The 84234-nt window shown below is 61.7% G+C and carries 73 protein-coding genes, 5 tRNA genes and 1 pseudogene; 52 read left to right on the top strand and 27 right to left on the bottom strand.

The window, feature by feature from the left end; translation table 11 throughout:
• Nucleotides 1-92 precede the first annotated feature (92 nt).
• Genes N7650_RS19155 through N7650_RS19145 form a run of 3 tightly spaced genes read left to right on the top strand, consistent with a single transcriptional unit; the run spans nt 93 to nt 3661 of the window.
• Nucleotides 93-752 (top strand): paraquat-inducible protein A, encoded by a 660-nt coding sequence (locus N7650_RS19155; RefSeq protein ID WP_279899596.1) that lies wholly within the window; start codon nt 93-95, stop codon nt 750-752.
• Entirely contained in the window at nt 739-1362 is a 624-nt protein-coding gene (locus N7650_RS19150; RefSeq protein WP_009403533.1) for a paraquat-inducible protein A, read from the top strand. The genes N7650_RS19155 and N7650_RS19150 overlap by 14 nt, the downstream gene beginning before the upstream one ends.
• On the top strand, nt 1346-3661 hold the full coding sequence (locus tag N7650_RS19145) for an MlaD family protein (protein ID WP_279899592.1): 2316 nt from the start codon (nt 1346-1348) through the stop codon (nt 3659-3661). Before N7650_RS19150 ends, N7650_RS19145 begins: the two co-directional genes overlap by 17 nt.
• Nucleotides 3662-3772: 111 nt before the next feature.
• Here the strand turns inward: N7650_RS19145 and rpsT are convergent, their stop codons facing one another.
• Entirely contained in the window at nt 3773-4045 is a 273-nt protein-coding gene (gene rpsT / locus N7650_RS19140) for a 30S ribosomal protein S20 (RefSeq protein ID WP_009403531.1), read from the bottom strand.
• A gap of 252 nt (nt 4046-4297) precedes the next feature.
• Between rpsT and murJ the strand changes: the two genes are divergently transcribed.
• Nucleotides 4298-5836: a murein biosynthesis integral membrane protein MurJ gene (murJ, locus tag N7650_RS19135; protein ID WP_009403530.1), complete on the top strand. Its 1539-nt coding sequence runs from the start codon at nt 4298-4300 to the stop codon at nt 5834-5836.
• Between the two features lie 13 nt (nt 5837-5849).
• On the opposite strand, the gene N7650_RS19130 is transcribed toward murJ, so the two are convergent.
• Nucleotides 5850-6047, bottom strand: a complete 198-nt coding sequence (locus tag N7650_RS19130; protein WP_167654060.1) for a hypothetical protein — start codon at nt 6045-6047, stop codon at nt 5850-5852.
• Here N7650_RS19130 and ribF point away from each other — a divergent pair.
• From ribF to ispH, 5 genes are read left to right on the top strand one after another with little or no spacing between them, the layout of a single operon-like run.
• Nucleotides 5955-6905, top strand: a complete 951-nt coding sequence (gene ribF / locus N7650_RS19125; protein ID WP_009403528.1) for a bifunctional riboflavin kinase/FAD synthetase — start codon at nt 5955-5957, stop codon at nt 6903-6905. The two genes, N7650_RS19130 and ribF, sit on opposite strands and share 93 nt — an antisense overlap.
• Nucleotides 6902-9733, top strand: coding sequence for an isoleucine--tRNA ligase (gene ileS, locus N7650_RS19120; RefSeq protein WP_064304369.1), 2832 nt, complete (start codon nt 6902-6904; stop codon nt 9731-9733). The genes ribF and ileS overlap by 4 nt, the downstream gene beginning before the upstream one ends.
• The gene (gene lspA, locus N7650_RS19115) at nt 9726-10241 is read left to right on the top strand and encodes a signal peptidase II (protein WP_009403526.1); all 516 of its coding nucleotides are present in this window, start codon (nt 9726-9728) and stop codon (nt 10239-10241) included. Before ileS ends, lspA begins: the two co-directional genes overlap by 8 nt.
• A complete protein-coding gene (gene fkpB, locus N7650_RS19110) occupies nt 10234-10671 on the top strand; it encodes an FKBP-type peptidyl-prolyl cis-trans isomerase (protein WP_009403525.1) in 438 nt (145 codons plus the stop codon). The genes lspA and fkpB overlap by 8 nt, the downstream gene beginning before the upstream one ends.
• Before the next feature lie 14 nt (nt 10672-10685).
• Entirely contained in the window at nt 10686-11633 is a 948-nt protein-coding gene (gene ispH, locus N7650_RS19105; RefSeq protein ID WP_009403524.1) for a 4-hydroxy-3-methylbut-2-enyl diphosphate reductase, read from the top strand.
• Here ispH and N7650_RS19100 read toward each other — a convergent pair.
• The gene (locus tag N7650_RS19100; protein WP_009403523.1) at nt 11626-12132 is read right to left on the bottom strand and encodes a type II secretion system protein; all 507 of its coding nucleotides are present in this window, start codon (nt 12130-12132) and stop codon (nt 11626-11628) included. The two genes, ispH and N7650_RS19100, sit on opposite strands and share 8 nt — an antisense overlap.
• Before the next feature lie 107 nt (nt 12133-12239).
• On the opposite strand from N7650_RS19100, the gene pilV reads away from it, so the two are divergent.
• The 5 genes from pilV to thiO are packed head-to-tail and all read left to right on the top strand — an operon-like array spanning nt 12240 to nt 15351.
• Nucleotides 12240-12590: a type IV pilus modification protein PilV gene (gene pilV, locus N7650_RS19095; RefSeq protein ID WP_009403521.1), complete on the top strand. Its 351-nt coding sequence runs from the start codon at nt 12240-12242 to the stop codon at nt 12588-12590.
• On the top strand, nt 12587-13231 hold the full coding sequence (locus N7650_RS19090) for a hypothetical protein (protein WP_279899581.1): 645 nt from the start codon (nt 12587-12589) through the stop codon (nt 13229-13231). Before pilV ends, N7650_RS19090 begins: the two co-directional genes overlap by 4 nt.
• Nucleotides 13221-13781 carry a PilX N-terminal domain-containing pilus assembly protein gene (locus N7650_RS19085; RefSeq protein ID WP_080604788.1) on the top strand — a complete coding sequence of 187 codons (561 nt, stop codon included), beginning with the start codon at nt 13221-13223 and terminating at the stop codon, nt 13779-13781. Before N7650_RS19090 ends, N7650_RS19085 begins: the two co-directional genes overlap by 11 nt.
• A gap of 8 nt (nt 13782-13789) precedes the next feature.
• Nucleotides 13790-14191 carry a type IV pilin protein gene (locus N7650_RS19080; protein ID WP_347815655.1) on the top strand — a complete coding sequence of 134 codons (402 nt, stop codon included), beginning with the start codon at nt 13790-13792 and terminating at the stop codon, nt 14189-14191.
• Nucleotides 14192-14247: 56 nt separating this feature from the next.
• Nucleotides 14248-15351 carry a glycine oxidase ThiO gene (thiO, locus tag N7650_RS19075; protein ID WP_279899578.1) on the top strand — a complete coding sequence of 368 codons (1104 nt, stop codon included), beginning with the start codon at nt 14248-14250 and terminating at the stop codon, nt 15349-15351.
• A 16-nt stretch (nt 15352-15367) separates the two neighbouring features.
• On the opposite strand, the gene N7650_RS19070 is transcribed toward thiO, so the two are convergent.
• Together N7650_RS19070 and N7650_RS19065 are read right to left on the bottom strand one after the other, a co-directional pair.
• Nucleotides 15368-15598, bottom strand: a complete 231-nt coding sequence (locus N7650_RS19070; protein ID WP_009403516.1) for a PP0621 family protein — start codon at nt 15596-15598, stop codon at nt 15368-15370.
• Between the two features lie 104 nt (nt 15599-15702).
• Nucleotides 15703-16719, bottom strand: a complete 1017-nt coding sequence (locus tag N7650_RS19065) for an outer membrane protein assembly factor BamD (protein ID WP_009403514.1) — start codon at nt 16717-16719, stop codon at nt 15703-15705.
• Between the two features lie 151 nt (nt 16720-16870).
• On the opposite strand from N7650_RS19065, the gene rluD reads away from it, so the two are divergent.
• The 8 genes from rluD to N7650_RS19025 all read left to right on the top strand — a co-directional run bounded on the left by rluD (nt 16871) and on the right by N7650_RS19025 (nt 24289).
• Nucleotides 16871-17833 carry a 23S rRNA pseudouridine(1911/1915/1917) synthase RluD gene (gene rluD, locus N7650_RS19060; RefSeq protein ID WP_009403512.1) on the top strand — a complete coding sequence of 321 codons (963 nt, stop codon included), beginning with the start codon at nt 16871-16873 and terminating at the stop codon, nt 17831-17833.
• Nucleotides 17830-18570 (top strand): peptidoglycan editing factor PgeF, encoded by a 741-nt coding sequence (gene pgeF, locus N7650_RS19055; RefSeq protein WP_279899574.1) that lies wholly within the window; start codon nt 17830-17832, stop codon nt 18568-18570. Before rluD ends, pgeF begins: the two co-directional genes overlap by 4 nt.
• Before the next feature lie 124 nt (nt 18571-18694).
• Nucleotides 18695-21259, top strand: coding sequence for an ATP-dependent chaperone ClpB (clpB, locus tag N7650_RS19050; RefSeq protein WP_009403508.1), 2565 nt, complete (start codon nt 18695-18697; stop codon nt 21257-21259).
• A 291-nt stretch (nt 21260-21550) separates the two neighbouring features.
• Nucleotides 21551-21626 (top strand) — tRNA-Asn (locus N7650_RS19045).
• A 10-nt stretch (nt 21627-21636) separates the two neighbouring features.
• Nucleotides 21637-21713, top strand: a tRNA-Pro gene (locus N7650_RS19040).
• A gap of 5 nt (nt 21714-21718) precedes the next feature.
• Nucleotides 21719-21794: transfer RNA gene (locus N7650_RS19035), tRNA-Lys, on the top strand.
• A gap of 98 nt (nt 21795-21892) precedes the next feature.
• Nucleotides 21893-21969 (top strand) — tRNA-Pro (locus tag N7650_RS19030).
• A 235-nt stretch (nt 21970-22204) separates the two neighbouring features.
• Nucleotides 22205-24289, top strand: coding sequence for a multicopper oxidase domain-containing protein (locus tag N7650_RS19025; RefSeq protein WP_279899572.1), 2085 nt, complete (start codon nt 22205-22207; stop codon nt 24287-24289).
• Between the two features lie 146 nt (nt 24290-24435).
• Here N7650_RS19025 and N7650_RS19020 read toward each other — a convergent pair whose 3' ends face one another.
• From N7650_RS19020 to N7650_RS19010, 3 genes are all read right to left on the bottom strand, one after another.
• A complete protein-coding gene (locus N7650_RS19020; protein WP_009403504.1) occupies nt 24436-25731 on the bottom strand; it encodes an NAD(P)/FAD-dependent oxidoreductase in 1296 nt (431 codons plus the stop codon).
• Between the two features lie 90 nt (nt 25732-25821).
• Nucleotides 25822-25995, bottom strand: a complete 174-nt coding sequence (locus N7650_RS19015) for a DUF3094 family protein (RefSeq protein WP_009403502.1) — start codon at nt 25993-25995, stop codon at nt 25822-25824.
• 273 nt (nt 25996-26268) lie between these two features.
• A complete protein-coding gene (locus tag N7650_RS19010; protein WP_009403501.1) occupies nt 26269-26898 on the bottom strand; it encodes a DUF1780 domain-containing protein in 630 nt (209 codons plus the stop codon).
• Nucleotides 26899-27038: 140 nt separating this feature from the next.
• Between N7650_RS19010 and N7650_RS19005 the strand changes: the two genes are divergently transcribed.
• The gene (locus N7650_RS19005) at nt 27039-27722 is read left to right on the top strand and encodes an energy-coupling factor ABC transporter permease (protein ID WP_279899569.1); all 684 of its coding nucleotides are present in this window, start codon (nt 27039-27041) and stop codon (nt 27720-27722) included.
• Here the strand turns inward: N7650_RS19005 and yacG are convergent.
• From yacG to N7650_RS18985, 4 genes are read right to left on the bottom strand one after another with little or no spacing between them, the layout of a single operon-like run.
• Nucleotides 27719-27925, bottom strand: coding sequence for a DNA gyrase inhibitor YacG (yacG, locus tag N7650_RS19000; protein WP_009403497.1), 207 nt, complete (start codon nt 27923-27925; stop codon nt 27719-27721). The two genes, N7650_RS19005 and yacG, sit on opposite strands and share 4 nt — an antisense overlap.
• Nucleotides 27922-28545 carry a dephospho-CoA kinase gene (gene coaE / locus N7650_RS18995; protein ID WP_009403495.1) on the bottom strand — a complete coding sequence of 208 codons (624 nt, stop codon included), beginning with the start codon at nt 28543-28545 and terminating at the stop codon, nt 27922-27924. Before coaE ends, yacG begins: the two co-directional genes overlap by 4 nt.
• A complete protein-coding gene (locus N7650_RS18990; RefSeq protein ID WP_279899566.1) occupies nt 28545-29414 on the bottom strand; it encodes an A24 family peptidase in 870 nt (289 codons plus the stop codon). The genes coaE and N7650_RS18990 overlap by 1 nt, the downstream gene beginning before the upstream one ends.
• A 2-nt stretch (nt 29415-29416) precedes the next feature.
• Nucleotides 29417-30622, bottom strand: coding sequence for a type II secretion system F family protein (locus N7650_RS18985; RefSeq protein WP_279899565.1), 1206 nt, complete (start codon nt 30620-30622; stop codon nt 29417-29419).
• Between the two features lie 208 nt (nt 30623-30830).
• Here N7650_RS18985 and N7650_RS18980 point away from each other — a divergent pair, with 208 nt between their 5' ends.
• The 12 genes from N7650_RS18980 to N7650_RS18925 all read left to right on the top strand — a co-directional run bounded on the left by N7650_RS18980 (nt 30831) and on the right by N7650_RS18925 (nt 40578).
• Complete coding sequence (locus N7650_RS18980; protein WP_279899564.1) at nt 30831-31247, top strand: pilin; 417 nt, start codon at nt 30831-30833, stop codon at nt 31245-31247.
• Nucleotides 31248-31304: 57 nt separating this feature from the next.
• Nucleotides 31305-31380 (top strand) — tRNA-Thr (locus tag N7650_RS18975).
• Nucleotides 31381-31541: 161 nt separating this feature from the next.
• The gene (locus N7650_RS18970) at nt 31542-32870 is read left to right on the top strand and encodes an integrase arm-type DNA-binding domain-containing protein (RefSeq protein ID WP_279899562.1); all 1329 of its coding nucleotides are present in this window, start codon (nt 31542-31544) and stop codon (nt 32868-32870) included.
• A gap of 313 nt (nt 32871-33183) precedes the next feature.
• Nucleotides 33184-34038, top strand: a complete 855-nt coding sequence (locus tag N7650_RS18965; protein WP_279899561.1) for a hypothetical protein — start codon at nt 33184-33186, stop codon at nt 34036-34038.
• Nucleotides 34039-34121: 83 nt separating this feature from the next.
• Nucleotides 34122-34355 carry a helix-turn-helix domain-containing protein gene (locus N7650_RS18960; protein WP_279899560.1) on the top strand — a complete coding sequence of 78 codons (234 nt, stop codon included), beginning with the start codon at nt 34122-34124 and terminating at the stop codon, nt 34353-34355.
• An 83-nt stretch (nt 34356-34438) separates the two neighbouring features.
• Nucleotides 34439-34687, top strand: a complete 249-nt coding sequence (locus tag N7650_RS18955) for an AlpA family phage regulatory protein (RefSeq protein ID WP_279899595.1) — start codon at nt 34439-34441, stop codon at nt 34685-34687.
• The gene (locus N7650_RS18950; protein WP_279899559.1) at nt 34684-35322 is read left to right on the top strand and encodes a hypothetical protein; all 639 of its coding nucleotides are present in this window, start codon (nt 34684-34686) and stop codon (nt 35320-35322) included. The genes N7650_RS18955 and N7650_RS18950 overlap by 4 nt, the downstream gene beginning before the upstream one ends.
• Complete coding sequence (locus N7650_RS18945; protein ID WP_279899557.1) at nt 35319-35651, top strand: hypothetical protein; 333 nt, start codon at nt 35319-35321, stop codon at nt 35649-35651. Before N7650_RS18950 ends, N7650_RS18945 begins: the two co-directional genes overlap by 4 nt.
• 667 nt (nt 35652-36318) lie before the next feature.
• A complete protein-coding gene (locus tag N7650_RS18940; protein ID WP_279899555.1) occupies nt 36319-36480 on the top strand; it encodes a hypothetical protein in 162 nt (53 codons plus the stop codon).
• Nucleotides 36477-36761, top strand: coding sequence for a DUF3077 domain-containing protein (locus tag N7650_RS18935; protein ID WP_279899553.1), 285 nt, complete (start codon nt 36477-36479; stop codon nt 36759-36761). Before N7650_RS18940 ends, N7650_RS18935 begins: the two co-directional genes overlap by 4 nt.
• Nucleotides 36758-39628, top strand: coding sequence for a DUF927 domain-containing protein (locus N7650_RS18930; protein WP_279899550.1), 2871 nt, complete (start codon nt 36758-36760; stop codon nt 39626-39628). Before N7650_RS18935 ends, N7650_RS18930 begins: the two co-directional genes overlap by 4 nt.
• A gap of 95 nt (nt 39629-39723) precedes the next feature.
• Nucleotides 39724-40578: a hypothetical protein gene (locus N7650_RS18925; RefSeq protein ID WP_279899549.1), complete on the top strand. Its 855-nt coding sequence runs from the start codon at nt 39724-39726 to the stop codon at nt 40576-40578.
• Nucleotides 40579-41782: 1204 nt separating this feature from the next.
• Here the strand turns inward: N7650_RS18925 and N7650_RS18920 are convergent.
• The 4 genes from N7650_RS18920 to N7650_RS18905 form a co-directional block, all read right to left on the bottom strand.
• Complete coding sequence (locus tag N7650_RS18920; RefSeq protein ID WP_279899547.1) at nt 41783-44113, bottom strand: hypothetical protein; 2331 nt, start codon at nt 44111-44113, stop codon at nt 41783-41785.
• Between the two features lie 103 nt (nt 44114-44216).
• A complete protein-coding gene (locus N7650_RS18915; protein WP_279899546.1) occupies nt 44217-45095 on the bottom strand; it encodes a hypothetical protein in 879 nt (292 codons plus the stop codon).
• 1389 nt (nt 45096-46484) lie between these two features.
• Nucleotides 46485-46751, bottom strand: a complete 267-nt coding sequence (locus tag N7650_RS18910) for a hypothetical protein (protein WP_279899544.1) — start codon at nt 46749-46751, stop codon at nt 46485-46487.
• Nucleotides 46752-47003: 252 nt separating this feature from the next.
• Nucleotides 47004-47969 carry a helix-turn-helix domain-containing protein gene (locus tag N7650_RS18905; protein ID WP_279899594.1) on the bottom strand — a complete coding sequence of 322 codons (966 nt, stop codon included), beginning with the start codon at nt 47967-47969 and terminating at the stop codon, nt 47004-47006.
• Between the two features lie 95 nt (nt 47970-48064).
• Between N7650_RS18905 and N7650_RS18900 the strand changes: the two genes are divergently transcribed.
• Together N7650_RS18900 and N7650_RS18895 are read left to right on the top strand one after the other, a co-directional pair.
• Nucleotides 48065-48514, top strand: coding sequence for a tautomerase family protein (locus tag N7650_RS18900; RefSeq protein WP_279899542.1), 450 nt, complete (start codon nt 48065-48067; stop codon nt 48512-48514).
• Between the two features lie 118 nt (nt 48515-48632).
• Nucleotides 48633-49694 carry a hypothetical protein gene (locus tag N7650_RS18895; protein ID WP_279899540.1) on the top strand — a complete coding sequence of 354 codons (1062 nt, stop codon included), beginning with the start codon at nt 48633-48635 and terminating at the stop codon, nt 49692-49694.
• A 379-nt stretch (nt 49695-50073) separates the two neighbouring features.
• On the opposite strand, the gene N7650_RS18890 is transcribed toward N7650_RS18895, so the two are convergent.
• Entirely contained in the window at nt 50074-50313 is a 240-nt protein-coding gene (locus tag N7650_RS18890) for a helix-turn-helix transcriptional regulator (protein WP_009402716.1), read from the bottom strand.
• A gap of 124 nt (nt 50314-50437) precedes the next feature.
• Between N7650_RS18890 and N7650_RS18885 the strand changes: the two genes are divergently transcribed.
• Nucleotides 50438-50728, top strand: coding sequence for a DUF3077 domain-containing protein (locus N7650_RS18885; RefSeq protein WP_037061224.1), 291 nt, complete (start codon nt 50438-50440; stop codon nt 50726-50728).
• Nucleotides 50729-50837: 109 nt separating this feature from the next.
• Here N7650_RS18885 and N7650_RS18880 read toward each other — a convergent pair whose 3' ends face one another.
• Nucleotides 50838-51275, bottom strand: a complete 438-nt coding sequence (locus N7650_RS18880) for an acetyltransferase (RefSeq protein WP_009402711.1) — start codon at nt 51273-51275, stop codon at nt 50838-50840.
• 571 nt (nt 51276-51846) lie between these two features.
• On the opposite strand from N7650_RS18880, the gene N7650_RS18875 reads away from it, so the two are divergent.
• The 3 genes and pseudogenes from N7650_RS18875 (at nt 51847) to N7650_RS18865 (ending at nt 68187) form a co-directional block, all read left to right on the top strand.
• Nucleotides 51847-53793 (top strand): autotransporter-associated beta strand repeat-containing protein, encoded by a 1947-nt coding sequence (locus tag N7650_RS18875; protein WP_279899537.1) that lies wholly within the window; start codon nt 51847-51849, stop codon nt 53791-53793.
• A gap of 35 nt (nt 53794-53828) precedes the next feature.
• A pseudogene (locus tag N7650_RS18870) lies at nt 53829-57812 on the top strand (autotransporter-associated beta strand repeat-containing protein); the annotation flags it as partial.
• A 667-nt stretch (nt 57813-58479) separates the two neighbouring features.
• Nucleotides 58480-68187 carry an autotransporter-associated beta strand repeat-containing protein gene (locus N7650_RS18865; protein WP_347815654.1) on the top strand — a complete coding sequence of 3236 codons (9708 nt, stop codon included), beginning with the start codon at nt 58480-58482 and terminating at the stop codon, nt 68185-68187.
• A gap of 98 nt (nt 68188-68285) precedes the next feature.
• Here the strand turns inward: N7650_RS18865 and N7650_RS18860 are convergent, their stop codons facing one another.
• Complete coding sequence (locus N7650_RS18860; RefSeq protein WP_279899536.1) at nt 68286-69395, bottom strand: acyltransferase; 1110 nt, start codon at nt 69393-69395, stop codon at nt 68286-68288.
• Between the two features lie 136 nt (nt 69396-69531).
• On the opposite strand from N7650_RS18860, the gene N7650_RS18855 reads away from it, so the two are divergent.
• Nucleotides 69532-70095 carry a hypothetical protein gene (locus N7650_RS18855; RefSeq protein WP_279899533.1) on the top strand — a complete coding sequence of 188 codons (564 nt, stop codon included), beginning with the start codon at nt 69532-69534 and terminating at the stop codon, nt 70093-70095.
• Nucleotides 70096-70174: 79 nt separating this feature from the next.
• Here N7650_RS18855 and N7650_RS18850 read toward each other — a convergent pair whose 3' ends face one another.
• From N7650_RS18850 to N7650_RS18835, 4 genes are all read right to left on the bottom strand, one after another.
• On the bottom strand, nt 70175-70516 hold the full coding sequence (locus N7650_RS18850; RefSeq protein ID WP_279899532.1) for a HopJ type III effector protein: 342 nt from the start codon (nt 70514-70516) through the stop codon (nt 70175-70177).
• Nucleotides 70509-70805 (bottom strand): DUF1244 domain-containing protein, encoded by a 297-nt coding sequence (locus N7650_RS18845; RefSeq protein WP_009395094.1) that lies wholly within the window; start codon nt 70803-70805, stop codon nt 70509-70511. The genes N7650_RS18850 and N7650_RS18845 overlap by 8 nt, the downstream gene beginning before the upstream one ends.
• A 14-nt stretch (nt 70806-70819) precedes the next feature.
• The gene (gene folM / locus N7650_RS18840) at nt 70820-71509 is read right to left on the bottom strand and encodes a dihydromonapterin reductase (RefSeq protein ID WP_009395096.1); all 690 of its coding nucleotides are present in this window, start codon (nt 71507-71509) and stop codon (nt 70820-70822) included.
• 82 nt (nt 71510-71591) lie between these two features.
• Nucleotides 71592-72173: a hypothetical protein gene (locus N7650_RS18835; protein WP_009395098.1), complete on the bottom strand. Its 582-nt coding sequence runs from the start codon at nt 72171-72173 to the stop codon at nt 71592-71594.
• Between the two features lie 215 nt (nt 72174-72388).
• On the opposite strand from N7650_RS18835, the gene N7650_RS18830 reads away from it, so the two are divergent.
• Nucleotides 72389-73336 (top strand): MerR family transcriptional regulator, encoded by a 948-nt coding sequence (locus tag N7650_RS18830; protein WP_279899528.1) that lies wholly within the window; start codon nt 72389-72391, stop codon nt 73334-73336.
• Here N7650_RS18830 and N7650_RS18825 read toward each other — a convergent pair.
• Both N7650_RS18825 and N7650_RS18820 read right to left on the bottom strand, forming a co-directional pair.
• Nucleotides 73333-73941 carry a hypothetical protein gene (locus N7650_RS18825; RefSeq protein WP_009395101.1) on the bottom strand — a complete coding sequence of 203 codons (609 nt, stop codon included), beginning with the start codon at nt 73939-73941 and terminating at the stop codon, nt 73333-73335. The two genes, N7650_RS18830 and N7650_RS18825, sit on opposite strands and share 4 nt — an antisense overlap.
• A gap of 57 nt (nt 73942-73998) precedes the next feature.
• A complete protein-coding gene (locus N7650_RS18820) occupies nt 73999-74460 on the bottom strand; it encodes a PAS domain S-box protein (protein WP_009395102.1) in 462 nt (153 codons plus the stop codon).
• A 170-nt stretch (nt 74461-74630) separates the two neighbouring features.
• Here N7650_RS18820 and N7650_RS18815 point away from each other — a divergent pair, with 170 nt between their 5' ends.
• A complete protein-coding gene (locus tag N7650_RS18815) occupies nt 74631-75086 on the top strand; it encodes a flavodoxin (RefSeq protein ID WP_009395104.1) in 456 nt (151 codons plus the stop codon).
• A gap of 1 nt (nt 75087) precedes the next feature.
• Here N7650_RS18815 and N7650_RS18810 read toward each other — a convergent pair whose 3' ends face one another.
• Entirely contained in the window at nt 75088-75975 is an 888-nt protein-coding gene (locus N7650_RS18810) for a LysR family transcriptional regulator (protein ID WP_279899524.1), read from the bottom strand.
• Nucleotides 75976-76074: 99 nt separating this feature from the next.
• Here N7650_RS18810 and N7650_RS18805 point away from each other — a divergent pair, with 99 nt between their 5' ends.
• The 5 genes from N7650_RS18805 (at nt 76075) to N7650_RS18785 (ending at nt 79618) form a co-directional block, all read left to right on the top strand.
• Complete coding sequence (locus N7650_RS18805) at nt 76075-76461, top strand: CidA/LrgA family protein (RefSeq protein WP_279899522.1); 387 nt, start codon at nt 76075-76077, stop codon at nt 76459-76461.
• The gene (locus N7650_RS18800; RefSeq protein ID WP_037058696.1) at nt 76451-77137 is read left to right on the top strand and encodes an LrgB family protein; all 687 of its coding nucleotides are present in this window, start codon (nt 76451-76453) and stop codon (nt 77135-77137) included. Before N7650_RS18805 ends, N7650_RS18800 begins: the two co-directional genes overlap by 11 nt.
• A gap of 146 nt (nt 77138-77283) precedes the next feature.
• The gene (locus tag N7650_RS18795; RefSeq protein WP_037058698.1) at nt 77284-78189 is read left to right on the top strand and encodes an alpha/beta hydrolase; all 906 of its coding nucleotides are present in this window, start codon (nt 77284-77286) and stop codon (nt 78187-78189) included.
• A 109-nt stretch (nt 78190-78298) separates the two neighbouring features.
• Nucleotides 78299-79213, top strand: coding sequence for an SDR family oxidoreductase (locus N7650_RS18790; RefSeq protein ID WP_279899520.1), 915 nt, complete (start codon nt 78299-78301; stop codon nt 79211-79213).
• A gap of 66 nt (nt 79214-79279) precedes the next feature.
• Complete coding sequence (locus tag N7650_RS18785) at nt 79280-79618, top strand: hypothetical protein (protein ID WP_279899518.1); 339 nt, start codon at nt 79280-79282, stop codon at nt 79616-79618.
• A 375-nt stretch (nt 79619-79993) separates the two neighbouring features.
• Here N7650_RS18785 and N7650_RS18780 read toward each other — a convergent pair whose 3' ends face one another.
• Entirely contained in the window at nt 79994-80779 is a 786-nt protein-coding gene (locus N7650_RS18780) for an IclR family transcriptional regulator (RefSeq protein WP_279899516.1), read from the bottom strand.
• A gap of 202 nt (nt 80780-80981) precedes the next feature.
• Between N7650_RS18780 and hmgA the strand changes: the two genes are divergently transcribed.
• From hmgA to maiA, 3 genes are read left to right on the top strand one after another with little or no spacing between them, the layout of a single operon-like run.
• Complete coding sequence (gene hmgA / locus N7650_RS18775; RefSeq protein WP_279899515.1) at nt 80982-82283, top strand: homogentisate 1,2-dioxygenase; 1302 nt, start codon at nt 80982-80984, stop codon at nt 82281-82283.
• 2 nt (nt 82284-82285) lie between these two features.
• Nucleotides 82286-83578 (top strand): fumarylacetoacetase, encoded by a 1293-nt coding sequence (gene fahA, locus N7650_RS18770; RefSeq protein ID WP_279899513.1) that lies wholly within the window; start codon nt 82286-82288, stop codon nt 83576-83578.
• Between the two features lie 16 nt (nt 83579-83594).
• Nucleotides 83595-84230: a maleylacetoacetate isomerase gene (gene maiA / locus N7650_RS18765; protein ID WP_064302396.1), complete on the top strand. Its 636-nt coding sequence runs from the start codon at nt 83595-83597 to the stop codon at nt 84228-84230.
• The last annotated feature ends 4 nt before the right edge of the window (nt 84231-84234 follow it).

Below are 84234 nucleotides of genomic sequence, written 5' to 3'. Positions count from 1 at the left end.
TTATGCAGGTAGGGGTTTTGTCTTTCCGGCTTCCCCACAAACCCGAGCGGCGCACTAGAATAGACCTCGACGCCGTCATTCAGAATTTTCCTATGTCCGATCCTGCCGACTCCCGGCCGCTTGCCAATCTGCCGCTGGACGAACTGGTGGCCTGCCACGAGTGCGATCTGCTGATGCGCAAGCCTGTACTCAAGCGCGATGAGAAGGCCGTGTGCCCCCGTTGTGGCTATGAGCTGTATGCCCACCGGCATAAGGTCGTAGAGCGCAGCCTTGCCCTGGTCCTCGCGGCATTGATGCTTTATGTCCCGGCGAACTTCCTGCCAATCATGCAGCTCCATTTGTTGGGGCAGAATTCGGACGACACCGTCTGGAGTGGCGTGCTCGGCCTCTACGATTCCGGGATGCGTGGCGTTGCCGTGGTGGTATTTCTCTGCAGCATGGCAATTCCGCTACTTAAGTTGCTATGCCAGCTTGCCGTGTTGTTGAGCATTCGCTGGAATGTCGGAAGAGGCTATGGCCTGCTGCTCTACCGTATTTATCACCATCTACGTGACTGGGGCATGCTCGAGGTCTACTTCATGGGTGTGCTGGTAGCTATCGTCAAGCTGGTGGACCTGGCCGAACTGAGTCTGGGTCTTGGGCTTTTGTGCTTTATCAGTCTTTTGCTCGTCCAGGTGTGGTTGGAAATAGTCATGTCGCCACACCAGATCTGGGTGGCGTTGTCGGGAGAAGACCTGCATGCGGGCGATTGATGCCGGGATCCTTATTTGTTGCGAGTGTCATGAGCTCAACCGCCAGCAGCCTGAGTCCAGTTCACAGGTGTGTACCCGCTGCGGTGCGATCGTGCATGCCCGCCGTCCCAATAGTCTTGTCCGTACCTGGGCGTTGCTGATTACCGCGGCGATTCTTTATATTCCGGCAAACGTATTGCCCATCATGACCGTCAGTACCCTGGGGCAGGGTAGCCCCGACACCATCATGTCCGGGGTCATCACCTTGATGAAGCACGGCATGCTGCCGATCGCGGCTGTCGTATTCATCGCCAGTATCCTGGTGCCCACCTTCAAGCTGGTCGGTATCGCCCTGCTGCTCTATTCGGTGCAGCGCCACCAGCCGCTATCCGCTCGGCAGCGCATCCTGATGTACCGCTTCATCGAGTTCATCGGGCGGTGGTCAATGCTGGATATCTTCGTCATTGCGATTCTCGTCGCGGTGGTGAATTTCGGACGCATTGCCAGCGTCGAAGCCAACCTGGGCGCCGTCGCCTTTGCCAGCGTGGTGATACTGACGATGCTCGCGGCAGTAACTTTCGATCCCCGTCTGATCTGGGATAACACGGAGTCGGATGACGACCATGAGTGACGATTTGCCTACGGCTAGAACCCGCCCAGCTTCGAACTGGTCGGCTATCTGGATTTTGCCCCTGATCGCCCTGGTCATTGGTGGCTGGCTTGGCTGGCAGGCCTACCGGGACTCGGGGGTAAATATCGAGGTCCGCTTCAAGAGTGGAGACGGCATCGTCGCCAACAAGACCGAAGTGGTCTACAAAGGGATGCCGGTCGGTAAGGTCAAGAGCCTGGTCCTGGATGCCAAGGGTAGCGATGCGGGAGTGGTCGCCACCATTGAAATGAATCCCGCTGCAGAGCCTCATCTGCTGACCAATACGCGCTTCTGGCTGGTCAAGCCCAGCGTCACGCTCGCGGGTATCACGGGTCTGGAGACCCTGGTTTCGGGTAACTATATTGCCGTCAGCCCGGGCGATGGCGAGCCGACCAAATATTTCGTCGCCTTGCCGGAAGCGCCGCCGCTGTCCGATAGCGAGCCAGGCCTGCACCTGACTCTGAAGGCCGATCGCCTCGGCTCGCTCGACCGTGATAGTCCAGTGTTCTACAAGCAGATCCAGGTGGGTCGGGTGAAGAGCTATCGTCTGGCCGAAGACCAGGGAACGGTTGAGATCAAGGTCTTCATCGAGCCAGCCTATGCCTCGCTGGTGCGCAAGCACACGCGGTTCTGGAATGCCAGCGGGGTCAGTGTCGACGCCAGTCTGTCGGGGGTCAAGATTCGCAGCGAGTCCCTGGCCAGCATTGTTGCCGGCGGTATCGCCTTTGCCACGCCGGAATACCGCAAGGACAGCCCGCCCACGGATCCGAGCCTGCCGTTCCGCCTTTACGAAGACTTCGATGCGGCCCAGGCCGGCATCCGGGTGAAGGTCAAGCTGAGCGACTTCGAAGGTTTACAGGCCGGTCGCACGCCAGTGATGTACAAGGGTATCCAGGTCGGTACGCTGAAAGCGCTGAAGGTCGAGTCCGATCTTAACAGTGCTATGGCCGAACTGACCCTCGATCCCCTGGCCGAGGACTACCTGGTGCAGGGCACCCAGTTCTGGGTGGTCAAGCCGTCGATTTCCCTTGCGGGCATCACCGGCCTTGAGGCCTTGGTCAAGGGTAATTACATCGCGGTACGGCCGGGCGACAAGGGCGCCTCGCCGCAGCGCGAGTTCGAGGCCCGGGCCAAGGCGCCACCTCTCGATCTCAAGTCGCCTGGCCTGCATCTCGTGCTGTTCACCGAAAATCTCGGATCGCTGGAAGTCGGCAGCCCTATCCTTTACCGCCAGGTGAAGGTTGGTACCGTGCAGAGTTACCAGTTCTCCCGTAAACACCAGAAGCGTCTGCTGATCGGTGTGCATATCGAGCCGGAGTATGCCGGCCTGGTCAACGGCTCGACGCGGTTCTGGAATGCCAGTGGCATTACGCTCACGGGCGGCTTGTCGGGCATCCAGATCAAGAGCGAGTCGCTGCAAAGCCTGATGGCGGGCGGTATTTCCTTCGATACCCCGACGCCCAACGTCCCGCTCAAGCGCCGGATACCTACCTTCCGCCTGCATGAAAGCCAGGAGGCAGCCAATCTTTCGGGTATCCCGATTACGATCAAGGTTGCCGACGCCGATGGTTTGAAAGTCGGCACGCCGATTCGATTCAAGGGGCTGGATGTCGGCAAGATCGAGGCCGTCGATCTTAGTGCCGATTTGCAGTCGGTGCTGCTCAAGGCGCGGATTACCGAGGTCCCCGAACGTATCGCTCGAGTAGGTACGCAGTTCTGGGTGGTCAAGCCGGCGTTGGGGATCGTCAAGACGGAGAACCTTGGCACCCTGATAACCGGACAATACCTGGAGGTTCAGCCGGCAGCCCAGAACAAGGGGCCGCAGCGCGAGTTCACGGCCCTGCTGGAGGCGCCACAAGTCATCGGGCCGCCGGAAGGCCTGGCACTGGTCTTGAGTGCGCCGAGGCGTGGTTCGATCAAGCCGGGGGTGCCGGTGACCTATCGGGAGATCCCCGTAGGCAAGGTGACGGGCTTCGAGCTGGGGCAGACCGCTGATCGCGTGCTCATCCATATCCTGATCGAGCCGCGATACGCAGCTCTGGTTCGCGGTGGCAGCCGGTTCTGGAATACCAGCGGCTTTGGTTTCGAGTTCGGTTTGATCAAGGGCGCGACGATCCGGACCGAGTCCCTGGAAACCATGATCCAGGGGGGGATCGCCTTCGCCACGCCGGAAGGCGAGCAGATGGGCAAGCCTGCCCTGCCGCAGCAGACCTTCGCCTTGTTCGAAAAGGCCGAAGATGAATGGCTGCAGTGGGCGCCGAAGATTCCTATCGGCAAGTAACCAGGCGGGCCCGGGTGCATGAAGCGTCCGGGCCTCTTTCAACTAGCGATGGAAGAAATCGCAGGCAATAAAAAACCGACCCTGAGGTCGGTTCTTTAACAAGCTTGTCGCTTAGGCAGCAGCTTTCAGCGCCTTGATGTGGCCATTCAGACGGCCTTTATGGCGAGCAGCCTTGTTCTTGTGGATGATGCCCTTGTCGGCCATACGGTCGATTACAGGCACAGCCAGGATGTAAGCAGCTTGCGCTTTTTCGGCGTCTTTTGCGTCGATGGCCTTGACTACATTCTTGATGTAGGTACGAACCATGGAACGCAGGCTGGCGTTGTGGCTGCGACGCTTCTCAGCCTGTTTTGCACGTTTTTTGGCGGAAGGTGAGTTGGCCACCGTCGAGCTCCTCGAAAGACTTGGTAAATAGCAAACAAAATAGGCCGCGAATCATGCCGATGAGTTGACTGCTTGTCAAGGCCACGAGCGGGGTTCCGCTCGGCGGTCATTCTCTCCATCGGGATGATTCCCTTCTGGTGCACGACCTGTAAACTCGGGAGCTTTTGCGCTGCCTGTTTTGCGCGGCGCGCATTATTGCACATTCAAATGGCGTTCGGCCTGCACTTCATCCCACGACGTGAAAAACTTTCGATGAATCTCCTCAAATCCTTGGCTGCGGTCAGTTCCATCACCATGGTGTCGCGGGTTCTGGGCTTCGTCCGTGACACCATCCTGGCGCGCATCTTCGGCGCTGGCGTGGCCACCGACGCCTTCTTCATCGCCTTCAAGCTGCCCAACCTGCTGCGTCGGATCTTCGCCGAGGGCGCCTTTTCCCAGGCGTTCGTACCGATTTTGGCCGAATACAAGACCCAGCAGGGGGAGGAGGCGACCCGCACCTTCGTCGCCTACGTCGCTGGCTTGCTCACCCTGGTCCTGGCCCTGGTCACCGCACTTGGCGTGCTGGCTGCGCCCTGGATCGTCTGGGCCACTGCGCCGGGTTTCGTCGACAGTGCGGAGAAATTCCAGCTGACCACCGATCTGTTGCGCGTGACCTTTCCTTATATATTGCTGATCTCGCTGTCGTCCCTGGCAGGCGCGATCCTCAATACCTGGAACCGCTTCTCGGTCCCGGCCTTCGTGCCAACCCTGCTCAACGTCGCGATGATCGTGTTCGCGCTGTTCCTCACGCCGTACTTCGATCCGCCGGTCATGGCCCTGGGGTGGGCCGTGCTGGTCGGCGGGGTGTTGCAGCTCGCCTTCCAGCTCCCCCATCTGAAAAAGATCGGCATGCTTGTGCTGCCGCGCCTGAATCTGCGCGATACCGGCGTCTGGCGCGTGCTGAAGCAGATGTTACCGGCCATCCTGGGGGTTTCGGTCAGCCAGATCTCGCTGATCATCAACACCATCTTCGCCTCCTTCCTGGTGGCCGGCTCCGTGTCCTGGATGTATTACGCCGATCGCCTGATGGAATTGCCCTCCGGCGTGCTTGGCGTCGCCTTGGGTACCATCCTCCTGCCGACCCTGGCCAAGACCTACGCCAACAAGGACCGCCAGCAATACTCGCAGATTCTCGACTGGGGCCTGCGCCTGTGCTTCCTGCTGGTGCTGCCCTGTTCCCTGGCCCTGGCGATTCTGTCCGAGCCGCTGACCGTGGCCTTGTTCCAATATGGCAAGTTCGGCGCCTTCGATGCACAGATGACCCAGCGCGCGCTGATTGCCTATTCGGTGGGTCTGCTTGGCATCATCATGATCAAGGTCCTGGCCCCTGGCTTCTATGCCCAGCAGAACATCCGTACGCCAGTGAAGATCGCCCTGTTTACCCTGGTGTCGACGCAATTGCTCAACCTGGTGTTCATCGGCCCGTTGCAGCATGCCGGTCTGGCCCTGGCGATCAGTGTCGGTGCCTGCCTCAACGCAGGCCTGTTGTACTGGAAACTGCGCCAGCAGCGCCTGTTCGAGCCGCAGCCTGGCTGGACCGCTTTCCTGGTCAAGCTGGTGATCGCGGTGTTGCTGATGTGCGCCGTGCTGCTGGTCGGCATGCAGTTCATGCCACCCTGGGCACAAGGGGAGATGCCGATGCGCTTCCTGCGCCTGGGAGGACTGATTGTCGCAGGCGTCGTGACTTATTTTGGCTGCCTGTTCCTGTTCGGCTTCCGCCCCCGGGACTTCGCCCGCAAGGCCCTGCACTGACGGGCGGCGCAGGTCAGGCGTCGGTTTGGTGAAATCGGCGTGCTGGCGAGGTGCTGTTGCCTGTCGTCGGCGCCCGGGTATGGTTATAATCGACCACTTTATGAGCAAGAAGCGCGTTATGCAGCTGGTTCGAGGCCTTCAAAACCTTCGCCCCCGGCATCGGGGCTGTGTTGCTACCATTGGCAACTTCGACGGAGTTCATCGCGGTCACCAGGCCATCCTGGCGCGACTGCGCGAGCGTGCGGTGGAGTTGGGCGTGCCCAGCTGCGTGGTGATTTTCGAGCCGCAGCCGCGCGAGTACTTTGCCCCGGAAACCGCCCCGGCACGCCTGGCACGCCTGCGTGACAAGGTTGCCCTGCTTGCCGCGGAAGGGGTCGATCGGGTCCTGTGCCTGGCCTTCAACCAGCGCTTGAGCAAGCTTGGCGCCGACGAGTTCGTCGAGACCATCCTGGTCGACGGCCTCGGCGTGAAGCATCTGGAGGTCGGCGACGACTTCCGCTTCGGCTGCGACCGCCTCGGCGACTTCGCCTTCCTGCAGGACGCCGGCCAGCGCTACGGTTTCACTGTCGAAGCGGCGCGGACGGTCGAGCTGGATGGCCTGCGGGTCAGCAGCACCCAGGTCCGCGATGCCCTGGCCGCGGCGGACTTCGCCCTGGCCGAGCGCCTGCTGGGGCGGCCGTTCCGTATCGGCGGGCGGGTCCTGCATGGGCAGAAGCTGGCCCGGCAGTTGGGTACGCCCACCGCCAACGTACAACTCAAGCGCCGTCGCGTGCCACTGAGCGGGGTCTACCTGGTCAGTGTGCAGATCGACGGCAAGGTGTGGCCGGGTGTCGCCAATATTGGCGTGCGTCCCACCGTCGCCGGCGACGGTAGCGCCCACCTCGAAGTGCATTTGCTGGATTTCGCCGGTGATCTGTATGGCCGGCGCCTGACGGTGGAATTCCACCACAAGCTGCGTGAAGAGCAGCGCTTCGCCTCCCTGGAGGCGCTCAAGTCGGCGATCGATGCGGATATCGCCGCCGCTCGTGCCCATTGGCACGCTCAACCGCTAACCAAGAGCCTGAAATGACCGACTATAAAGCCACGCTAAACCTTCCGGACACCGCCTTCCCCATGAAGGCCGGCCTGCCACAGCGCGAACCGCAGATCCTGCAGCGTTGGGACAGTATTGGCCTGTACCGGAAGCTGCGCGAGATTGGCAAGGATCGTCCTAAGTTCGTCCTGCACGACGGCCCTCCCTATGCCAACGGCAAGATCCACATCGGTCACGCGCTCAACAAGATCCTCAAGGACATGATCATCCGTTCGAAGACCCTGTCGGGCTTCGACGCGCCTTATGTTCCGGGCTGGGACTGCCACGGCCTGCCGATCGAGCACAAGGTCGAGGTCACCCATGGCAAGAACCTGACGGCGGACAAGACCCGCGAGCTGTGCCGTGCCTACGCTGCCGAGCAGATCGAAGGCCAGAAGGCCGAATTCATCCGCCTGGGCGTGTTGGGCGACTGGGACAACCCATACAAGACCATGAGCTTCGCCAACGAGGCCGGCGAAATCCGCGCCCTGGCGGAGATGGTCAAGCACGGCTTCGTGTTTAAGGGCCTGAAGCCGGTGAACTGGTGCTTCGATTGCGGTTCGGCCCTGGCCGAGGCCGAGGTCGAGTACGCCGACAAGAAATCCCAGACCATCGATGTCGCCTTCAAGGCGGTCGATGAAGACAAGCTGGCCGCCGCGTTCGGCCTGGCGTCCCTGGGCAAGCCGGCCTCCATCGTGATCTGGACCACCACCCCGTGGACCATCCCCGCCAACCAGGCGCTGAACATCCATCCGGAGTTCACCTATGCCCTGGTCGATGTCGGCGACAAGCTGTTGATCCTTGCCGAAGAGCTGGTCGAATCCTGCCTGAAGCGCTTCTCCCTGGAAGGTTCGGTCATCGCCACCGCCCCGGGTTCGGCCCTGGAACTGATCAATTTCCGTCACCCGCTGTACGATCGCCTGTCGCCGGTCTACCTGGCCGACTACGTCGAGCTGGGCGCCGGTACCGGCGTGGTCCACTCCGCCCCGGCCTACGGTGAAGACGACTTCGTCACCTGCAAGCGCTACGGCATGGTCAACGACGACATCCTCACGCCTGTGCAGAGCAACGGTGTCTACGTCGACTCGCTGGAGTTCTTCGGCGGCCAGTTCATCTGGAAAGCCAACCCGCATATCGTCGAGAAGCTGGCCGAAGTCGGTGCGCTGATGTTCACCGAGACCATCAGCCATAGCTACATGCACTGCTGGCGCCACAAGACCCCGCTGATCTACCGCGCCACCGCGCAGTGGTTCGTCGGCATGGACAAGCAGCCGAACAATGGCGACACCCTGCGCGCACGCGCCCTGAAGGCCATCGAAGACACCAAGTTCGTCCCGGCCTGGGGCCAGGCGCGCTTGCATTCGATGATCGCCAACCGTCCCGACTGGTGTATCTCGCGCCAGCGCAACTGGGGTGTGCCGATCCCGTTCTTCCTGCACAAGCAGACCGGCGAGCTGCACCCGCGCACCGTCGAGCTGATGGAGGAAGTGGCCAAGCGCGTCGAGCAGGAAGGCATCGAGGCCTGGTTCAAGATGGACGCCGCCGAGCTGCTCGGTGACGAGGCCGGCCAATACGACAAGATCGCCGACACCCTCGACGTCTGGTTCGACTCCGGTACCACCCACTGGCACGTGCTGCGTGGTTCGCACAATATCGGCCACGAGACCGGCCCGCGCGCCGACCTGTACCTGGAAGGTTCCGACCAGCACCGCGGCTGGTTCCATTCCTCGTTGCTGACCGGCTGCGCCATCGACAACCACGCGCCCTACCGCGAGCTGCTGACCCACGGCTTCACCGTTGACGAAAACGGTCGCAAGATGTCCAAGTCGCTGGGCAACACCATCGAGCCGCAGAAGGTCAACGACACCCTGGGTGCCGATATCCTGCGCCTGTGGGTATCTGCCACCGATTACTCGGGCGAGATGGCGGTTTCCGAGCAGATCCTGCAGCGCAGCGCCGATGCCTATCGTCGCATCCGCAACACCGCCCGCTTCCTGCTTTCCAACCTGTCCGGCTTCGACCCGGCCCGCGACCTGCTGCCGGCCGAAGACATGCTAGCGCTGGATCGCTGGGCCGTAGACCGCACCCTCCTGCTGCAACGCGAGCTGGAAGAGCACTACGGCGAATACCGCTTCTGGAACGTCTACTCGAAGATCCACAACTTCTGCGTGCAGGAGCTGGGCGGCTTCTACCTGGACATCATCAAGGACCGCCAGTACACCACCGGCGCCAACAGCGTTGCCCGTCGTTCCTGCCAGACCGCGCTGTACCACATCGCCGAAGCGCTGGTGCGCTGGATCGCGCCGATCCTGTCGTTCACCGCGGACGAGCTGTGGCAGTACCTGCCAGGCGAGCGCAACGAGTCGGTGATGCTCAACACCTGGTACCAGGGCCTTGCCGAGCTGCCGGAAGGCACCGAGCTGGATCGCGCCTACTGGGATCGCGTGATGGCGGTCAAGGCTGCCGTCAACAAGGAACTCGAGAACCAGCGTTCGGCCAAGGCCATCGGTGGCAACCTGCAGGCCGAAGTGACCCTGTTCGCCGACGAGGCCCTGGGCAACGACCTGACCAGGCTGGGCAACGAGCTGCGCTTCGTGCTGATCACCTCCGCTGCAAGCGTCGCGCCGTTCGTCGAAGCGCCTGCCGATGCCGTGGTCACCGAGGTTTCCGGCCTGAAGCTGAAGGTGGTCAAGTCCGCGCATGCCAAGTGCGGCCGTTGCTGGCACTTCCGCGCCGATGTCGGCATCAACCCGGAACATCCGGAAATCTGCGGTCGTTGCGTGGACAACATCAGCGGTAACGGCGAGGTGCGTCACTATGCCTAATGTGTCTGCGGGGCGGTTCGGCCGCCTCGCCTGGCTCTGGCTGAGCGCGCTGGTCCTGGTCCTCGACCAGGCCAGCAAGTTCCATTTCGAAAACTCGCTGAGCATGTACCAGCAGATCGTGGTCATTCCCGACTACTTCAGCTGGACCCTGGCCTACAATACCGGCGCCGCCTTCAGCTTCCTTGCCGACAGCTCCGGCTGGCAGCGCTGGCTGTTCGCCCTGATCGCCGTGGTGGTCAGTGCGGTGCTGGTGGTCTGGCTCAAGCGCCTGGGGCGCGGAGAGACCTGGCTGGCGATTGCCCTGGCCCTGGTCCTCGGGGGCGCATTGGGCAACCTGTACGACCGTATCGTGCTCGGCCACGTGATCGATTTCATCCTCGTGCACTGGCAGAACCGCTGGTACTTCCCGGCCTTCAACCTGGCCGACAGCGCCATTACCGTCGGTGCGGTGATGCTGGCGCTGGATATGTTCAAGAGCAAAAAGTCCGGAGAACCTGTCCATGAGTGACATCCGTATCGGCCAGAACACCGAAGTCACCCTGCACTTCGCCCTGCATCTGGAAAACGGCGATACCGTCGACAGTACCTTCGACAAGGCTCCGGCGGTGTTCAAGGTCGGCGATGGCAACCTGCTTCCCGGTTTCGAAGCGGCGATCTTCGGCTTCAAGGCCGGCGACAAGCGCAGCGTCACCGTGATCCCGGAAAACGCCTTCGGTCAGCCCAATCCGCAGAACGTGCAGATCATGCCGCGTTCGCAGTTCCAGGACATGGAGCTTTCCGAAGGCCTGCTGGTCATCTTCAACGATGCTGCCAACACTGAACTGCCCGGTGTGGTAAAGGCTTTCGACGATGCCCAGGTGACCGTCGATTTCAACCACCCACTGGCTGGCAAGACCCTGAACTTCGAGGTGGAAATCCTCGACGTGAAGGCCGTCTGAGCCGGGAGTCCCTCATGCAGATCAAACTCGCCAACCCTCGTGGCTTCTGTGCCGGCGTGGACCGGGCGATCGAAATCGTCAACCGTGCGCTGGAAGTCTTCGGGCCGCCGATCTATGTGCGTCACGAAGTGGTGCACAACAAGTTCGTCGTCGAAGACCTGCGCGCCCGCGGGGCCATCTTCGTCGAAGAGCTGGACCAGGTTCCGGACGACGTAATTGTCATCTTCAGTGCCCATGGTGTTTCCCAGGCCGTGCGCCAGGAGGCTGCCGGGCGCGGCCTGAAGGTGTTCGACGCCACCTGTCCGTTGGTGACCAAGGTGCATATCGAAGTCGCACGCTACAGCCGCGACGGCAAGGAATGCATCCTGATTGGCCATGCCGGGCACCCGGAAGTCGAAGGCACCATGGGCCAGTACGACGACAGCAATGGTGGCTCCATCTATCTGGTCGAAGACGAGGACGATGTTGCCAGGCTCGAGGTGCGCAACCCCGATAGACTGGCGTTCGTGACCCAGACTACGCTGTCGATGGACGACACCAGTCGCGTTATCGATGCCCTCCGCACGCGCTTCCCGAGCATCGGCGGGCCGCGCAAGGACGACATCTGCTACGCCACCCAGAACCGTCAGGATGCGGTGAAGCAGCTGGCCGACGAGTGCGACGTGGTGCTGGTGGTCGGCAGCCCGAACAGCTCCAACTCCAATCGCCTGCGCGAGTTGGCCGAGCGCATGTCCACCCCGGCCTACCTGATCGATGGTGCCGAGGATCTGCAGCGCAACTGGTTCGACGGTGTCGAGCGGGTCGGCATCACCGCCGGGGCTTCGGCGCCGGAAGTGCTGGTGCGTGGTGTGATCCAGCAACTGCGCGAGTGGGGAGCCAGCGGAGCGGAAGAGCTCGATGGCCGTGAGGAGAATGTTACCTTCTCCATGCCCAAGGAATTGCGGGTTCGTACAATCAGTTGATATCCCGGTTGCATAGCGGCTGGTCGGGTGGTGCATGCTCCACTCTGACCCGGCCGCTGGGCGACAGCCGGACCTGATACAGGCGTTCCTGTCCGGGCACCCCGCATACCAGCAGGGTGCCGGCCTGGAAGGCTCCTCTCTCGCGCAGTGGTGCGCCCAGTCCGCTGAATCGCACTCTCCGCGCGACCGGTTGATTACCGATCACCTTGATTCCACCCCTCATCGAATATTCTCGTAACAATGGCGTGCCTGCCTGTTCCGGCAGCATCTTCCAGCCTTTGCTCCAGTCATCCTCCAATGCTTGCAGCACGACCACCCGGTTGCGCAGCAACGCTTCGCTGCGTGTGGCGCGCAGTGCTTGGGCGAGGCTCTCGGCGACGGCCTGCTGTTGCAAGTCGTGGCTCATTTTTCCGTAGGCCGATGTTCCCAGCTGTGTCAGAAGGGCCAGTAGGCCGACTGCGAACAGCATCTGGATCAGTGTTACTCCCTGTTGCTTCATCGTGCGTTCCTCCCTGGAAGTGCTTCGCTTAGGTTCCTGCGTCGGGTCGGGTGATGTCGAGTCGGCCAGGGTTGCGTTTTGCCGGGGAAAGTTCGCAGGAGGCAGGTATGGCAGGGAAGCGACAGCAGGGGGTTACCCTGATCGAGGTGATGGTGGCGCAGGTGGTGCTGGCGCTTGGGCTGCTGGGAGCGGCGGGTCTGCAGTTGCGCTCGGTGCAAGGGACAGACAGTGCGCGAATGGTCAGCCAGGCGGCATTTATCGCTCATGGCATGCGGGAGCGAACGCGCTCGGTCCGCGGCGTCGATGGTCGCGATCAGGATGAGTTTCAGCGGCAGCTCGCGGCCTTCGCTGGCGCTTCGGCGCGGGGTACATTGCGCGGAAATGGTGTACTGCTGAGCTGGAGCGACGAGCGCGGTGGGGGAGAGGCGCGTTCCATCGAATTGGGGGCTTCGCGATGAAGGCAGCGGCGGGCTTCAGTCTGGTCGAGATGCTCCTCGCGCTGAGCCTGGGGTTGTTGCTTTTGGTTGGGGGGAGCCGGGTATTTATCGGCGCCTTGCACAGCTGGACGGTGCAGGAAGCGGCGGCGCGGTTGCAGGAGGATGCGCGTTTGGTGTTGCACCGAATGGCGGGGGATATTCGCATGGCCGGGATGTTTGGCTGCCTGCGTCAGGACTCCATCGGCTTTCCTGATGCAGCTACAGCGCGGTTGTTCGAGCAGCCGATCCGGGTTGATCACACTGCTGAGGGTGGATTGCGAAGCCTGACCCTGATCAGCGCCCAGTGGGGCGAGCTGGCTGGCGCTCCCGACTGGACGCTGACGACCGATTGCCTGGCCAGCGCCACGGTTGTGAAAAGCCGTGCAACCGCCGGCCCCGGCCAGTTCGCGGTGCCCATCCGTCAGCAGACCTACCGACTCGACGGTCGTAGCCTGTTGCTTGGCAGTGGGGGCAGCAGTGCGGTGCTGGTCGACAATATCGGGCGATTCGGTGTTCGTCGGGATGAGGATCGGATGCTGCTCAGCCTGACGTTGGAGGATCCCGGACAGCGGGTGCGCCCGCAGACTTACGAACTCACCGTGGTCCTGCGTAATGCCCAGTAATCAAAAGCGACGCGAACCCTGTGGGAGCTGGCTTGTCGGACCGCCGAACCGCAGCGATAGCAATAGTGAATTCACCACCGCTATCGCTGGCAAGCCAGCTCCCACAGGTCCGCGCCAGGCAAGAAAAATGCAACGAGGCGCAGTACTGGCACTGGTCATGATTCTATTGGTCCTGTTGGGCATCCTCGGCTGTTTCGCCATCCAGGCCAGCACCCAGCAAACCCGTATTGCCAGCAACCTGCTGGCTTCGATTCAGGCCTTCGAGACCGCAGAGGATCTTCTGTCCACCGCCGAAGCCCGCCTCGGCGGAACACCCCCATCCGGCTGGCAGCAGGTCGGTACGGGCCGCTACCTCATCCAGAACCTTGGTCAAACCAGCAAGGCCGTTGGCGTGCCGGCAGGTCTACCCGTCACCCTGTTCCGTATTACCGCCAGCGCCGAAGAACGCCAGGCCCGGATCACCCTGGAAAGCGTCGTGGCCTGGCCACTCTCGCCCGATCACGGCCCCGCCCGCCGCATCCTCTGGCGCCAGCTACCGGGAGAGTCTTGATGCAGCGCATGCAGAACGGCCTGAGCCTGATCGAGGTGTTGATTGTCGTCGCGCTGGTCGGCATGCTGGCGGGCATTGCCTACCCCGGCTACAGCGAGATGGTTCGCAAGGCCGCGCGCACGGAAATAAGCGCAATCCTGTACGAAAGCGCGCAGCACCTGGAGCAGCATCATTCCCGTACCGGCCGTTACCTCGATACCGATGCGTCGATTGTCCCGCTGCCCGACGGAAACGCCCACTACCGCCTGAATGCCCGGCGTGAAGCCGACAGCTTTCTGCTGAGCGCCACCCGGCGCCCGGATGGTGCGATGGCTTTCGATGTGTGTGGTGACTTCGAGCTGGATCATCGTGGCGTGCGCGGCAATCCCGGTAGCGATGCAGATGCCGGCAACGGCTGCTGGGGTGGTTGAAGGCATTCATGGCGCCAGTGCGGCGTCGCGGTTCATTTCGGGTACTGGATCTACAGATGAGCAAGCAAGTAGTGATTGTGGGTGGCGGCGTGATCGGCCTGCTGACGGCATTCAACCTGGCCGCGGAAGTCGATCAGGTCGTCGTCTGCGACAAAGGCGGGCTGGGCGGCGAGTCGTCCTGGGCCGGCGGCGGTATCGTGTCGCCGCTCTACCCGTGGCGCTACAGCCCGGCGGTCACGGCCCTGGCGCATTGGTCGCAGGATTTCTATCCACAGCTCGGCGATCGCCTGCATGCTGCCACCGGCATTGATCCACAGGTCCATGTGACCGGTCTGTATTGGCTGGACCTGGACGACGAGGCCGAAGCGCTGGCTTGGGCCAGAAGGGAAGGGCGGCCGTTGAGCAAGGTGGCGGTAGCCGAAGCCTATTCGGCCGTGCCAGTCCTTGGGCCCGGTTTCGCCAGCGCCGTCTACATGGCCGGGGTCGCCAATGTGCGCAATCCCCGCTTGCTCAAGTCGCTCAAGGCGGCGTTGCAGAAACTGCCGAACGTGATCCTGAAAGAACATTGCCCGGTGACCGGTTTCATCCGCGAAGGTGAGCGTATCGCTGGCGTGGAAACGGTCGAAGGTGTCATCGCCGCCGATGAGGTGGTGCTGACTGCTGGCGCCTGGAGCGGCGACCTGTTGCGGCCCTTGGGCTTCGAGTTGCCAGTGGTACCGGTGAAAGGACAGATGATCCTGTTCAAGTGCGCGGAGGATTTCCTGCCGAGCATGGTCCTGGCCAAAGGACGCTACGCGATTCCGCGACGAGACGGGCATATCCTGGTGGGTAGCACGCTGGAGCATGCCGGCTACGATAAAACCCCGACCGACGAAGCCCTGGACAGTCTGCGGGCCTCTGCCATCGAGCTGGTTCCGGCATTGGCTGGCGCCGAGCTGGCAGGTCATTGGGCCGGGTTGCGTCCGGGCTCGCCGGAGGGTGTGCCCTACATCGGCCGGGTCCCTGGCTGCGAAGGGCTGTGGCTGAACTGCGGGCATTACCGCAATGGCCTGGTGCTGGCCCCAGCTTCATGCCAGTTGTTCAGCGACTTGCTGGCCGGACGCGAGCCGATCATCGATCCGGCACCCTACGCGCCGCAAGGACGCTTGCAGGCGATCTGACCTCTTTACTCAGGCCTCAGCGCTTTTCGCTAGGGCCTTGTTCGAGGTGTGCAGTGCTGCAATACCACTCGTTGCCACGGTGCAGCGCGCGGTCGTTGGGCAGGTGCACGCCGCAATGGGCGCAACGCACCATCTTGAGCGTGGCGTCCTGCTGTGGCTTCGACGAGGAGGCGTTGCCGGCCTTGAATTTGCGCCAAAGCCAGAAGGCGGCGGCGATCAGGGCAATCCAGAAAAGTAGGCGAACCATGATGTCCAGCTTATTCAGTGAAGATGCGGCAGTGTAGAAGAGCCGTCAGTCGCGGCCAATAAAAAAGGGAAGCCCAAGCTTCCCTTTTTTGTATTCGGTTGCGATCAGTCAAACACGCCGAACGTCATGTAGCTGAACCAGGAGCGGTCGTCATTGTTGCCTTCGGCTTCATGATTCTCTTCCTCCACGGCGTCGCCTTCCTTCGGCAGCAATTCCTCCGGAATGGCTTCCTTGGCGTCTTCGTACTGCTTGATCACGTCCTGGTTGGCGCGGGTTTCGCCCGGTGGCAACGGCGTGGCAGTGTTGATCAGGCCCAGGGTGGCCTTGGACAGCCAGGAGCGGTTGTCGGCCTCTTCCTGACGCGGAACGAACTGGCCATCGACCAGGCTCGGATGGTCAGGGTAGTTCAGCTTCAGGGTTTCCAGGCTGGTGGCGGCCAGGTCGTCCAGGTGCAGGCGCTGGTAGGCTTCGGTCATCACTGCCAGGCCGTCGCCGACCGATGGGGTTTCCTGGAAGTTCTCGACCACGTAGCGGCCACGGTTGGCGGCGGCGACATAGGCCTGGCGGGTCAGGTAGTAGTCGGCAACGTGGATTTCATAGGACGCCAGCAGGTTGCGCAGGTAGATCATGCGCTGCTTGGCGTCCGGCGCGTAGCGGCTGTTCGGGAAGCGGCTGGTGAGCTGGGCGAACTCGTTGTAGGAGTCGCGGGCGGCACCCGGGTCGCGCTTGGTCATGTCCAGCGGCAGGAAGCGCGCCAGCAGGCCGCGGTCCTGGTCGAACGAGGTCAGGCCCTTCAGGTAGTAGGCGTAATCGACGTTCGGGTGCTGCGGGTGCAGGCGGATGAAGCGCTCGGCCGCGGACTTGGCTGCTTCCGGCTCGGCGTTCTTGTAGTTCGCGTAGATCAGCTCCAGCTGCGCCTGGTCGGCGTAGCGACCGAACGGATAGCGGGACTCCAGGGCCTTCAGCTTGGAAGTGGCGCTGGTATAGCTGTGGTTGTCCAGGTCGGCCTGCGCCTGCTGGTACAGCTCGGCTTCGCTCAGGTTTTCGTCGACGACTTCCTTCGAAGAACAAGCAGCGGTGAGTCCGAGGATGGCGATCAGCAGCAGGTGTTTCACTTGCATGGCGGCTTGCGTCCCTATGACGGCCGCTGTCTTGGGCACGGCCGTCCTGTTATGATGAGCACCCCGTGGAGCACACCCGGGGCAAAAGACGCCGTATTTAACCACAAGCGCGCAGCCGAAACCAAAGGCTGTGCCGTCGCCTTGTCAGAGCATGTCCGAGATCATTCAACTTAGCGCAGAGGTACCGTCCGAAATGGGCGGGCAACGCCTCGACCAGGTCGCCGCCCAATTGTTCGCCGAGCATTCGCGCTCGCGTCTGTCCGCCTGGATCAAGGACGGCCTGCTGACCGTCGACGGCAACGTCATGCGGCCCCGTGACATCGTGCACGGCGGTTCCGTGCTGGCGCTGCAGGCCGAACAGGAAGCCCAGGGCGAGTGGGTGGCCCAGGATATCGAGCTGGACATCGTCTACGAAGACGACCAGATCCTGGTGATCAACAAGCCTGCTGGCCTGGTGGTCCACCCGGCTGCGGGCCATGCCGACGGCACCCTGCTCAACGCCTTGCTGCACCATGTGCCGGGGATCATCAACGTGCCGCGCGCGGGTATCGTGCACCGCCTCGACAAGGACACCACCGGTCTGATGGTGGTGGCCAAGACACTGGAAGCGCAGACCAGCCTGGTCACCCAGTTGCAGAGCCGCACGGTCAGCCGCATCTATGAATGCATCGTGGTTGGCGTGGTCACCGCCGGTGGCAAGATCAACGCGCCGATCGGCCGCCACGGCGGCCAGCGCCAGCGCATGGCGGTGACCGAGGGCGGCAAGCCGGCGGTCAGCCACTATCGCGTGCTCGAGCGCTTCCGCTCCCACACCCACGTGCGGGTCAAGCTGGAAACCGGTCGTACCCACCAGATCCGCGTGCACATGGCCCACGTCAACTTTCCGCTGGTTGGCGACCCCGTCTACGGCGGGCGCTTCCGCATTCCGCCGGCCGCCAGCCCGACCATGGTCGAGGCGGTCAAGACCTTCCCGCGCCAGGCCCTGCACGCGCGCTTCCTCGAACTGGAGCATCCGGAAACCGGCAAGCGCATGAAGTGGGAGTCTCCGCTGCCGGATGATTTCGTCTGGCTGCTGTCGTTGCTCAAGCAGGATCGCGAGGCCTTCATCGGATGAGCGACCTGGCCCCCAGCCTGCTGATTCCGGACTGGCCTGCGCCAGCCGGAGTCCGTGCGTGCGTGACCACGCGCGCGGGCGGGGTCAGTCTTGCTCCCTATGACACCTTCAACCTGGGTGACCATGTCGGCGATGCGCCAGGCGCGGTGGCCGAAAATCGTCGCCGTCTCACCGATGAATGTGCCGCCCGTCCGGCCTGGCTCAAGCAGGTACACGGCCTTGCCGTCGCCTATGCCAACCCGCAGGTGATCGACGAGGCGGATGCCAGCTGGACCGACACGCCCGGCATCGCCTGCGCCGTGATGACCGCCGATTGCCTTCCTGCCCTGTTCTGTGATCGCGCCGGGACCCGGGTGGCCGCAGCCCATGCCGGCTGGCGCGGCCTGGCGGGTGGTGTGCTGGAAGCCACGCTCGACACCCTCGCTACCGATCCTGCAGATGTACTGGTGTGGCTCGGTCCGGCCATTGGTCCGCAAGCCTTCGAAGTGGGTGCCGAGGTTCGCGAGGCGTTCATCGCAACCCATCCCGATGCCGATGCAGCCTTCGTTGCAGGCGCGCAGCCGGGCAAGTTCATGGCCGATATCTACCAACTGGCGCGCATCCGCCTTGCGGCCCGCGGCGTCACTGCCGTTCATGGTGGCGGTTACTGCACCGTGACCGACCCGCGCTTCTTCTCCTATCGCCGCGCTTCCACCACCGGTCGCTTCGCCTCCCTGGTCTGGCTCGAATCACGCTGACCTGTGTCAACCCGTCTACGCTTGAATCTTCCAGAATGATCCCTATCTAGAGAGTATCTCAGGCAGGCTTTTCTTCATCAGGTGTGTCCATCGCTCCGGCCTGCCCTTTATAGGAAGGTAACTCATGCGTATAGACCGTTTGACCAGCAAGTTACAGCTGGCGTTATCCGATTCCCAATCCCTGGCCGTTGGCATGGACCATCCAGCCATCGAGCCTGTCCACCTGTTGCAGGCCCTGATCGACCAGCAGGGCGGTTCGATCAAACCGCTGCTGATGCAGGTCGGTTTCGACGTCAATGGCTTGCGGGCTGCGTTGAGCAAGGAACTCGACCAGTTGCCGAAGATCCAGAACCCCACTGGCGACGTGAACATGTCGCAGGACCTGGCGCGCCTGCTCAACCAGGCCGATCGCCTGGCCCAGCAGAAGGGTGACCAGTTCATCTCCAGCGAGCTGGTGCTGCTCGCCGCCATGGACGAGAACAGCAAGCTCGGCAAGTTGCTGCTGAGCCAGGGCGTAAGCAAGAAGGCCCTGGAGAATGCCATCAGCAACCTGCGCGGTGGCGAGGCGGTGAATGACCCTAACGCCGAAGAGTCGCGCCAGGCCCTGGACAAGTACACCGTCGACCTGACCAAGCGTGCCGAGGACGGCAAGCTCGATCCGGTGATCGGCCGTGACGACGAGATCCGGCGCACCATCCAGGTCCTGCAGCGGCGTACCAAGAACAACCCGGTGCTGATCGGCGAGCCCGGCGTGGGTAAAACCGCCATCGCCGAGGGCCTGGCCCAGCGCATCATCAATGGCGAAGTGCCGGATGGCCTCAAGGGCAAGCGCCTGCTCTCCCTGGACATGGGCGCACTGATCGCGGGCGCCAAGTTCCGCGGTGAGTTCGAGGAGCGCCTGAAAGCGTTGCTCAACGAGCTGTCCAAGCAGGAAGGCCAGATCATCCTGTTCATCGACGAACTGCATACCATGGTCGGCGCCGGCAAGGGCGAGGGCTCCATGGATGCCGGCAACATGCTCAAGCCGGCCCTGGCCCGTGGCGAACTGCATTGCGTCGGTGCCACCACGCTGAACGAATACCGCCAGTACATCGAGAAGGACGCGGCGCTGGAGCGGCGTTTCCAGAAGGTGCTGGTGGAAGAGCCGAGCGAGGAAGACACCATCGCCATCCTTCGTGGCCTCAAGGAACGCTATGAAGTGCACCACAAGGTGGCGATCACCGACGGTGCCATCATTGCTGCGGCCAAGCTCAGCCATCGCTACATCACCGACCGGCAGTTGCCGGACAAGGCCATCGACCTGATCGACGAAGCCGCCAGCCGCATCCGCATGGAAATCGACTCCAAGCCGGAAGTGCTGGACCGTCTGGAGCGCCGCCTGATTCAGCTCAAGGTGGAATCCCAGGCGCTGAAGAAGGAAGACGACGAAGCTGCGCTCAAGCGCCTGGAGAAACTGACCGAGGAAATCGCCCGCCTGGAGCGCGAATACGCCGATCTGGAAGAGGTCTGGACCTCCGAGAAGGCCGAGGTGCAAGGTTCGGCGCAGATCCAGCAGAAGATCGAGCAATCCCGTCAGGAGCTGGAAGCAGCCCGGCGCAAGGGCGATCTGAGCCGCATGGCCGAGTTGCAGTACGGGGTCATCCCCGACCTGGAGCGCAGCCTGCAGATGGTCGACCAGCACGGCAAGGCCGATAACCAGTTGCTGCGCAACAAGGTGACCGAGGAGGAAATCGCCGAAGTCGTCTCGAAGTGGACCGGTATCCCGGTGTCGAAAATGCTTGAAGGCGAGCGGGAAAAACTGCTGAAGATGGAAAGCCTTCTGCACGAGCGGGTAATCGGCCAGGAAGAGGCGGTGGTGGCAGTCGCCAACGCGGTACGGCGCTCCCGCGCCGGGCTGTCCGACCCGAACCGTCCGAGTGGCTCGTTCCTCTTCCTCGGCCCGACCGGTGTCGGCAAGACCGAACTGTGCAAGGCCTTGGCCGAGTTTCTCTTCGATACCGAGGAGGCCATGGTGCGCATCGACATGTCCGAGTTCATGGAAAAACACTCCGTGGCTCGTTTGATCGGCGCCCCGCCAGGCTATGTGGGTTATGAAGAGGGTGGTTACCTGACCGAGGCCGTGCGGCGCAAACCGTATTCGGTGGTGCTGCTGGACGAGGTGGAGAAGGCTCACCCGGATGTGTTCAACGTGCTTCTTCAGGTGCTGGAAGACGGTCGCCTGACTGACAGCCACGGACGCACGGTGGACTTCCGCAATACCGTGATCGTCATGACCTCCAACCTCGGTTCGGCGCAGATCCAGGATCTGGTGGGCGACCGTGAGGCGCAGCGTGCTGCGGTGATGGATGCCGTGGGCGCGCACTTCCGGCCGGAGTTCATCAACCGGATCGACGAAGTGGTGGTATTCGAGCCACTGGGCCGCGACCAGATTGCCGGCATTACGCAAATCCAGCTCGGACGCCTGCGCAGCCGACTGGCCGAGCGCGAGCTGAGCCTGGAGCTGAGCCCGGAAGCCCTGGACAAGCTGATCGCCGTCGGCTACGACCCGGTCTATGGCGCTCGGCCGCTGAAACGGGCGATCCAGCGCTGGATCGAGAACCCGCTGGCGCAGTTGATCCTGGCGGGCCGCTTCCTGCCGGGCACTGCGATCACGGCGAAAGTGGAAGGCGAGGAGATCGTTTTCGCCTGATTTTCCAAAGCTTGGATGAAAGCCCCGAAATTCGGGGCCTTTTTTCTTTGCATTTTCTTTCGAGTGCTTGTAAAGTGCGCCCCGCTGTAAGTCATCCCGGTTTCCAGGCAGTTTTGGAAATCTGAAAACAAGTTGCAAATCAGTAAGTTGAATGCAAATTGGGGGTTGACAAAGGTTTTGAAGGTTGTAGAATGACGCGCCTCAGAGACATGAACGCAGCGATGCACAAGGTCGATGGGTTCGAGGCGGTAGTGATACAGCGTTCGAAATTGCAGTAGATGAAATTGATGTTCCGCGATAGCTCAGTCGGTAGAGCAAATGACTGTTAATCATTGGGTCCCTGGTTCGAGTCCAGGTCGCGGAGCCAAATTTCAAGCCGGGGTATAGCGCAGTCCGGTAGCGCGCCTGCTTTGGGAGCAGGATGTCAGGAGTTCGAATCCCCTTACCCCGACCATTTTTGGGTCGTTAGCTCAGTTGGTAGAGCAGTTGGCTTTTAACCAATTGGTCGTAGGTTCGAATCCTACACGACCCACCATTTTCGAATCCGGTTCGCTGGGTTCGAATCTTAAAAGACTGGAACGCCATTAGCGCCCAGTCGTAAAAAAGGCGCCTTCATCGGTGCCTTTTTTTTACCGGGGTATAGCGCAGTCCGGTAGCGCGCCTGCTTTGGGAGCAGGATGTCAGGAGTTCGAATCCCCTTACCCCGACCATCTTCAGAAAAAGGGCACCTCGCAAGGGTGCCCTTTTTCGTTTTTGCAATGACCTTTTCCTGCCCCTTCCTGTTGCGCTTCTGCACCGACCTTCACTAGGGTTGGCTGCGCAGGGATAGCACTTAGCCATTTCTTTCACGGACTCCTTTCCGTGCCTTTCCCTGCGCCATGGCCAATCCTGGCAGGCGGGGAGCCTGCCTGGTTCGCCTTATTTCGACTATGCAGGAGCATTGGCATGACAGGACTTCACCGACACAGGCACCTCGCCCTGAGCGCATTGGCGTTGATGTGCGCCGCAGCGACGGCCCAGGCTGCGCAGGAACGTGCTTTCAATAACCCTCCCTCCCTCGAACAGGCCGCGCCGACCCTGGAGGCGGCCCGTGGCACGCTGCTGATGAGCGCGGAGCAGCCGGTCAATGCCGCTCCGCAACCCCACGCCGGTCGCGAGCGATTGCTGGACCTGGTGATCCAGTACACCCACAACACCATCTATAACCCGGGTACCAGAACCTACGTGCCGGTGTACCTGCGCAGCTACACCGGTACCGATGTAGACCCGCAGGTGCCGTTCGTCGCGCCGACTATCGACGTCACACCGGGTGACACGGTGCGTATCAACCTGGATAACCGTCTTCCACCGGATGAGACCTGCACGGCCACCGATCCGGCGAAAATGAACAATCCTCACTGTTTCAACGGCACCAACCTGCACTCCCATGGCCTGTGGGTCAGTCCGGCGGGCAATAGCGATAACGTGCTGCTCAAGATCAATCCCGAGCAAAAATTCCAATACGAATACAACATCCCGTCAGACCATCCGGCCGGTACCTTCTGGTATCACCCGCACCTGCACGGCTCCACTGCGTTGCAGGTGGGCAGCGGCATGGCTGGCGGCCTGGTGATTCGTGGCGATCGCTTGCCAAAGGCCGACAAGAGCGGCGCCATCGTACGTAACGGTGACATCGACACGCTGTTGAAGCCGATCAAGGGGCAGGAATTCCCTGAGCGGCTGCTGGTGATGCAGCAGATTCCCTATGCCTGCGTCGGTGACAAGGGCGAGGGCCCGGTCAAGAAGAAAAAGATCGTGGAAAAGGGCCAGGAAATCGAAGTGGTCGACTGGAGTTGCAAGGAGGGCGAGATCGGCGTGGTCAAGTCCTATGACCAGTTCAGCCCGAAAGAGTGGCAGCGCTCCGGCCGCTACACCAGCATCAACGGCCTGGTGCAACCGGTATTCACGGCGCGGACCGGTGAAGTCCAGCGCTGGCGCCTGGTGCATGCCGGCATCCGCGACACCATCACCCTGAAAATCGTCAAGCTGAAGGATAACAAGCAGTTGAGCACGCTCGAGACGCCGCAGAGCGATGCCATCGACGCGGCCAAGGCCTTCATCGACCAGAGCTGCACCGGCGAGACCGTGCCGTACGAGGTGATTGCCGCCGATGGCCTGACCTACGCCAAGGCCCAGGGCAAGGAGACCGTGACGCTGCAGCCAGGCTATCGCCATGACCTGCTGGTGTCCTTCCCGAGCGACGGCGGATACTGCCTGATCGACGAATCTTCGCCACAGGCGGGCAGCGTCTCCCAGGAAAACAACACGCCTCAATTGCTGGGTTATGTGAAGGTCGAAGGCAAGGCGGTCAGTGATGGCAAGGAGCACATCAAGAACACCTTGATCGCGGCGGCGCAGAAGAACATGCCCGAAGGCCCGGTGCGCAGCAAGGTGGTCGCGGACCTGAAGGACGGCCTTCAGCTCAACAGCTTCGTGCCGCATCGCACCGTCGAGCAAAGCGAGTTGCAACCTGAAGTGCAGAAACTGGTGTTCAACATCTTCCAGAACAAGGAAAAGATGACCCAATTCGCCATCGGCGAAACGGCGGAAACCGCCAAGGCCTACCAGCCGGGCGTGGTTGACCGTGAGCTGAAACTGGGCAACGCCCAGCAATGGCAATTGCAGTCGGCATTGGCCGGGCATCCGTTCCATATCCACGTGAACCCGTTCCAGATCGAGAAGATCATCGGCCCGGACGGCAAGACCGACCTCAGCGAGCCGGGTGCCGTGGACGTGGATGGCGATACGCAGTACGCGGGCCTCAAGGGCGTCTGGAAAGACACCCTGTTCGTCAAGCCCGGGGTAAAGAACAAGGCTGATCCGAACAAGCTCGACTACTACACCGTCTACGTCAACACCCGCTACGAGCGCTACATCGGCGAGTTCGTCCTGCACTGCCACATCCTCGACCACGAGGACCAGGGCATGATGCAGAACGTGCGGATCTCGCTGGATGGCAAATCCGGCGATGCCCACAGCGGGCATCACTGAGAAAAACGGGCCCTGATGGGCCCGTTGTTTCTTTGTCCCTTCCGGCCTCATCGCACAAGCTCCGTAGCGCACACGCAACCTGTGGGAGCTGGCTTGCCAGCGATGAGGCCCTGTCAGTCACTCAACGGCTGAATGACTCACCGCCATCAGTGCAGCTTCAACCGCGGCTCGGTCCCACGTCCGATCCGGCTGCCGAGCATCAGCATCAAGGTGCGGAACGTGCCGTACAGCGCCATCTGGTGCATGCGATACAGCGATACGTAGAACATCCGCGCCAGCCAGCCTTCGAGCATGACACTGCCGGTCAGGTTACCCATCAGGTTACCCACTGCCGAGAACCGCGACAGCGATACCAGCGAGCCGTAGTCACGGTAGGCGTAGGTCGCCAGCGGTTTGCCTTCCAGGCGAGCCTTCAGGCTTTTCGCCAGCAGCGAGGCCTGCTGATGCGCTGCCTGCGCCCGTGGCGGCACATTGCGGTCGCTGCCAGGCTGTGGGCAGGCCGCGCAGTCGCCGAAGGCGAAGATATTGTCGTCCAGGGTGGTTTGCAGTGTGGGACGTACCACCAGCTGGTTGATCCGGTTGGTTTCCAGCCCGTCGATATCCTTGAGAAAGGCCGGAGCGCGAATCCCCGCCGCCCAGACTTTCAGGCCGGCTTCGATCACGTCGCCGTTGGCGGTCTTCAGGCTGTCGGCATTGACTTCGCTGACGGCGGCGTTGGTCATCACCTTCACGCCGAGTTTTTCCAGGGTCTGGTGCACAGGCACGCTGATGCGTTCCGGCAGCGCAGGCAGTACCCGCGGGCCGGCCTCGATGAGGGTGATGTGCATGTCTTCCGGTTTGATCCGGTCCAGACCGTAGGCCGCCAGTTCATGGGCGGCGTGGTGCAGCTCGGCGGCCAGTTCGACACCGGTGGCACCGGCGCCGACGATGGCGACGCTGATCTTTTCCTTGGCCTGGTCACCGGCATGGGCGCGCAGGTAATGGTTGAGCAACTGCTGGTGGAACCGCTCGGCCTGCTTGCGGGTATCGAGGAACAGGCAATGCTGCGCCGCGCCCAGGGTGCCGAAGTCGTTGGTATTGCTGCCAACGGCGATCACCAGGGTGTCGTAGCCCAGGGTACGTGCAGGCAGCAGCTCGCGACCCTCTTCGTCGAGGGTGGCGGCGAGCTGGATCTGCTGGCTGGCGCGATCGAGACCGCTCATGCGCCCGAGCTGGAACTGGAAGTGATTCCACTTGGCCTGGGCCACGTAGTTCAGTTCGTCTTCCGAGGAGTTCAGCGAGCCGGCTGCCACTTCGTGCAGAAGGGGCTTCCAGATGTGGGTCAGGTTGGCGTCGACCAGGGTGATCTCGGCGCTGCCTTTTTTACCCAGGGTCTTGCCCAGGCGGGTCGCCAGTTCCAGGCCGCCGGCGCCGCCGCCGACAATCACGATACGGTGAGTCATGGAGATATCTCATAAGGTTTACGGAATTCGGATTCGTGGCCTGAGTGACCGTCCGCTGGGGGCGGACGGAGCGGGCGAGCGCAAGGCAGCTCATAGCACCAGCAAACTCAGGAGGCGACTCAACAGGCCCAGACCCACGGTCACGCCCACCACCAGGACAAGGAGCAGCCAGGGCCGGAAAGGCTTGCGCTCGACTTGATGATGAGGGGCTTGCAGGTATTGATCGACACGTCGCTGGTCTTCAGGGGTCAGGCGGCTGGTCATGGTGGCCTCGGCAAGGTAGACGCTTGTGACTGTGGGAAAGCTACAGTGTTCACTGTAGCCGTTTGCCACTGGCGTACCTGCCGGCAACTGCTCGGGAGCGGAATGATGCGTTTTGTATCACCGCTGTCGGGTTTCTGCCAATCCTGCTTTTGCAGGAGGCTGGATTTGCGGTGATCTTCAGGGCCTCATCGCTGGCAAGCCAGCTCCCACAGGGATTAGCGGCGCCTCGGATACTGTGGGCTTGTCGGACCGCCGCACCGCAGCGATGGGGGCCTAAAGGCTGATACCCACATCGAAAACAATGCTGCGCCCCAGATTGCTGCGCAGGAAGTCCGGCGCATCCGGATGGGCGAAGATTACCCGGGCAAAGGTCGGCCCGACCAGCGACAACGACCGCCACCCCTGGCGCAAATACTCGGTCGGCGCCGGAAAGTGGCTGTTCAGGTCCAGTGTTTCCCGCTTTAGGGCGGTGAAGGCGATGATATCCAGCTCGCCCAGGTCCAGCCCGCGCTCGCGATAGTTGTGCGCCTTCTTGCGCAAGGTCGGCGCCAGGCGCTGCAACAGCTCCGGTGCGCCGATCCGTCGTGGCCGGGCTTCGCGGCGCACCAGTTGCGCCAGGGAAAACGCACTGCGCCGCCGCTGCAATTCCTCGCGCCATTCGTCGTTCAGGCGACGCCCCTCATCCAGGACGAAAAACACCTCGAACGCTGCATCGCGGAACAAAACATCCGGCGGCTCTTGCCCGGCGGGGGTGAAGTCCTCGCTACGGTAGGGAATGTTCAAGCCTTGCAGCAGGCGCTGGCAGACCCAACGCTCGCGTTCCCATTTGCGGGCATTGGACAGGAACGCATTGGCTTGTTCGGCCTGAAGGGTGAGCAGGCGCAGGTAGTCTGAGTCGTCCATGGCAACAAGCTTAGCGCCCAATCGCCCGGTTGCGCGGAGCAAGTGGCTGATTCTGGTCGGGTTTGCCTGCTCCAGCGCAGGGCAGGAGGGCGGGGCGGGTGTAGACTTCGAGGATTCCCCGTGAACAAGGGCTGCCTGCTGTGATCTCTGCGCATCTGCTATCGGACCTGAGCCTGACTCTGGGCTGGCTGGCCTTCGTGCCCTTGCTCCTGTGGGCGGTGGCGCGCACGCGCTGGGTCGAGCTGTTCACCGACAGCAGGCGCCAGCATCTGCTGTTCGGCACGGTGTTCGCGCTGTTCGCCCTGTGGCTGGTACGCCGCGACTTCGATACTGGTGTGTCCTACCACTTTATCGGCATGACCGCCGTCACCCTTCTGCTGGACTGGCCACTGGCGGTGCTCGGCGCTTTCCTCGCCCAGCTTGGACTTATCGCACTGGGCCGCCAGGACCTTGCCGCGATGGGCGTCAACGGCGTGCTGCTGATCGGGGTTCCGATCCTGGTCACCGAATGCTGCGCGATCCTTGTCGAGCGGGCGCAGCCGCGCAACCTGTTCGTTTACATCTTCTGTTCGGGATTCTTCGCCGCGGCGTTGTCGGCACTGCTGTGCCTGCTGGCGAGTCTTGGTGTGTTGTGGCTGGACGGGCGTTTCGCGATGCCGGTATGGCTGGAGGACTTTATTGGCTACCTGTGGCTGATCATGTTCCCCGAAGCCTTTATCAACGGCATGGTGATCAGTGCGCTGGTGGTGTTCCGCCCGGAATGGCTGGAGACCTTCAACAGGACCCGCTATCTGCAGGCCCCATGGAAGGACGACGAACCTTAATGGTGGTCGCGCGGCATGAGTTCGCCGGAAAACAGTTCATCCTCGGCGTCCGGTGCCACCGGAATCTTGTGCTCTTCGGCAGCCCAGGCGCCCAGGTCGATCAACTTGCAGCGATCCGAGCAGAATGGCCGGTAGGTGCTGGCGCTGCTCCATTCGACGGGTGCGCCACAGGTCGGGCAATCAACGGTGATGGGCTGGCTCATTCACGGCCTCCTCGTAAAGTCAGGTAGAAAGTGTGCAGTCGGTCGACCTCCGCGTGCAGCCAGGCGATATCGCGGTCATTGACCAGGATGTCGTCGGCGTGGCGCAGGCGTTCCTCGCGATTGGCCTGGGCCTTGAGGATGGCCTGGACCTGCTCGGGGCTGGTCTGGTCGCGCAGCAGGGTGCGTTCGATCTGCAGGTCTTGCGGCGCATCGATCACCAGCAGGCGGTCGGTGCGCTTGTATTGACCCGATTCGATCATCAAGGGTGAAACGAATACCGCATATGGCGACTCGGCCTTGGCCAGGTAGCTGAAAATCTCCTGGCCGATCAGCGGATGCAGCAGGGCCTCGACCCAGCGGCGTTGCTCCGGGTCGGCGAAAATCACCTGGCGCAAGGCGGCGCGGTCGAGCTGGCCATCTTCCAGCAACATGCCGGGACCGAAGCGTTCGACGATGCTGGCCAGGGCCGGGCGTCCGGGCTCGACCACCCAGCGCGCGGCCTGGTCGGCGTCCACCAGGTGCACGCCCAGCTCGACGAAACGTTGCGCGGCCGCACTCTTGCCGCTGCCGATGCCTCCGGTGAGGCCGAGAATCCAAGGGGTGAAAGCGGGCGTTGTCATCAGGATCCAGCGAAATGCAGATAGGAAGCGGGTATTTGACCACCCCAGAGCAGCGCGATCCACCCCGCGAGCGCCAGATAGGGACCGAAGGGTATCGGCGTGCCGGCCTGCTGGCCCTTGGTGCGAAGCAGGATCAGGCCGACCAGCGCCCCTGTCACCGAGCTCAACAGCAGGGTAAAAGGCAGGATCTGCCAGCCGCCCCAGGCCCCGAGGGCCGCCAGCAGCTTGAAGTCCCCGTAGCCCATGCCGTCCTTGCCGGTGACCAGGCGAAACAGCCAATACACCGACCACAGGACCAGGTACCCGGCAACCGCCCCCCATAGCGCCTGGTCCAGCGGCACGAACAGACCGAACGCATTGACGATCAAGCCCAGCCACAGCAGTGGCAGCACCAGCACGTCGTGCAGCAACTGGTGCTCGATATCGATCAGGCTCAGGGCCAGCAGGCCCCAGCTCAACAGCATGAAGGCTGCCGCATGGGCGCTGACCCCGAAGTACCAGGCCGCGAGCAGGGTCAGCACGGCACTGGCCAGCTCCACCAGCGGGTAACGCCGGCTGATGCGGCTGTTGCAGGCGGAGCAGCGCCCGCGCAGCAACAGATAGCCGAGCAGCGGAAGGTTTTCCCAAGGGCGGATCCGATGCTGGCAATGCGGGCAATGTGAAGGCGGGAGAAACAGATCGAGGCGCTGCCTGGCCGGGGCCGCCGGCAAACCCAGGACTTCACGGGCTTCGTCCTGCCAGCGCCGCTCCATCATCAACGGCAAGCGATACACCAGCACATTGAGGAAGCTGCCAACGATCAACCCCAGCAGAAGAGCGCTGCCGAGATAGATGAACGGATGGCTGGCGAACAGGTCCCACAGGCTCATGGTCAGATCACGCTACCCAACTGGAAGATCGGCAGGTACATGGCTATCACCAGGCTGCCGATCAGAAGACCGAGGACCAGCACGATCACCGGTTCGAGCAGGCTGGTGAGGTTTTCCATCAGTTGATCGATGGACTGCTCATGGTGATTGGCGATGCGATCGAGCATATCGTCGAGGGTGCCGGATGTCTCGCCGATACTGCACATCTGCACGCAAAGATGGGGAAATAGCGGGCTGGCGCGCATCGCCGTGCTGAGCGCCAGGCCATTGCCGAGGTCCTGGCGCAGGCGGCGGATCGCCCGTTCATAGAGTGCATTGCCACTGGCCTTCGCCACGGGTACCAGCGCGTCCGTCAGCGGTATGCCTGCGACAAGGCAGGTGTGCAGGGTGCGGGCGAAACGCGCCATCGCCGCATGCTGCAACAACCTGCCCACCAGCGGCAGGCGGTGAGCCAGGCCCAGCACCCGCAGGTGAAAGGCCTGGTGGTAACGAAAGAGCTGGCGCACTCCGACGGCTGCCAGCGCCAACGCCAGGCTCAGGGCCAGGATGTGGGCGGACAGCCAGTCGGCGAGGCCGATGACCATCCGGGTAAAGGGTGGAAGCTCCGAGCCCATCCCGGCGAACAGCACCTCGAATTGCGGCACCACCTGCAACAGCAGCAGGCTGGCAACGCCCAGTCCGACCATCAACACCAGCAGCGGATAGAGCATCGCCTTGCGCATGCGCGAGCGCAGGGCGGCGCGCTTTTCCTGATAGGTCGCCAGTTGGTCCAGCAGAACATCCAGGCGTCCCGACGCTTCGCCCACCGCCACCAGGTTGCAATACAGGGCATCGAAATAGCGCGGATGCTTGCGCAGCGATTCGGCCAGGCTGTTGCCCGCGCTGATGTCGCGCTTCAGCTCGGCCAGCAGCTTGATCATGCGTGGGTGGCGGCTGCCGTCGGCGATGATGTCCAGGCCGTGCAGCAAGGGAATTCCGGCCTGGAACAGCGTGGCGAGATGGCGGCTGAGCTGGGTCAGTTGTGCGGCATCGAGTTGCCGCGACCAGCGCAGGGCTGCGAGCCGCCGCGAATGGCGGATACGGGTGGTATGGATACCGCGTTTGCGCAACATGGCCTTGACCAGCGCCGGGCTCTGCCCGTCACTGCGGCCGCTGACCCGGGCGCCGTTACGGTCGACGCCCTGCCGCCTATAGGTTCTGGTTTTCATGTGATGCCACGTCCTTGTCGCAATTGGCCAAACACAATTTCCGTTACAGCTCCAGCCGGCAGCGTTACCCGGCCCGCACTAGAGTAGACGAGCCACGCCGGGCGGCCCTGTTCAGCGAGGTGACAAAAGATGTCGGTTCGGGCCTACTGGCGCGCTTGCCGGCCCGCCCGGCCGAAATGACCTGGAATTCGAGAGGGGAAGCATGCCCATGAGGATGCAACGCGGTATTACATTGATCGAGCTGATGATCGTGATCGCCATCATTGGCCTGCTGATGACCATTGCCTTGCCGTTCTACACCGACCACCAGGCGCGAACCAAGGCCACGGCCGGCCTTGCCGAGATCAGCGCCCTGAAGACCGCCTTCGAAGTGCGACTCAGCCAGGCCCAGGACATCACCGGCCCGACCCAGCTCGGCGGCCAGGAGCGCACCGCCCACTGCACCATCACCGCCACGGGAACCGCCTCCGCCGGCACCGGCAGCATCACCTGCGCCCTGCTCGACGCCCCGGCACCGGTGCAAGGCAAGGTCCTCACCCTGACCCGCTCCGCCAGCGGCTGGGCCTGCAGCACCGACGCCAACGCCGACCTCGCCCCCAAGGGCTGCACCAGCACGGCTCAATAGTCGTTATGAAACAGTGAATTGCGTAACCCGCGCGGCAGTGGTAGCGTTGCTGCCACCGCCGGTGTAGCTCAGTCGGTAGAGCAGCGCACTCGTAACGCGAAGGTCGCAGGTTCGATTCCTGTCTCCGGCACCATTCAACTGTTCCGATACGTCTCTTCTTGTACACGGAACCCCCTGAAAAGCCCGCCAAGCGCGGGCTTTCTTGTCTCTGGCTGTCTCATTCCGTCTCTAGGCATATACCGATTTTAGGTATACGTTAGGGTATACGCCGGTTCGACGAGAAAACGTATACCTATGGCACGCACCGTTACGCCCCTCTCAGACCCTAAATGCGAGGCCGCCAAGCCGCGGGACAAGGACTACACCCTGTTCGACGGTCAGGGCCTTTTCCTGCTGGTCAAGAAGAACGGCAGCAAGATCTGGCGCATGAAGTTCAAGCGGCCGGATGGCAGAGAAGGGCTGGCCACCTTCGGCAACTACCCAGCGCTGACACTCAAGGCCGCCCGCGCGCGCCGAGCCGAAGCGCTGGAGTTATTGGCGCATGATAAAGACCCAATTGAGAGCGCCAGGCAGGGGAGGGTCGAAGCGGCGAATGCGAGGGCCAATACCTTCGGCGTGCTGGCCAAGGACTGGCATGACGCCTGCTCTAAGAAGTGGTCCCCTGGTCATGCCGCGACGGTGTGGCGGCGGATTGAAACGTACCTACTTCCGGCCCTGGGCCAGCGCCCGGTGGCCGGCCTCAAGACCCGTGACCTGCTGGCGCCGCTCAAGGCTGTGGAGAAGCGTGAAGTTCTGGACACTGCCGGTCGGCTACGACAGTACATGACTGGGATCATGCGCATGGCTGTCCAGCACGGGCACATCGACACGAACCCTGCAGTCGACCTACAGGGCGCTACTGCTACACGCAAGACCGTCCACCGACCTGCGCTGGCGCTGGATCGGCTGCCTGAGCTGCTGCAACGAATCGACAGCGACACTGGTCGGCCTCTGACACGGTTGGCCACCCGGCTCACCCTGCTGGTTTTTATTCGATCCAGCGAGTTGCGGTTTGCGCGCTGGCCAGAGATCGACGCCAGTCGCTCCATGTGGGAGATCCCTGGGGAGCGCCAGGAGATTGAGGGTGTGAAGAACTCGCATCGCGGCTCAAAAATGAGCACGCCCCACCTGGTGCCTCTGAGTCGTCAGGCACTGGCCACGCTCGAGCAGGTGCGCCAGCTCACCGGGCGCTTCGACCTGGTGTTCGCGGGTGATAGCAACCACTGGAAGCCCATGAGTGAGAACACGGTGAACAAGGCGCTTCGACGCATGGGCTACGACACCAAGACCGAGGTGTGTGGGCATGGGTTCAGAGCTATGGCCTGTTCCGCGCTCGTCGAGTCGGGACTGTGGAGCAAGGACGCGGTAGAGCGTCAGATGAGCCACCAAGAGCGTAACAGCGTGCGGGCAGCATACATCCACAAAGCTGAGTACATTGAGGAACGCCGGCTTATGGTTCAGTGGTGGGCCGATTATCTGGATGCCAACCGAGAGAAGCACATCACGCCTTATGACTTTGCTCGCGTGGGGGAGGGAGCAAGCAATGTGGTGCGTGGAACATTTGGCATGATTGGACAGCAATGAAAACAAGTATTCAATTGAAAGCCGGTGTTCTTGGTGTTCTTGGTGTTCCAAAATCGCTGGAAGCCAAAAAACACGCGGTCTGTAGCCAAGGAACACCTTTGCCTAAACGGCGGAACACGAAGACGTCGGAACACCCAAGGTGTTCCATGAACGAGACGGCTCGACCCGTGCGCGCGTCTACGCCAACGCAAGCCTCCTCCCCCTCCTGCTGGCCGCTCTTCCGATGCGCTCACGCACTCAGTCACGGCCCGGCGCGGATTTGTCTGCGCCAACCGGGGCGAGGGGATCGTCAAATAGCTAACGGCGCGTTGCTATGACTCTGGGCAAATTAATTAGTCCTTTGAGCCTCGACCTCGACGCGCTTGAATTGGAGTTGGAGTGGTTGCCGCTTTATGGCGAGTTCGCCGAGCGCTTCAATGAAGCGCTTGACCTAGTAGCGGCTGGTATCGAAATGTGGCGCCCTCATGAGAGCGAAGAATGGGCAATTGAGACGGCAGCGGAGATAAGCCGCAAGCTCTATAACATTGGGCAGGCGCTGGACCGGTCTCCAGCACTAGGCTTGGCTTGGGCGGTGCGCAACGCGGGGTCATGGGAAAGGCGTGCCACCGACTCACAGCTTGTGGCAGCCCTCGCTATGGCTTATGGCTGTCGGGCTATACATGCTATTCGCAAATGGCAAGCGCAATTGGCCGACGACGTTATGAAGGCATTTGGGCGTGCGCTTGTTGATGACTTAAGGGTTAATGATCCTGGGATTTACGCCACCATCGTTAATGATTGCCGAATTGAAGATTCGATAGCCGAGATCGAGGCAAGGGAGTCGGCTGCCGATCTGCTGGGGCGCGCACGCAATTCCATCATCTTCGCGGAGCTTTATCGGAATCCAAATATTTCACCCGAAGCCATGGCACGACTTAATGAGCAAGCAGTAAAGAAATCTCGTGCAGTGACAGGCAGAAAAGCCGGGGCTAGAAGCGGGACCGTCAGGCAGGAGAAGAATGCCGGGCGTGACAGGGAAATATGTGATGCGGGCCGGAAGCTACTCGCGTCCGGTAGGGCCCCGAGTGAAATCTCTGGGATCATTTCACGAATGGAAGTTTCGGGAAGCCTTGGACCCAAGGGCGTACGGGACGTGCTACGCAAAGGACTTGTTCTAGATCCCGCCTAAATTACAGGGAGGTGAACCATGTTCACCTCCCTCATGCCTCTTATCTTCGCCTCTGTTGGTTTCATCAAACCCGGGGGCATCACATGCAACTCAATCGAACTGTGACAACTGTTTCACCCGCTGACCTTCTTACACCTGAGCAGGCGGCCCAATTGTTGGGCCTATCGGTCAAGACCCTGGCCACCTGGCGCAGCACTGGTCGGCACGCTCTCCCGTTCATCCGCTGCGGCGCACGTATCCGTTATCAGCGCAACGAGCTGGTCGCCTGGCTAGCAGATCGGCACCACACCCCCGCCGCGCCTCGGGGGGAAATCTAATGTCCTCGCATCAGACCTTTGGCAACCCCCCCGCCCAATCGAACCCTTGCCGTGCGCTTGCCCGCGAGGTCTCGGGGCGTAATCTGCGCCAGGATATTGGTCAGGCTCCAGGCTTTGACCCTGCTGCCACGCTGATTCGCTTTCCCGATGTAATGGCTATGACCGGCCTAGCTCGCGCAACTATCTACAAGCGCCTCAAGGACGATCCGACTTTTCCCCGCCCCGTGCCGTTGAGCAACAGCACGTCACGCGGAGCGCCAGTGGGTTTTGTTCTCGCAGAGGTGCAGCGCTGGGCGCGTGAACGTATTGAAGCCCGGGGGATCACTGCATGAGACCCGCTCGTACGCCCTTTACTGGCCCCTTTTTCGACACTTACGGAATTGGCTTTGCCCTGTACCAGCCGGGCCGCAACAACTGGAAGCAACGTACCGTCGCAGGTGTAAGTTGGAACGGCCTGGAAGGAAAAGCGCACTTTTTCAACCCTGATGGGCTGGTGCTTCCGCTGGTTCCTTCCCAAGGGGAACTGCCTGCTGTGTTGCACCAGCAGAGGACCCGGATGGAGCCAGCAAAGGTGATGGGATCGGGTGTATTCGCTATGACCCATCCTGCTGGAGATGCGGCCGCATCGAGCGAATTAAGTCAGTGGGTCACTTACTGGTTCGTAGGAAGCGATGCGGCGTATGCCAATTCCCCAGAGGTGTGGAGTGCCTATGTGGATTCTCAAGTGGCGGCTGAGTGCAAAGCAGCCGAACACAACTACGTGGATGCCTGCCGTTTAAACCAACGCTCAGAGCAGTCCAGTGGCATGCCTTGGCAGCCCTCAGAGCATAAGCCGCCATGTGGTGGTCTGTCCGAATGGGTCCGCGTAAACACTGAGGATTGCCGCCGCATGCTGCGTGCTGAGTATGAGCGCGAATGTGCGGAGGATCAGCGAGTTGCGGCTTGGTTGCGAGGGTGCGCCGGATGAAACCTATTTTCCTGCCCGCCGCTGTCCTTGAGTTCATGGACGAACTGGGCCCAAAGGCTCCTTCGCCTGGGCGACTGGAGCGACTGCAAAAACTCCGCGACGAGGCATTGGCCAAAGGGGCTCATGTTCTGTTGCTGATTTGGCCGACCCTCGATTGGGTGCTGCTCGCTGTCGAGGCGCCTGGGGACGTAGTAATTCGGGATGCAGCGCAGTTGGTGCCCAATGTGCTGGCCAATCTCGATGCGCTAGGACAGATGTATGAGAAGGCCAGGCAAGGCCGCAATCTCACTTGGCTCAAGCTTGAGCGTCGTCCAGCCACTACCCACTAACGAAAACGCCCCCGGCTGCAACCGAGGGCGTTTGAGGATCTTCATTGTGCCCGCTCAATCTATGCCATGGCTAAGAACCATGCAAGCTGTATGCACCTCTCAGCTTGCGCTCCGTCGGCTCACCCGTTACTCTGCGCCTGTCGCTGCAAATTCAGCGACCGGGTTTGGCGACCCGATCTTAAGAAGGCGCACATGCGCCCCCATTCCGTTTGCAGGCGCTTTTTTTGTGCCCGCATTCTCGTGTTATGGCGGCTGTGCGCGGGAGACCCTCGGGTCTGCCGGGTTCCTTCTTACCCGGTTCGCCAACCTGCGCACAGCTGCCACCCTAATCCGTTTGGCGACGGACCGTGGCAGTTCCCCATTAAGAAGGAGCTCCGTCCATGCACGCCCTCAATCCGTCCGCACTACAGAACCACATTGCCGCCCTGAAGGCTCGTGCCATTGCGGCGTTGCACGCCAACTCATCCCTCTCCGTCCGATTGGCCCGCTACAACGCGGCTATGGCTCGTGCCCGCGTCCTGGAAGCAAACGGGGGTGCTCAATGACCACTCCAGTACAACACTGCTCGAAACCCAAAGACCTGCTTTGCGTTACCGCACAGGCTCCTGTTTGCGCCCCAATGGATACGATCGCCTGTGGCACAGAGCGAGCTCAGGGGGTGTTGTGCTTGTTGAAGGATCAGTTCGAGGCGGAGCAGGGCCAGCGCCTGACTAAACGTGTGATCCTCGGCGACTTGCGTGAAGTGCCTGGAACGCTGGAGCAGACTCGTACCCTGGCCGTGCATGCCGATGACTCGACCCGCCATGTCGCGGAATGGGGGCGGAAATGAGCGGGCGCGTGCACGTTAATACCGCGGGTGGCACCAGTTTCTCTAAGCACAACTCGTCGAATGTCCCGTTCTTCCAAGTGTGCCCCGATATCTCCGGAGAGGAAGCGTTGGAGCAAGCTTCGGTGCTCATGAACTGCGTGAACAAATTGACTCAGCTGGCCGGCGTGAACGATGACAACAATGCGCTGGTGTGGGCTGCGCACTATTTGGGTGAGCAGGCTAAGGCGCTTGTCGATGATGTGACCACTGGGATTCAGATCGCCGAGAGTGGCCAAGCATGAGTAGGAAGATGCCCAACTCCAGGCATCCGACCTTTGCGCAGGTCAAAGCCGCCTCCTGCGCGGCGATTGACCGCGTGCTGGCCCACTGGCTTCCCGGTGGCAAGCGCGTAGACGGTGGTAAGGAGTACACCGCCCCCAACCCAACAAGAGCGGACAAGCATTCAGGCTCGCTCAAGGTGAACTTAGCCAAAGCCACCTGGTGCGACTTCGCTACCGGTGACAAAGGCGGTGATTTGATTGACTTGGTGCGCTACCTCGATCGAGGCACCGATGTGGAGGCGTGCAACAAACTGGCAGCCTTCCTGGGTGTTGAGGCGACGAGCAACCCCAGCGTCACGCCACCCACTAGCCTGGCTAAAAAACCAGAGTGGGTGCCTGTGCTGCCCATTCCTGAGCAGGCAATGCAGAAGGTGCTGCAAGCGCACCGGCAGCACGGTAAACCTTCCAAGGTTTGGATTTATCGTGACACCAACGGTCAGCCGCTTATGGTGTTGTACCGCTTCGACCTCGGGGCGGATGAGGGCGGCACGCCGCGCAAAGTGTTCGCGCCCCTCACTTGGTGCAAACACTCTGCGAATGACTCGTTGGCCTGGCGCTGGCAGGGCTTGTCGGAGCCTCGCCCGCTGCTGCGTCTTGATGAGCTGGTTAAACGTCCATCGGCACCAGTAGTGCTGTGCGAGGGCGAGAAGGCTGCCGATGCAGCTGCCGAGCTGTTGCCCGATCATGTTGCCACCTGCTGGCCCAACGGGACGAACTCTTGGCAGAAGGCTGATTTCGCGGCGCTCGTCGGGCGTGACGTATTGCTGTGGCCTGACAACGATTCGCCAGGCTTGAAGTGCATGAATGCCTTGGCTGACCACCTGCGAAAGCTTGGAGCTGCCTCCGTGCAGACGGTAGCCTTCAGGATGTTCGGGCAACTCCCTGGTATGGACGGTGAGCGCCCCACTTTCGCGCCAGGCGGGGAGTGGCGCGAGGGTGATGATGCAGCGGATGCCCAATCCAAAGGCTGGACTGCCCAACACCTGGCAGAGTTGCAGCGCACCGGGGAGCTGTTTGCCCTCGCACCTGCCGCTACCCCCACCAAGCAGAGCAAGGGCACTGGCCAGGCCAAGCCGCAATCCGAGAAGAAAACCGCCCCGGCCCCGAGCGGCTTCCGTGTAACGAAGGATGGAGTGTTCTATGTCGGTGAGGATGGCGAAGCACGCCCGGTTTGTTCACGGCTAGAGGTATTGGCTCGCACCCGTGACGAAAAGGGTCACGGCTGGGGCCTACTGGTGGAGTTCGATGACCCCGATGGGGCCAACAAGCGCCTCAACATTCCGGCCAGGGCAATGGCGGGCGACTTTGGCAAGGAAGTGCTCGCGCCACTGGTTGATATGGGGCTGCGCCTGGCGCCCGTGCGGACTGCTCGCAATTCGCGCAACGATCTACAGAGCTACTTACAAGGCTATGACGGTGCTGAGCGTGCTCGCTTGGTCACTCGTCTAGGTTGGCACGGAGATGCCTACTTGCTGCCAGATCGGCAGATAGGTGCCAGCGTCGAATATCTGCACTTCTACGAAGCCGGTGCCCAGCTTCCGCCGATCACTCAGGCAGGGACACTGGAACAATGGCAGCAGCAAATCGGTGCGCTTTGCGTGGGCAACAACCGCTTGGCTTTCGTCGTATGCGTGGCTTTCGCAGGTGCGGTATTGCATCTACTGGGGCACGAGTCGGGTGGCTTCCACCTGTATGGCGATAGCTCGGGCGGGAAGACCACTCACCTGCAGGTGGCTGCCTCGGTGTGGGGTGGGCCACGCCTGGTGCGTTCCTGGCGTTCTACAGACAACGCCCTGGAAAGTATCGCGGCAGCGCACTCGGACGGGTTGCTGGTGCTTGATGAGATCGGGATGTGCGACCCACGGATCATTGGGGAAACGGTCTACATGCTGGGTAACGGCACTGGTAAGGCGCGGGCCAATGATCGTGGCATGACTGGGCGCCAAGTTCAGGAGTGGCGCTTGCTGTTTCTCTCCACCGGGGAAAAGACCTTGGCGCAACACATGGCTGAGGCAAACAAGGAATTGAAAGCCGGTATGGAGGTGCGACTGCTTGCTGTACCGACTGACGCGAGCAAAGGGCTAGGGCTGTTTGAAGAGCTGCATGGGTTCGACGATGCCGCCGCGCTGTCGGATGCTCTCAAGGCCCGGGTTAGCCGATGCTATGGCACGCCTGCCCTGGCTTTCCTGTCGGCCCTTTGTGAGCCCACCAAGCTGCGGGCATATGCGGCCATGGTGCGCAGCACTCTGGAGCGGTTTACCACTCAGGCATTACCTGCCAGCGCCAGCGGCCAGGTACAGCGTGCCGCAACTCGCTTTGGACTGGCAGCGGCGGCGGGTGAGTTGGCCACAGCCTTGGGGGTTACAGGATGGCCTGACGGACTAGCGCTGCAATCCGCGCGCGTGTGCTTGGATGCTTGGTTGGCTGAACGTGGAGGTGCTGGAAACCTGGAAGGTGACGCTATCGTGGCCAGACTGCGCGGCATGGTGGAGCGCTATGGAGAAAGTCGCTTCACGCGATGGGATTCTATTGCAGCAAAGACCGATGACCATGCTCCACGTACAGCAGACCGGCTTGGCTTTCGCAGGACTATGGATCATGGCATTGGTGACTCTCTATATACGTCGGTGACCTATTACTTCCTCGGCACAACTTGGCGTGATGAGGTTTTTAAAGGGATGAACTTGCGAAATGTAAATAGAGAGTTAGTCGCGCGCGGAATACTTGAGCCGAGCGGAGACGGAAAAGCCGCCCAATCCGTAACACTACCCGGAATGCCGAAAGGGCGGGTTTATGTTGTGAATTCGAATGTATTGCTTAGCGACTAAATAATAGAGTTCAACGAGTCTGGAGATTATTGGCCAATTATAGGCTCGGCCTGCCTACGCCTGCGCTTATCTAAATTTAATTGTTGGAGTCCAAAATGAGTACGAATTCTTCTGCGCTAAAACAATGCCGGGCTGAACTGGAGAGCTTGAAGAAAGAACTTCCCAAGCTAAAGGCAGTTTCTGATGAGGCAGCGAAAAACTTTTCGAATAGCCGTCATGGAAGACCTGTTTATCCTCGGGATCAGATCGATCCTTATTCGAATGCTAAGGCCAGAATTGATGAGCTGTCCCGTGAGATTTCAAAACTTCAGGGGCTGGTGAATTGGGAGGAGGGTGTAAAGTCTGCCTCTGAGGATGTACGTCTGGCAAGAAAGGATATAGGCAAGGCCGAGAGCGAAATAAAGAACCTGCGTGATAAGCGAGAGATGCTTGAGTCTAAAAGGGCTGCTCTTATTGCGAAGCACGAGCGTGAATTTAAAGCGGCTGAACACGATGAGCATGAGGCCGCCCAAGCTTATGCCAAAGCGATAGGGGAGAATGATAGCGGGGGTGAGAGCAAGGCAGAGGGATTGTTGGAGAAAGCATCTCGGGCATTGGCGGTAATTAAACAAACGCTTCAAGGTGCTAATACAGTTTCCTCTGCACTGAGTGATCAACTATCGGAACTTGACGATGCAATTCAACAGAAGCAAGCCGAGCTTGATAGCTTGAATTTCAAAGTCCTGCAGGCTGCTCGATTTTATTGGGCTGACCGCTTTGAGAAGGCTGCACATGAACTGGCGACCCTGGCAGCCCATGTTGCAGCTGCTGAAAAACTACTTGGATATGGCGATAGCTTGAGTGACTTCTATATTCCAACTGTATCTCCTGAAAAAGGTCGCTTCATTTCTCATCGCAGGCTTTTGGAACGACGTAGCAATATAAAGCTTGAGCAGTTGACAGATATATAGTTGCAAGCTCCCGCAGCTCAGCTTCGCTACAGGATCAAAACACCATCTCCAAATGTTTCGCGATGGTGTTTTGGTCTGCGTAAATAAGAGAGTTTCAGCTGCGCTTAGTGACATAGCTCGCAAGTCAAGGATTTATTTAAATACGGCCCGTCGTCCGTATGAAAGTCAATTACTCGCGCTGGATGGTAGTGGTTTTTAATGCACTCAGCAGGTATGTCGTGTCTCACTTCATAGCAGGGCGCCGACGACGTTCTACGCGGCTTTCTCGCTCTAAGCTGCCCCCACTCCGAGAGGATCATCTTTCCGACCTCACGTTTCTGCGCGTCAGGGATGAGAGTCACGGGGATATTAACCTCTAAGATCGTAGGGATGCCGATCTGCCGCAGGCGTAACCGATAGTCCTCTCCCCATCGATCTCCGTCACTCATACGAGCTGCAAGGGCCATCAAGTACTCACTGCCGTGGATAATGTAATGGCCATGCTGCTCAATCATTTTTCTATCGTCACTCGATAGCCAGATACGGCCCCGCTCACTTAGTCCACGCTGATGCATCAGCTCTATCGCTCGATGCCGCAATCCGCTCGGAACGTCAGCGTAAATTCTGTGGAATTTTTTCAGAATTCTTTCTACAGCCTGTCCTTTTAGACCACTTTCAAAATACGAAGATAGGCTTTCCGGCCTACATCCATGAAACCCCTTAGCGTGGGTGTAGTAGCCCCAAAGGGCCTCACAAAATGCTGGCACTAGATGCTGATGATTAGGCAGCCAATCCATTACATCTGACCAGCAATCGGGCCGGGCACGCTCAAGGTGCTTGCGTACATGGGGTGTCAAAATCAGGGAAGCATATCTAGGAATTGCTCTTAGCCAGGCACGGCGATTGCGCCAGTCAAGTACACGTTCAGTCATAGTATTTCCTGTTAAACAAATGCCCTAGAACCGATCATTGATGGTTTTTTCGTCGTTTGCCGAATGTGAGTCTTGTCTGAAGCATATTCATCATCCTGACAATATGGGGCCCTATCGATCACTACCGAAACGCACGGGGCCAAACTCGCGCCATCCACCGACTGAGGTCGACCCATTGGTGTCCTTCGTGGAGGGCAGCTATTGATTACTAGCTGCCATTCGCGACGGGGCCATTCAGCATAAACTACCACGGGGATAGACTCGGCTTACCTAGCCCTCTCTCCTAACGAAAGTCAGAACTTCTCTGAGTGGAAAAATAAACTCGGATAAACCTCCATAGTAGGGATTGTTTCGAGTGGAATAGATTTTTCCTGCATTAAGGCACCTATAGCATCAGCCGTACTCATAGCTCTAAGTTTTATTTTTTCTGGTCGACCTAGTTGGATATATTTCAAGGTATCTACTAACGCTCCCCAGAATTGGCATTTTTCTAGAGTTGTAGACCTTTCCAGGCCCGAGCAAATACTTACTTCGGATACAAACTCATCAAACCAGTTAGGGTCTAAAGAGTTGATTGCGATATTCGCTTTCATTTGAATTCTAGGATAATCTTCAAATGAAATTATTTTGGTGTTTTCAATGAGTGAAATAATGAGTTCGGTGCAATACGTCATGCGTAGCATTCCACTCATGAAAGAGCGCCAAGGCAGGTAACTGGAGCGCTTAACTACTATTGGCAAAAACTCCTTTATTCGATGCAGCAGGCGACCTATAAATATCGCTGAGCGCGCTGAGTCAACTGGCAAAACAGTTCCTAGAACTGTGATGGCACCCATTGCCAGCATTCCGTTAGCAGATGACCCATGCCCGCCATCGAGAGGAAGTGTATCGCAAGCACTGAGCAAAACTATCGGGGGCATTCGTACTGAATCTCGTAAAGCCCATACATCTATGGCTTGTCCACCTATAACTATAGAGCCCACGCCGGCAGATTCAGTTAGGGTTCCATGCCCGTCAAAGACCATTAGTGCACCATGGAAATTATTGATGGCAGCAACGAACTGATCGATATTATAAACATCAATAAACTTGTATTTCGGGTAGTTTTTATGTGCTTTGGAAAGCTTGTGGAGCACATCTTCTAGTACGGTTCGTATTTTGTCTTCTTTGTCGAAAGATCTTACTATAAGTATTTCTTCAAAGTCTGCTATTGCAATATTTACGTACTGGCTTCGTAAGCATTGCTGCATACTAAGATTGCCTGGGGTAGCAGAGATTCGACTTGCATCACACCTGAGCGAAAGTGGAAGTCCTCGAATGGGCAGCCACTCGAGGGGGATATCGCTTAATAAACTAACACCAGAGAACTCAGGCAGGGACTTATGGATTAGTGTGCTATGCTCCTGCGCCACTAGAGACGTCATTTTATTCTGTATTTTCAAGGCAAGCTTGCACGTTTTGAATTTTACATGGGGGTTATTCCCCCTTGCGCAGGCCGCTAAGTTTATAAGGTCACCTTTCACTCCATTTATCCGCGACTCCATCCTTAGTACGGGAGTAACCTCAGGGGTATTAAGTATGGCTAAACAAGCTCCAAATGCTCGTAGTTCCATTTGATAACTGCGCAGGAACATTGAAAAGAGTTTGTTTTCGAGAAGATCACCAAGATCTTTTTCGCTGTTTGTGAAGTTTAATTTGATGTAGCTGCCTGGTCTCTTTATTGACTTGACAAGCCGGCGGAGTGCGCTAACGATATCTGCGTTTTCATTAACTTCACTGAATAAGTCCCTGTCTACATTTGCCTTGTAGAGATGCCACAGTATGGGCTCAGTTGTTAAACAAATTTTATTTTCAATAGGTGCTTCTGCGGCCAGCTTCCTTCGCAGACTCATAATGGCTCTGCACGATTTCGCCACTGCTGGTACGTAATCATTGATGCGATGAATTCCCAGCGCTTTATCTAGGCTGATCTCTGACCCAAGCGATGCTGCAATGATTTCATTAGGCCTAGTAATCCCGTGCGCGTACCCTGGGAATTGCAATCTGCTCCATGGCGGGCGCTTAGGACTAAGCAGTTCATCAATCGAGTCAAAAAAAATCGAGTTAATTTCTCCATTTTCTAGTAATTGAACAGTCCGCTGGGTAATATATCGGCTAAACCGCTCACTACTTACTTCCCTAGTTTCAGCATTGGCACTGTCTGATGTTGAAACATGAAGCCATTCGGGTTCGTTTTCAACCAAAAAGTCATTTACTGCATTATAGGTTCTATCATTTGAAAGAATGCATTTGAATGTAACCGTGCTGAGATTTTTTGCATTATCCTTTAGCGACTCGATCGTTATTGGAATGATTGTAGGTGAAGTGATGCCTGCAACTCTTGATCTCAAAACTGGTGCGCGCTTTGATTTTAGCTCTCTGATATCGAAAGGCAACATCAGCGACAGCTCTAGCAAATCAACAGATAAAAGTATTCCTGGCCAGTAGGCCATAAACATTGATGCTGACTTGCAGTCCTCTCTGAAGTGGGGGATATAATATTGAATTCTATATCTAGGATAGCGAGCGTGCTCCTCAAAAAATAGTCGCTTTACCAAATCTAGGTTCTCGGAATTTTTGGGCATGCAAATTCATCCTTGTCTATTTGCTAAATTTTAGTGCTTTGGGGTTTATATGTCATCCCGGCCTTTAATTCCTAAGCGGGTCGTAGAGTTTTACCGCGCATTACTAAACGGGCACGGATATCTCTTTCAGTTGTTGCAGTAACTTAGGTCTGCCAGATATCCCCCTAGGTCCTTCGGTGATGACCAGGTGCTTCTCTGTTTTTTCTTGGAAACACTGAATTAACTGTGCCAAATTTCTCCCAAAACACTCCATTAGGACATTTAGCTCTTTTTCTCGACTATCTAAAAAAGTATCGAGGTAGTCGGATGTCACGATGTCGATTATGGTATTTAGTTGACGCCCCTCATTTCCTTCCCAGCGTAGACGAGCATGGGTTATGTTTTCCAGTTTCAGTTCATCGCTATCGGAGACATATGTGGCTTCAAATAGGCTTCCGTCCACTACGATTACTGGCAGAGCAATCACTGCTAAAAGATGGTCTTCTGGTTTGAACTGATAGTCGTCGTAAAATCTAGTGATATTTAAGCAGTTTGAGACCACTCCTTGAACTGCTTGATAGAATAAATCGTTTCCTTTTGAAAAGGCTTGTCTTCCTGAAAATGAAAAGCCTACTTCCCTGAACATGTCTAAGTTTTTAAACTCATCACTTCCGGCGGCGATCCATGCAATAGCTTGTCCTGCTGATGAAGATATTAACTGAGCTGCTAATGCAGACCTTGCAAATCGTTTTTCGTCTTTGAATAGTACCCAAGGCTTATCTTTACTCCACTTGCATTCAATTACGTGTTTAATTCGCAGGAATGAACGACCAATTGGAAGGTTTGCTGTTGCAAGCACATCAATTTCTCTAGCCTTGCCATCTATATCTTTTGCAAAGTAGCTTTGCTCCACTGAAAATCTTCTTTTCTTAAATTTATGAGCTGTAGAAAACTCCAAAGGGTAGCCTTCCATCTTAACCCACTGTGTTACTTTGTCTTTCAAAGTAGTGTCCATAAGGTACCTATATATAGATGACATATTTTGGGTAGCTTACGCCACCTCTATTGCATGCACTCCGTCTCTACGCGTGACTCCTTCAGTTGGCTGGGAGTTGCTCCGGAAACGTTACAGTAGGCAGAAGAAAAGCGATATTACCTATGGGCAGAGTACGAAGTCGCAAGCGGCATGTCCACAGTCCGCTTCTGATCGACACTAGCCGGCCGAGGGTGCGAACTTTACTGGTCTAGACGATCCAGGCGACTGTTCACGTCAAATGCAAACAGGGAGGACGTCCGAGGCGGCAGTGCAAGCCTGCAAGTCCAAAGGGATGAGCCAGAGTCAGGTAGCGACCCAAATGGGCCTAGTTGCCTCCCCAGGAAACGTCACCGAAATAAGTAACGTAAGTAGCTCGAGTTCTCGGTTTGATCTATACATCTCGCCCTCCTCGTGGTGGCCGGCTTTTTGCGCTGATGTACCGAACTAACCTGCGCCAGAGCCACCTCCACCCCGATCCATAGTGCTCCACCTGGTTCAGGCGGTTACGGAACACCTATTGTGTTCCTGCACTTTTGTGTTCCACATTTTTCGCAATGGTGTTCCTTGGCAATAGGCCTCGTGGTTTCTGGCTTCCAGCGCTTTCGGAACACCAAGCACACCAAGAACACCGGCTTTTCATGGTTACACCCCCCACGCCCCGGAACGGGCTGATGCCGGCAGCGCGGCAAGCCCTTAGACTTCCCGCACTGCCCGGTGAACTTGGCCGCTTTGGACAGGGAAGCCTGCAGCTCATCGATAGTGCCTCGTCCACTGTCTTAGATACCGGGTGGGACGTATGCATTTGCCCTTTTTTTGGGTCCTCCCCATACCCCCCTCCCTACACGGGTACGGGGACTCGCGGTTTCCCTGCAGCTGAGATTTTCCTTGGGATGTCCGTCTTCTGTTTCATTCGGCTGAGGCCCCAACGATCCCGAAAGTTTGACTTGACGCTTGTTGCCAGGGCGCGGCTGCATCTCAGCCGTCAGCCGTCAGCCGTCAGCCGTCAGCCGTCAGCCGTCAGCCGTCAGCCGTCAGCCGTCAGCCGTCAGCCGTCAGCCGGTCGGCCAGCTAAGCGGTCAGAAGACAGGCAGGCAGAGTTGCTGCTCGGCGGGTTGTGTCTTGCGATGCCGCCAAGGCAGGGGAGGGTGAATTGGGTTTTAGGTATATGGTTAGGTATACGGTTTGGGAATATAGAGGCTAGATGTCAATAAATACGGGTCTATGGGTGCCTGATTCGACTCCTGTCTCCGCACCAGAAAAATCAAGGCTTGCAGTGAATGCAGGCCTTTTTGGGTTTTAGAGGCTGGAGGGGCTTAGGCAAAAATAGATTTGTCCCCTTTCTGTCCAAATGCCTGCCTAGTTCTTCCTTTCTTCCTTTACCTTGTTATCAATCGCGTCCCCATAGACGTCCCCTTGAATTCGGCTTTTGGCATCAATCAGCTTTACTTCCAGGTTGTTCATATGCCACCAGAGTTCAGATTGCTTTACGTCGATTGGCACATCTTCACACAGAGCTAGCAGGGTTTCGACCTCTTGGAATGTCAACCGAACATCGGTTTCTCGCTTTTCCAGAGGTTTCTTGTCTAGCTCGTCTTGGACTCTCTGCTCGAATGACTTCGTCATGTTTAAGCTCCTTTGAAGTGGCCCCACTTAGATACAGCGCTTCTGCGGCTTCTAGCAAGGCCAGCTCGGTGGCGCGAACGCCAGTGGCAGGGAAAAGGGGAAAAGGGGGCAGATTTATTCTCTCCTCCGTCAGGATGGGGCAAAGTTAAAACTAGTGGTTGGATGGAGCAAAGAGAAATAAATCCGTCCCTATTCCGATTCCCTTTTCAGCTGACCCATAGCAGTCGGAAAGCTAGCGGCCCAGCAAACCAATCAACCGAGACGCAATTGCCGCGGAGTCACATCCAACAGACGACGCATCAAACGCCTGAGCGCCGTTGGATCCCTATAGCCCACACGTGTCGCGATTTCCTCGACAGAATATTGGCCGGATTCCAGTAGCGCTCTTGCCTTGTTGAGCTGCACCCGCTGGATGAGCTGTCGGGTCGAGTGCCCCGTCGCTTTGTGCACGTGGCGCGACAAGGTTCGTTCCGACATGCCGACGCTCTCGGCCAGCGCCCTCACGCCGGTAAGCTCCGGCAGCGAGTCTTCGATCTGGGCGGTCAGGCGCGATACCAGGGCATTACCTTGCACCAGCACGGCGGGGATGATGAAAGGCGACTGCAGTTGCCGGCGGTCCAGCAGGAGTGCCTTGCCCACCCTGTCAGCGATGTCAGGTGAAAGGCGCCGGCGCAGCAGGTGGAGTATCAGGTCGGTCTGCGCGAAGGCGGCGCCCGCTGTGGTTAGCGGGGGATCGGCCAGCACCATGAAGTCCGGGTCTACGCGGCAGCCTGGAGCATGGGCCTGCAGGTGCGGAGCCAGCCACCAGGAAGTTGTAACCCGCCTCCCGTCAAGTAGCCCTGCTGCATGGAGTAGAAAGACGGCCGAGCAGGATGCGGCAACTTCCTTGCCGTTCCGGACGTGATTGGTCAACGCAGTGAGGAAGGGCGCTGACCAGGGTTCCGCGAGGCGCTCTTCAAGGTGCTCGACATCGCTGATACCTATGCCCGGTATGACCCAGCAGGAGTTGTCCTCGGCACTCTGCTCTATCGGTTCCACCTGCAGCGCCAGGCCATGGCCCAGTGTCACCTGCCCAGGCTGAGGGCCGCAGATCCGCCAGCGTGGTGTGGCGAGGTCGCGTTGTTCAGCGATGGTTGCTGCGGTGGCGAGGATGTCCAGCGTGGAGGTCACGCTAGAGGCGAATGCGCCGGGTACGACCACAATCGTGAAATCATGCATTGTCGGATTATGCTCGAAAAAGGACGGATCGGACACTTTTGCCAGAAGCGAATGACAGGCCAAATAAAGTCCAATTCATCGCCAAGGTTTCAGCCATGCCCAATATCCTTATCAAGGTTCCTACCGGTGCTTTCAGCGCGGCGCAACGTGAACACCTGTTGAAGCGTGTCAGCGAGGCGGCTATCGCGCACGAGCGCATAGGCAACGATCCGCGGCAGCGTAACCTGTGCTGGGTGCTTATCGAGGAGGTCCAGGCGGCCAACTGGTTATGTGGTGGCCTGAACGTGCACGCTCAGGCCATTCCCTGCATCGTTCTGGTCAAGGTGCCGGCCGGAGTCCTGGACGAACAGATGCGCGCGGATTACGTATCGGGCCTGCACCAGGCTATCGAGCAATGCAGAGGAAGTGATGATCAGCGGATGCTGATGACGTCGATTCAGTTGGTGGACATCGTCGATGGCACATGGGGGGCGAACGGGCGTCTCTGGCGCCTGAGCGACTTCACTCGCGCTGCCGGTTACGGACATCTTCTTCCTCGGCTCTAGAAGGTGTGCCGGCCCTTTCCCTGATTGACTGCCGGGCCCGCGCCGTCTACAACCATCGGTGGTCCGGATGCGATGTTATTTCGCCATCCCCATGCCCCCCACCAGCAAGGATGCAACCATGGTGCAGACAGTCGAATACTGGCGTGAAACCGATCAGTCCTGGCATCAGGGTCCGCCGGGGATTGCGGTGGTGACGGGGGATGACAACTACATCGGCAACCATCCGGTGACTGGCGTGGCACAGTTCATGACCTTTCCCGCGACGTTCCGCGGCCTGGTCGGTGATGCGCTGCGCTACATCCATGCGACCCCGGCCGGTCGGCATATCCTGCTGCCGTTGTCGGCAGCCAGCGTGGTGTCGATCCTGCCGTCGCAGGGAGGGAACACGGTGGCGACGCGAGGCGGTGGGGCGATGAACCTGGTGGCCGAGGAACTGACCCCGGCGAGCATGATCGGCGGCGTCACCCAGGCGGCGCTCAATCGCATCAATGTGCCGCACTATGCCCAGGCGAGCTGGCTGACCCATATGATCAACAGCTCTCCCGAGCTTCTGCTGGATGCGGTGCCGGGCGCCGGCACGGGGTTCTTCGCCCGGCTTGAGAAAGCCCGCCAGTACGCCAACCAATGGGGGCTGCTGGCCGACCGCCGTTACCTGCGCTGGACCAGTTCCAACGAGGGCTACTTCAATGACCAGACCCTGGGCCGCTCGCTTGACGCCGGGGGCTACAACATCGGCATCACGCTCCATGAAGTGGCCGGCTGGATCGCTGGCAATCCACTGCCGGCACGCCTGTCGCCACGGGCGCAGAACCATGCGCTGGTCGCGACCCTCGCAGCGCTGCGCGATGTTTCACCGTCCGCCAATGGTGCCGAATCCGTGATCGGCTGGAATCCTTATGCCAGCAATCCGCTCAATCTCAGCCGTCCGCCTGCCATCGGCCTGGCCCATGAGCTGATTCACGCCTATTACAGCGGCTTGGGCCAGCAGCTCGGGCGTGATTTCGGGCACCCCAGCACGGTGTTGTTCGAGTTTCTCTGCGTCGGGCTGGGGCCGTGGGACGAGGCGCCGATTTCGGAAAACGGTATTCGTCGGCACTGGTATTCCCATGCGGTGCCGTTGATGGGGCCGGGGGAGAAGCAGAGTCGCAAGGCAATGCCGAAAAGGATCAAGTATTTGTAAGCGTTGAAAAAATCTGGGAACGGCACTTACTAATTTGGAGGAGTGAATTGCTGTTTTGGCCCTAGAAGTGGACATTACCGCATTACATCTGGGAGGAAGAGAACCGCCGTTCTTCTCTGAGGTATCCCTGACGCAGATGGACATACATGGACAGCGAAAGCGAGTTGACGACGCTGTCAACTGGGCCTATTTTCCGCGCATCCCGCCCGAGGCTGTAAGCCTTCCGCCCCATCCAGGACGTGCCGACCCCTTGGGCGTTCTGCTACATGGAGGAAGCGAATGCTGACAGCTGAGCCCCTTCAAAAGGGCTGACAGTGGAGATCGCTTTGTCATCGGCGGTGCGTCTGTTGGGTTTCCATATCCATTCTTACCGACCGCCTCAATCCAGCACCGAGCCAATCTCTTCAAGCATCTTGTGTGGATCACCCCCCAGGCTCCTCGCGATCTCCAGAAACTCGATCACATCCAGTCTCCGTTCTCCCCGCTCGAACTTGGAAACGTACGATTGAGGCCTTCCCAGCCGCTCCGACAGCTCCTGTTGTGTGAGTCCGGCCTCCTTCCGTGCCTTGACCAGCAGGAGAAGGAAGCGTTGATAAGCAGCGGTGTGAATCGTCTTCATCGTGGTGTGCCGGTTGATAAGCCGACCTACCTAATAAACCTGAAACAGGTTTATCCCAAAACGGGTTTTTGGTAGGCTCGGGCATTCACCATGGAAGAGGTCGATGCTCGTCATGAATTCCCGAATGAATTTCAGCCCGGTAAACACCACCGCTGGCATCGCTACGTTCAGTAACTGCACTGCCGTCAGTGAGCCCTTGTTCCGTGTGAATCCTGGAGTACCGAGCACTGAGGCGCTGGCTCAGGCGTCCGTGCTGATGGACTGCATCAACCGCTTGACCCTAATCGGTGGCGTGGATGACGAAGGCGGCGCTCCGGTCTGGGCAGCCCATTATCTGGGCGAGCAGGTGAAGGCACTTATCGATGATGTGGGCATGGGGCTTCGCGACGGGCGAGGGGCAAACGAGACAGATTAATTTTCTGCTCGGGCAGGATGAAACAGGTACCAAACGCTAAAAAAGGCCCGCATCCAAGCGGGCCTTCCTGATCTACAAGGGCATAACAACCCGGGAGCAACCCCCGGCCTCAGCCCTCCAACCTCATATGCAACAACGGAAACGGCCGCCCCTCGCCATCCAGCGGCGAGCGGCCGGTCTGCACGAATCCGTAGTGCAGATAAAAGCCCGCCGCCTCGGGGTTCTGTTCGTTGACATCGACACTCAGCCCGCTGCGCGAATGGCGGGCGTGGTCCAGCAGCGCGCGGCCAATCCCCTGGCCGCGCAGGTCCGGTTCGATGAAGAGCATTTCCACATGGCTTTCATTCAGGCCGATAAAGCCTGTTGGTAGGTCCAGGTCATCCACCGCTACCCATAACTCGACAGCAGGCAGGTAGGTGTCACGCAGCTGCGGTAGCAGCGCTTCTATGTCGGACGGTTGCAGGAAGTGGTGGGTGGCGCGAACGGAGCGCAGCCAGAGGTCGAGCAGCAGTGGGTGGTCGGCGTTGGTGGCCTGACGAATGAGCATGAAAGCATCCTCGTGCACTTGATGTGAAAAACCAGGCTCGCCATTAAGCGGCGGCCATTAAGTGCCGGCGAGATGGATGACCGCTTCGCGAATCAACGCCTGGGCGGTGCACAACAGTGGTGCCGGGAAGGAGGGAGGCGGGACGATACTCAGAAGGGTAGCGGGTCGTCAATCAGCCTGGATCGATCGCCGAGGCGGAAGCTATCGTGATCATCCGTTCGAATGTTTTGCCATTCGAAAGCTTATCAAAAGCAAGGTTTGAAACATTTAGAAATAATTTCATAAGTCGACAAGCCTGAAGGAAATTTCATTCACCCTTGACCGTTCGTCGGCTCAAACCCGCATGACACCTCGGTTTCACCCCATGTTCATAGGGGTTATCACTAAAGAATTAATACTAAGCGCGTGTACGAATTGTCCGGCGTGGATCCAATTTTTTGGCTACAAATCTCTCCCCATATGGAACCTGTATTCGCCAAGGTCAGGCTTTTCGACATGCAGTGTGTGTAGTTCCTCAAAGCTCTAGCACGCATTCAGAGACGGATTTGCCTGATCCACGAAGGAGTCGCACGTGGACAGAAGATTCGCCAAGAAAACCTTTACCGCTCGTTTTGCACCCTTGCCGCTGGCCGTCAGCATGGCGGCAGCCGGGATGGTTTCCGGATTCTTCAGTCCACAGGCACAGGCCCTGTGTACGACAGTCGGTTCCACGATTTCCTGTACTGGCATCACCGTGGGCCTGGTCACTTCGACCAGCGGCCTGACGGTCAACGTGCAGAACGGCGCGCAGATCTATCCTGGCGTTATCGACGCAGTCAACGCGGTGTCGCTCACTGGTACCGGCACCACCGTGAACAACGCCGGGCGTATCGACCCTTCGCTGCTGCCGGGCCTGGTTTCCCTGGCTTCCGGTCTTAACCTCAGCAATGCCGCTGGCAGCACGGTGCTGGTAAACAACCTCTCCACCGGCCAGATCATGGGCACGTCCAGCCTGCTCGGGGCGAACCTGCTGGGCCTCGGCGGGATCGGCCTGGTGGTGCAGAACGGCGCGGGTGGCACCACCACGGTGAATAACACCGGCCTGATCAGCGGTACTGCGCTGCTCAGCGCCGCTGTACTGCCGGAAGACATGGCCGTGATCGCGCTGCGCGGCGGGGCCAGGAACGTGCTGACCAACAATGCGTCCGGCCTTATCACCGGCCGCGTGGCGATGCAGGCGTCGGCCGCAGGCAACACCTTCACCAACGCCGGTACGGTCACCGGCAGTATCAACCTGGGTGCCGGCTCCGGCGCCAACACCTTCAACGCCATCACCGGCTCCGTGATGAGCGGCGGGGCGGGCGTCGGTGTCAATCTGGGCGTGCTCGGTGGCCTTGGCCTCGCCTACGTGGCGGCGGGTATCGTCGACGGCGGTACCGCCAACAACGGCAACACGCTTAATCTGCATAACACCATCGGTGGCGGCGTGGGGCTGACGGGCTCTGGCACCATCGACGGCAGCAAGTTCGTCAATTTCAGCAACCTGAATATCACCAGCGGTACCTGGTCCCTGACCAACCAGCTGTTCGCGGGTGGCACCGTCAACCCGGCGGTCACGCTCAACGGCGGCCTGCTCAATGTGGACAGTGCGGCCCTTACCGGCGCAACCATTACCGCCAACGGCGGCGGCCTCGGTGCTGCGGTAGCGGGGGCGACGGTGAGCAATGGCATCACCCTCGGTACCAATGGCCTGCTGGTCAGCAACAGCGCCAATGGCCTGGTCCTGTCCGGCGTGCTCACCGGTGCCGGCGCCCTGACCAAGACCGGCACCGGCAACCTGACCCTCAGCGGCGCCAACGACTTCAGCGGCGGCACCACCCTGGCCGCCGGCACCCTGACGCTCGGCAATGCCGCGGCGCTTGGAACCCAGGGCCTGAACGTGACCGGCGCCAGCACCCTGGCGAACTCGAGCGCGTTGGCGGTGAACAATGCCATCTTGCTCAATGGCGCCAACCTGACGGTGAACAGTGGCGCTGCCCTGACCCTGGGCGGGGCGATCAACGGCACCGGTTCGCTGACCAAGACCGGTACCGCCGACCTGACCCTGGGCGGCGCCAACAACTTCGGTGGCGGCCTCAACATCAACGCCGGCAAGCTGATCCTCGGCACCGCCGGGGCCACCGGCGGCGGTACCATCACTGCCGGCGTCGGCGGTACCGGGGCGCTGGACACCAGCACCGCCCAGACCCTGACCAACCTGATCCAGCTCAACGGCAACCTGACCCTGACCGGCAGCAACGACCTGACCCTGGCGGGCAAGATTTCCGGTACCGGCGGGCTGAACAAGGCCGGGACCAATACCCTGACCCTGAGTGGTGCCAACGATTTCACCGGCAACTCGACGCTGGGTGGCGGCACCCTCATCCTGCAGAACGCCACTGGCCTGGGCACCGGCCAACTGACCCTGAGCGCTAACTCCAGCCTGGATGCCAGCGGGCTCTCGCTCGCCAATAACATCAATCTGGCGACCCGCACCTGACCCTGACCAACAGCACCGCCACCACCCTTGGCGGCGTGCTCAGCGGTACCGGTTCGCTGATCAAGAGCGGCGCTGGCGACCTCACGCTGGCAGGCGCCAACGCCAGCTACAACGGTGTCGTGCAACTGACCAACGGCAGGCTGGTGCTCGCCAACGACGCGGCAATCGGTATCGGCAGCCTGCGGACTTCGGCCAACACCACGCTGGACAGCGATGCCTCGCGCATCATCAACAACGCCGTCCAGTTGCTGGGCAACCTGAACTTCGCCGGCAGCAACGACCTGGCCATCAACGGCAGCATCTCCGGTAACGGCGGGCTGACCAAGAACGGCTCGGCGACCCTGACCCTCGGCGGCGCCAGCACCTATGTCGGTGGTACCCGTCTTAACGCCGGTACCCTGGTCCTTGGCGGCAATACCTCGCTGGGCAACCCCAATAGCCGGCTGACCGCCGCAGCCAACACCACCCTCGATGCCAACACCGCCGTTTCCATCCTCAATCGCGTGGACCTCGCCGGCACCCTGACCATCGGCGGTACCTCGGCCCTGGGCCTGAATGGTGTGATCGACGGTGTCGCTGGCGCCGGCCTGATCAAGAACGGCACGGCCGACCTGATCCTCAACGCAGTCAACACCTACAGCGGCGATACCCAGCTCAATGCCGGGCGCCTGGTCGTCGGCAATGCCGGCGCGCTGGGATCGGGCAGGCTGCTGGCCAATGCCGGCAGCACCCTGGACGCCAACACCGCGCTCAACCTCGGGACGGCCATCACCCTCAACGGCGCAGTCAACGTTGGTGGCACTGCCGACCTGACCCTGAGCGGGCTGATCGATGGCACTGGCAGCCTGGTCAAGGTCGGTTCGACCAACCTGACCCTCACCGGCACCAACACCTACAACGGCACCACGCTGCTCGGCGGTACCCTGGCCCTGAGCAACGCCGGCGCCATCGGCAGTGGCGATATCACCGTCGGCGGCGTGTCCACCCTGGTGGGCACCACTGCGCTGGCGCTGGCCAACAATGTCCACCTGAACTCCGTCCTGAACCTGCCGGTCGGCAGCAACGCGCTGACCCTCGATGGTGTCATCGACGGCACCGGCAGCCTGAACAAGACCGGCAGCGGCACCCTGACCCTGAATGGCGTCAATACCTACGGCGGCGGCACAGTGCTGGCCGCCGGTACCTTGGCGGTGGGCAACGGCAGCGCCCTGGGCAGCGGCACCCTGAGCACCGCCGCCGGTACCACCCTGGACACCGCCGGCCCGATGACGCTCGGCAACGCCCTGAGCGTCAATGGCCAGTTGAACCTGAGTGGCAGCAACCCGCTGACCCTGACCGGCAACATCAGCGGCACCGGCGGCTTGAACAAGAACGGCGCCAGCACCCTGACCCTCAGCGGCAGCAACAACTACGCCGGGCTGACCAACCTCAACAGCGGCACGCTGGTGGTGGGCAGCAACACTGCACTCGGCGCCAGCCTGCTCAACGCCGCGGCCAATACCGTGCTGGATTCCAGCACGGCCGTGGCCCTGACCAACCAGGTCAACCTGGCCGGCAACCTTGGCATCGGCGGCAGCGCCGACCTCGCGCTAAATGGCCTGGTCACCGGCAGTGGCAGCCTGACCAAGAATGGCGCCGGCGTACTGACCCTGGGCGGTGCCAATACCTTCCAAGGTGGCACCCAGCTCAATGCCGGGACCCTGGTGGTCGGCAGCAACACCTCGCTGGGCCTCGGCGCACTGACCGTCGCCGGACCGGCAACTTTGGACAGCAGCGCCTCGGTCATCCTCAACAACCAGGTCACGCTCAATGGCGACCTCAGCCTGGCCGGCAATAACAACCTGGGCCTCAACGGCGTCATCAGCGGCAGCGGCAACCTGATCAAGAACGGCACAGGCAACCTGCTGCTCGGCGGCGTTAACGCCGGCTTCAGCGGCAACACCCTGCTGAACGCCGGTCTCATCGCGATCGGCGCCCAGAGCGCGCTGGGTTCGGGCACCCTGATCGCGGCGGACGGCACGGGGCTCAACGCACTGGCCGGGGTGAACCTGGCCAATGCCGTGACCCTCAATGGCGCGCTGTCCGTCGGTGGCACCGGCAACCTGGGGCTGAGCGGCCCGATCAACGGCGCGGGCAGCCTGGTCAAGACCGGCAATACCACCCTGACGCTGAGCGGCACCAATGGCTACATCGGCGGTACCACCCTGAACGCCGGTACCCTCAACCTCGCCAGTGCCGGAGCCATCGGCAGCGGCGCCCTGACCATCGCCGGCGCGTCCAGCCTGACCACCACCGGCGCACAGATCCTGGCCAATGCCGTGCACCTGAATGCCGGCCTGACCCTGCCGGGCAGCGCCAACCTGACCCTCAACGGTGTACTCGACGGCCTCGGCAGCCTGACCAAGACCGGCACCGGCAACGTGACGCTGAACGGCGCCAATACCTACAGCGGCGGCACCCTGCTGACCGGCGGTACCCTGGTGGCAGGCTCCAATACTGCCTTGGGCAGCGGCACGCTGACTGCCGGCGCTGGCGCTTCGCTGGATGCGAACAAGACTGTGAGCCTGGCCAACGCCGTGGCCCTGACCGGCAACCTCAACGTGCTCGGCGGCAGCGACCTGACCCTGGCTGGCGACATTGCCGGCGCGGGTGGCCTGACCAAGACCGGCAGCGCCACGCTGACCCTTTCGGGCAACAACAGCTTCGCCGGCCCGGTCAACCTCAACGGCGGCACCCTGAGCCTGGGCAGCAATACCGCGCTCGGCCTCGGCGTGCTCAACGCCAGCGGCAACGCGATCCTCAAGGCCGCCACGGCCGTCAGTATCAACAACCAGATCAACCTCAACGGCGGCCTGATCCTGGGCGGCAGCGCCGATCTGTCGCTCAATGGCCTGGTCACCGGCAGCGGTGGCCTGACCAAGCAGGGTACCTCGACCGTCACCCTGAACAGCGCCAACACCTATGGCGGCGGCACCACCCTGGCCAGCGGTACCCTGATGCTGGGCAACAACCTGGCCTTGGGTGGCGGCGCAATCACCGTGACCGGGCCGGGCACGATCGACAGCCTCAGTGCCATCAACCTGGGCAACGACATCACCCTGAACGGCGCCCTGAGCATGGGCGGCAGCGCCGACCAGACCCTCAGCGGCGTGCTCAGCGGTGCCGGCTCGTTGACCGCCAACGGTCAGGGCAATCTCAGCCTTACCGGGGTCAATACCTTCAGCGGCGGCACCTTCCTCAGCGCTGGCAGCCTGACCCTCGGCAATGCCGGCGCCCTCGGCAGCGGTCGCCTGACCGTTACCGGCGCTTCAAGCCTGAACAACACTTCGCCGCTTGCCTTGGCCAACAACGTCACCCTGGGCGCCAACCTGAACCTCACCGGCCACAGCGACCTGACCCTCAATGGCGTCATCGACGGCGCGGCCGGCCTGGTCAAGAGCGGCGCGGGCAACCTCACGCTCAACGGCGTCAACACCTACCTCGGCACCACCACGCTCAATGCCGGTACGCTGACCCTGGGCAATGGCAATGCCCTTGGCAACGGCAACCTGAACGTCACCGGTGCGGCGACCCTGAACAACAGCGCGGCCCTTGCGCTGGGCAACGGCATTGCCCTCGGCGCCGACCTGACCCTGACCGGCAACAACGCCCTCAACCTGGGCGGCGTGATCAGCGGCAGCGGCGGCCTGGTCAAGACCGGCAGCGCCGATCTGATCCTCAGCGGCGCCAACAGCTTCTCCGGCGCGGTGGACATTCTCTCCGGCAGCCTGACTACCCTGGGTACCGGCTCGCTGGGCAACACCTCGGGCGTGAATGTCGCTACCGGTGCGCAACTCAACCTCGGCGCCAGCGCCACGATCGGCGGCCTGAACGGTGGCGGTGCGGTAGCCCTGGGCAACAACACCAGCCTGAGCGTCGGCAGCGGCAACCTCGGCGGCCTGTTCAGCGGTGCGATCTCGGGCAACGGCAGCCTGGTCAAGGTCGGCAGCGGCAGCCTGCAACTGGCCGGCAACAACGCCTATACCGGCAATACCCAGGTCAATGGTGGCGTGTTGAACGTCAGCGGCTCCCTGGCCGGCGGCCAGGTGCAGGTCAATACCGGCGCGACCCTGACCGGCAGCGGCAGTATCGCCGGCCCGGTGAATATCGCCGACGGTGCCCACCTGGCGCTGAACAGCGGTGCGCAGTTGGGCGTCGGTTCGCTGGTGCTCAACGGCAACTCCAACCTCGACGTGGGCCTCGGCTCGCCATCCACCGGCGGCAATTCGCTGCTTTCGGTGGGCGGCAACCTGACCCTCGACGGCAACCTCAATGTCAGCGATATCGGCGGCTTCGGTGCCGGTATCTATCGCCTGATCGACTACACCGGGACCCTCACCGACAACGGCCTGGTGATCGGCAGCGTGCCGGGCAGCGTCCAGCCGGGCGACCTGCAACTGCAAACCGCGATCGGCGCGCAGGTCAACCTGCTGGTGGGCGGCGCCAATGGCAGCGTGCTGTTCTGGGATGGCACCGGCACTGCCAGCGATGGTGTGATCCAGGGCGGCAGCGGTACCTGGGATGCGGCCAGCACCAACTGGACCACGGTCAATGGCACCGGCAACCGTGACTGGAGCAGCAACTTCGCGGTATTCCAGACCCCCGGGTGGCACGGTCACGGTCAATGGCACCCAAACGCTCACCGGTATGCAGTTCACTACCGACGGCTATGTGCTCAACGGCCCGGGCGCGCTGCAACTGGTCAACAACAGCAGCGGCAACACCACCTTCCGTGTCGATCCGAACGCCACCGCGACCCTCAACCTCGGCCTCACCGGCAGCGGCCTGCTGAACAAGGTCGATGGCGGCACCCTGGTGCTCAACGGCGCCAACAGCTACACCGGCGGCACCGTGCTCAATGGCGGCACTCTGGTGGTCGGCAACAACGCTGCGCTGGGGAACGGGACACTGGTCACTGCGGCCAACACCACCCTGGACAGCAATACCGCGGTCACCCTGGGCAACAACATCGGTACCTTCGGTGCGCTCAACCTGACTGGTAGCAACGACCTGATCCTGAACGGCCTGGTCACCGGTGGCGGCAGCCTGGTCAAGAACGGCAGCGGCACCCTGACCCTGAATGGCGCCAACGCCTACGTCGGTGGTACCACGGTGAATGCGGGTGCGTTGGTCCTGGGCAACAACACCGCCCTGGGTAGCGGCGCCCTGCACGTAGCCGGCGCCGGTGTCAGTCTGGACAACAGCCCGGCGCTGGCCCTGGCCAATGCCATCGACCTGGGCAACAGCCTGACCTTGCTCGGCACCAGCGACCTGACCTTGAACGGTGTGGTCAGCGGCGCAGGCGGGCTAATCAAGAATGGCGCAGGCAACCTGACCCTCAACGGTCTCAACACCTTCGGCGGCGCAACCACCCTGGCGGCCGGCTCCATCACCGTCGGCAACGGCGCCGCGCTGGGCAGCGGCGCACTCAACGTGACAGGTGCTGCCAGCCTGAACAACAGCGTCGGCGTTGCCCTGGGCAATGCCGTCAACCTCGGTGCCGACCTGACCCTGCCGGGCACTGCCAACCTGACCTTGAACGGGGTGATTGCCGGTACCGGTGGCCTGGACAAGGTCGGCAGCGGCGTGCTCACCCTCAATGGCGCCAATGCCTACCAAGGTGCGACCAACCTGGCGGCGGGTACCCTGGTCGTCGGCAATGCCGCGGCCCTGGGCAGCAGCCAGCTGACCGCCGCAAACGGTACGGCGCTCGACAACAACACCGCCCTCAGCCTCGCCAACGGCATCACCCTGGCGGGCAGCCTGAACGTGCTCGGTAGCAACAACCTGACCCTGACCGGCACCCTCGATGGTGCGGGCGGCCTGGTCAAGAGCGGCGTGGGTGTGCTGACCCTGACCGGTAACAACAGCAATACCGGCACCACCACCCTGAGCGGTGGCACCCTGGTGGTTGGCAGCAACACGGCGCTGGGTGCCGGCAGCCTGGATACCGCCGACGGCGTTACCCTCGGCACGCTCGCGGCGACCTCGTTGAACAACGCGGTCAACCTGGGCGGCAACCTCAACCTCACCGGCACCTCCGACCTGACCCTGGCGGGCGTGATCAACGGCGCGGGCGGCCTGACCAAGAACGGCGCGGGCAACCTGACCCTGACCGGCGCCAATGGCCACACCGGCCCGACCAACCTGAACGCGGGCACCCTGACCCTCGGCAACGATGCGGCCATCGGCACCGGCAGCCTGAATGTGGGTGGCGCTTCGACCCTGGCCGGCAGCACTGCCATCAACCTGGGCAATGCGATCAACCTCGCTGCGCTGCTGACCCTCAACGGCGGCAACGACATCACCCTCAACGGTGCCATCGCCGGCACCGGTGCGTTGCTGAAAACCGGCGCGGGCACCTTGACTCTCAATGGTCCGGGCAGCTTCAGCGGTGGCACCAGCCTGGCCGGCGGCACCCTGCGCCTGGGCGACAACACTGCGCTGGGCAACGGCGCCCTGAACATCACCGGGGCCGGAACCTTCCTCGATGCGGCCAACAACAGCGGCATCGCCGTGGCCAACGCCATCGCCCTGGGCGGCAACACCCTGACCCTCGGCGGTGGCAACGCACTGACGCTGAACGGCAACATCACCGGCACCGGCGGCCTGGTCAAGAACGGCCTGGCCGAGCTGACCCTGGGTGGCAACAATACCTTTGGCGGCGGCGTGCGCCTGAACGCCGGTACCCTGACCCTGGCCTCCACCACCGCGCTGGGCAGCGGCGCCCTGACCGCCTCCGGCGGTATCCTCAACAACACTGTCAGCGCTAGCCTGGGCAACGCAGTGCACCTGCTCGGCAGCCTGACCTTGAGCGGCGCCCAGAACCTGGCCCTCAACGGCGTGATCGACGGCACCGGCAACCTGGCCAAGACCGGCACCGGCAACCTGCTGCTGACCGGCAACAACACCTATACCGGCAACACCTTCCTGCTCGGTGGCACCACCACTGTCGGCAGCAATACCGCGTTCGGTACTGGCTCCGTCAACACCGGCGTCGCCAGCCTCGACAGCACCTCCGCCGTAACCCTGGCCAACAACTTCAATCTGCTCGCCGCCCTGACCGTAGGCGGCAGTTCCGACCTGACCCTGGCCGGCACGCTCGCTGGCACCGGTGGCAGCTTGGTCAAGAACGGCGCCGGTACCCTGACCCTGAGCGGCAACAACACCTACACCAACGGTACCGTGCTCAACCAGGGCACCCTGGCGGTGGGCCAGAACGGCTCGCTCGGCTCGGGCAACCTGACCGTCGGCGGCACCTCCACCCTGGTTGCAGCCAACAACGGCCTGGCCCTGGCCAACGGCGTTCAGCTCGACGGCGGCCTGACCGTCGGCGGCAGCAACGACCTGAGCCTGGGCGGTGTCATCGCCGGCAACGGCAGCCTGACCAAGGCCGGCACCGGTACCCTGACCCTCAACGGCGTCAACACCTGGAATGGCGGTACGGTACTCAACGGCGGCACGGTGGTAATCGGCAACAACGCCGCGTTCGGCAGCGGTGCGATCACCGCCAACACCGCGACCACCCTGCGCAACAACCAGCTGCGTATTCTCGGCAATGCCGTCGCAGTCAATGGCGACCTGACCCTGGAGACCAACAACGAACTCCAGCTCGCAGGCGCGCTCAGCGGCAACGGCACCCTGACCAAGACCGGCAGCGATGAAGTCCTGCTGCTGTCCGCCGGTACCTTCACCGGTAGCGTCAACGTACTGGGTGGCTATATCACGGCGATCGCCGCCAATTCGCTGGACACCCTGGCGTCTGCCAACCTGGCGGCCGGCGGCGGCCTGACCACTGCCGGCGATATCACCATCGGCAGCCTGACCGGTGCCGGCCAGCTCAACCTGTCCAATGCTGGACGCCTGAGCGTGGCTGGCAACAACCTGGATAGCCTGTTCGCCGGCTCGCTGGCCGGCAACGGCGGCCTGGACAAGTTTGGCGCCGGTGTACTGGAACTGTCCGGTACCAGCACCAACTCCGGCGTCAACAACGTGAAGGCGGGCACCCTGAAGGTGACCGGCGCGCTGAACGGTACCGGCGGCCTGAACGTCGATGCCGGTGCGAGCCTGACCGGTAGTGGCAGCATCGCCGGCACTACCACCATCGCCGATGGCGGTACCCTGGTGGGCAACAGCGGCCAGACCCTGAGCTTCGGTTCGCTGGTGCTCTCGCAGAACAGCAACCTCGACCTCAACCTCGGCTCGCCGGTCACCGGCGGCACCTCGCTGTTCAATGTCGCCAGCGCGCTGACCCTGGGCGGCTCGATCAACATCGTCGACGCCGGCGCGCTGGGCAACGGCGTCTATCGCCTGTTCGACTACGGCGGCAGCCTGACCAACCTGGGCATCGGTTTCGGTAACCGGCCCAATGGAGTGGACGTTACCGATTTGTCCCTGCAGACCGGCCTAGCCGGCCAGGTCAACCTGCTGGTGAACTCGCCGAACCTGATCATGCAGTTCTGGGACGGTGTCGATACCACCAACAACGGCCTGATCGAGGGCGGCAGCGGGGTATGGGACGCCACCACCAGCAACTGGGCGCTCAGCGACGGCTTCAGCAACGATACCTGGCTGAATCAGTTCGCGGTGTTCATGGGCGCCACCGGCACCGTCACCGTGGATGGCCCGCAGTCGGTCAACGGCATGCAGTTCATGACCGACGGCTACCAACTGGTGGCGGGTACCAATGGCTCGCTGGATATCAACAACCGTAACGGCACCTACTTCGCCGTTCGTACCGACGCCGGCGTCACGGCGACCCTGGACCTGCCGCTGACCGGCACTGGCACCTTGAACAAGCTGGACACTGGCACCCTGGTGCTCAACGGTGAAAACAGCTACAGCGGCGGTACCACCCTGAGCGGCGGCACCCTGGTGCTTGGCAGCGACAGTGCCCTGGGCTCGGGTACGCTGAGCACTGCCGCCGGCACTACGCTGGACAGCAACAAGACGGTCGCGCTCGGCAACGCCGTGGCCGTCACCGGCGCGCTCAACCTGGCCGGCAGCAACGACCTGACCCTCAATGGCGTGGTCAGCGGCAACGGCAGCCTGGTGAAGAACGGCGCCGGGGTGCTGACCCTGGGCAATGTGAATACCTTCCTGGGCGGCACCACCCTCAATGCCGGTGGCCTGGTCCTCGGCACCGACGGTGCGCTGGGCGCTGGCGCGCTGACCGCGGCCAACGGCACTACGCTGGACACCCTCGGTGCGGTCACCCTGGGCAATACCGTCAACCTGGCCGGCAACCTCCAGGTCCTGGGCAACAACGACCTGACCCTGAGCGGCCCGGTCAACGGCGTCGGCAGCCTGACCAAGCTGGGCGCCTACACCCTGACCCTCAACGGTCTGAACGCCTTTACCGGAGGCCTGAACCTGGCAGCCGGCCAACTGAGGCTGGGCAATGCCGGGGCACTGGGCAGCGGTACCCTGTCCGTCACCGGGCCGTCCCAACTGGATAACAGCAGCGCAATGGCCCTGGCCAACAATGTGCTGCTGGCTTCCGGCGCCTCCGACCTGACCCTGGATGGCAGCAATGACCTGACCCTCAACGGCGTGATCTCCGGCAACGGCCGCCTGCTGAAGAACGGTCTCGGCAAGCTGACCCTCAATGGCGCCAACAACTTCGTCGGCGGCCTGACCGTCAACAGCGGCGACCTGACCCTGGGCAATGCCTCGGCGCTGGGCAGCGGCGCGTTGCGCATCACCGGCACCACGCTGCTGGACAACACCAGCGCCCTGGTGCTGGCCAACGATGTCGAGGTCGACAGCACGCTGTCGGTCGCCGGCAACAACGACCTGACCCTCAACGGTGTGCTCAGCGGCAACGGCACCCTGAACAAGAACGGCCTGGCCAACCTGACCCTGGGCGGCACCAATACCTTCGCCGGTATCCTCAACATCCTCTCCGGCAGCCTGACCGCCACCAACGGCGGCGCCCTGGGCAACCCGGCACAGATCAACCTCGGCAGCGGGGCCTTGCTCAACCTCAACGGCAACACCAATCTCGGCGCCCTGCAAGGCAGCGGTGACGTGAACGTGGCCGCCGGCAACACCCTGACCCTCAGCGGTGGTGCCTTCGCCGGTTCGTTGAGCGGCGCGGGCCTTATCGACAAGGTTGGCATCGACACCCTGACCCTGACCGGCAGCAACAGCCACAGCGGCGCGACCACCATCAGCGGTGGCAGCCTGGTGGTGGACGGTAGCCTCGACAGCACCACGGTTTCGGTCGGCAACGCGGCCAACCTCGGCGGCAGCGGCGACCTCGCCGGCGCGGTAACCGTGACCAGCGGCGGCAACCTGAACCTGCAGAGCGGCAACACCCTGAACGTCGGCTCGCTGGTGCTGGACAGCGGCTCCAACCTCAACACTGCCCTGGGCGCAGCGCTCGCAGGCGATCCGGCGCTCATCAGCGTCGCCGGCAACCTGACGTTGGGCGGCAACCTCAACGTTACCGATTTCGGCGGCTTCGGCGCCGGTGTCTACCACCTGGCCGGCTACGGCGGCACCCTGACCAACAACGGCCTGACCATCAACAGCCTGCCGGGCACCGTCAATCCAGGTGACGTGCTGGTACAGACCGCTGTCAGCAACCAGGTCAACCTGGTGGTCGGCGGCGCCAGCAACGTGCTGTTCTGGGATGGCAGCGAGACGGTCGGCAACGGTGTGGTGCAAGGCGGCTTCGGCGTCTGGGACAGCACCAACAGCAACTGGACCAGCGCCGACGGCACCCTCAACCGGGCCTGGAACAACACCTTCGCGGTGTTCCAGGGCACTGGCGGTACCGTTACTGTCAACGGCAGCCATGCCATCACCGGCCTGCAGTTCGCCGGCAACGGCTACACCCTCAACGGCGGCATCGGCGGTGAACTGCTTACCAGCGCCGACGCCACCAACGTGCGGGTCGATACCGGCAATACCGCAACCCTGGGCGTAGCGATCAACGGCGCAGGCACCCTGACCAAAGTGGATGGCGGCACCCTGGTACTCACCGGCGCCAATGGCTACACCGGCGGCACCGCACTCAACGGCGGCACCCTGGTGGTCGGCAATAATGCGGCCCTTGGCAGCGGCGACCTGACCGCGGCAGCCGGCACCACCCTGGACAGCAACACCGCAGTGGTCCTGGCCAACAACACCGTGCTCAACGGCGGCCTGAGCATCGGCGGCAGCCATGCCCTGACCCTCGATGGCGTGGTCAGCGGCAGCGGCAGCCTTACCAAGAACGGCAACGCCAACCTGACCCTGAACGGCATCAACACCTACGGCGGCGGCACCGTGCTCAACGGCGGCAGCCTGACCTTGGGCAACGATGGCGCCCTGGGCAGCGGCGGCCTCAGGGTGACCGGCGCCTCCGTGCTGGACAGCACTGGCGCGCTGCAACTGGCCAATGCAATCAACCTGACCTCGCAGCTGACCCTCGCCGGCAACCAGGACACCAGTCTCAACGGCGTCATCAGCGGCACCGGCAGCCTGGTCAAGAACGGCAACGGTTCGCTGACCCTGGCCGGCGCCAACAACTACAGTGGCGGCACCACCATCAACGCCGGCAGCGTGACCGGCGACACCACCAGCCTGCAGGGCGCGATCCTCAACAACGGCGCTTTGACCTTCGCGCAGAATACCGATGGCACCTACGGCGGCAGCCTCACCGGTTCGGGCACCCTGACCAAGTTCGGCGCTGGCCGGCTGCTGCTCACCGGCAACAGCGGCTTTACCGGCAATACCCTGGTCAGCGCCGGCAGCCTGGTCAACAACGGCACCCTGGCCAGCGCCAACGTGCAGGTCGCCAGCGGCGCCAGCCTGGGCGGCAGCGGCACCTACAGCGGCACCGTCACCATCGCCGATGGCGCCAACCTGAACGCCGGCAGCGCGACCGCACCGCTGAGCGTGGGCAACCTCAACCTGTCTTCGGGCAGCAACCTGAACTTCGACCTCGGTGCGCCTGGTGGCTCCACCACCCTGGTATCGGTGGCGGGCAACCTGGTGCTCGACGGTACGCTGAACATCAGCAATGCCGGCGGCTTCGGCCTTGGCGTGTACCAGTTGTTCACCTACGGCGGCAGCGTCACCGACAACGGCCTGGTGTACGGCAGCCTGCCGGGCACCACCTTGCCGGCCGACCTGACCCTGCAGACGGCCATTGCCAACCAGATCAACCTGGTGGTGGGCAGCGACACCGCCCTGCAGTTCTGGAACGGCAGCAAGACGGCGGCCGACGGCACCATCAGCGGTGGCAGCGGTACCTGGAACTCGGCAAGCACCAACTGGACCAATACCACTGGCACCACCAGCAACGCCTGGGCCAACCAGTTCGCGGTGTTCGGCGGCAGCGCCGGCACCGTCACCGTGGACGGCCAGCAGTCCTTCACCGGCCTGCAGTTCCTCACCGATGGCTACCAACTCAGCGGCGGCAGCCTGGCGGCGATCAATGCCGCCGATGGCACCCTCGCGGCCGTTCGCGTCGGCACCGGCACGGCGCAGATTTCCACGGCCCTGGTCGGCACCGGCGGCATCGAGAAGCTGGATGCCGGCACCCTGTACCTCACCGGCACCAACACCTACACCGGCGGCACCACCGTCAGTGGCGGCACGCTGATGGGTAATACCAGCAGCCTGCAAGGCAACATCGCCAACAACGCAAACCTGGTGTTCGAGCAGGCCACCGCAGGCCAGTTCCGCGGCATCCTCAGCGGCAACGGCAGCATCGTCAAGCAAGGTACCGGCGACCTGCTGATCGTGGGCAGCCAGCCGTTCAACGGGGCCTTTGCGGTCAACCAGGGCAGCCTGACCGTGGGCAATGCGGCCAACCCGGGCACCGTGTTCGGCGCCCAGGTCACCGTCGCCAATGGCGCCGGCCTGACCGGCACCGGTAGCGTCGGCTCGGTGGATAACCACGGCACCGTCGCCACCGGGGCCAATGGCGCCAACCTGAGTGTGGCCGGCAACTTCACCAACGCCACCGACGGCACCCTGGCCGTGACCCTGTCGCCGGCGACCACCAACTACCTCAACGTGGGTGGCACGGCGAACCTGGGCGGCAGCCTGCAGGTGGGCAACCTCGGTGGATACACCGGCGATACCCAGTACACCCTGGTCTCTGCTACCGGTGGGGTCAACGGTACCTTCGCCAGCAGCAATCTCGACAGCCTGACGTTCGTTGACAGCACGCTCAACTACGGCGCCAACGCCGTGACCCTGAACGTGGCGCGCAACGGCACCGCCTTCGCCAGCGTGGCGCAGACTGACAACCAGCGTGAAGTGGCCCAGGCCCTGGACAGCGCGTCGGCGCCGGCCAGCCTGCGCAGCGCCATCATCACGTCCAATGCCAGCGACGCCGTGGCGGCCTTCGAAAGCTTGTCCGGCGAGATTTACGCCAGCACCGCGACCGTGCTGATCGAGGACTCGCGCTACATCCGCGACGCGGTCAATGACCGTATGCGCGATGGCGGTTGCAGCGACGAGCAGGACCCGCGCCGCACCCTGGCACCCAACAGCAACCAGCAGACCACCGGTCGTGGTTGCGGCGGTGAAGGGGTAGGCTGGATCCGTGCCGTGGGCGGCTGGGGTGACTACGATGGCGGCCACAATGCGGCCAACGTCAAGCGCGACCTGTCGGGCTTCCTGATCGGTTTCGACAACGACCTCAACGACCAGCTGCGCGCCGGTATCGCTGCCGGTTACACCAACAGCAGCATCAGCGCCAAGGGCAAGCCGCAGGACGCCTCGGTGGACAGCTACCACCTGGCGGCCTACCTGAGCTACCAGATGGACGCCCTCGCCGCACGCCTGGGCGCCGGCTACACCTGGCACGACATCGACAGCAAGCGCTACGTCGAGGCCGGCAGCTACAGCGAACGCCTGAAATCGAGCTACAAGGCGCGCACTGCCCAGGTGTTCGGTGAAGTGGGCTATGCCATCGATGCAGGCAACGGCGTGGCGCTGGAACCGTTCGCCGGCCTGGCCTACGTCAACTACGACAGCGACAAGGCCCGCGAGAAAGGCGGGGCAGGGCGCCTGGAGGGCGATACCCAGCAGGACAACGTGTTCTCGACCGTCGGCCTGCGGGTTGGCAAGTCGTTCACCCTGGATAACGGCGCGACCGTCACTCCACGCGGCAGCCTCGGCTGGCGGCATGCCTTCGGCGACACCAAGCCGGATGCGGACTTGCGCTTCATCGAAGGCGGTGCAGGGTTCAGCAACTCCGGAGTACCGATCGCCAAGGATGCAGCGGTGGTCGAGCTGGGTGTCGACATGAACGTCGGCCCGATGAGCAAGGTGGGCCTGGGTTACTCCGGCCAGTTGGCCAGCGAAAGCCGCGACAACGCGGTGACCGTGAGCTTCAGCATGGAGTTCTGATCCATCCATCTCGCCCGGGAGCGATGTTTTCTCGGGCGGAGTGGTCTACCCCGAACAAAAAGAAATCCGCCTGGTGCGGATTTCTTTTTGTTCGGGGTTTAGTCGTTCAGCCCGTGGTGGACACCTTGTCGGCCGTGCCTGCGCAGTTTTCCGAGCAGACGCAGGGTCAGCTGCTTCGCTGGGCTTTCGAAATAATTGAATATCAGCGCGCTGAGGACCAAGGATAGGCAGAAATAAAGCAGACTGTAGTTGACATCATCGACCAGGGTTTGCGGTACTTCGGATTTGAAACGAATAAACTGGCCGATCATGATCGAACTTTGATGGACCAGATAGAAGGCGAAGCTGGCCTTGCCAAGGTAAATCAGCGGACGGGTACTGATGGCCCGTGCCAGAGAGCCCTTCTGGTACGCAAAGGCAAAGATGATTAGCGCCAGGGGGGGGAGGTAGTAAAGGTCGAAACGATGGGCTGCGCTGACGCCCGGCGACAGCGCGATAAAACCTGCCAACAAAGCCAGCGACAACGCCTGCAGGGCCGTTGCCTGGCCAGCCGACAGCGGTTTCAGCCCGTTGAACAGACGGTATAGAAGAATGCCAACGAGAAAATCAGCCAGGCGCAGCGGTGCAAAGATGTACATGGTGAAGTGGTGAAGAGGCTCGGGGAGTACCTCGGCAAGCACCAGTTTACCGAGGATTACCACGCCCGCGACGAGCACCAGGACGCGGCTGCGCAACAATGTGAAGAGGGGGAACAGTAGATAAAAGAACATCTCCACCGATAGGCTCCAGGTTGGAGCGTTGAAGGAGAAGTAGGTCTTGGCTTCGGGCGAGAAGGCCTGGGTCAGGGTTACGTTGAACAGCAGGTTTACGAAATAGGCCAAGGTGCCGTCCGGCTCCGGGCGGATAAGGAACATGACATACAGTATGAGGACCAGAATATGTGCCGGATAAATCCTGGCGATACGGGAAGAAAGATAGCCGGCGTAGTTCGAACGGTTAATCTTCTGTCCGGCATGGGCGTAGGAAAGTATGAAGCCGGATAATACAAAAAAGAAGGTAACCCCCAAGTATCCTTCATATAAAACATTGCTGTAGAGTGTCGATACTCCCGCGTTTGGGGTTGTTTTCAGAAAGTGCAGATGACTGAAAAATACAAATAGCGCGGCAAAGAATCGCAGCGACGTCAGAGCAGGTAATGGCGCTCGCATATATGGACTCTGGAAGGGGCTGAAAAGGAAAAATTATGGCAGCATACTTCAGGGTGCTGCTTCTCACAATGCATGTGGATATTCTTGCGTCGCGCTTGTGTTGTTGCCGCGAGTTTCCAGGCAAAGAGGTCGCTAAATGGCGCGTTTGTACGTAACGCTCTCCCTGCTCCTTTATCTTCTGGCCTTGTGTTTCGATGCGGTGCAGCTTGTCGACGGCAATCACGTCAGCGGCCTTCAGGCGCTGTTCCAGGGACCCTGGGGCGTGGTCTTCGGTCTGTTCGGCTGGTTCGCCAATCCGCTGTTCGGTCTCGCCCTGCTGCTGCGCCGGCGGCTGCGCTGGCTGGCGCTGTTCCTTGGTGCCTGGGCCCTCTACCTGGCGGTCATGAGCCACGGCATCGAGCGCTTGCCGGACAACATCAACTACAGCTTCCATGACATCATCGGCTTCGCTCCGGGCTATTACCTCTGGGTCCTGGCCATTGCTGCCTTCTGCATCGGCCAGGCCTGGTGGTGCAGCCGCGGGCGCAATGCCGAGGTGCCGCGCTGGAGCCTGCCGGAAGGCGCGCTGGGGCTGTTGCTGCTGGTGGTGATGATGATCGGCCTGCGCGATGAAAACCTGCGCTTCGATCTCGACAAGCTGTTCGATATACCGCCGTCAGTCTGGGAAATGCCGCCGCCGGCCCGGGACGAGTCGATCTGATGAGCCAGCTTCCACAGATTACGCGAACCCTGTGGGAGCTGGCTTGCCAGCGATCAGGCCATCAGCCGCATCACAAGGCTCAAGCCTTGCGCTTGAGCGGCTCACCCTCGAGTTTCACCCCGGCCAGGCCATGGGCGATCAGGGCGCGGATGTTGCCGTGGTCGGTGCCTTCCGGCGTTGCCAGCACCGAGCGGTAGTGCTCGCCGAACGCCAGCAGGGTTTCCTGGTCGCTCAGGCCTTCCAGCAGGGCCAGGCCCAGGGTCTTGCACGAACCTTCGTTCTGTCCGGCGGCGCTGGCCAGGCCGCCATTGTCGAAGGCGGTCTGCTGGTAGTCGTAGTGCTCGGCAACGAAGGCCAGGGTATCGGCGAACTGGTGTTCGCCGGTGGCCAGGCTGGCACGCAGTTGAATCAGGTCAGTCATGGGTTTTTCCTTTGGCGAACGCGGCTTTCTGCTCGGCGCTGGCTTCTTTCTGGTATTGGCTTTTCCACTGGTCGTAAGGCATGCCGTAGACCACCTCGCGGGCGTCATCCAGGCTTACCTCGATCTGGCGTTCGTCCGCGGCGGCCTTGTACCACTTGGACAGGCAGTTGCGGCAGAAGCCGGACAGGTTCATCAGGTCGATGTTCTGCACGTCGGTACGGTTGCGCAGATGTTCGACCAGGCGACGGAACGCCGCTGCTTCGAGTTCGAGTTGCTCTTGTGGGGTCATGGCTGTCTCGTTGATCAGGCGATTCGGTTCTTCAGGTGGCGGCCACCGTTGATGACCACGTTGCTGCCGGTGCTGTACTGGCTTTCGAGAAGGAACAGCACCGCTTCGATCAGCGGCTGGGCGCCGGGTTCGAATTCCAGCAGGGCCTTCTTCAGGGTCTGCTGGCGATACTGTTCGTCGCCGCCCTCCTTGAGGATCAGCAGGCCTGGCAGGATACCGTTGACCCGCACCCTGGGCGCGTACTTTTCGGCGAACGACAGCACCATGTTCTGCAGCGCGGCCTTGGTCGCGGCATAGCCGATATGGCTCTTGCTGCCGCGGGAGGAGGTTTCGTCGCAGATGTGGATGATGTCCGACTTGTCGAGCTTCAGCAGTTGCTCGCCCAGGGCCAGGTTGAGGTGGTAGGGCGCCTCGACGTGAAGCTTGAACATGGTGTTCAGGTTGTCGAGGTCGTCGTCCAGCCACAGCGAGGCATTGTGGACGATGGCGCGCAGGCCGTCGTACTGGGTGCGCAGGTGGTCGATCAGTGCTTCGCGATCACGTTCGCTGCATAGGTCGGCCTGGAACGGGATGATGTTCGGGTGCGCCGGGGGGATCTTGCTGCGGCTGGCGCTGACCACCGTGTGGCCGGCCTGCGCCAGTTGCGTGGCCAGCGCCAGCCCGACTCGCTGGCTGCCACCGGTAACTAGGATTGGGCTGTTCATATGCGGGGACGGTCAACTTTTTCAGGTTCGCGGTCAGGTGCCAGCATACCCGAACTCGCCCGTATTGACCGCCCCCGGAGCGTCAGCGGCTTTCCAGGGATTCGCCGCGGTTTTCCCGTGCCGTAGCGGGCGCGGGCCGGGCATCGAGCCAACTGGCGAGGCAGCGGGTCGATAGCGGGATGAACAGGTACACCATCAGCGGCGTCAGGCCGAGGGTACTGAGCAGCACGCGCGGCAGCAGGTCCAGTTGCGCCAGCCAATGGCCGAACAGCAGGTTGAAGACCAGCGACACGGGAAAGAACGCGAGCCAGATCGCCACCGCCTGCTTCCAGCGGGGTGGACGCTGCGCGGCACTGTTGCCGAACCAGCCCTCTATACCGCTGACCCGCTGCTCGGTGGGTTGCTTGAACAAGCCGTTGCCGCGGGCCAGCCAGGCACTGCGCGAGGCGGAGAATTCCCAGGCGTGCAGGGTCTTTTCATCGACGAAGCGGAAGATGATCTGGAACTCGTCGCCCTGGGGCGGCGGGGCCAGTACGCCGGAACCGAGGTAGCCGGGGAAGTCGGTGGCGAGCTGCTCGCCTTCGTGGAGCCAGGCGATCATGTCCTGGTAACGGCCTTCGGCAACGCGCCGTGCGACCATCAAGGTGACGGGTGAGGTAGACATCGTGTATCTCCGGGCAAACGGGTCGCGGCGGATAGCCTCGATCCTGGATACCACCCGGGGTGTTGGGTGGCGTCCCAATTCAAGCAAGGATTATTCCGTAAATAATGTGACCCGTCAGTGTCAGTTTTCTCTCAAGTTGAGCAAGGGTTTGTTCCCGCCGTTGACGAGCGGGGTAGAATGCGGATCTTTTCCTACAATCCGCAGCGTACAAGGCGATGATCGAATTTCCCCCGCCGTCACCCGACGAACGTACCCTGGATCACGAGGAGCTGTTTCCCATCCGGGAAGTCGCGCGGCTGACCGGGATCAACCCGGTGACCCTGCGCGCCTGGGAGCGCCGTTACGGGCTGGTACAGCCGACTCGCACCGAAAGTGGGCACCGTTTGTATTCCCGCGCCGATATCGACGAGGTCCGTACGATCCTCGGCTGGATCGAGCGGGGCGTGGCCGTGAGCAAGGTCGGCAAGATCCTCGCTCGCAACAGGGCCGCGCAAGCCCGGCCCGAGGAGGCCGCGCAACCGCCGGCGAAGGACCACCAGCACTGGCAGAACCTGCTGCGCCAGGCCGCGCAGGGTTTCGATGAAGCGCGGCTCGAGCGCATCTACGGCCAGGTCTTCGCCAGCTACCCGCTGGAGGTGGTGTTCCAAGAGATCGTCATGCCGCTGTGGCAGGAGCTGCGTATCGCCCATGACGGCTTCGGCCGCCTCAGCGAATGGCTGTTCCTCGACACCTTCCTCCGTGCCCGGGCCTGGCAGCGCCTGCAACTGACCCGGGACGAACAGCCTACGCGGGTGCTCCTCGCCGGGCTGCCGGAGCAGTGTCGGGAGCTTGAATTGCTGGTGTGCGCCCTGATGCTCGGCAGCAGCGAGGTGTCGGTATCGCTGCTGGCACCCGGACACCCCCTGGAAGAGTTGAGCCTGATCTGCGAGCGCATGGCGCCGGATGCCGTGGTGCTGTTCTCCAATCACGCCCCGGCGGCGGACCTGTCCAGGCGCCTGGCGCGCCTCTGTCTCGGTCTGGACTGCCCGCTGCTGTTCGCCGGCGAGGCGTCGGAAATGGCCCAGGACAGCCTGGTCGGGTCACAGGTGGTGTGTCTCGGCGGGGAAGGGCGCCTCATGCGTCGACGCCTGCAGCAGTGCCTCGACGGGCACCTCGACAGTTAACCGGCATGCAGCTCGGGATGAGCGCGCCGGTGCTGCTGCAAAATGTACTGGCGCAGCCGTTCGATTTCTTCAGCCGGCCGCTGGCTCAGCCGGTAGGCGGCCAGGCCCTCGGCGGTGATGCGTTGCAAGGTGCCGCGCAGGGCGATGGGGGCGATGCCGTCGGGGGCGAACCAGAGGTTGAAGGACTTCGGCGGCTTCTTGCCTTGCGGTAGTTCCACCAGCACGCCCTTGAAGGAAATCTCCCGCACCTTCAGGCCACTGCTCAGCCCCAGCTGGTCTTCCAGCATCACCGGCTGGTCGAGGCTCAGGCGCCAGGGCCGGACCACAGCACCTTCCTCATAGATGCTCGGCGCCCCCAGTTGCAGGTGCAGGGCATGGAACTCGTCTTCCACCAGCAACAGCGGAAAGCTCATGTGCTGGTTGTCCACCTTCGCCTGCACCGTGACCTGCTCGTTGGCCACCAGCCGGGTCAGCAATTGCTGGACATCGCTGCGGCCATTGAGGCGCAGGCTGGAGTTCGGGTCCACGCGGTTGAGCTGGGGCGAGCGGTGCACGCTCTGGATATAGTCCAGCTCATCCTGGGTCAAAAGGGCGTCGGCTTGCATGGTCGTGAATACTGCGAGTCTACGGGGTGTTGAATGGACAGCGAATAAGTGCCTTTGTTAAGACCGTTGGTCGCTTTCCAGCGCCCGGATCCGCGCCCGTGCCTCGGCCAGTTCGCGTTCCAGCTCGGCGATCCGCTGCTCGGCTTCGACCTGAACGGTGACATCCTTCTGCACACCGATGAAATAGGTGAGCTGGTCGGCTTCGTTGAACAGCGGGGTGATCGACAGCTCGTTCCAGAAGGCGCTGCCGTCCTTGCGGTAGTTGCGCAGGATCTCCCGGCACGGCTGGCGGCTGTCCAGGGCCTGTCGGATACGCGTCCGGGCCGGCTGGTCGCGCTCCTCGCCCTGGAGGAAGCGGCAGTCGCGATAGAGAATGTCGCTGGCCTGGTAACCGCTCAAGCGCTCGAAGGCCGGATTCACGTAGATCAGGATGGTGTCTTCGTCGCCTTCCTGTTCGGCGACCACGATGCCGTCGTTGGAGGCATCGATCATGCGTTGCAGCAGTTTGGCGTTGATCATCGGCGGGACCGGTACAGGGCTTCGGATGAGCGATTCTAGTGCATGTGCGAGCAGGGGATAAGGCCTTGTGCCAGCCAGGGGTGCCAGGCGCTGTACGAAAAGCCTTCGTCTCAAGGCTTTTCGTACAGAACCTAGTATCCTGCGCTTTCGCTCAAGCAATGGAATCCCTTATGAAAGTGGTCATCCTGTCCGGTTCGGTCTATGGCACCGCCGAAGAAGTCGCCCGTCACGCCCAATCGCTGCTCAAGGCCGCCGGTTTCGAAGCCTGGCACGCGGCCCGGGCGACCCTTGCCGATATCCAGGCATTCGAGCCCGAGGCGCTGCTTGCCGTGACTTCCACCACCGGCATGGGCGAACTGCCCGATGCACTGCTGCCGCTGTACAGCGAAATCCGCGACATCCTGCCTGCCGCCTGGCGCGGCTTGCCCGGCGGGGTGATCGCCCTGGGTGATTCCAGCTACGGCGATACCTACTGCGGCGGCGGCGAGCAATTGCGCGAGCTGTTCGCCGAGCTGGGCGTCAACGAGATCCAGCCAATGCTGCGCCTGGATGCCAGCGAAACCGTGACCCCTGAAGTCGACGCCGAGCCGTGGCTCGCCGGGTTCGCCGACAGGCTGCGCGTCTGATTCATTGCGCCTGCGGATACTCTTTCAATAGGTCCAGCCAGGCCCGGGCCGCCGCCGACAGGTAGGCGCCCCGGCGCCAGATGAAGGCGATGTCCCAGCGCAGGTCCTGCGGTTCGCGCAGGGCCAGGCGCACTACGCCGGGCCGTTCCAGCGCCCTCGCCACGATCCGCGGCAACAGCACCACGCCCTGGCCGGCTGCCACCAGCGCGGCGAGGAAATCCGCCTGTCCGCTGCGTCCGCCTTCCCTGGGCGTGAAACCCAGGGCCTGGCAGGCACTCAACAGCCGGTCGTTGAGCACGAAACTGCGCTGATAGAGCAGGAAGGGCGTGTCCGCCAATTCTCCCAGGTGCACGCTGGCATTGCCGGCCAGTGCATGGTCCAGCGGCAGCAGGGCGTCCAGCGGTTCGTTGCAGAACGGCTGCCAGTCGAAGGCCGGATCGTTCGGCGTCAGGCTGCCGCCCAGTTCCAGTTCGCCACTGAGGACCGCCTGTTCGATGGTGCGGCTGCCGCCTTCGAGCATTTGCACCTTGATATTCGGATAGCGCCGCCGGTATTCGGCGAACAGCCCGGCGAACAGCGCGTCGCTGCCCAGCAACGGCAGGCCGAGGCTGAGCTCGCCGCGGGCCAGCTGGCTGAGGTCGTCCAGTTCGTTATGCAGGGCCTGGCTCAGGTGCAGGATGGCTTCGCCACGTTCCAGCACCACCTTGCCGGCGGCCGTCAGGTGCAGGCGCGAGGCGTGCCGTTCGAGGAGCGTTACACCGAGGTCCTGCTCCAGCTGGGCCACCTGCTTGCTCACTGCCGACTGGCTGATATGCAGGGTTTGCGCGGCCTGGGTGAAGCCGCCGCGGTGTATCACTTCGATAAAGCTGCGCAGCTGCTTGAAGTCCATGCTCTTGAATTCCATTCTGGAATGCGGTGCAGTCTAACAATTCGCTTTTTGCATGGGCGAGCACGATTTTAAAATGGGGTCTCCAGAGGAACCCCTTCGATGACGCTCGCCAATTTCAAATACCTTGCGCGCCTGCTTGCCGAGCTGGGCGTGCTGCTGGGGCTGTACCTGCTCGGCGGGCAACTGGTGGCCTGGTTCGGCTGGCCCATCCCCGGCGGAGTGATGGGCCTGGCGCTGCTGCTGGTGCTGTTCGCCCTCGGCTGGCTCCAGCCTGCCGCCCTGCAGCGCGGGGCCGGGATGCTCATGGCCGAGATGCTGCTGTTCTTCATCCCGGCGCTGATGAGCCTGCTGGACTACGGCGCGCTATTGCGCAACGACGGCTGGCGCATCCTGCTGGTGATAGCGGTCAGTACCTTGCTGGTGATGGTGGTCACCGCCTTCACCGTGGAATGGGTGTGCCGCCGGAGCCTGCGTCATGAGTCTTGAACCGATGCCGCTGTTCTGGCTGGCCCTGACCCTGCTGGCCTACCTGGGCAGCCGCTGGCTGTACCGGCGCACCGGGCGTTACCTGTTGTCGCCGCTGATCCTGGTGCCGGCGGTGCTGCTGGCCATTGCCGTGCCCCTGCATACCGCCTACGCCGAATATTCCCGCGACACCCACTGGCTGATGGCAGTGCTCGGCCCGGTGACCGTTGCCTTCGCGATACCGATCTGGCAGCAGCGGCGCCTGCTGGCCAGGCATTGGAAGGCCCTGTGCCTGGGGATGCTGATGGGCAGTACGGCGTCCATCGCCAGTTCCTGGGTGCTGGCACGGTTGCTGGCGCTGGACAGTTCGGTGAGCCTGTCGTTGCTGCCGCGCTCCATCACCACGCCGTTCGCCATGCCGCTGGCGCAGCAACTGGGCGGTGTGCCGGAACTGACGGCGGTGTTCGTGATGTTTACCGGGGTGCTCGGTGCGGTGTTCGGTGGCGTGCTGCTGCGCTACCTGCCGCTGCGCACGCCGCTGGCCCGGGGCGCGCTGTTCGGTGTCGGTGCCCACGGCGCCGGTGTCAGCCGGGCGCGGGAGGTGGGCGGCGAAGAAGGCTCGGTGGCGGGGCTGGTGATGGTCCTGACCGGCCTGCTCAACCTGTTCGCCGCGCCGTTGCTGACGATGGCGCTATAAGCCGTTCGGCGCGTGACCCGCAAGGTCAGCAAGCTGGCTGCCAAGGCAACTCCCGCCCTGGCGGCGGCTGACTATGCTCAGCGACAGAGCACAATCATGTGCCGCCGTGACCAACACTGATAACAACCACCAGCCGAGATCTCGCTATGCCTTTGGCAGAGATACCCTTGTGCGTCTGGCGGACACGGAGCCTGGGATACACGTTCCGCGGCCAGAGCATTCGCTACTGGACGGCAGGGCAGGGAGAGCCACTGCTACTTATTCACGGATTTCCTACCGCCAGCTGGGACTGGCACTACCTCTGGCAACCCCTGGCCCAGCGCTTTCGGGTAGTCGCCTGCGACATGCTGGGGTTCGGCGATTCGGCCAAACCGCCGGGGCATCGCTACAGCCTGCTGGAGCAGGCCGATCTGCAGCAGGCGTTGCTGGAGCATTTGCATATCCATGAGCCCGTGCATGTGCTGGCCCATGACTATGGCGGCAGCGTCGCCCAGGAACTGCTGGCGCGGCATCACGAAGGGCAGGGCCGGATCGCCAGTTGCGCGTTTCTCAATGCCGGGTTGTTTCCCGAATGCCATCGCCCGTTGCTGCTTCAGCGCCTGCTGATCAGCCGGCTCGGCTGGTTGGTGGCGCGGGTCTTCGATCGTGACGACCTGGTGCGCAATGCCGGGCAGATCTACGGACCGGGTACCCAGCCCAGCGAAAGCGCGCTGGACGACTGCTGGAGCCTGATCGTGGCCAATCGCGGCAATCGCATCCTGCATCGGCTTTCGGAGTACCTGATCGAACACCAGGCACATCGCCAGCGCTGGGTCGGGGCCTTGCAGAACGCGAGCCTGCCGCTGCGCTTCATCAACGGAGCGGCAGACCCGCTGTCGGGCGCGCATATGGTCGAGCGCTACGAGGAACTGATTCCCGAGCCCGATACCGTTCTGCTCCATGGCATCGGGCACTACCCGCACACCGAGTCGCCGGCCCAGGTGCTGCGCCATTACCTGGATTTCCGTCACCAGCCGCTGGCCTGGAGCCTGCAGAAGGTGGCCTGGTCCTGACCCAAGCGTCACTTATCATCCGCCATTCAGCGCCCGCCCGGTTCGTTGTCCGGGCACGGGTGCTGGCTGACACTGGCGGCTCCGTTCCCTGTTCAGTTGGAGTTGAGCCATGACCGATTCGGTACGCCTGGAAGATAGAGTGGTGATCGTCACGGGGGCCGGCGGTGGCCTTGGCCGCGCCCATGCCCTGCTGTTCGCCCGGCACGGGGCGAAGGTGGTGGTCAACGATCTGGGCGGTTCGACCCACGGCGAAGGGGCGAACGCCTCGGCGGCCGACCGGGTGGTGGCGCAGATCCGCGAGGCCGGCGGCGAGGCGGTGGCCAACCATGACTCGGTGACCGACGGCCAGCGCATCGTCGAACAGGCCCTGGACAGCTTCGGCCGGGTCGATGTCGTGGTGAACAACGCCGGGATCCTGCGTGACAAGACCTTCCACAAGATGGAAGACGCCGACTGGGACCTGGTCTACAAGGTGCACGTCGAAGGTGCCTGGAAAGTGACTCGCGCCGCCTGGCCGCACCTGCGCGAGCAGAACTGGGGCCGGGTGATCTTCACCTCGTCCACGTCGGGCATCTATGGCAACTTCGGCCAGGCCAACTACGGCATGGCCAAGCTCGGCCTCTACGGCCTGACCCGCACCCTTGCCCTGGAAGGGCGCAAGAACGGCGTGCTGGTCAACGCCATCGCCCCCACCGGGGGCACGCGCATGACCGAAGGCCTGATCCCGCCGCAAGTGTTCGAGCAACTCAAGCCAGAGCTGATCAGCCCGTTGGTGGTCTACCTGGGCAGTGACCGCTGCCAGGACAGCGGCAACCTCTATGAGGTCGGCGGTGGCTGGATCGGCCAGGTGCGTTGGGAGCGCAGCCTCGGGGCCGGCTTCGATCCCCATGAAGGCTTCAGCGTCGAAGACGTGGCGGCCAGTTGGCGGCAAATCGGCGACTTCGAGAACGCCGTACATCCGAAGGACAGCCTGCAAGCCCTCGAGCAGATGATGAGCAATTTGCAACGATTTGCCCGGCGCTGATTTCTGTCGCGATCGGCGGATCTTTCCTAAGCTGGCTAGCCCGTCATCGCGACAAGGAGCGCGCACATGTATGAATCGAAGAACGAAGAAGTCATCTCGGCAGAACAGTTCCGCAGCCGGCTGTTGCTTCATGCGCTGGGTGCGCTGCTGTTGCTGCTGGGCTCGATCCTGATCGGCGTGGCCGGGCACCTGCACTTCGAGGAAGGGGTGAATTGGTACGACGCGGCGTTCAACGCCACCCTGCTGCTGGGCGGCATGGGGCCGGTGGCGCTGCCGGAAACCCAGGGCGGAAAGTTGTTCTTCGCGGTGTACGGGCTGTATGTGGGGCTGGTATTCGTCGCCAGTATCGGCCTGATCCTGGCGCCGGTGGCGCATCGGTTGCTGCACCGGTTTCATTGCGATTGATGATGGTGGTCTTTCGGGCCCTATCGCTGGCAAGCCAGCTCCCACAGGGATCTTGTGGGAGCTGGCTTGCCAGCGATGGGGCCATCAGCAACAACACAAATAAAAAAGGCCGCTGCAACTGCAGCGGCCAATGAAAGACGCAGATCAAGGAGCTTCAAAATCGACGTCGGTGAACTGAAGGGGACGCTTCGGAGCAACAATCGGGAGCACTCTAGGGGAAAAGCATTAACCGACCATTAAGGGGTCCGAAGCGCCAACTTCGCGCCCTGGCGAACACCGGATCGTCAGGGCAAGGCAAGGATAGTCAGGCGCAACCCACGGAAAAATAGCCCTTTTTGACATTCACTGTTGCATCCTCGGCAACAGTGCACCAATTCAGTTCACTGACGCCTGATAGCCCATCCGCCAGCTGATGGCGTTTGCCGTGGCAACCAGGCGCTGCGCTGCCGGGCCTTGTTCATCGGCGTGGAAGATCGAGGTTGGCCCGACCACGGTGATTACCGCAGCGATCTGGCCCATGGCGTTGAACACCGGGGCCGACAGGGCGTCGACACCGGGCATCAGCAGGCCGTGGACATGATGCAGGCCGTGTTCGCGGATGGTGGCGAACAGGGCATCGTAATGGGCGATGTCGTGTCCGCTCTGCGCCAGTTCCCGATCCCGCAGTTCCACGGTTTCCCGTTCCGGCAGATAGGCGCCGAACACCAGCCCGGTGGACGAACTCAGCAGCGGCAGCACCGAGCCGATCTGGGTCACCACCGTCACCGCGCGCACTGCCGGTTCGATATTCACCACGGTCGCGCCCTGGTTGCCCCATACCGCGATAAAGCAACTTTCATTCAGTTCGTCGCGCAATTGCGACAGGGGCAGCGCCGCCACTTTCAGAACGTCCATCCCGCCCAGCGCCGCCAGGCCCACGCGCAACGCCTCGCGTCCCAGGCCGTAATGGTTGGTGGCCTGGTCCTGCTCGGCGAAGCCGCTGGCGATCAGTGCCTGGAGATAACGGTGCACCTTGCTCGCCGGCATGTCCACATGCTCGGCCAGGCGCGACAGCGAGGTAGCGGGGGAAAGCTCCGCCAGCGCCTTGAGAATGTCGGTACCGACCTCCGCCGAACGAACCTTCTGTTTACCGCTATCGGTGCTGGACGGAGCTTTACTCATGGGCGCTGTTTTCTCTGTGGAGCGAGCTTGCTCGCGAAGGACCGCACGGCGGTCCCGGAATGGACGGCGATCTTTATAGCTTGACGTCATGGTGCGAGCAAATTACGTTATGCGTAATCCGTTTACGAATTAAAACAATGCAGAAGCACTTCCCTCTTGCTTGGGCGACAGGGTTGACAATCTGCCACCCCATGGAGGCTCGATGAACATCGACAACCCGTCCGACCTCGCTTACCAAAGCGGTTTCGGCAATGAGTTCGCCAGCGAAGCCCTGCCCGGTGCCCTGCCGGTCGGCCAGAACTCCCCGCAAAAAGCGCCCTACGGCCTGTACGCCGAACTGCTCTCCGGCACCGCCTTCACCATGAGCCGCCATGAACAGCGGCGCACCTGGCTGTACCGCATCCGTCCTTCGGCGCTGCACCCGGCCTTCGTTCGCCTGGAGCGGCAACTGGCCGGTGGCCCGCTGGGCGCGGTCACTCCCAATCGCCTGCGCTGGAGCCCGCTGGACATGCCCGGCGAGCCCACCGACTTCATCGATGGCTGGGTGACCATGGCTGCCAACTCGGCCGGCGACAAACCGGCCGGCGTCAGTATCCATATCTACCGCGCCAACCGTTCCATGGAGCGGGTGTTCTTCAACGCCGACGGTGAACTGCTGCTGGTGCCGCAACTGGGCCGTTTGCGCCTGGTCACCGAACTGGGCGTGCTGGAGGTGGAGCCGCTGGAGATCGCGGTGATCCCGCGCGGCATGAAGTTCCGCGTCGAGCTGCCGGATGGCGAAGCCCGCGGCTATATCGCCGAGAACCACGGCGCGCCGCTGCGCATCCCGGACCTGGGCCCGATCGGCAGCAACGGCCTGGCCAATCCGCGAGACTTCCTCGCGCCGGTGGCGCATTACGAGGAAGCCCAGGGCCCGGTGCCTTTGGTGCAGAAGTTCCTTGGCGAGCTGTGGGGCTGCGAGTTGCAGCATTCACCGCTGGACGTGGTCGCCTGGCACGGTAACAACGTGCCGTACAAATATGACCTGCGACGTTTCAACACCATCGGAACGGTCAGCTTCGACCATCCCGATCCGTCGATCTTCACGGTACTGACCTCGCCGACCAGCGTGCCGGGCCTGGCCAATATCGATTTCGTGATCTTCCCGCCGCGCTGGATGGTGGCCGAGAACACCTTCCGTCCGCCGTGGTTCCACCGCAACCTGATGAACGAGTTCATGGGCCTGATCAAGGGCGAATACGACGCCAAGGCCGAAGGCTTCCTGCCTGGTGGCGCCTCGCTGCACGGTTGCATGAGCGCCCACGGTCCGGATGCCGAAACCTGCGCCAAGGCCATCGCCGCGGAGCTGGCGCCGAGCAAGATCGACAACACCATGGCCTTCATGTTCGAGACCGGCCAGGTGCTGCGTCCGACCCGCCATGCCCTGGACTGCCCGCAGTTGCAGAACGACTACGATAGGTGCTGGGCCACGCTGCCGAGCACCTTCACCCCGAATCGGAGATAAGCATGAACCAGACCGCCATTGCCCGTAGTTGGGTCGAACACGCCAATGGGCATAGCGACTTCCCGTTGCAGAACCTGCCGCTGGGCATCTTCAGCCGCGCCGGCGGCGAGCGCCGCAGCGGCGTTGCCATCGGCGACGCCATCCTTGACCTCGAAGCGGTACTGGCTGCCGGTCTGTTCGAAGGCGAAGCCAGGACGGCGGTGGAAGCCACTCGCGGCGGCGCGTTGAACGCCTTCTTCGCCCTGGGTCGCAGTGCCCGCGTAGCCCTGCGCGAGCGCCTGCTGGCGCTGCTCGGCGAGGGCAGCGAGCACCAGGCCACGCTCAAGGCCGCGCTGTACCCGGCCAGCGAATGCGAGCTGCACGTGCCGGCCAGGATCGGCGACTACACCGACTTCTACGTCGGCATCCAGCACGCCATGAATGTCGGCAAGCTGTTCCGCCCGGACAACCCGCTGCTGCCCAACTACAAATACGTACCGATCGGCTACCACGGCCGGGCCTCGACGATTCGCCCGTCCGGTACCGAAGTACGGCGGCCGAAAGGCCAGACCCTGCCGGCCGGGCAGAGCGAGCCAAGCTTTGGCCCTTGCGCGCGCCTGGACTACGAGCTGGAACTGGGCATCTGGATCGGCCAGGGCAACGACATGGGCCAGGCCATACCGATTGGCGACGCCGCCGAGCACATCGCCGGCTTCTGCCTGCTCAACGACTGGTCGGCGCGGGATATCCAGGCCTGGGAATACCAGCCGCTGGGGCCGTTCCTGTCCAAGAGCTTCATTTCCACCATTTCGCCCTGGGTGGTTACCGCCGAAGCCCTGGAGCCGTTCCGTTGCGCCCAGCCAGCCCGTCCGAACGGCGACCCGCAACCGCTGTCGTACCTTCTGGACAAGCGTGACCAGGCGGCCGGTGCCTTCGATATCGAACTGGAAGTGCTGCTGATCACCGAGCGCATGCGCGAGCAGAACCTGCCTGCGCATCGCCTGGGCCTGAGCAACACCCTGAGCATGTACTGGACCGTGGCGCAGTTGGTGGCGCACCACAGTGTCAACGGTTGCCAGCTGCAGCCGGGCGACCTGTTCGGTTCCGGCACTTTGTCCGGTGCCGAGCCCGGGCAGTACGGCAGCCTGCTGGAGATCACCGAGGGCGGCAAGCACCCGGTGGAACTGGCGTCGGGCGAGGTACGCAAGTTCCTCGAGGACGGCGATGAAATCATCCTGCGCGCCCGCGCCAGACGCGACGGCGTGGCCAGCATCGGCTTCGGCGAATGCCGTGGGAAAGTCGTTGCGGCGAACTGAAAGGGCCCTGAACCCAATGGAACTCTTCACTTACTACCGCTCCACCTCGTCGTACCGGGTTCGCATTGCCCTGGCGCTGAAGCAGCTGGAGTTCCAGTCGCTGCCGGTCAACCTGCTCAAGGGCGAGCAGCGCGCGGAACACTACCTTGCGCTCAATCCCCAGGGCCGGGTGCCGATGCTCAAGGCCGATTCCGGGGAACTGCTGGTGCAATCGCCGGCGATCATCGAGTACCTGGAAGAGGTTTATCCACAGCCGGCACTGCTGCCGCACGATCCGGTGCAACGCGCCCGGGCGCGGGGAGTGGCGGCCTTGATCGGTTGCGATATCCATCCGCTGCACAACGTCAGCGTCCTGAACCTACTGCGCGAGACGGGGCAGGACGAGGATGCGGTGAATCGCTGGATCGCGCACTGGATTAGCCAGGGGCTGGAAGCGGTGGAACGGTTGATCGGTGACGAAGGCTTCTGCTTCGGCGCGCAGCCGGGGCTGGCGGATGTCTACCTGATTCCGCAGGTGTATGCGGCCAGGCGCTTCAATGTCGATCTGGGCGGGTACCCGCGGATCCTGCGGGTGGTGGGGCTGGCGGAGGAGCATCCGGCGTTCGTGCTGGCGCATCCTTCGCGGCAGCCGGATACGCCGGCTGCAGGCTGATTTT

Source organism: Pseudomonas sp. GD04058, assembly GCF_029836855.1.
In the GTDB taxonomy this organism is placed as follows: domain Bacteria; phylum Pseudomonadota; class Gammaproteobacteria; order Pseudomonadales; family Pseudomonadaceae; genus Aquipseudomonas; species Aquipseudomonas bharatica.
The sequence above is the reverse complement of the archived record's forward strand: the minus strand, read 5'-3'. Positions and strand labels throughout refer to the sequence as shown.

What these genes read in the sequence shown, in the direction of transcription:
- N7650_RS19155 (WP_279899596.1), top strand. Translation starts at nt 93, where the DNA reads ATGTCCGATCCTGCCGACTCCCGGCCGCTTGCCAATCTGCCGCTGGAC.
- N7650_RS19150 (WP_009403533.1), top strand. Translation starts at nt 739, where the DNA reads ATGCGGGCGATTGATGCCGGGATCCTTATTTGTTGCGAGTGTCATGAG.
- N7650_RS19145 (WP_279899592.1), top strand. Translation starts at nt 1,346, where the DNA reads ATGACGACCATGAGTGACGATTTGCCTACGGCTAGAACCCGCCCAGCT.
- murJ (WP_009403530.1), top strand. Translation starts at nt 4,298, where the DNA reads ATGAATCTCCTCAAATCCTTGGCTGCGGTCAGTTCCATCACCATGGTG.
- ribF (WP_009403528.1), top strand. Translation starts at nt 5,955, where the DNA reads ATGCAGCTGGTTCGAGGCCTTCAAAACCTTCGCCCCCGGCATCGGGGC.
- ileS (WP_064304369.1), top strand. Translation starts at nt 6,902, where the DNA reads ATGACCGACTATAAAGCCACGCTAAACCTTCCGGACACCGCCTTCCCC.
- lspA (WP_009403526.1), top strand. Translation starts at nt 9,726, where the DNA reads ATGCCTAATGTGTCTGCGGGGCGGTTCGGCCGCCTCGCCTGGCTCTGG.
- fkpB (WP_009403525.1), top strand. Translation starts at nt 10,234, where the DNA reads ATGAGTGACATCCGTATCGGCCAGAACACCGAAGTCACCCTGCACTTC.
- ispH (WP_009403524.1), top strand. Translation starts at nt 10,686, where the DNA reads ATGCAGATCAAACTCGCCAACCCTCGTGGCTTCTGTGCCGGCGTGGAC.
- N7650_RS19100 (WP_009403523.1), bottom strand. Translation starts at nt 12,132, where the DNA reads ATGAAGCAACAGGGAGTAACACTGATCCAGATGCTGTTCGCAGTCGGC.
- pilV (WP_009403521.1), top strand. Translation starts at nt 12,240, where the DNA reads ATGGCAGGGAAGCGACAGCAGGGGGTTACCCTGATCGAGGTGATGGTG.
- N7650_RS19090 (WP_279899581.1), top strand. Translation starts at nt 12,587, where the DNA reads ATGAAGGCAGCGGCGGGCTTCAGTCTGGTCGAGATGCTCCTCGCGCTG.
- N7650_RS19085 (WP_080604788.1), top strand. Translation starts at nt 13,221, where the DNA reads ATGCCCAGTAATCAAAAGCGACGCGAACCCTGTGGGAGCTGGCTTGTC.
- N7650_RS19080 (WP_347815655.1), top strand. Translation starts at nt 13,790, where the DNA reads ATGCAGAACGGCCTGAGCCTGATCGAGGTGTTGATTGTCGTCGCGCTG.
- thiO (WP_279899578.1), top strand. Translation starts at nt 14,248, where the DNA reads ATGAGCAAGCAAGTAGTGATTGTGGGTGGCGGCGTGATCGGCCTGCTG.
- N7650_RS19070 (WP_009403516.1), bottom strand. Translation starts at nt 15,598, where the DNA reads ATGGTTCGCCTACTTTTCTGGATTGCCCTGATCGCCGCCGCCTTCTGG.
- N7650_RS19065 (WP_009403514.1), bottom strand. Translation starts at nt 16,719, where the DNA reads ATGCAAGTGAAACACCTGCTGCTGATCGCCATCCTCGGACTCACCGCT.
- rluD (WP_009403512.1), top strand. Translation starts at nt 16,871, where the DNA reads ATGTCCGAGATCATTCAACTTAGCGCAGAGGTACCGTCCGAAATGGGC.
- pgeF (WP_279899574.1), top strand. Translation starts at nt 17,830, where the DNA reads ATGAGCGACCTGGCCCCCAGCCTGCTGATTCCGGACTGGCCTGCGCCA.
- clpB (WP_009403508.1), top strand. Translation starts at nt 18,695, where the DNA reads ATGCGTATAGACCGTTTGACCAGCAAGTTACAGCTGGCGTTATCCGAT.
- N7650_RS19025 (WP_279899572.1), top strand. Translation starts at nt 22,205, where the DNA reads ATGACAGGACTTCACCGACACAGGCACCTCGCCCTGAGCGCATTGGCG.
- N7650_RS19020 (WP_009403504.1), bottom strand. Translation starts at nt 25,731, where the DNA reads ATGACTCACCGTATCGTGATTGTCGGCGGCGGCGCCGGCGGCCTGGAA.
- N7650_RS19015 (WP_009403502.1), bottom strand. Translation starts at nt 25,995, where the DNA reads ATGACCAGCCGCCTGACCCCTGAAGACCAGCGACGTGTCGATCAATAC.
- N7650_RS19010 (WP_009403501.1), bottom strand. Translation starts at nt 26,898, where the DNA reads ATGGACGACTCAGACTACCTGCGCCTGCTCACCCTTCAGGCCGAACAA.
- yacG (WP_009403497.1), bottom strand. Translation starts at nt 27,925, where the DNA reads ATGAGCCAGCCCATCACCGTTGATTGCCCGACCTGTGGCGCACCCGTC.
- coaE (WP_009403495.1), bottom strand. Translation starts at nt 28,545, where the DNA reads ATGACAACGCCCGCTTTCACCCCTTGGATTCTCGGCCTCACCGGAGGC.
- N7650_RS18990 (WP_279899566.1), bottom strand. Translation starts at nt 29,414, where the DNA reads ATGAGCCTGTGGGACCTGTTCGCCAGCCATCCGTTCATCTATCTCGGC.
- N7650_RS18985 (WP_279899565.1), bottom strand. Translation starts at nt 30,622, where the DNA reads ATGAAAACCAGAACCTATAGGCGGCAGGGCGTCGACCGTAACGGCGCC.
- N7650_RS18980 (WP_279899564.1), top strand. Translation starts at nt 30,831, where the DNA reads ATGAGGATGCAACGCGGTATTACATTGATCGAGCTGATGATCGTGATC.
- N7650_RS18970 (WP_279899562.1), top strand. Translation starts at nt 31,542, where the DNA reads ATGGCACGCACCGTTACGCCCCTCTCAGACCCTAAATGCGAGGCCGCC.
- N7650_RS18965 (WP_279899561.1), top strand. Translation starts at nt 33,184, where the DNA reads ATGACTCTGGGCAAATTAATTAGTCCTTTGAGCCTCGACCTCGACGCG.
- N7650_RS18960 (WP_279899560.1), top strand. Translation starts at nt 34,122, where the DNA reads ATGCAACTCAATCGAACTGTGACAACTGTTTCACCCGCTGACCTTCTT.
- N7650_RS18950 (WP_279899559.1), top strand. Translation starts at nt 34,684, where the DNA reads ATGAGACCCGCTCGTACGCCCTTTACTGGCCCCTTTTTCGACACTTAC.
- N7650_RS18945 (WP_279899557.1), top strand. Translation starts at nt 35,319, where the DNA reads ATGAAACCTATTTTCCTGCCCGCCGCTGTCCTTGAGTTCATGGACGAA.
- N7650_RS18935 (WP_279899553.1), top strand. Translation starts at nt 36,477, where the DNA reads ATGAGCGGGCGCGTGCACGTTAATACCGCGGGTGGCACCAGTTTCTCT.
- N7650_RS18930 (WP_279899550.1), top strand. Translation starts at nt 36,758, where the DNA reads ATGAGTAGGAAGATGCCCAACTCCAGGCATCCGACCTTTGCGCAGGTC.
- N7650_RS18925 (WP_279899549.1), top strand. Translation starts at nt 39,724, where the DNA reads ATGAGTACGAATTCTTCTGCGCTAAAACAATGCCGGGCTGAACTGGAG.
- N7650_RS18920 (WP_279899547.1), bottom strand. Translation starts at nt 44,113, where the DNA reads ATGCCCAAAAATTCCGAGAACCTAGATTTGGTAAAGCGACTATTTTTT.
- N7650_RS18910 (WP_279899544.1), bottom strand. Translation starts at nt 46,751, where the DNA reads ATGACGAAGTCATTCGAGCAGAGAGTCCAAGACGAGCTAGACAAGAAA.
- N7650_RS18905 (WP_279899594.1), bottom strand. Translation starts at nt 47,969, where the DNA reads ATGCATGATTTCACGATTGTGGTCGTACCCGGCGCATTCGCCTCTAGC.
- N7650_RS18900 (WP_279899542.1), top strand. Translation starts at nt 48,065, where the DNA reads ATGCCCAATATCCTTATCAAGGTTCCTACCGGTGCTTTCAGCGCGGCG.
- N7650_RS18895 (WP_279899540.1), top strand. Translation starts at nt 48,633, where the DNA reads ATGGTGCAGACAGTCGAATACTGGCGTGAAACCGATCAGTCCTGGCAT.
- N7650_RS18890 (WP_009402716.1), bottom strand. Translation starts at nt 50,313, where the DNA reads ATGAAGACGATTCACACCGCTGCTTATCAACGCTTCCTTCTCCTGCTG.
- N7650_RS18885 (WP_037061224.1), top strand. Translation starts at nt 50,438, where the DNA reads ATGAATTTCAGCCCGGTAAACACCACCGCTGGCATCGCTACGTTCAGT.
- N7650_RS18880 (WP_009402711.1), bottom strand. Translation starts at nt 51,275, where the DNA reads ATGCTCATTCGTCAGGCCACCAACGCCGACCACCCACTGCTGCTCGAC.
- N7650_RS18865 (WP_347815654.1), top strand. Translation starts at nt 58,480, where the DNA reads ATGCAGTTCACTACCGACGGCTATGTGCTCAACGGCCCGGGCGCGCTG.
- N7650_RS18860 (WP_279899536.1), bottom strand. Translation starts at nt 69,395, where the DNA reads ATGCGAGCGCCATTACCTGCTCTGACGTCGCTGCGATTCTTTGCCGCG.
- N7650_RS18855 (WP_279899533.1), top strand. Translation starts at nt 69,532, where the DNA reads ATGGCGCGTTTGTACGTAACGCTCTCCCTGCTCCTTTATCTTCTGGCC.
- N7650_RS18850 (WP_279899532.1), bottom strand. Translation starts at nt 70,516, where the DNA reads ATGACTGACCTGATTCAACTGCGTGCCAGCCTGGCCACCGGCGAACAC.
- N7650_RS18845 (WP_009395094.1), bottom strand. Translation starts at nt 70,805, where the DNA reads ATGACCCCACAAGAGCAACTCGAACTCGAAGCAGCGGCGTTCCGTCGC.
- folM (WP_009395096.1), bottom strand. Translation starts at nt 71,509, where the DNA reads ATGAACAGCCCAATCCTAGTTACCGGTGGCAGCCAGCGAGTCGGGCTG.
- N7650_RS18835 (WP_009395098.1), bottom strand. Translation starts at nt 72,173, where the DNA reads ATGTCTACCTCACCCGTCACCTTGATGGTCGCACGGCGCGTTGCCGAA.
- N7650_RS18830 (WP_279899528.1), top strand. Translation starts at nt 72,389, where the DNA reads ATGATCGAATTTCCCCCGCCGTCACCCGACGAACGTACCCTGGATCAC.
- N7650_RS18825 (WP_009395101.1), bottom strand. Translation starts at nt 73,941, where the DNA reads ATGCAAGCCGACGCCCTTTTGACCCAGGATGAGCTGGACTATATCCAG.
- N7650_RS18820 (WP_009395102.1), bottom strand. Translation starts at nt 74,460, where the DNA reads ATGATCAACGCCAAACTGCTGCAACGCATGATCGATGCCTCCAACGAC.
- N7650_RS18815 (WP_009395104.1), top strand. Translation starts at nt 74,631, where the DNA reads ATGAAAGTGGTCATCCTGTCCGGTTCGGTCTATGGCACCGCCGAAGAA.
- N7650_RS18810 (WP_279899524.1), bottom strand. Translation starts at nt 75,975, where the DNA reads ATGGACTTCAAGCAGCTGCGCAGCTTTATCGAAGTGATACACCGCGGC.
- N7650_RS18805 (WP_279899522.1), top strand. Translation starts at nt 76,075, where the DNA reads ATGACGCTCGCCAATTTCAAATACCTTGCGCGCCTGCTTGCCGAGCTG.
- N7650_RS18800 (WP_037058696.1), top strand. Translation starts at nt 76,451, where the DNA reads ATGAGTCTTGAACCGATGCCGCTGTTCTGGCTGGCCCTGACCCTGCTG.
- N7650_RS18795 (WP_037058698.1), top strand. Translation starts at nt 77,284, where the DNA reads ATGCCTTTGGCAGAGATACCCTTGTGCGTCTGGCGGACACGGAGCCTG.
- N7650_RS18790 (WP_279899520.1), top strand. Translation starts at nt 78,299, where the DNA reads ATGACCGATTCGGTACGCCTGGAAGATAGAGTGGTGATCGTCACGGGG.
- N7650_RS18785 (WP_279899518.1), top strand. Translation starts at nt 79,280, where the DNA reads ATGTATGAATCGAAGAACGAAGAAGTCATCTCGGCAGAACAGTTCCGC.
- N7650_RS18780 (WP_279899516.1), bottom strand. Translation starts at nt 80,779, where the DNA reads ATGAGTAAAGCTCCGTCCAGCACCGATAGCGGTAAACAGAAGGTTCGT.
- hmgA (WP_279899515.1), top strand. Translation starts at nt 80,982, where the DNA reads ATGAACATCGACAACCCGTCCGACCTCGCTTACCAAAGCGGTTTCGGC.
- fahA (WP_279899513.1), top strand. Translation starts at nt 82,286, where the DNA reads ATGAACCAGACCGCCATTGCCCGTAGTTGGGTCGAACACGCCAATGGG.
- maiA (WP_064302396.1), top strand. Translation starts at nt 83,595, where the DNA reads ATGGAACTCTTCACTTACTACCGCTCCACCTCGTCGTACCGGGTTCGC.